We start from the raw sequence: 113,097 nt of genomic DNA on the forward strand, positions 1-113,097 counted from the left end.
ACCGGCCTGGTTGGCACGGCGGGGTCCCTGGTCGCATTGAAACTCTATCGTCTGGGCCTGGGCCTGGCAGAAGGGCCGTTGCCGATCAGCATGACGACCACTATCAACAACTGGTTCCCTCCCCGTGAAAAGGGCATTGCTTCCGGGATTTTTCTGTCGGCGGTGAAGTTCGGCCCTGTCATCGTGCCGCCTCTGTGTGCTGTGATCATCTCGGTGTGGGGCTGGCGCGAGGTGTTCTATTTTTTCGCAGTGCCCGGCATTTTGCTCTCGATTGCCTGGTATTTCATGGTGGCAGACCATCCTTCCAAAAGCCGGTTCGTCAACCAGGGCGAGTTGGACTATATCCGTGATCCGGCACCCTGCGACCCATCGCAGGCAGGCAGTGCCAAGCGACCTGCTGCACGTAGCTTCAGGCGCCTGGATGCCTTCATTCGCCGCCGCGAAGTCCCGCTGCTGGAAACCCGGCGGCAGGTGTTCGGCTCGTGGCAGATCTGGGGCAGCGCGCTGAGTTATTGCTTCCAGCTGGGGGTGTCCAGCGTGCTGCTGGCGTGGATCCCTACTTATCTGATGACCGTCAAGGGCTTCACGGTGATGAACATGGGGCTGGTCTCGGCCGCGCCCTGGGTTGGCGCCGTGCTCGGCAACCTGCTCGGAGGCTACTGTTCGGACCGTTGGCTGGCAGGTCGGCGCAAGCCAGGGATGCTGCTGTCAGCGCTGGGTACCTCGGTGATGATGTACCTGCTGATCAATTCACCCGCAGACCCTCTGGCCTATGGCCTGCTGCTGATGGCCACGGGTGTGGTGCTGAGCTTCGGCTTCTCGTCCTACATGGTTTACCCCATGGCCCTGGCCAGTAAACAGACATTCCCGATTGCCAATGCCATCGTCAACATGATCGGCCAGCTGGGCGCTGCGGCCACGCCGTTTCTGACCGGTTTGCTGCTCGACAGCTACGGCTGGAGTTACGTGTTCTCCTACCTGGCGATCGGTTCGTTCCTCAGTTTCGTGTTGTTGTTGACCATTATCGAGCCGGTACCCAAAACCACCGCATCCTGAACCATACCGACGCTCATACCTGCCATTTATTAGCTTACCAAGGAGCCGCAGATGAACACCGAAGACAGAGAACTGATCGCCTTGTTCGAAGGCCTGGACACCCCGGGCGTGTCCGATGCGATGGACAAACTGGGCCTGCCGGGCCACTGCTTTGGCGTGATGCCGCTGGGCGACTACAAGCAGGTCGTAGTCGGCCCTGCGTTCACCGTCCGGTATGTTTGCGCCAGCGTGCCGCCTGGCACCGTAGGTGACTTTATCGAGGACGTAGGCGAAGGCGATGTGGTGGTGATCGACAATGACGGGCGCACAGACTGCACTGTCTGGGGCGACATCATGACCCAATATGCAGGCTCGCGAAAAATCGCCGCGACAGTGATCGACGGCGTCTGCCGCGATGTCAACAAGGCATTGGGTGACGGCTACCCGCTGTTTACCAAGGGCCGTTTCATGCGTACCGGCAAGGACCGGGTTGAGGTTGGTGCGGTCAACGAACCGGTCTCCGTCGGCCAGGCGCGGGTATGCCCACGCGACATCGTGGTCGCCGACGCCAACGGCGTGCTCGTGGTGCCACGCGGGCGCGCCCGTGACGTAGCCCAGCTTGCCCGCCAGATCGAGAGGGTCGAGGCCGATATCCGCACAGCCATCAGCCAGGGCAAAACCCTGAAGCAAGCTCGCGAGGACCTTGGATACCACACCTTGCAACGCAAAGCGTAAGCGCCGCAGCGCCAACCGCTTGCAGACCTGTCGCTGGGTTACCCGCCGATTGCCAGCTCTGGCTATTTGGGCAGAGCCGGCCAGCGCGTTTCAAACAAACGGCCATGCCCGCAAGGCATAGCTGTTAGATCTTTGGCAGGTCTTCCGTCACACCATCGCTGTGCAAAGCTGTACCCGAGTTGGCAAAACAATAACAACAAGGGTAGCGATCATGAATGCAGATATGAGCACGGCTCGTCCGTTGACTCGCAAAGAGCGTACAACTGCAATTGTAGGTGTCTGTTCCGGCAACCTGGTGGAGTGGTACGACTTCTTCATCTATGCCTACACATCAATCTATTTCGCCTCACTGTTCTTTCCGGCGGGCGATCAGACCAGCCAGCTATTAGCCACCGCCGGTATATTTGCGGTCGGTTTCTTCATGCGCCCGCTGGGTGGCTGGATATTCGGTTACATCGCCGATACGCGTGGTCGCAAGATATCGATGATCATCTCCGTGTTCATGATGTGCGGTGGGTCACTGATGATCGCTGTCATGCCAACTTACGCCACTGTCGGTGTCGCGGCGCCGGTCCTGTTGGTAGTCGCCCGCTTGATGCAAGGGCTGTCGGTCGGTGCAGAGTATGGCACCGGCGCGACCTACATCAGTGAGGTCTCACGCGCTGGGCGCCGCTCGTTCTATGGCTCGTTCCAGTACATGACCATTATCGCAGGGCAACTGCTGGCGCTGTTGACGGTGGCAGTGCTGCAACTGGTGCTGTCTGAACAGGACCTGAAAGCCTGGGGTTGGCGAGTGCCGTTCCTGATTGGCGCGCTGGCCTCGATCGTGGTGGTGTACCTGCGCCGGACCATGCGCGAAACAGCCACTGCGCAAGGTATGAAGAGCAAGGAGGCGGGTTCGCTCAGGGGCCTCATGCAACACAAGCGCGCTGTACTGCTGACTTTCACCATTACCATCGGCTGTTCTCTGTACTTCTATACTTTCACGGCCTACATGCAGAAATTCCTGGTGGTCAGCGTCGGTATTCCGGCACCGACAGTGAGCATCATCATGGCTTCGGCGCTGGTGATCTTCATGTTTGCCCAGCCGGTTTTCGGCATGCTTGCGGACAAGATCGGCGTACGCCGCAACATGATAATTTTCGGTCTGCTGTCCACGTTCCTGGTCATACCCCTGTTGTCAGCGATCAAGTCTGTTCAGGACCCGCTGAGTGCATTCGCGCTGGTGGTCGCCGGGTTGCTCATTGCAGCCTTCTATACGCCGGTTACTGGCGTGCTGAAAGCAGACTTCTACCCGCCAACCGTTCGGGCCCTTGGTGTAGGGCTCCCTTATGCGGTAGGTGCGGCAATGTTCGGGGGTTCCGCTGAATACGTAGCACTGAGCTTCCGCTCGCTGGGCATGGAGGAGTACTTCTATCTGTATGTCGCGGCTATCGCTGCCATCACCCTTGTTTCCTCCCTGTTGATGCCAGACCTCTCCAGACATGGCTACCTGGATGGTGATGGCAAGGTCGAGGAGAACATTGGGGTGCGCAAGTTCATGGGAGGCAAATCCACGCCATCCCACATCAGCCATTGAGGTGAGGCGAGCATGAATAGCGAAGCGAAGAAGATCGTACGCTTCGACGTCTGGTACCACCCGGTGATGGCCCAGACGCTCGAAGCTTCAGCCAATGTGGTGTTGCAAACCGTACCGCGTGACCAGGCGCCCGCGCTGATCATGCAAGCGCTGCGCAGTTGCCAGGTGTACCAAGTGCCATCCGCACGCGATGAGCTTCCGCCTGAATGGCGTGTGACGGAACGTCTACTCAACCAACTGCCAAACCTGCTTTGTGTCTCAACCAATGGGGCCGGTTATGACACCGTCGACGTCGATGCCTGCACCCGTGCCGGCGTTCTGGTAGTGAACCAGTCCGGTGCCAATGCCCAATCGGTAGCAGAGGCAACCATCGGGCTGATGCTCGACAGTGCGCGGCGCATCAGCGAATCGGATCGGCGGTTGCGCAGGGATCGAGGTTTCTCTCGCGAAGATTTGATGGGCTTCGAGCTTTCAGGAAAAACGCTGGGTCTGGTCGGTATCGGTGAGATAGGTACACGGGTAGCACGTATCGCCCACGCCCTGGGCATGTGGGTCATCGCCCATGATCCGTTACTGACAAGCGAGCTGATCGATCAGCGAGGCGCAACAGGCTGCGAACTCAAGACGCTTTTGCAGCAGAGTGATGTCGTGTCGTTACATTGCCCCCGCCTGGCTTCGACGCTGAACATGATGAACGCAACAACGTTTGCGTCGATGCGCAAGGGCGCCATTTTCATCAATACGGCGCGTGGCGGCCTGCATGACGAGGCCGCACTTTATGCGGCGCTGGCCTGTGACCACCTTGGGGGGGCGGGTATCGACGTCTGGGACGAAGAGCCGCCAGCCCTCGATCATCCATTGCTTGGGCTTGATAACGTGGTAGGCCTGTATCACACCGCAGGTGTAACACGCGAGGCCCGTCTGCGCATGGGGCTATGGGCAGCGGAGCAAATTCTGCAGGTGCTGCGCGGGGAGGAGGGGCCACGTATGGTCAACCCGCAAGTGTTTGCAGCCTATCGACAACGGCTCCAGGCCAGCAATCATTCGTCAGCCTAGGGTTCATCGGGAGGCGCCCTGGCGGATCAACTGATTCGCCAGGCGTATTACGCCGATCAGGACGAAACCTGCCAGCACCCCCTCCAGGCGGATGAACCCGGGCGCAGGGCTGACGTTGACGTAAGTATCAGGCACCATCACTACCAGATACACGAGGGAAAATTGGGTGCCGGCGTAAGCGTATGAGCGGTTACTGTTCTCGATGTGCCGCCCGACCATCACGCCGATGCACATTGCCAGGGTCATGGCGATCCAGTTCGAGCCTACCAGCCATAAAGCCAGCCCCGCACAGGCAGCGCCCGCGCAGCAGCCTGCCAGGCGATGAACATTGCGCAGCGTGACTGCGCGGCTACCTGGCAAAAGCGCCCCCGGTGGCACCATCATCACGGCCATGACGGTGATAGCTGCCTGGCTCAATCCCCCCACTTCCAGCCAGATACCCGAGGAAGGGATCAACGCCAACGCCAGGCCTGCCTGCAGCACATGACGTAGCAGGCAACGGTCAAGGTCCGGTTCGTTCACGCGGGCGCCAGATCGGGAAGATAACGCACCATCGGGAAACATCTTGCGTACAGTCCGGCCGGAGAGCATGGCTACGAACCAGCAGGCAAGGGTGCCGCATGCCACTTCCTCCAGGCGGGTTCTGGCTATCTCGATCACGGATGGGCCGCCCGTCGCGTCAAATCCAGAGATAGCCACCATGGCGAATGTCAGTCCGGCAAACAGCCAGGCGTAACCATGCTCATGGCGGATGGCGCACCACAGCGTGCCTGCGCCGACCAGCCCTATGACGGGACCAAGCCAATGCACGCTGATTTGCAGTTGAGTCAGTAGCGCTGCTGCGGCCAAGCCGCCTGCGGCAGTGCCGATGATCCGGAGCCCGCCACGGTAAACGCAGTCGTGCAGACTTGAACGCATCACCATGTAGCCACTGAAAGCAGCCCAGCCGACATTATCGACAGCCAGATAATGCGCCATGCCGATAGCCAACAACACGGACAGCAGCGTCTCGGCTTCGTCCAGCAAGCGTTGGGGGAGGCGGTCCGGGTTGGAGAACTCTTTACGGATCCCCTGGGTGAACTGCGCGAAGCTCGACCACAGCGTGAATCTGAATGGCATGATCTAGGTCCTGATCCTTTCCGTCCGGGCGTGCTTGCAGACAGGATAGGTCAAGGATGATTGCGGTGGCCTGAGCACCAGAGCGCGCGTTGATGAGGTCGCAGCACTGCATTGCACGCCTGCAGGATGTGCTCCTGGATCCAGGTTTCATCGAAAGGCGCCTTGCTGAGCCGCAGGCTGTTGGCGCTTTCGATAATCGCAACGATCGCCACCGAGGCTTTGGAGGGGTCATCCACGCGGTACTGACCTGTCGCACAACCTTTCTGAATGATGCATTCCACAGGCTGGGCCAGCCGTGCACTCGCCCGGTCCAGCCAGCGCCGGTGGCTGGCTTCAAGGTGCCTGACCTCGTGTCGCAGGATCAAATCTTCCTGTGGGACGGTGACTTGCCGATCGAGCGAGAAACACACATATCCCTTCAGGTCGCGTGGGCATACGCTCGCATGCCACGCCTGAAGACGTTTTTCGACGATGTCCAGGACCACATTGAGCAGGAGATCCTGTTTGCAGTCGACGTGATGGTAAAGGCTGCCTGGGAGTATTCCGACACGTTGCGCCAGTTTTCGCATGGTCATGGCGGTATAGCCTATTTCAACCATCAGCTCTGACGCGGCCTGCGTGACAGGTGGAGGGCATGTACGGGCGGCGTCAACCATACGCCGGCAACCTGGATAGGGCACGCAGCAGCCGGCAGATCAAGCGCTTGCAGCACTTGCGCGGTGGCAGGGCTGCGCCATTCATCAACCACATACGGCACCTCTTCGACGGGTGCCCCCGATACAGATTACCCCTGCGCGTCAGAACAGTGGTCGCGTGCTGTAACGGGAGCATGAACTGAACCCTTCAACCCGCCTGCAGCAAGATTGCCCGGGCACGCAGGATCACCGGAGCGTCGACCATCTGGCCATCAAGGGTGAATACGCCGGCGCCAGCTTCGGCCTGCTCGACCACCCGTCGAGCCCAATCCAGCTCGTGATGCGAGGGCTTCAGGGCATCGTGGATCACCTTGACCTGGCTTGGGTGGATGCACAAGGCACCGCCAAAGCCCATGCCCCGTGCAAACCGGACTTGACGCTGCAAACCGTCGGTATCCTGGATGGCGGGGAACACTCCGTCCAAGGGCGCGGCCAATTCCGCGACACGGCTATGTAGCAGCACTGCGTAACGGGCGTGCCCCAGCACGTGCTCGGCTGCTGCGCTACCCGTGCTGAGGCCAAGGTCAAGGCCCAGGTCCAGGCTGCCGAATGACAACCTGTCTACGCCAGCTGCTGCCGCCAGGGATGGTAGGGCAGCCAGGCCCTTGGCGCTTTCGATGATTGGCCACACCGCTTTGCCAGTGGCATGGGCGCGATCAATCTGGTCGACGCTTTCAGCCTTCGGCAGCAGAATGCCGATGACCCCGGCATGACGCCGGCAAAGCGACAGGTCAGCCTCGTGGGCCCAATGACCAGGCGCATTCACCCGTACCAGCACCTTGGCCTGCGGATGATCGTCGAGGAACTGGTCGAGATTGTTGCGCGCCTGCTCCTTCAGCGTCTCTTCCACAGCATCCTCAAGGTCGACAATGACCCGGTCCGCACCACTGGCCAATGCTTTCGGAATGCGTTCTGGCCGAGTCGCGGGAACGAAAAGCGCGCTACGGACTACGGGTTGTTGTGTCATTGGCGTGCCTCCTGGACGAATTCGATCTCGCCGACCTGGGCCTGACCTGCCTGATTGCCAGCCCAGACCTGGGCTTTACCCTCACCGATCAATCGGCCACCGACCTCGAACGCGTCAGGGCAGATCAAGGGACGAACACCACGGAAGCTGAATCGACGCACTGTCAATTGCGGGTTCGCCCGTACGAATGCTTGCACGTTCAGCGTTGCGATCAGGGGGCCGTGCACCACCAGGCCAGGGTAACCTTCGGTTTCGGTCACATAAGGCCAATCATAGTGAATGCGGTGGCCGTTGAACGTCACCGCCGAATAGCGGAACAGCAGCGTCGGGCTTGGCTGAACGTGAAGATGCCAGTCTCCCTGCGGCATCGGCTCGGTTCCGCCCAGTTTGGGTGGCGATGGCTCACGATAAACGATGTCCTGTTCCTCGATGAGCGCCCGCTGGCCGTCTTGCACGTACTCATGTTGTACGGTGACAAACAGCAAGGACCCCGTACGCCCATGCTTTTCCTGAACGTTGAGGATGGTCGAGCGGCGAGATACCTGGGCATCCACGCGCAGCGGGTGGATGAACTCCAGGCGACCACCTGCCCACATGCGGTTGCGGTTATCCGCCGGGGGCAAGAAGCCGCCTCGCGCGGGATGGCCGTCCCCGCCGAGCCCGGAGTGCTCGACGGCGTCCTGGAAGAATGCCCAGTGCCAGAGTTCGGGCAGGGGGGCACCCGGAGCTGGCGCTGGTTCACCCAGGGTTGCGGCAATGCGTTTTACCAGGTTATGGCTGATGCAATCGTGCACGGTCTGACTGCGACCGATCCAGGTTTCAGGTGCTGATGGGGTCATTGTTTTTGTCCTGTTACAGCGTGGAGGTGAGTGCTGGCACGATTTCGAACAAGTCGCCGACCAGTCCGTAATCGGCCACCTGGAAGATCGGCGCTTCTTCATCCTTGTTGATCGCGACAATCACCTTGGATTCCTTCATGCCCGCCAAATGCTGGATCGCGCCGGAGATACCGACCGCGATGTACAGCTGCGGGGCCACGATCTTGCCGGTCTGGCCGACCTGCATGTCGTTGGGAACAAAGCCTGCGTCTACCGCTGCGCGCGATGCACCAACTGCCGCGCCGAGCTTGTCGGCCAGGCGGTACAGGTGGCTGAAGTTGTCACCGTTGCCCATGCCGCGGCCACCGGAAACAACAATGTCTGCCGCAGTCAGCTCGGGGCGATCGGACGTGGCCAGTTCTTCGCCGACGAACGCCGATATGCCTGTATCACGGGCGCCAGCCAATGCCACGATCGGCGCACTACCGCCTTCTGCCGGCAGGGCCTCAAAGCCGGTGGATCGAACGGTGATGACTTTGACTGCGGCGTTCGACTGCACGGTGGCGATGGCGTTGCCCGCATAGATCGGGCGCTTGAAGGTATCGGCAGACTCGACCGAAATGATTTCGGAGATCTGATCGACATCCAGCAACGCTGCCACCCGTGGCAGGATGTTTTTGCCGTTGCTGGTGGCAGGGGCGAGTACATGGCTGAAGTCGCGACCCAGGTTGGCCACCAACGGCGCAACATTTTCCGGGAGCTGGCGCGCGTAGGCAGCGTCGTCTGCCATTAGCACCTTACTCACTCCAGCGATCTGCGCAGCCGCGAAAGCGACACCGGAAACGTCCAGTCCCGCGACCAGGACCACGACTTCCCCTCCGATCTGGTGGGCTGCAGCCAGAGTATTCAAGGTCGGCGCGGCGAGTGTGTGATTGTCGTGTTCAGCTACTACCAGGATAGACATCAGATTACCTTCGCTTCGTTCTTCAGCTTCTCGACCAGTTCGGCCACCGACTTGACCTTGATACCCGCGCTGCGCGCAGCTGGCGCTTCGACTTTCAGGGTCGTGTTGGTGGAGGCGAGGGAAACGCCGAGGTCGTCAGGCTTGACGGTCTCCAGCGGCTTCTTCTTGGCCTTCATGATGTTCGGCAGCGATGCATAGCGCGGCTCGTTCAGGCGCAGGTCGGTGGTGACGATGGCTGGCAAGTTCAGCGACACGGTCTGCAAGCCGCCATCGATTTCACGGGTGACGTTCAGCTTGTCGCCCGCAACGATGACCTTGGAGGCGAAGGTGCCCTGGGCGTAGCCGGTCAGCGCGGCCAGCATCTGGCCGGTCTGGTTGTTGTCGCTGTCGATGGCCTGCTTGCCAAGGATGACCAGCTGCGGCTGCTCTTTGTCGACAACGGCTTTCAGCGCTTTGGCTACGGCCAGGGAGCTCAGCTCATCGACGGCTTCGACCAGGATGGCACGGTCGGCGCCTAGCGCCAGGGCGGTACGCAGTTGCTCCTGGGCGGCGGGCGGGCCCACGGAGACGACCACGATCTCGCTCGCCACGCCTTTTTCCTTCAGGCGTACGGCTTCTTCCACGGCGATTTCGCAGAAGGGGTTCATGGACATCTTGACGTTTGCAAGGTCGACGCCGGCGTTGTCCGCCTTGACGCGGACTTTGACGTTGTAATCGACCACACGTTTGATAGCGACCAGCACTTTCATAAGCAGTAATACTCTGTTCTTGAGCGTTCACAACAGGCGGTAAAAAGAGGGGTCAGATGACCCCTGAAGCGCGCAGCTGTTGAATTCGTTCATGCGTCAGGCCAAGTTCGGCAAGGATGTTTTCGCTGTGCTCGCCAAGCGCCGGCACCGGGCCCATGCGGGGTGCAAAGGCATTGCTGGTGGCGGGCGGGAGCAGGCTGGGCACGCTGCCTGCGGCCGTGTCGATGCGCCGCCAGCGGTCTCGGGCTTTTAGTTGTGGGTGCTCCCAGACACCCTGCATATCGTTAACCTTGGCGTTGGCAATGCTGGCCTGGTCCAGCCGCTGAATAACGGTATCGAAGCTCAATGGGGCGAAAGCCTCGATGATCAACGCTCGCAGGGCGTCGCGGTTGGCCACGCGTTTGAAGTTGGCAGAAAACCGATCATCATCCGCAAGCTCCGGCCGGATCAGCACATGCTCGCAGAACAGCTGCCACTCCCGTTCGTTCTGCAGGCCGAGCATCACGGTGCTGCCATCGCCAATAGGGAATGGGCCGTATGGATAGATCGTGGCGTGCGCTGCACCAGCGCGAGGCGGTGGCGGGGCACCCTCGTAGGCGTAATAGAGCGGGTAATTCATCCACTCCACCAGGCTCTCCAGCATCGAAACTTCAACGTGGCTGCCGATGCCGGTTTTTTCCCGCAACAGTACGGCCGAGAGGACGCCCGTGTAGGCATACATGCCGGCAGCGATATCCGCTATCGAGTTGCCCGCCTTGGCCATCCCGTCTTCGCCCGGCCCACCGGTGACCGAAAGAAAACCGCCTTCGCTCTGGATCAGCAGGTCATAGGCTTTTTTCTGCTCGTAGGGGCCCCCAGCGCCATAGCCGGAGATGTCGCAGACGATGAGCCGCGGGAAGCGCTCGTGCAATTGCTCGAAGCTCAACCCAAGGCGGGCGGCCGCGCCTGGCGCCAGGTTCTGCACCAGCACATCGGCTTGCGCCAGTAGCTGGTCAAGGATGTCCCCGGCGATATCCTGCTTGAGGTCAAGGGCCAGGCTTTCTTTCGAGCGGTTGGTCCAGACGAAATGCGAGGCCAGGCCGTTGACCCGCTGATCGTAACCACGGGCGAAGTCGCCACTGCCCGGGCGTTCGACCTTGATCACCCGGGCGCCCAGGTCAGCCAGCTGGCGGGTACAGAAGGGCGCTGCGATCGCATGTTCGAGGCTGATGACGGTAATGCCGTCAAGTGGGCGAATGGGCTGACTCATGATTGATGTCTCTCTTGTTATGGCAGGCCCCTCACGGTTGGCGAGGGGGACCCAGGTCAGAACGAACGTGGCAGTTCCAGCAGATGTTCGGCCACGTAGGACAAGATCAGGTTGGTTGAAATGGGCGCGACCTGATAAAGGCGGGTTTCGCGGAACTTGCGCTCGACGTCATATTCATTGGCAAAGCCGAAGCCGCCGTGGGTCTGCAAGCATGCGTTGGCAGCCTCCCAACTGGCTTTGGCCGCCAGGTACTTGGCCATGTTCGCAGCGGCGCCAGCGTTGCGACCGCTGTCGTACTCGGCGCAAGCACGCCAGCGCATCAGGTCCGCGGCTTCGATTTCGATGTAGGCTTCAGCGATGGGGAACTGCACGCCCTGGTTCTGGCCGATCGGGCGGCCGAATACCACACGATCACGGGCGTACTGGCTGGATTTCTCGATAAACCAGCGGCCATCGCCGATGCATTCGGCGGCGATCAAGGTACGCTCGGCATTGAGCCCGTCGAGGATGTAGCGAAAACCCTTGCCTTCTTCGCCAATCAGGCTGCTGGCAGGGATTTCCAGGTTGTCGAAGAACAGCTCGTTGGTTTCGTGGTTCACCAGGTTGGCAATCGGCTGTACGGTCAGGCCGTTACCGATGGCTTCACGCAGGTCGACCAGGAAAATCGACATGCCATCGACCTTCTTGGTGACCTCGGCGAGCGGGGTGGTACGCGCCAGGAGGATCATCAAGTCAGAATGCTGGACGCGAGAGATCCACACTTTCTGGCCATTAATCACGTACTTGTCGCCTTTGCGAACCGCCGTGGTCTTGATCTTGGTGGTATCGGTGCCGGTGGTCGGCTCTGTCACGCCCATCGACTGCAGGCGCAGCTCGCCACTGGCCAGTTTGGGCAGGTAGTAGCGCTTTTGTTCTTCGCTGCCGTTACGCAGCAAGGTGAACATGTTGTACATCTGGCCATGGATGGTGCCGGAGTTGCCGCCACAGGCGTTGACTTCTTCAAGAATCACCGAGGCCTCGGCCAGACCCAGGCCGGAGCCGCCAAACTCCTCGGGTATCATCGCCGACAGCCAGCCGGCCTCAGTCATGGCTTTGACGAAGGCTTCAGGGAAGCCTTTTTCTTCGTCGACCTTGCGCCAGTATTCGGCCGGGAAATCGCCACACAGGGCACGTACACCCTCACGAATGGCGTTGAGTTCTTCTTGACTGTTGTCGATCATCATCATTCTCCAGGGTGGGGCAGGCCGGCAGCGTCATCGTGGTTCGGCCGCCGGCCCGACCCTGTAACACGGTCAAATAGGCTGGAAGCCAAGGGCGGCGCGGAAACGGTTCTTGATGTATTGGCCATCACGCGGCGGCAGTACACGTGGCGGGTTTTCGGCTTTGATCTTCACCGTGGCCAGCTTGACCCCGTCCCGATTGGCGAAACGCTCACGCAGGGCATGGACCCCGTCCATTTCACGAATTTCCTGGGTCCAGGCAAAGCCACAGGTTTCAGCGACCCGGTCCAACTCGATGCCGAAGCCGGCGTGGCTGACTTGCATGCCGGTTTCACCGAAGTGGCCGTTGTCCAGCACCACGATGGTCAGGTTTTTCGGCTGCTGCAGTGCAACAGTGGCCAGTGCGCCGAACCCCATCAGCAGCTCACCATCCCCGGTGACAACCACCACGCTTTTGTCCGGCTGCGCATTGGCGAGGCCCAAGCCCACGGTAATGGCACTGCCCATGGCCGCCCAAAGGTAGTAGTTGTTGTCGTGGTCACCCGCGGCCATCACATCATAGGAGGCAGAGCCCAGGCCGGTGACGACGAGCACATCATTGCGATCGGCGAGCAAGGTACGGACGACCTCTCGGCGGCAAAGTACGTGGTTGGCGCTTACTTGACCCATTTCTTTTCTCCGATCAGGCGCTGACCAAGCAGCAGGGCGGTGGCGGCATCGCCGTTGAAGGCCATGGTGGCGGCGCCATGGAGCAGGGGGGCCACATCCTCAGGTTTGTCAGCGCGCCAGGTCATCACTTTCATCAGGTTCAGGGAGGCTTCAGTGGCCTGACCCATCGGGTTTTGCCAGGCGTTGAATTCAGCCCAGTCCCCCCGCATGGTCACAACCATCAGCAGGGGGAAACCAGCGCAGTTCTGCAAGGCGAGGGTGTTGATGCAGTTGCCGACACCGCTCGACTGCATCAGCAGGGCGCCGCGTTCACCACCCAGCCAGGCGCCGGCCAGGTAGCCAATGCCTTCTTCTTCCGTGGTGAGCACAACGGCCTTGATGTCGGGGTCTGCATAGGACATGCGAATGGACGCCGAGTGGCCAGCGTCCGGTACGAATACGACGTGCTTGACGTCGTGGGCCTTGAGAACACGGAACACGTCCTCTTGCCAGTTCTGTTCAGCTTCTTGCGATGACATGGGTATCTCCCGGCAGTGCTGCTTTTGTTTTTCCTCATCATGCGGCGAGATGCAGCGCAGGACGACTACCGTTTTTTTCTTTGAGATATGCCGTAGCGGCATAGGTGCGCCCATGCCACAGGTCATCGACGTTGAGTGCGACTGACTGCCGCGTCGTGTGAAGCATGGCCCGGGCACGCCCGCCAGTGGCTATATAAAGCGGGCATAGCTGATAGACGCGCTCAGCGCTTCTGGGCAGCAGGTGAAAACGTTAGGTTGCCTGCTCGGTCGCGGCTGCGCCGCTGTCGAATCAAAACAACAATAAGATCGAGGGTTGTCCATGTTGCTTCGTTACCTGCGCACGCTCGCCGGGTGGCTCACCACTGCAGAGTCGCCATTGGCCGATACACCATCCTCACCATGCTGTTTTCGGCATCTTGCACTGTCCTACTTCGTTCCGTAGTGCACCGCTCTGGCGGTGACGGTCCCTATTGGTTGAATAAAGGTGCTCAATGAAATTCAGACTACCGCTGGCGGGCTGGATACTGCTCGCAATGTTCCTAGGCGTGGTGATCGGCTATGTCATTTTCCTCACCAGCCCTGACAAGGCAGCTGCTACCGAGACTGCCGGGTACATTTCGGTGATATCGGACGTATTCCTGAGGCTGATCAAGATGCTGATCGGGCCGCTGGTGTTTTCCACCTTGGTGGTAGGGATTGCTAACATGGGCGACGCCGGTGCGGTGGGCAGAGTCTTTGGCAAGGCGATGATGTGGTTCCTGACGGCTTCGCTGCTCTCATTGGCGGTGGGCCTGATGATGGCCAACATCCTGCAGCCAGGGCATCATCTGGCACTGCCTTTGCCGGACGTGAGCGCAACCACGTCCCTCCAGACATCTGCCTTCACCCTCAAGGCGTTTGTCACGCATCTGGTGCCCAGGTCGTTCGTCGAGGCCCTGGCGAACAACGAGATCCTGCAGATTGTGGTGTTCTCACTGTTCTTTGGTGTAGCCCTGGCGGCCCTGGGCGAAAAAGCCAAGGGCCTCGTGCGCCTTGCCGACGAATTGGCCCAGGCCATGCTTCTCATCACGGGCTACGTCATGAAGCTGGCACCGCTGGCTGTCATGGCTGCGATGGCCGCCACAGTCGCGGTTAACGGCCTGTCGATCCTCGCAACGTTCGCGGTGTTCATGCGCGACTTCTACCTGGGGCTGATCCTGCTTTGGCTATTGCTGATAATGGCTGGGGCGCTGTTCCTGGGGCGGCGGGTTTTCGCACTTCTGGCGCTGATCAAGGAGGCCTTCCTGCTGGCGTTCGCTACGGCGAGTTCCGAGTCGGCCTATCCAAAACTGCTCTCGGCGCTGGACCGATTCGGAGTAAGCCGCAAAATTTCCAGTTTTGTCATGCCCATGGGCTACTCCTTCAACCTCGATGGCTCGATGATGTACTGCACCTTCGCTGTGCTGTTCATCGCCCAAGCGTACGGTATCGAGATGACCCTTGGTACGCAGATCCTGATGCTGTTGACGTTGATGCTTACATCCAAGGGGCTTGCCGGGGTGCCGCGTGCATCACTGGTGGTCATTGCGGCGACGCTGGTGCAGTTCGATATTCCCGAAGCGGGGCTGCTGCTGATTCTGGGCATCGATACATTCCTCGATATGGGGCGCTCGGCCACCAACGCCGTAGGCAACTCGATCGCCACGGCGGTGGTCGCCAAGTGGGAAGGGGAGCTGCAGGACCCGGATACACAGCCGGCAACCGCTCGTGGCACAACCCAGGGGGCTGCAGGTTCTTCAACAGTGTGAGGCATCGATAGCCAATTCGCGTCGTGGCGTATGCCTTTGGTGCTAGCTGCTATGCCCAAATGCTATAGCTGATGACCAAGGCTGTCTTTAGACTGTGAAAAACGCCGTTCAGAGGCGCCCCTTTCTTTGCCAGTGGTTGACCGATGGACGTAGTGCAACTGAAAACCCTGATCCATGTGGCCGAGCTTGGCAGCCTGAGCAAGGCTTCGGACCGGCTCCATGTGGCGCAACCTGCATTGAGCCGGCAGATTCGGCAGTTGGAAAAGGAACTGGGCGTCTACCTGTTCGAGCGGCATGGCCGCGGTATGGAAATCACCGCTGCCGGCCTCGAGGTTCTTGAACGGGCCACCCGAATCATGAACGAGCTCGAGTCCATCCGTACCTCGGTAGCCGGCGGTCGTGCCGCGTTTCGCGGCATGGTCGCCATCGGTACCACGCCGACCATCGCCGAGATTGTCACTGTGCCGTTGGTGCAGCGCATCCGCGACACTCACCCGGACCTCTCGATCCGCTTTTCATCGGCGTTTAGCGGCTATTTGCTGGACTGGTTGCAGCGGGGCGAGCTGGAGCTGGCCATCTCATACGATCCGCAGCCACTGCACACGTTGCGAATCGAACCGGTAATGATGGAGAACCTGGTCCTGGTTGGCCCTCCCGAGGCCAGGTTGAACCTGGACACGGCCGTGCCGTTCGCAGAATTGGCCAATGAACAGATGGTGCTGCCCAGCCCCCGCCATGGGCTGCGCAAGATCATGGACCAGTGCGCCCTTGAGCGAGGCTTCAAGATCACCACCAGTGTCGAGGCGGACTCCTTTGGCGCGATGATCGACCTGGTGCGCAATGGTTTTGGCTATACGGCATTGCCACTGGCCTCCATTTACTCCCGCCTGAATGACGGCACGCTATGCGCCGCGCCGCTGGTTGACCCGACGCCAATGCGCAAGCTGGTGCTCGTGCTGCCCGCCGATCGGCAGGTAAGCCCTGCAACGCGCTACGTCGGCCAGACCTTTGTGGACATTGCCAGCGAGCTGGTGGCCCAAGGCATCTGGGCGGGGCACATGCTCTGAAACGGCTGCGCCAAGCTATTCAATCGCGGCATAACTGCTAGAGGGCAGCGGGTCTGGCCGCTACTCAGGTGAGGGCGTAGCTTTGCCCGGGATAAAAGTCAGTGCGCTTTCGCTGGCTTGTAAAATAATAGATCCCAGAAGGTGCCCCCCATGATGTGCGTTCCATCGCCCCGCGTACTGCCGCCTGCTTTTCCTGTGATGACTCCAAGCCAGTAGCTCGACGCAGACCAACGCTGTTGTTCTTGCCTCGCGTTTGCCTCAGATCTGGAGTTCCCCATGCACGCCAACAATCACAATCCTGCTGCGCCTGATATCCGTAACCTGACCAATCGCCAACGGATCCGCGCCATTCTCGGCGCCTGTTCCGGAAACCTGGTGGAGTGGTACGACTTCTTCATCTACGCCTACACCTCAATCTACTTCGCCGCGCTTTTTTTCCCTCAGGGCGACCAGACCACACAACTTTTGGCAACGGCCGGCATTTTTGCTGTCGGCTTCTTCATGCGCCCCCTGGGCGGGTGGATTTTCGGTTACCTCGCTGACACGCGTGGCCGCAAGTTTTCCATGATCATCTCCGTCTTTCTGATGTGTGGGGGCTCGCTGATGATCGCGGTGGTGCCCACCTACGAAACCATTGGCATGGCCGCGCCGGTTCTGTTGCTGATTGCCCGCTTGATGCAGGGCCTTTCGGTAGGGGCTGAATACGGTACCGGTGCTACCTACATCAGCGAGATTTCCAGTACAGGCAAGCGCTGCTTCTTTGGCTCGTTCCAGTACTTCACGATCATTGCCGGGCAACTGCTGGCATTGCTGACTGTGGTTGTGCTGCAGAACCTGCTGCCCATCGAAGAACTCAAGGCCTGGGGCTGGAGGATTCCATTCTTCATTGGTGCAGTGAGTGCGCTGGTGGTGGTCTACCTTCGCCGCTCGATGCTTGAAACGGCAAGTCACCAAGGCGCCAAACACAAGGAAGCGGGCTCGATAAAAGCGCTGATGAAGCACAAGAAAGCCGTGCTGCTGACAATTGCCATCACTGCGGGTTGCTCGCTGCACTTTTATACATTCTCCACCTACATGCAGAAATACCTGGTGGTTTCGGCGGGCTTCGATGCGTCGACCGTGAGCTTCATCATGACAGCCGCGCTGGTGGTGTTCATGTGCCTTCAGCCGGTGTTCGGGATGATGGCTGACAGGATTGGTTCGCGAAACAGCATGATTGCCTTTGGCCTGCTGTCGAGCCTGTTGATCGTACCGTTGCTCACGGGGCTCAAGAGCGTCAACAACCCGTACGAAGCCTTCGCGCTGGTCATGCTGGGCCTCCTGATTGCAGCGTTCTATACGCCGGTCACCGGCGTGCTGAAGGCAGACCTGTACCCCGCCACGGTCCGCGCGCTGGGGGTAGGGCTGCCCTATGCCTTGGGCAACGCGTTGTGTGGGGGTACTGCCGAGTACGTAGCGCTGTCCCTGCGCGGCGCGGGCGTGGAGTCGTATTTCTACTACTACGTGGCGGCGATGAGCGTCATTACCCTGATTGCCGCCGTGCTCATGCCCGATCTACGCAAGCACGGTTACCTCGACGGCACGGGGGCTGTGGAGGAAAACACTGGCTTGCGTCTTGGGGCTGATTATTCGAATGCACGAAGCTGAAACCAAGCCCAGGCAACCACTACGGTTGCCTGGCAATCCTGCTCATCAAGATATTTTTGGTGGCTCAGGTTCGAGTACACCCAGCCCCTGATCTTTATCGACCTGCTCTGGAGCATTGCTCCAGATGGTCCTGTCTATGTTGAGGTCGTGGAAGGCACTGGCGGTGAGAACCGGCTCGGCAACGCCGGCTTTGCGCTGTGCGTCATAATCTGCGAGCAGTCGCAGGCCAACTCGGCATAGCAGGACCAGGGCGATGAGGTTCACCAGCGCAGAAAGGGTCATGGTGATGTCGGCGAAGGCAAACACTGTACTCAGATCTTGAACCGAGCCCCAGAGAATCAAGGCCAGTACCAGGGCGCGATAGCTCAGCAGCGCCTTGCGGTTCTTGCCCAGAATAAACCTCAGGTTGTTTTCGCCCAGGTAGTAGTTGTAGAGAATCGAGGTGAACACGAACAACGCAAGTGCAACGCTGATGAAGCTGCGGCCCCAGTCACCGACCACTGCGGCAAGCGAGTTCTGCGTCAGCACGATGCCGTCACCCGCGAAACCAGCGGTATAGAAGCCCGACAGCAAGATCAGCAAAGCGGTGCAGGTGCAGATGATGAACGTATCGAAAAACACGCTGAACGCCTGCACGACACCTTGTGAGACAGGGTGCCGAACTTCGGCCACCGCTGCGACGTTTGGTGCACTGCCCAGGCCAGCTTCGTTGGCGAATACGCCACGCTTCACACCCATCACGATTGCGCTGCCGATCAGGCCACCGAAGGCTTGATCGAGCCCGAACGCGCTTTTCACGATGGTCAACAGCATCAAGGGCACGTGATCAAATTGCAGCACAATCACGTACAGGGTAACCGCTATGTAGGCCAGCGTTTTCACCGGTACCAGCAGGTCTGCCACCCTGGCGATGCGTTTGATGCCACCCATGAACACCAGCGCTAGCACGGCGGCCAGGGCGATGCCGGAATAGGCGGGGTCAAAGCCAAAGGCATTTTGCAGTGAATGGGTTACCGCGTGTGACTGCAGGCCATTGAAGGAAAAACCGAACGTGACGATCAACAGTACCGCCATCACCACGCCCAGCCATCGCTTGTTCAGCCCGTATTCCATATAGAACGACGGGCCGCCATGAAATTGGCCGCTGCCGTTGTGGCGCTTGTACAACTGCGCCAGGCTGCATTCGAACAATGTGGTGGCCATCCCGACCAGTGCGGTAACCCACATCCAGAACACCGCGCCAGGACCGCCCAAGGTTACAGCCACGCCGACGCCGGCGATGTTACCCGCCCCGACACGGCCGGCCAGGCTGAGCATGAGGGCCTGGAAGGAACTGATTTGAGTCGAACTGCTGGTAAGGCTGTCCTTGAACACCTTGAACATGTGCAGGAAATAGCGAAGCTGCACAAACCGTGTCTTTACGGTGAAATAAGCGCCCAGTCCGACGACCAGGACGATAAGCAGCTTTCCCGAGAGAAAGCCATTGATGGCTTCGAGCATGACGCAACCTCATTGTTATTATGACTGGGTGTGCGGGTACCCACGGCCGCAAGCAGCCGTGTAGGGGTTGGAGCCGGTGAACGGGGTCAGGCGCGGTCTTGCAGTGCCTTGATGTGCTGCCACATCAGCGCCGGGTTGGAGTACATCGGGAAGTGGCCACAATCAGGGATGCACGCCAGTTGCACCCCTTGGGCAGCGATGTCGTCCAGATAGGAAAGGTGGGCGTTGGTTGCGCCGTACATGTACTGGCGCGGGAAGGGTAGCGCCAGGAACTTCTCCATCAGACAGCCGTTATCTGACAGCTCAACCATGGACTCGAAGATGCCGCGCACCGCCCCGGTACGTACTTTGTGCGCCAGGCTGGCCGCATAGAGTGCGCTGGCAGGATCGGCGGCAAGCCGGGTGCGCTCGATGAAGTCGCGGAAAAAGCCCAAATCGTCTTCGCGCGGGTGATCGTGGATCTGCCGGCTGAGGAAGCAATCTTCGGGCGCAATATTGCCCTCGATGTCGACAAAACTCAGCACTCGATCCGGGGCGGCATCAGCGAGCATCAGCCCGGTCAGGCCACCCATGGAGTGGCCGACCAGGTGAAATTGGTCGACGCCAAAATGTGCAAGTACGGCCTGGGCAGTCTTCACCAGCAAGGGGATGTTGATGCGGGCGAGGTCGGCGCATTCGGTTTCTCCGCAACCAGGCGCATCGTAGGCAATGAAGGGATGACCTTCGAATGCGGGCTGCAGCGTGATGTCGGCATAGTCTTCTTTGGTAGAACCGAACCCATGCAGGAAGAGGATAGGTGCCTTGGGGCCGGAACGATGGATCACCGCCAGATCCAGCAGCACGCCGTCGATGTTCAACGGCAGTTTCTCGTGAGTGAAGCGAGCAAGGTTTGCCACGGTGGGAGCTCCTTTTACAGAGGCCCCAATGTCGGGCCCACCCTGAATTTTGTAAAATACGAAGCCGCGAACCCTGTCATATGCCCAGCCTATGACGCAAAAATCTGCTTGGCCTGGTCAATCATCGCATCCACCAAGGGATTGCCGTTAACGCCGTGCCATGCCATGGCGGTGGTAACAACCTTCACTTCGGGCTGCAACGGCCGCACCAATACATTTCCAGGGGCAAGCTTGTCCATTGAGGTGGGCACCAAAGCGATGCCCTGGCCACAACTGACGAACGCCACCTGCGCCGTGACAGAGCGGACCTGATGCACGATACGCGGCGCGAAGCCGCTGGCCTTGCATAGCCCCACCAGATAGTCGAAATACACCGGGCTGACGTCTCGTGAGGCCATCACCAGGGTTTCATCGGCAAGTGCCTTGAGCTCAATGGCTGCACTGGCGGCCAGTGGGTGATCCTTGGGCATCGCGACTGCCAGGCGATCCTCTGACAGCGGCATGGACTGCAGATGCCGGCCGAGGTTGCCTTCAAGGCGCGCAAACGCGATGTCGATATCGCCGGCCTCAAGCGCGGGTATCGCCTCTGCGCTATCGATCTCTCGAACCGAAACCGTGACCAACGGGTGGTCTTGCTTGAACCGCTCGATCAACTGGGGCAGCACATCGATCATGGCCGAGGTGATCGCCCCGATGGTCACCACGCCGGCGTGGCCGGCGACGGCCTCGTGAACCGCCAACTCCAGCCGCTCCAGCTGATCAGCAAACTTGCGCACAGCGGGGAGAATTGCAGCCCCGGCGGCAGTGAGCTGAGCGCCACGGCGAGAGCGGGTGAACAGTTGAATGCGAAGGGACTGTTCAAGCGCCTGGATCTGCTCAGTCAACGGCGGCTGTGACATGCCCAGCCGCTTGGCCGCGCGGCTGAAGTTCTGGTCCTCGGCAACGGCCAGGAACAGCCACAGGTGACGTATCAAACGAAAGTTGATCACGGCATTCTTCCATAGGTTTGGGATATGACAAGCTTAGCTTCTTCGTAATATACGTATCAAATGCCCGCGCAGATACTCAAGCCTCACTTACAAGAGGCCTGCAACCGATGAGCTTGAAAGCCCCGCTTGAGCGCCTGGCTGTGCTCGATACCAATACGGTGTCGGACGCGCTGGACTTCCTCCAACTGCCTGGAGCCACCAACGGCCTGATGCCGCTCTGGAACTGCCCGAAGATTGTTGGCCGAGCCAGCACGGTGCAGCTGGGGCCAAAGCAGGACGTGGCACCCACCGTTCACCTGATTACCCCAGTCATCGAGCAGATCACCACCGATGACCGCGTGCTGGTCATTGCGGGTGGCGTTGACGGTATTTCCAGCTGGGGCGACATCTTGGCCAACGCCGCCCGGCGCAAAGGCATCCGTGGCTCGATCATCGATGGCTTCAGCCGCGACATCTGCGGCAGTGCCGACATCGGCTACCCGGTCTACGGCCGTGGCGTGACCATGATCAGCGCGCGCAACAGGCTCATCCAGATCGACGCGGCTGTCACCGTTCGCATGGCTGGCGTTGACGTGGATGAAGGCGACTACGTGATTGCCGACGCATGCGGCACCGTTTTCGTCCCGGCCGGTGCCATCGAGAAGGTGCTTGACCTGGCCGAGCGTATCGACCGTCGCCAGGCCGGCATGGTGGACGCCGTCCGCGCAGGCCGTTCGGTCGAGGAAGTGATGCACGACACCCAATTCGAAGCCATCAAGGTGGAGCACTGATATGAGCCTTTCTGATAAAGACCTGGTCGCCTTGTTCCAAGGCCTGGATACCCCGGGGGTGTCCGACGCGATGGACAAGCTGGGCCTTCCCGGTCAGGCCTTTGGTATCGCGCCGCTGGCCAACTACAGCCAGGTCGTGGTCGGCCCGGCCTTCACTGTCCAGTACGTCAGTGCAAGTACACCGCCAGGCACCGTGGGTGACTTCATTGATGAAGTAGCACCCGGCGACGTTGTGGTCATCGCCAACGAAGGCCGTACCGATTGCACGGTGTGGGGCGATATCATGACCCAGTACGCCCTGGCCCGCGGTATTGCCGGCACGGTCATTGATGGTGTCTGCCGCGATGTGAACAAGGCGCTGGGCGAAGGCTACCCGCTGTTCAGCAAAGGCCGCTTCATGCGTACCGGCAAGGACCGCGTCGAGGTCGTGGCCGTCAACCAGCCGGTGTCGGTTGGCCATGCCCGGGTTTGTGCTCGGGACATCGTCGTCGCTGACGCCAATGGTGTCGTCATTGTCCCGCGTGACCGTGCCCAGGAAGTTGCTGAAACGGCACGTCGCATCGAACACGTCGAAGCGCAAATCCGCGAACAGATTGCCACTGGCAAAAGCCTCAAAGAGGCTCGTGCCGCCCTCGGTTACCACTCCCTGCAGAGCAAGCAATCATGAGCCTTCCACACGATTACCAGAACATTGCAAAGGTCCTGGGCACCTCCACCCTGTACGAGGCGTCCGGGCTGCCGTGCGCGGTCGACCGCGAGATCCGCGCTGTCTGGAAAGGCGCATTCATCGCCGCGCCGGCTTACCCGCTGCAGTGTTCACCAGGTGACAACCTGGGCCTGCACCTGGCCGTGGCCAAAGCGCCGCGCGGCAGCGTGCTGGTGTGTGATACCGCCGACTTCGTCGCCGGCTATTGGGGTGAGGTGCTCACGGTGGCGGCGGAAACGGCAGGCATCGTTGGCCTGGTGATCAACGGTGGTGTGCGCGACATCGCCGCGCTCGAAGCACATGGTTTCCCTGTATTTGCGCGTGGCATCTCTGTCAAAGGCACCGTCAAGGCCACCACGCCTTCGGTCGGCAAGCCGTTCGATTTCAGCGGTGCGCAGGTCAGCGCCGGCGATCTGGTCGTCGCGGACGAGGATGGTGTGATCATCATCCCGGCCAATGCCGTTGAACATACCCTGCGGGAGGGGCAGAAGCGCGCGGACAAAGAGGCCGTTTTCATGGGCAAGCTACGCGAAGGCAAAACCACCATGGACCTGATGGGCCTCTCCCACCCGGAGGAGCACGCGTGAGCCTGGCAACGCTGAACCGTCGCCTGGAGGCTGCCAAGCCTTCGGCGACCTACAAGATCATCGACCGCGTCGCTGCGCGCCGCGCAGACGGGGCGAAGATCATATCGCTTTGCGCGGGTGAGCCCGACTTCGATACGCCGGAGCACATCCGTACTGCGGCCATCAGTGCGATCAACAGTGGCCAAACCCGTTACACCCAGGTAGCCGGCCTTCGCACGCTGCGTGAAGCCATCGCACGCAAATACCAGCGTGAGAATGGTCTTGATGTCAGCTGGCAGGACACGCTGGTGTGCAGTGGCGGCAAGCAGGTCATCTTCAATGCCCTGGCCGCAACCCTGAACGAAGGCGACGAGGTTGTGATCCCAGCGCCATACTGGGTCAGCTATCCAGAAATGGTTGAACTGTGCGGTGGCGAGTCGCGGATCGTCGCTTGTGGCGCCGAGTCGGGCTTCAAGCTGACCCCGCAAGCGCTGGCCGAAGCCATCGGGCCGAAAACCCGCTGGCTGATCCTGAACTCACCGTCCAACCCCACAGGCGCCGTGTACGACCGCGACGAATTGCAGGCTCTGGCTGAGGTGTTGCTGGCCCATCCGCAGGTACTTATTCTGGCGGACGATATCTATGAGCACCTGATATTCGACGGCCGTGACTTCCTCACGCTTGCCCAGGTTGAACCACGCCTGGCTGCGCGGACACTGACCATGAACGGCGTGTCGAAGGCCTACGCCATGACGGGTTGGCGGATCGGGTTCGCCACCGGTCCTCGCTGGCTGCTTGAGGCGATGGAAAAGCTTCAGGGTCAGCAGACCTCGGGTGCGTGTTCCATCTCGCAGCACGCTGCAATCGCAGCCCTGGACGGTCCGAAAGACTTCATCGCCCACAGCCGCGAAGTATTCCAGCGGCGCCGCGATTTCATGGTCGACCTGCTCAACCAGGCGCCGGGCATCAGTTGTGAGGTGCCAGGCGGGGCTTTCTACGCTTTTACCGACTGCTCTGGGCTGATCGGCAAGCGCTCACCTGCTGGGCGCGAATTGGTCAATGACGAGGCTGTGGCCCTGGCGTTGCTGGAGGAGGCCAATGTTGCAGTCGTTCAGGGCAGTGCTTTTGGTCTTTCAGGGTATCTGCGCATTGCTTATGCGCTGGATGACGAGTCGCTGCGTGCGGCTTGCCAGGCCATTCACCGCTTCTGTGAGGACGCACGGTAGGTATATCGCCTCGCTGAAGTAGGGCACCGAAAGGCTGCACTTCCTCAATTGCATACGTGCGATGAAGGGAGTGCAGCCTTTTTGTTTGGACGCAGCCAATGTCCGCTCTGGATAGGTGCTGACAAGTTATCCAATGACTCAAAAAGAAGCAGAAACACGAGCTATTTGAAAAGTTTTTTCTATCAAAGATGGGTAAAAAAACTCGTTTGCCTAAGTTTTTTCTATCGATGAACATAGCCACAAGGTCAAGCCACCCTGAGGAAAATAACAATGAACGGCTCACCATTTGGTATGTTATTTGTTGCATCTGACATTGATGCAGTGCATGAACTTGAATTCAACCGCTGGTACGACGAGGAGCATCTTCCGGACCGTGCATCGATGGCCGGAGTGATCAAGGCAACACGCTTTAAATCCCCATCCGATTCTCCGAAATACCTCGCGCTCTATTGGGCAGAGGGCATCTCTGCCTTCGACTGCCCGGAATATGCGCATGCGTTCAAGTACCAGTCTGTCTGGTCCAAGAAGATTCTTCCGCTCATGCAGAAGCCCACCCGTCGCATCGGTGAAGCTTTTGGGCAATTTGACCAGCCTGGAGGGGAGTGGGTGGCAGTCGTCGCAGCAGCCGAAGCTACTGAGCCTCGCTCGCTGACAATCCTTTATCCAGCCCTTGCCGAGATCTCTGGGTATATCCAGAGCTACCTGGTAAGCCCTGTGCCATCGCTGAGCTTGCCGTTACCTCAAGAAGCCGGCAATCCGCGGCCGATGACTCCCATGCTGATCATGGAGTGCGCCAGCGAAAGTGCAGCGCGACAGGCTGTCGAATCCAGCCTGATCCATTTGCCAGCCGGTAGCGCTCACTTTGGCGTGTATCAGAGCTTGAGCAATGGCTCAGTTGGGGAGGTGCGTTGATGAACACTTCGATCGCATCCGTGGATCAATCAGAACCCATCAGCACCGAACATCCTGGAAAACGCGCCGATATCAGGCGGCTCGCCGCTGCCAGCTCGATCGGAACTACGCTCGAATGGTATGACTTCACCGTCTACAACCTGATGGCTGCGCTGGTCTTCAACGTCATCTTCTTCCCTTCGTTCGACCCGTTGGCCGGTACCGTCATTGCTTTCTCCACCTATGCGGTGGGTTATGTCTCGCGCCCTTTGGGCGGGATCATCTTCGGCAGCCTGGGCGACAAGCTCGGCCGGCGCTGGGTTTTGGTAGCGACGCTGATCTTGATGGGCACAGTTACCGGGCTGATGGGGTTGTTACCTACCTATGAAACCTGGGGTATTTGGAGCCCGATCCTGCTGGTCTTGCTGCGCTTCCTGCAAGGGGCGGCTATTGGTGGGGAGTGGGCCGGATCAGTACTGTTGTCCATGGAGCATGGCGAAGATCGCCATCGTGGCCGGAATGCTTCCTTCACACAGGTAGGACCGGCCTGCGGGACCCTGCTGGGTGCCGGGTTCATTGCCTTGATCACTTTTGTCATGACGCCAGAGACGTTCCAGGAGTGGGGCTGGCGTATTCCATTCCTGTCCAGTGTCCTGCTGGTGATGCTCGGTTTCTGGCTGCGTCGTGGTGTAGATGAGACCCCGGTGTTCAAGTCGATCGAGGCGAAGGAAGCCAAAGTCGACGCACCGGTGCGGGAAGTGTTCGTTGGCCACTGGCGCCGTTTGCTGGTCGCAGGCGGCGCACGTATCGGCTCGGACATCGTCTACGCGCTGCTGGTGGTGTTCACGCTTGCTTATGTGACCAACGTACTCCATTTACCGCGTTCTACTGCGCTGACTGCCACGATTATCGGTTCCGTGTTCCATGCCATCAGTGTTCCGCTGTTCGGCATGCTCTCCGACCGATTGGGGCGTCGCCCGGTCTACGCATTGGGAGCCGTGCTATCGCTTGGCTGGGGGTTCGTATTCTTCGTGCTGCTGGATACTGCATCCCCTGTGCTCATCGGCCTGGCAGTCATTGTCGGCATGATCTTCCAGGCAATGATGTTCGGCCCCCAAGCTGCTTTCGTTACCGAGCAATTCCCCACCCGCGTCAGGTATGCCGGATCGTCGTTGGCCTATACCTTGGCCGGCATCGTCGGAAGCGGACTGGCCCCACTGGTTATTACGGGGATATTCAAGGTCTACGAGTCTTCGTTCGCTGTAAGCCTGTATATCGCTGGCGGGCTGATCATCACTTTGATAGCACTCGCATTCGCGCGTGAAACCGCCAAAAAGCCGTTAGAAGACTAATCCGAAAAAGACAGGCAACTTCCTGATGTGCAATTGGGGTTGCCTGTCAAAACTTCGCTGTGGGATCAAGCCATGCGAGATATAGATATTCTTGAAGCGCCTGCCGCCGAATTATTGTTTAGCCCGTCAGGTTGTGGTGCAGTGCTTGTTGATAGTTGCCAGTCAGTTTTTTCGCCAAGCGTGCAAAGAAAGTTTTTTTCACTCGCGCGCGCGCTGGAAACTGATCAACAGATCAGTGAATTGGTGCTCGGGGTGAACAATCTGTTGGTCATGTTTGACCCGCTCGTTAGTTCGCCTTCGGCGATTGAACAACTGATTCAGGGCCTTTGGCTGTATCCCGATGCGCTTCCTTCCACCCCCAGGGTTATGGAAATCCCGGTGAGCTACTGCGGTGAAGCCGGTGAGGACCTGGCCATGCTCGCCGAGTACGCGGGGCTCAGCATTGATCAGTGGATCGAACGTCACAGTAACGCGACCTACGAGGTGGCGTGCATCGGCTCCATGCCGGGCTTCGCCTACCTGACCGGGCTACCCGCCGAACTGGCCAGACCCAGAAGAGCTTCGCCGCGGGCACAGCTCGCCAAAGGCTCTGTGATTATTGGCGGCACGCAAGCTGGCGTGATGCCGTGCACTGCACCGTCAGGCTGGCACGTGGTTGGGCGTACCGACGTCGATTTGTTCGACATTCAAAAACAGCAGCCATGCCTGCTGTTGCCCGGCGATCAAGTCCGGTTCCTGGTCCGGGAGGAAGTGTCATGATCGAAGTGCTGAGCAGTGGTGCCCTCAACCTGGTCCAGGATCTCGGGCGCTCTGGGTGTATGGCGATGGGGGTGAGCCGCAGTGGCGCCATGGATGCCCCCGCGCTGATGATTGCCAACTGGCTGGTTGGCAACCAGCAAAACGCAGCAGGGCTTGAAGTCAACATCTTTCCGTTCCGTTTCAAGCCAGAGCGTACGTTGCTCGTCAGTTGTACCGGTGCACACTGCGCAATGAACGTGGATGGGTATCCCGTACCCAGTTGGACTTGCCTGGAGATCAGGGCCGGCCAACAAGTGGTGGTTGAGCGCCCACGCTTGGGGGGCAGGGCTTATCTCGCGTTTTCAGGTGGTGTTGACGCACCGGTGCAGTTGGGCTCCCGTGCGACAGATCTGAAGGCGGGGTTTGGCGGTCATGAAGGACGCGGCGTCAATCGTGGCGACCGTCTCCAACTGTTGCCCCAAAGCCTTTCATCAACAGATCGTGCCATTCTGCCGCTTGAGCGTGTGCTGCATGCAGAGGCCATGCGTCGCCAGCAGGTGACGGTGCGGGCGATCGCTGCAGCTCAGGCTGACGACTTTTCCTCCACCTCGTTGGACGCGTTCTATTCCTCGCCCTACGAAGTTACCCCGCAGGCCAATCGTGTCGGTTACCGCCTCCAGGGCCAACCCCTGCAGATCCTTCGCCCCATCGAGTTGCTCTCCCACGGCATTGCGCCGGGCACTGTCCAGGTGCCGCCGGCGGGGCAACCCATCGTGCAACTGGCAGAAGCCAATACCTGTGGTGGCTATCCAAAGATCGCCACGGTGCTCGATTGCGATCTGTGGCGCCTTGCCCAAGCAGGCGTCGGCTGCAGCATCTATTTCAAGTCCATCACTGTGGCCGAAGGCATCGAAGCCCTTGCCCATCACCGTGCGGCGCTCGCGAACATTCAGCGACAACTGGGCGTCAGCCCATCAGCCTGATTCGAGGAACAGACAATGAACCACAATACCTTACGCATCGATATCAACTCGGATATGGGCGAAGGCTTCGGCCCCTGGAAAATGGGTGACGATGACGCGATTCTCGATATCGTGACCTCTGCCAACGTCGCCTGCGGACAGCATGCCGGCGACCCTGAGATTATGGCTAGCACCTTCGCCCAGGCCAAAGCCAAGGGTGTGGCAGTGGGGGCTCACCCCGGTTTTCCGGATCTGTGGGGTTTCGGTCGCAGAGTGATTCCCCACACGACTGGCGAAATTGAGCGCTTCGTCGCATACCAAGTCGGTGCGGCTGTGGCGCTGTCGAGTTACGCAGGGCACCCCATCACTTTCGTCAAAGCCCATGGTGCGCTCGGGAATCTCACCCAAACGGACCCCGAGGTTGCCAAGGCGATCGCCAGGGCCGTCAAAGCCGTAGACCCCAAGCTTGTCTGCGTTACGTTCGCGGGGGCCTGATGATTCCGATTGCCAATGATATGGGCCTCGAAACCCGTGCAGAGGTCTTCGCGGACCGCGCTTACACCGAGGCCGGCCATCTGGTTCATCGTAAAGAGCCTGGTGCAGTACTCCATGACGTGGATTTCGCCGCCCAGCGCATGCTGCGCATGGTTCGGGCAGGCGGTATCGAAACGGTGAGCGGGCGCATGCTTCCAGTCCATATCGACACCATCTGTGTGCACAGCGATACGCCAGGTGCGATCAGCATGGCAGGGGTGCTACGCAAGACATTGGAGTCGGCCGGCGTCCAGGTCTGTGCTTTTGCCGGGGGATCCCGCTGATGGACAAACCCCTTGTCGAACGGCTCGTCAGTCTGTTCGAAAACAGCGCGTTGAGTGAAATCGAATACTCGGCGGACGGCACGCGTATTCGGTTGGTGAAAGCGTCGGGTCAAACTGTGCCTGAGCAGCCGCGGCTGATTGAAGCGCAGCCACCCATGACAACCCCGACACGCCAATCGAGTTGGACCATTGATGCTGGATTGACTGGCATTTTCTACCGCGCACCTTCGCCGGATGAGCCCACTTTCGTCGACGTTGGCACTGTCATCGAGGAAGGCCAGCAGGTCGGAATCATTGAGGCGATGAAGATGCTTAACGTGCTCGAAAGCGAGCGCAGCGGGCGTGTGGTACGCATCCTGGTGGAGGACGGTGCTTCGGTCGAAGCTGGGACGCCGTTGTTCGAGCTGCAGTTGAGGGAGGACGCCCATGTTTGATTCAGTTTTGATCGCCAACCGAGGCGAGATTGCCTTGAGAATCCTGCGTGCCTGCCGGGCATTGCAGATCCGGACTATCGCCGTGCACTCCACAGCAGACGCCGATCTGCGCCATGTGCAACTGGCCGACCAGGCCCTGTGTATTGGTCCCGCAGCTTCGGCGCAAAGTTATCTGGACATCGATCGCCTGATGGAGGCCGCTGAGTTGACCGGCGCGGGCGCCATCCACCCCGGCTACGGCTTTTTGTCTGAGCGAGCCGATTTTGCCGAGGCTGTCGAACGCTCCGGGCGGGTCTACATCGGCCCCACTGCTGCGGCCATTCGCCTGATGGGCGACAAGGTCAGTGCCAAGAAGGCCATGCTTGAATCCGGTGTGCCCTGCGTGCCCGGCTCGGACGGCGCTCTGCCTGGCGACCCCCAGGCGGTGGCTGATATAGCCCGGGATGTTGGGTATCCGCTGATCGTGAAGGCCGCAGGCGGTGGAGGCGGGCGGGGAATGCGCATCGTCCGCGAGCCAAGCCAGTTGGCTCAGGCGGTGGCCACCACGCGTGAGGAAGCCAATCGCGCGTTTGGGAACCCGGCCCTTTACATCGAACGTTTCCTCGAAAATCCGCGGCATATCGAAATCCAGATACTGGCGGACGGATTCGGCAATGCCGTATGGCTCGGCGAGCGTGACTGTTCCATGCAACGGCGGCATCAGAAGGTGATCGAAGAATCTCCTGCCCCCGGTGTTTCGCGGGAGGCTATCGCAGAGATCGGGCAACGCTGTGTCGACGCCTGTATGCACATCGGCTATCGCGGCGCGGGCACTTTCGAGTTTCTCTACGAAGACGGGGCTTTCTACTTCATCGAGATGAACACCCGAATCCAGGTCGAGCATCCGGTGACTGAGTTGGTGACCGGTATCGATCTGGTGGTGGAGCAGTTGCGAATCGCCCGGGGGGAGCCTCTGTCGTTCAGCCAGAAGGATGTTGCCGTGACCGGGCACGCCATTGAGTGTCGCATCAACGCCGAGGACCCATGGCGGTTCACGCCGGCACCGGGCACAGTCGACCATTGGCTTGCGCCTGGCGGCCCGGGAGTTCGTGTCGAGTCCCACTTGTATTCCGGGTACCGAGTACCGGCCCATTACGACTCGCTGGTGGCCAAGATGCTTACGTATGGCAGCAACCGCGAGGAGGCCGTCAGCAGGATGCGCCAGGCACTGGCAGAAACCGTGCTGGAGGGGATTTCATGCACTATTCCACTGCATAGACGGTTGATGGATGAACCTGGTTTCACAGCTGGCGGCTACAACATCCATCACCTGGAACATCTTTTCGAACAAGGCTTTGGTCAGTCTGCGGAGAGCCCTCATGAGCGTTGAAGAACTCGCGGTACTGATTGAGCAGTTGCAGGGGCGAGGTATTGCGAGATGTGAGTACGAAACTGAGCAGGGGTCAGTGGTTCTGGTCTTCGCGTCACAATCCCGTACATCTGTCGTGGAAAAGGTTCAACTGCCTGTCCCGGGTCGCCAGGATACTTTAGTCGAGGCTCCGAAGGCCGGCCGGTTCTTGTCTTCCCATCCTTTGCAGGGCGTCGCTCTGGCGGCCGTTGGCGAACCTGTCGAGGCGGGTGCAATCATCGGCTTCATTCAGGTTGGTGAGTCACTTCAGCCCGTCAAAGCGAAAGCCGCTGGCGTCATGGTCGGCTACTGCCCGGTCGACGGCGAGCTTGTCGGCTACGGGGCGCCAATCGCAAGGCTGATCCCTTCCTAAGGGAATGCCAGCAAGCGCACGACCTTATTGTGCGCACTCCCTCCCGCGGTATTCATCTACTCAAGAAGAAGAGGTCTCTGCATGCGTGCACATTGGCCCGTGGTACCTGCTGTCCTGTGTTTGACCTTTGCAACGGACCTGAGAGCCGCTGGCTTTCTCGAAGACAGCCGGGCAAACGTCGACTTCAGAAACCTGTATTTCGATCGAGACTTTCGCCAGCCTGGAGGTAACACTGCAAACGGGCAAAGCCAGGCACGGGAATGGGGTCAAGCCGCCGTTCTTACACTCCAATCCGGATTTACTCAAGGCACGTTTGGGCTGGGGATCGATGGCGTCGCCATGACCGGCCTCAACCTCGATTCCAGCCCAGATCGTGCAGGCACCGGCATGTTCCCAACTGAGCGTGACGGCAGTTCGGATGATGAATTCAGCCGACTGGGCGCGAGCTTCAAATTGAAGTACTCCAAGACACTTGTTCGCTCAGGTGTCATGGCCTTCCGTAAGCCCGTGCTTCAAAGCGCCGACTCTCGTCTGTTGCCTGGTCTGTTCAAAGCCACCACGCTGGAATCCAGTGAGCTGGCGGGCCTGACGCTTCAGGCTGCACGCGTGACGAAGACGATGGGTTTGGATTCATCCACCTGGGAGCGGCTGACCAGCCGCTATGGCGGGCGCAGCGGCGATTTCATCCTTTACGGAGCGGATTACGCGCTGAATGACAAAAGCCAACTCCGGGCGTATTACGGAAAGCTGGACGGCATTTACCAACACACGCTGGCCAATTACCTAGGGCGCGTCGATTTCACGGTGGATCGACACCTCTCTTTCGATTTGCGCTGGGCGAAGGCGGGGGAGGTAGAGGACTTTCGCGACATCGACAACAGGGCAGTGGGCGCCTTGGTAGGGTTCCGCCAGAAGCACCACACATTGAGTCTGGGCTTCCAGAAAATGAGCGGGCACGATGCTTATCCGTACGTAAACGGAACCGATCCCTACCTTGTTAACTTCGTTCAGATCCTGCAGTTCTCCAATGCTGGAGAGCGTTCATGGCAGTTGCGCTACGATCTGGATCTGGCCGCATGGGGTGTTCCTGGGTTGAGCTTCATGAGCCGATACGTCCGGGGCGACCAAGTACAACTTTCGAGCGGCGGCGAAGGACGAGAATGGGAGCGCAATAGTGAGGTCACCTATGTCATTCAGGGCGGCTCATGGAAAAACGCCTCAATCAAATGGCGCAACGCCACTGTCCGCTCAACCTTTGGCAATGATATCGACGAAAACCGCCTCGTGATCAGCTACCCACTGAGCCTGTTCTGATGGATCATCGACCTTAGATGAACGCCCCGCTTGGTAGCGGGGCTATCCGCCGGATCAAGCTCGTGGGGAATCAATGAATACGCGTTTCATCGAGGCGTTCTTGCAGATTGCAAGGCTGAAAAGCTTCAGAGCTGCGGCCGAGCATTTGCACCTGACTCAGGCTGCCATATCCAATCGGATCGCTTCGCTTGAAGAAGAGATCGGTGCTCGGTTATTTGAGCGGGAGACACGAGAGCTCAAGCTGACTGCGGTCGGCTCGCGGCTGGTCGATTATGGCGAGCGCATGCTGGATCTGGAACAAGAGATCCGCCACCTGGGTCGGCCCAGTCACGAAGTTTTGGGGTTGGTACGCATTGGCGCTGTAGACAGCGTGGTGCATACCTGGTTGATAGCCTTCCTGAAGCGCTTGCAGTCGACATATCCTGGTATCGAAGTTCAGCTGACCTCGGAAACTAGCGCCGGTGTCTACAAGGCGCTGCGTGATGGGGTGATCGATATCGCCCTGCAGACGCATCCCATCGAAGGTGACGGTATCACCAGCATTCCCTGCCTCTCGATCGCCACAGGGTGGATAGTAAGCAACCAGGCGATGATCAGTACCCAGCAGCCCATTCTGGATTTGCTGGGTCAGCCAACCATTACCATGAGCCAGAACTCACAGCCGCATCTGGTGCTCAAGGAGCTCTATCGCAGATTCTGCCTCCCGGTCGGCAAGACGCATCACGTCAGCTCCATATCCGCACTGGTGCAGCTCGTTGAGGCTGGGTTTGGTAACGCGTTCGTTCCCCTTGCGCCCGTGCGTTATGCAATTGAGTCGGGTCGAGTGAGGATGGTGGATTGCGGCCTGCCGATCCCTAACCAGCCATTGGTTGTAAGCTACACCCAAGCGCATTCGTCCGAGGCTATTCGATTGGTAGCCGAGCTTGCCTGTCTTGAATGCGACCAGTACGTGCGCACACTCGTGCCGCCATACGCTGCCACCTGATTGATCCATTTCAGTCAGCCTCTGGCGGAGCCTTCCGCTCGGCGAGCGGCTCGGGCTTTCCATTCATCCAATAAGAAAAACAGATACCTGCTTAAGGATTTCATGGAGGCGGGGAAGGGATGCCCGCCTTAGAGTCACCTTCGTCCATAAGTCAGATGGCGCTTACCGTTGCGGCAAGCATTCGCCTCGGCTTGGTCCCTACAAAAACAAGAAGGTGAAAGCATGAGCAACGAAGCGGTCGATATCAAGGCATGGATCGACGACCGACCAGTATCCCGGTATCAGTGGCTCATCATGGCCCTGTGCTTTCTGGTTGTTCTGTTCGATGGTTTCGATGTGGCGGTGATGGGTTTTGTCGCACCTTCATTGATCCAGGAGTGGGGCCTTACCCGTGCGGCTTTTGGCCCGGTCATGAGCGCCGGCATGGTAGGCCTTGCGATTGGCGCTTTGACCGCAGGCCCTTACGCTGACCGCTTGGGTCGCAAGCGGGTGCTGCTGATCGCCGTGACTGGGTTCAGTGTGCTGAGCCTGGCCTGCGCTTTTGCCCGCAACCCCTACGAGCTGGGCATGCTGCGTTTGCTCACCGGGGTAGCCTTGGGTGCAGCGCTGCCGAACACCACCACTTTGCTGTCTGAATACCTGCCAGAGCGGAATCGCGCGCTTTTCATCACCATCATGTTTACAGGCTTCAACATGGGTTCCGGGCTTGGGGGTTTTCTGGCTGCCTGGCTGATCCCGGCGTATGGGTGGCATGCAGTATTGCTCGCGGGGGGCATCATGCCGTTGGTACTGCTTCCGCTTCTTTGGTTGTGGTTGCCTGAATCGGCACGGTTCCTTGCTGCTCGCAGTGCACCTGCTGCCGAGATCGCCAAGGTGTTGAACCGGCTCGGTGGTGCGTTCACTGCCGCTACGCGGTTCATCGTCAGCGAGGGCCAATCGAATCACAAGGCACCGGTACGCATGCTGTTCACCGGTCAGTTCCGTTTCGGCACGCTCGCGCTGTGGAGCACCTATTTCATGGGCCTGCTGGTGATTTACCTGACCATGGGCTGGATGCCCACACTGTTGCGTGACAGTGGCTTGTCCATCGAGCGGGCAGCCAGCATCACAGGCTTGTTCCAGCTCGGCGGTACCGTTGGCGCCATTGCAGTGGGCTGGGCAATGGATCGGCGCAACCCCAATCGCGTGATTGCCGGGGCTTATGTGCTAGGTGGCTTGTGCATCCTCTTGCTGGGCGCCACCAGCCTGGAGTCGACGCTGCTTGCCGTTGGGGTCACCGCAGCCGGGTTTTTCATGAGCGGGGCACAAACCGGGCTCAACGCATTTGCGCCTGGCTACTACCCAACAGATTTTCGCGCTACCGGGGTCAGCTGGATGTTAGGGATCGGGCGTTTTGGGGCGATCTTCGGCTCGCTCATTGGCGGCGCAGTGTTGAGTATGGGCTTCGCTGTTCCAGTGCTCTTCGCGTTGTTGAGCGTACCGGCCTTTATCGCTGCGATGGCGATCCTGGCCAACGGCCATGCCCGGCGCCGGCCAAGCCAGGCTGCAGTGGCCCAGTAGCTTCATTCAAGTAAAGGAACATTCCATGGCACGTATTATCGGCGGCCTCGCCGTCTCTCATACACCCACTATCGGGTTCGCGGTCGACCACGACAAGCAGCAAGATGCGGCGTGGGCCCCAATTTTCGAAGGGTTCGAGCCAATCAAGGCCTGGCTCGATGAGAAAAAGCCCGACGTCCTCTTCTATATCTTCAACGATCACGTGACATCGTTCTTCTTCGACCACTACGGTGCTTTTACCCTTGGCGTCGATGAACGCTATGAGGTTGCAGACGAGGGCGGAAACCCTCGTGATCTGCCTGCGGTGAATGGCCATGCGGCACTGTCCCGGCACATCGGCGAAAGCCTGGTGGCTGACGAATTCGACATGGGGTTTTTCCGTGACAAGCCGCTTGATCACGGGTTCTTTTCCCCCATGTCTGCGTTGCTTGCCTGCGACGACGGCTGGCCGGTAGAAATTGTTCCGCTACAGGTAGGCGTGCTGCAATTCCCCATTCCGAGTGCCCGTCGCTGCTACAAGCTGGGGCAGGCGCTGCGCCGGGCGATTGAAAGTTATCCAGAGGATCTCAAGGTGGCCATTGTGGCCACAGGTGGGGTTTCTCACCAGGTCCATGGCGAGCGCTGTGGGTTCAACAACCCCGAATGGGATGCGCAGTTCCTGGATCTGCTGATACATGACCCGCTGCGCCTCACGGAAATGACCCTAGCCGAATTCGCTACGTTAGGTGGGCTGGAAGGGGCAGAGGTGATCACCTGGTTGATCATGCGAGGTGCGCTGTCATCCAACGTGAAGAAGCTGCACCAGGACTACTACCTGCCGTCGATGACAGGTATTGCAACGCTGCTGCTGGAGAATGAGGATCGACCGGTGCCCGTCGAAACCACCGCCCGGCACCTCAAGCACATGCGGCACCAGCTCGACGGCATCGAAAAGCTGGAAGGTACTTACCCGTTCACGCTGGAGCGAAGCGCCAAGGGCTACCGCCTGAACAAGTTTCTGCACCGCATGATCGAACCTGACTGGCGCCGTCGCTTTCTGGAAACGCCAGAGGCGCTTTTTGATGAGGCGGGTTTGAGCGAAGAAGAATGCGACCTGTTACGCCGCCGTGACTGGCGAGGGCTGATCCAGTACGGCGCAATCTTCTTCGTACTGGAAAAGCTTGCTGCGGTAGTGGGGGTGCCAAACCTGCAGGTGTACGCCGCGATGCGTGGGCAGAGCCTGGAAGACTTCATGAAGACGCGCAACCAGCAGGTGCTGTATTCGGTGGCCGGCAAGCCATAACCGAAATTGCCGGCGCGCCTTCCGTAATTTCTCTAGGCGGTTGCCTGCTCGCCCGTCACTGCGCGGATCATGTCCATCAGGGCCTGCGCTACTGGCGAGTGCAGGCAGCCGTTTCGGTATGTCAGCCCAATGGCGCGGGAAGTCTGTTTCAACTCGACAGGCAAGACACATAACTCGCCAGAGGCGATTTCCTGCTCCAACTGGTGTGCGGAAACGGCTGCGATCATGTCGGAACGCAGCAACAAACCTCTGATGATGGCCATATCGGCGCTTTCAACCACCGGGTGTGGGCTGGCCATGCCCAGTGCAGTGAAACATCCATCCAGCATCTGGCGCGCGGGTGAACCGGCCCTTGGCAATACCCATTTTGCGGTTGAAAGCGCGCTGTAGTTCAGGCTTTTCGCGAGTGGGTGGTGTTGCCGGGCCACAAGCACCATTTCTTCGGACAGCAGCTTCTCTCCTGTAAGGTCACTTGCGTAAGCCGCACTGCGCAACGCACCGAAGATGAAGTCCACATCGCCCGCGCGCAACTCGGTGGCCAGCAGGTCGAAAGGGCTTTCGTTGGTAATCACCTGAATATGGGGGTGGGCGGCCATCAGGCGCACGATGGCTGCAGGCAAGATTCGCGTTCGGCCCAGGGGCAGGGCGCCCACATGCACTGCGCCTTGCAATTGGCCGTGAAGGGCTGAGATGTCTGTTTCCATGTGGCGCAGTTCATTGAGTGCACGCCGGATGGGGAACAGTATTTCGTGGCTCGTGCGGGTAGGTTGCAGGCCTCGAGGGGTTCGCTCGAACAGCGTTTGGCCACAGCCGCTCTCCATGACCTTGAGCGTTGAGCTGATGGCCGGCTGAGTCAAGCCCATGAGGTTCGCAACGGTCTGCATGTGATGCGTCTCGCAGAGGCTCACGAAAATCTGCAGCCGCTTGACCTGGAACAGGTACAGCGGCTCCACGGGCTGCTTGTCTGCCGGGGCAAGCAGCCGAGGTACAGAGCCGAGCTCCTCCAGCACCCTGCGCGCCCGCGGCAGCACGCGCTCACCATAGCCGGTAAGACGCATGCCATTGGTGTGACGCTCGAACAGAGGCGCATTCAAGCGGGCCTCCAGCTCGGAGATCGAGCGTGTAACCACAGACTGCGCGCGGTACAAGGCTGATGAAGCTTTGGAAACACTCCCGAGCTCCGCGACGCGCACGAATGCCCGCACGTGCATCAAGCCTGGCAGCTCCCTGATTTCCATGGCGACAGTCAACTTTCTGCTTGAGGTGGCGTTGACTATGCCGATCCCAGACGAGGAGGGCAATAAGGAAAACGCATACCCCATACACCCGAACGCATTACTGCTTCAGTCAGACCGAATGCGAAGCTGTGCCTATCGAAACAGGAGCACTCGCAATGACAGGATCACAAAAAAACGCATTGGTTGTCAGCGCCCATTCTGCCGATTTTGTATGGCGTGCAGGTGGCGCTATCGCGCTGCACGCCCAGCAGGGTTACAACGTGCACATCGTTTGCCTGTCCTACGGCGAACGGGGCGAGTCTGCAAAACTTTGGCGAAAGGGCGACATGAGTGAGGGCAAGGTGAAAGCTGCCCGCCAGGAGGAGGCGATGGCTGCAGCCGAAATACTTGGCGCAAGTGTGGAGTTTTTCGACATTGGGGATTACCCCATGCGGGCTGACAAGGACACGCTGTTCCGCCTGGCCGATGTCATGCGCCGCGTCCAGCCGGCTTTCGTACTCAGCCACTCGCTGAAGGACCCGTACAACTACGACCATCCGCTGGCAATGAACCTCACTCAGGAAGCGAGGATCATCGCCCAGGCAGAAGGTTACCGACCAGGCGAGAAGATTGTCGGGGCACCCCCGGTCTATGCCTTTGAGCCGCATCAGCCCGAACAGTGTGAGTGGCGCCCGGATGTGTTCCTGGACATCACCGATGTATGGGACAAGAAATACGCTGCGATTCAATGCATGGCCGGGCAGGAACACCTGTGGGAGTACTACACACGTGTCGCCCTGCAGCGTGGTGTACAGGCCAAGCGCAACGTTGGCATCACCTGCGCCCGCAACATTGTCTACGCCGAGGGCTACCAGAGCATCTTCCCGCGCGTGACGGAGAGCCTGGCATGAGTACGCTCGTGGGAAAAACCGGCGTGGTCCTTCGCAACATCGAGCGAGCGGGCGCGGGCCTGGTGGACGAACTGGCGGCATACGGTGTTGCCACCATCCACGAAGCACAAGGGCGCAAAGGGTTACTGGCGCCCTCGATATCGGCGATTCAGCAGGGCACTTCTGTCAGTGGCTCGGCCGTCACTGTGCTGGTGGCGCCCGGGGACAACTGGATGTTCCACGTTGCTGTTGAACAATGCCGTCCTGGCGACGTGCTTGTCGTTGCACCCAGCTCTCCCTGTACCGACGGCTACTTTGGTGACCTGCTCGCAACCTCGCTCAAGGCGCATGGTGTTCGTGCGCTGGTGATCGATGCCGGGGTGCGCGATACCCGTACCCTTCGGCAAATGGGCTTCCCTGTCTGGTCACGGGCGGTCAGCGCGCAAGGCACCATCAAGGAAACGCTAGGCTCGGTCAATCTACCGATCATTTGCGGCGGGCAGTTGGTCAACCCCGGTGACGTGGTCGTGGCGGATGATGACGGTGTGGTGGTTGTGCGTCGCGATGAGGTGATGCAGGTGCTGGAGGCGACCCGTCGGCGTGCTGATCTGGAAGAGCAGAAGGCATTGCGCCTGGCCAGCGGCGAACTCGGTCTGGACATCTACAACATGCGTCCCCGCCTGGCGGAGAAGGGGTTACGGTACATCGACAGCCTGGATGAACTGGGAGAGTAGACATGGCCCAGACACGCATTCCCTGCCTGTTGATGCGCGGCGGCACCTCCAAGGCTGCGTGCTTTCTGGATAGCGACTTGCCGGACCAGGGCGAGCTGCGCGATCGGGTACTGTTGGCCGCCTTGGGCTCACCTGACAGCCGCCAGATCGACGGGATAGGTGGCGCAGACCCGCTCACCAGCAAGGTCGCGATCATCAAGGCGTCACGCCGACCCGACGCTGATGTGGATTATCTGTTCGCACAGGTGATCGTAGATGAGCCGCGTGTCGACTATGGCCAGAACTGTGGCAATGTCCTTGCTGCTGTCGGCCCTTTTGCACTCGAGCGCGGGCTGGTCACCGCGACGGGGGAGGTCACGCCAGTTCGCATTTACATGGAGAACACCGGGCAAATGGCGGTTGCGTATGTGCGCACGCGCGGCGGCTGCGTCGACTATACCGGTGATGTGAAGATTGATGGCGTGCCGGGAGCCGGCGCACCGTTGGTCATTGAATTCCAGGACATTGCCGGCTCCAGCTGTGGGGCGTTGCTGCCGACAGGCAACACGCAGGATGTGTTCGATGGCATCGCGGTCACCTGCATCGACAACGGTATGCCTGTGGTACTGATGCGCGCTGAGGCATTGGGCTGTAGCGGTTACGAGAGCCCGCAACAGCTGGAGGCCGATTCGGCGTTGAGAAGGCGGCTTGAGAGCATCCGCCGGCAGGCCGGCCTGGCCATGAATCTTGGCGATGTGAGCCAGCGTAATGTGCCCAAGATGTGCGTGGTGTCGGCTGCTGCCTCGGGAGGTACGCTGAACACGCGTACCTTCATTCCTCATCGCTGCCATGCCAGCATTGGCGTGTTCGGCGCTGTCAGCGTTGCGACGGCTTGCACGCTACCGGGGACGGTTGCTTCGCAAATTGCTGGCGTAGCGCTTCAGGACCGCATGCGTTTGTCGATCGAGCATCCCACTGGAGAGTTCACGGTTGAAGCAACGCTTCAGAAGGGAGAGCTTCTGGGGTGCGGGTTGGTACGTACTTCCAGGGTTCTGTTTGACGGGGTAGTGTGTATTGCGCGCTCCCTTTGGAAAGGACGATAGCCGTTCCCACAGGTGGAGGTATCTCTGACGTTAATGCCCGCTGCCAAAATACGTAGGCAGCGGGCACCAGCCTGAAGCGATCTTTACTGAATCACGGCCTTATCAGGCGAGGCCTGGTTGTACTTGATCGACGCGATACTGTTGCAGAGGCCAACCAGCGTCTGCCAGTCCTGATTCGCCAGATTCAGATTCTGCTGAAGCTCTGGCAGGTCAAGGCTGTTAACGTTGCCTTTGCAGTTGTTGAGGTCGGTCAGAACAGTGTTCAGCTCACCCTCCAGCTCTTCCCAGACCTGCAGTAACAGGCCAATCAAGGTACCTGCTGCCTGCGACAGTTCGATCAACTTGTTGAGCTGGTCGTTCAATGCAGCCAAGCTGGCGGATTGCTGGGTAACGGCATTCATCCGCGATGTGGTGGCTTCAATCTGACTGCGCAACGTCTTGATCTTGATTTCGGCGGCCACCATGGTCGCGATCCCGGCAGCGGCTCCGACGATGCCGAAGGCGATCCCGAAGCCGAAGGTGAAGATTGCGATCACGGCGCCTGCGAAGAACGCAACGCCGGCACCAATGGCTGCAGCGGTTTCCACCACTTGCCAGGTCTTGACCTGCTTGCGCATTGCCTCAATCAGCGCCTGATATTCGGCAACCTGTTCACGGTTTACATCCTGCTGCTTGGTAGAGTCACTCACCGCATTGGAAAGGATCTTGCTGTCCTGGATGAGGTTGTTGGTAAAGCCAGTGATGTCATTGTGCACCGTTACAGCACTCTGGCTAAATAGCTGAATATGCGAAATCAGATCCGTGAATTGATTTTTCAGGGCGTTGATGGCCGCCTGGTTGGTCGGGTCCGTCTGAAGCACGGCGACCAGTGAATTGATTGTCGCCATGCTGACGTTGAAGGAAATGCCGTAGCCCGCAATAGCGTTGGGAATACTGACCAGGTTCGCGGAAATGCGATACCAGTCATTGGCGTGGATCTGAGCGTTGCTGAAAGCGGTCTGGAAGGTACTGTACCAAGACGGGGCTGGCGCAATGGTCGGCAGTTGCGTGTTGGTAATGCCCAACACGTAGGCCATCACATCGTTATTGGCATTGAACGCGTCGGCTAGCTGCTGATCAATTGGCAAGTCATTGGACGCCTTCAGCGCAGCAGGGACGCTACCCAGCGCAGTGATGCTCACGACGTTTGAGAGTGGGTTCAGGCTGAACGGGAAAAACTGCTTCTTCAGTGCATCCATGACACTTCTCCTTGAAACTCAGTTGAGTGGGCTATCCCGTGGCTCAGTTGCACGGATAGCGACTTCATTTAAGCAGCGGTTATTGACGCGGCAAGGCCGTCAGCTGTTGTTTTTTGCTCTAGATGTGCGAGCGAAAATATACAAGTAGACAAAACAGCACTTTAACCGGACCGACGCAGAGGCCTTGGAAAAGCGTATTTTTCCGACAGTGTTCGAGCGAGTGATTGAACCGTGGATAGCATCGTGTTGGGGGGGCACCGAGTAGCGGGTTGGCCGAGCGTGTTCAACAGCTTGAGGTCGGTTGCGGGGGAAAGGAGTACCCCGTAAAGGCGATGAACGTCTCGCGGGGGTACTGTCACTGGGGGCGCCAGGCTTGAGCGCTGCATCTCACCGTCAAGCAAACGGCTGATACCCAGCGGATTGGCGTTTCATGCTGGCGCCATTGATGAAGGCAGGGGGATCAGGTGATGGCGCCGATCTGCCACGGCACGAACTCGTTCTGGCCGTAGCCATGCTGTTCGCTCTTGCTGCGCTCGCCCGAGGCGATGCTCAGCATCATCCGGTAGATGTGTTCGCCACGCTCTTCGATGGTCATGCTGCCGTCGGCAATGCCGCCGCAGTTGACGTCCATGTCCTCTTCCTGGGTTTCCCAAAGGCGTGTGTTGGTCGCCAGCTTGATCGACGGCGAGGGTGCGCAGCCGTAGGCCGAGCCGCGGCCGGTGGTAAAGGCGATGAGGTTAGCGCCGCCGGCGACCTGGCCCGTGGCGGAGATCGGGTCGTAGCCGGGCGTGTCCATGAACACCAGGCCGTGGGCGCGCACCGGTTCGGCGTACTCGTAAACATCCATCAGGTCACTGGAACCGGCCTTGGCCACGGCACCCAGGGACTTTTCAAGAATGGTGGTGAGGCCGCCGGCCTTGTTGCCCGCCGAGGGGTTGTTGTTCAGCTCGGCGCCCATCCGCTGGCAGTAGGCTTCCCACCACTGGATGCGGGCGATCAGCTTCTCGCCCACCTGCTGGCTGACCGCGCGGCGCGTCAACAGGTGTTCGGCGCCGTAGATCTCCGGGGTTTCCGAGAGGATTGCGGTGCCGCCAGCGGCCACCAGGCGGTCGACCGCATTGCCCAGCGCCGGGTTGGCGGTGATCCCCGAATAGCCGTCCGAGCCCCCGCACTGCAGGCCCACCGTGAGGTGGCGGACGCTGACCGGCTGGCGTTCGACCTGGTTGGCTTCGGCCAGCAGCGACTTCACCTGGGCGATGCCGCTGGCAATGGTCTTCGACGTGCCGCCGCTGCCCTGGATGGTGAACGTGCGCAGTGCGTGGCTGCTCTGCAGGCCCTGGGCCGCCAGCAGGTCGGGGATCTGGTTGGTCTCGCAGCCCAGGCCAATCAACAGTACTGAAGCGAAGTTGGCATGCACCGCATAGCCGCCGAGGGTGCGGCGCAGCATCGCCAGCGCCTCGCCACCGGGGTCGACCGCGCAACCGACGCCGTGGGTCAGGGCGACCACGCCATCGACGTTGGGGTAGGGCGCCAACGCCTCGGGGTGGATGTCGCGGCGAAAGTGGTCAGCGATCGCCCGTGCCACCGTGGCCGAGCAGTTCACCGAGGTGAGGATGCCGATGTAGTTGCGCGTGGCTACCCGGCCATCGGCGCGCACGATACCCATGAAGGTATCGTCGTTGGGCGCCTGCTGGCCTTTGGCATCGACGCCGAAGGCGTAGTCGCGGGCAAATTCGCCCATCGCCAGGTTGTGCACGTGCACATGTTCGCCTGCGGCGATCGCCTGGCTCGCGAAACCGATGATCTGCCCATAGCGGCGCAGCGGCTGGCCCGCGCTCAGCGCGTGGGCAGCCACCTTGTGGCCCGCCGGGATCGGCTCGCGCACCACGATGCCCTCGTCCAGCAGCAGGCCTTCGGTCAGCGGCTGGCGTGCCACCAGCACATCGTCCAGTGGGTTGAGTCGGATCACGGCGTTGGCAGCGCTTGCACTGCCTGTTGTTGTAATGAGTTGCATGGTGTTCACCTCAATAGGGCGCGTGGCTCAGGCCAGCCCGCGCTCGCGGTAGTCGATCAGGCCAGAGAAGAGCATCAGGCCGAAGGCCATGACCACGAAGAAGATCAGGGCCAGGAAATAGGAACCGGTGAACTGCACGATCAGGCCAATGAGGATCGGCACCAGCACGCCCACCATGTTGCCGCAGAAGTTCATGCTGCCGCCTAGCACGCCAGCTTTGGACTTGCCACCCAGGATCGCCGGCAGGCACCAGTACATGCCGCACCACCGGATGAAGAACAGCGCCACGCAGAGCAGGGCGATGACCAGGCCGGCATCCGGGGTGTAGGCCACCAGCAGGATGCACAGGGCGGCGACTGCGGCGGAGCCGGCGAACATGCTGCGCATGACGGTATTCGGCTGGCCACCTTTTGCTTTCCACTTGTCGGAGATCCAGCCGCCAATCAGTTCACCAATGAAGCCACACATGAAGATCAGGAAAGTCGCACCACCCATTGCCTTGATATCCAGGTTGTGTGCCTGGTGAAGGTAGCTGGGCATCCAGGTCAGCAGCCCGTAGAACACGCTGTTGTAGCAGGCATAGCCAGCAAACATGCACAGTACCGAGCGGCTCTTGAGCAATTCCTTGAGCACTGCCTTGCGGTTGCCGTTGGCCTTGCTCGCGGCGTCGTTGGCCTGGGTGATGTAAGCCAGTTCAGCGGCGTTGACTTGCGGGTGCTCGCTGGGGTGGTTGCGGATGTACCACCAGGCCCAGATACCGGCGGCCACCGTGCCGACCCCGGCGACGATAAAGGCGATGCGCCAAGAATCGAACCAGGTGATCAGGCCCGCGATGATAATTGCGCCGAATGCGGTGCCCAGCGGCGCGCCGCCGTCGACCAGCGTGGCACCGCGGCCACGCTCGTTAGGCGTCAGCCAGGCACCATTGAGCTTTGCGCCGGCGGGCATGATCGGCGATTCTGCCACGCCCAGGCCAATGCGCGTGACCAGCAAGGTGATCCAGTTGTGAGCAAAACCGCCCAAGGCCTGGAAGGCACCCCAGCCGATGGTCGCAACGCCAATGATATTGCGCACCTGGAAGCGGTCGAGTAGCACCCCGGCAGGAATCTGCATCAAGGCGTATGACCAGAAGAACGCACTCAGGATCAAGCCTTCGAGCGCCGGGGTGAGTTCAAACTCGGCGGAAATCAACGGCAGCGCCACGGACAGCGAAGCGCGGTCGATGTAGTTGATCGCGGCCAGTAGCAGCAGGATCAGGAAGATGCGCCAGCGCACGGTGGTTGGCTTGGCGCTGTCGGTGTTGGCAGTCGCCAGGGCGGGCGCGGGGGCCGGAGGGAAAGGGCTGTTGTTCATGCTCATCTCACTTTTGTGATTGTTATGAAATGCAGCGGCGGCGCGGCCCTGCGCCGCCGTCGGGTCAGAGCGTCTTCACCGCGCCGGGTGAGATGGCCGCAGGCGTCTCGCTGATGCCGTTTCGCAGTGGGGCGCCGAACTCCGCCAGGCTGATTTCGAACACATCGCCCTCAACGGCCTTGACCTGGTCGGCAAACGACAGCGTTGCAGTACCGAAGAAATGGATGTGCACATCACCGGGGCGCAAAAACTGGCTGTACTTGAAATGGTGGTACTCGAGATTCTCCAACGAGTGGCACATGTTGTCCTCACCGCTGAGAAAATCCTTTTCCCAGATCACCTGGTCACCGCGCAGTATCCGGCTGGTGCCCTGCAGATGGCGTGGCAACTCACCGACACGCAGTTCGGGGCCGAATGAGCAATTACGCAGCTTGGAATGCGCCAGGTACAGGTAGCTACGGCGCTCCATCACGTGGTCGGAAAACTCGTTGCCGATGGCGAAGCCCAGCCGGTAAGGCAGGCCATCATCACCGATCACATACAGGCCAGCCAGTTCCGGTTCTTCACCAGCATCCTCGGCGAAGGCGGGGGGCTGCAAGGCTTGGCCTGGGCGGACGACGATCGAGCCATCGCCCTTGTAGAACCACTCTGGCTGCGCGCCGGCGCTACCTGCGGGGGGACGGCCACCTTCAATGCCCCACTGGAACATGCGCGCGGTGTCGGTGAGCGCCGCCCCGTCATCGATTTTTTGTTGGTGCATCTTGTCGCGGGTGGAGGCACTGCCCAGGTGCGTGAGCCCGGTTCCGCTGATCAGGCAGTGTGCCGGGTCTTCGTGGTCGAGCGGTGGAAGGACCCGGCATTCGTTCAAAGCATCGCTGTAGCGCTGGCCGGTGCTGTCCAGACCGCGTTCGAGCACTTCAGCGGCGAGACTGCGCTGGTTGCGGATGGCAGCGAGGGCCAGTTCTCGCAGATGCGTGGTGTGGCGCACAACCTGAATCAGGTCGCCTTCCACTACGCCGACATGGCGCTGGGCGGGTACGGTTTCAAATTGGATCAGGCGCATGCTGGCTCCGGTTTGTTGTTGTGGGGTAGCACTTGCCAGCCACTTTAAATTTCCATGGCATTGCTGCCTAATGAGAGCTGCGGACTGCCCGATAACTTTTAGTGATCCCCTATGCTGCCATCATTAAGCTCCATGGCTTCGCGCCTTCGTTTACGCCAACTGCGCCTGTTGATCAGCCTTGACGAACTGGGCTCGATACACAAAGCCGCAGAGGCGATGTCGATCACCCAGCCTGGTGCCACCAAGGCGCTTAATGAAATTGAGTCTACCCTTGGCGCAGTACTGTTCGAGCGGACCAGCAAAGGGCTCGAAGCCAATGACCTGGGCCGCTGCGTGGTGCGTTATGCGCGGTTGATTGGCAATGACCTTGCGCATCTGCGTGAAGAGATGCTGGGCATTCTCCAAGGACATGGGGGACGTTTGTCGGTGGGCACCATCATGGGCGCCGTGCCGATCATGGTGGAAGGCCTGGCGCGTTTGCGCGAGAACCAACCGGACTTATCGGTATCAGTGGTAGAGGACACCAGTGATCGCTTGCTCAACCTGCTCGACCAAGGGCGTGTGGATGTGGTCATTTGCCGAACCAGCGTCAGCCCAAGGCCTACAGCCTATGAAAGCCGGGTTAAACATCAGGAGCAGTTGGTGCTGGTGGCAAACCCGGCGCATCCGCTGGCAGCCTGCGCAGCGTTGACCCTTGAGCAACTGGCGCAATCGCGCTGGGTGGTGTTCCCGGTAAACATGCCCATGCGTCTTACCCTTGAGCGTGAGTTTCGCGAGGCCGGCTTGAGCTTCCCGCAATACCCCATTGAAACCTCGTCGACTTTCACGACGCTGTCCATGCTCATGCAAGATCGCGATCTGCTTGCGGTGATGCCGTGGGATGTCGCCAGGATGGCCCTGGACCACGGCATGCTGGTGCGTCTGCCGCTGCAACTCAAGTCGCGCAGCGAGCCCTACGAGGTGGTGACTCGGGTTGGTGTCGAGCTGAGTAAGCCTGCGCAGGTGCTGGTAGACATTCTGATGGACTAAACCCGTTCGAGTACCCGCGAGGCCCGATCAGAGCCAGAGCTTCACTACACAGATCGGACAGCTTGGTACAAATCGATGAGAAATCGCGCACAAAAGAAAGCCCGCTGCTAGGCGTAATGCTGTTCACTTAGGGCTGCTGCGCAGCCCATCGCGACACAAGGCCGCTCCTACCACGACCGCGTAAGCCAATATTCACGGGGCTCACGCGGATACTGTAGGAGCGGCCTTGTGCCGCGAAAGGGCCGCAGAGCGGCCCCGGCGATCTTAAGTGAACAGCATTACGCTGCTAGGCGGGCAAGGTCTATCACACGTAGGGATAGCGATTCGGCTCACTGGCTGCAGCCGCTGTCATTTCAGCCAATTTCCCGCCTCTTCTAAAAAGTGCATGACAGCTCGCGAGCGCTCGTCCACGCGTGTAATGAGCGACAATTCGCTCTGCATGTCTGGCTGCTTCAGCTGAAGTGTACGGATGCCTGGCATGCTCAGCTGCGTAAGGGTTTCCGGGAGGATGCTGATCCCGATGCCGGCGGCTATCAGGCCGGGAATACTCATCAGCGACGGTACGTACATGATGTTGGCGGGATGCAGCTGGTACTGCCGGCATAATTGCAAGGTGTGCGAGGTGAGGCCGATCCCCGCCGGGTCTTCCAGGAAGATGAATTTCTCTTGCCGAAGGGATGCCAGATCGCCGTTGAAATCCCGCGCCAGCGCATGGTTGTCCGGGGTTAGAAGGACCAACCTGGAGAGGCTGAAACAGTGGGTGCGTAGTCGGTCGGGCAAATGGTCTTTGAAGATACGGGCAAAGCCGATATCGATTTTCCCTTCAAGCAATAAATCGAATTGGGCCTGAATCCGCGCATCCAGCAACGTTACCTTAACCTCGGGATAGGCGCTGAAGTAATGCCGCATCAGTTGAGGGAGGTTAGCTTCGAGCAACGCCGAGTGGTAACCGATCGTGATCTCTCCAATTTCCCCCCGCCTAGCCCGCCGAGCAGCGGCTACCGCCAGGTCACTGGAATAGAGCGCATCCTTGGCGTGGGGTAGGAACGCTGCGCCAGCAGCAGTCAGTTCTACCCCGCGGTTGGCACGTCGAAACAGCGCTACCCCCAATTCGCTCTCCAGGGTTTTGATCAGCTGACTCAGGGCCGGCTGGGCGATCTCAAGCTGCTCCGCGGCCTTGCTGAAATGCTGGAACGTTGCGGCGCAGACAAACGCACGTAGGTGACGTAGCTCCATCAAAGCCCCTCTATAAGCTTACCTTATGGAAATCTCCAGAATTCGATAATTATTTTGCAGGCAAAAGCTTCTAAAGTCGACTCAGTACCAGCCCACACCCAGATCGGGCGTATCCCATAACAATAACGACTGAGACCCTCATGAAAACTACAGAGCCCTCTGTTGCAGACAGTCAGATGTCAAAAAAGGCGGTGACCGCCGCCACCATTGGTACAGCGTTGGAGTGGTTCGATTTCACCCTGTACGGTGCTGTTTCCGCGACCGTGCTACCGAAACTGTTCTTTCCCGCAATGGAGCCGACTTCAGGGCTGCTCGCTTCCTTGGCGACCTTCGGCGTAGGTCTGGCAGCGCGGCCATTAGGGGCGATCACATGTGGTTACCTCGGTGACAAACTCGGGCGGCGCAACCTCATGCTCGCGACTGTGACGCTGATGGGCGTGGCTTCGGTGTTGATGGGCCTGCTGCCGACCTACGCACAGGTGGGCATCTGGGCGCCCATCATGTTGGTGATTCTGCGAATCCTTCAGGGTTTTGCTTTGGGTGGGGAGTCCACGGGCGCCCAGCTGATGGCGTTGGAGCATGCACGGCCAGACCGACGTGGACGTTATTCTGGGTTTCTGGGCCTTTGTTCACCACTGAGCCAAATCTTGGCAAACGGCGCGTTGTTAGGGCTGGCGGGATTCCTGAGCGCAGAACAATTTGAGTCTTTCGGTTGGCGGATTCCCTTCCTCTTTAGCTTCGTGCTCGTGGTGGTGGCGATCTTCATTCGGCTCAAGGTCAGCGAGACACCAGCCTTTGTCGCTTTGAAGCAGGACGAAACACCCCACGTTGGAAGCCCTTTGAAAGATGTGCTGAGGATCCATTCTCGGACCATCTTGCGCCTGATGTTCTTTTTCTGCTCACCCGCTGCTCTGTTTTACCTGATCGTGATTTTCACACTCAGCTACCTGGTCAAGCAACTCGGTATGCCGCAGTCCATGGGGTTCATGTCCCTGATGGTGGCTAACGTCTGCGCGATTTTTGGCGCGCTGGCTGGCGGGTACCTCAGTGATCGATGGGGACGCAAGAAAGCGCTCGCCTTCGGCTCATGCATGACCCTCGGGATTCTGCTGGTGTACTTCCCAATGCTGAACACGCAGCAACCCGCCATGATCATGGCCGCCATGGGACTGTTCCTTGGATTCACCCAGTTCCAGAGCGGGATCCAACCCGTTGCATTCGCCGAAGCATTCCCCACCAACGTGCGCTACACCGGCTCGGCCCTGGCCTATACCGGCGCCAACCTGCTGATTGGCGGCCCGATGCCTATCCTCGCCGTGTGGCTGATGAGTCAGACCGGCAATTCGCCATGGTTGCTCGTCGCGATATGCGCTGCGATCAACCTGGTGTCGCTTGCGATGATCCTGATAGGGCCAGAAACCCTCGGAGTCGATCTCAGCAAGTCCGAAACAGCAGAGAACGTAACCTTCAGCAACTCCCCTCAATACCTCAAGTGAAAGCGGAGCCATACCATGAGTCGCGCAGTTTATGTCCTGAATGGCCCCAACCTGAACATGTTGGGTCGCCGCGAGCCGGAAATTTACGGCACAACGACCCTGCAGCAGGTTCAGCAAAGCTGTGAGCAGCTTGCGAACGAGCTGGATCTGGTTTGCGAGTTTCGTCAAACGAACAGCGAAGCGGTGATGGTTGACTGGATCCAGGAGGCATTCGACAAGAACGCCGCAGTGATCATCAATCCGGCTGGCCTTTCGTTTAATTCAATCCCGGTGCTCGATGCGCTGAAATTGATCAAGGCGCCACTGGTGGAAGTCCACATTTCGAACATTCATGCCCGCGATGAGCTCCATCGACACTCGATCATGTCCACCGTGGCTAATGGCGTGATTGCAGGATTGGGGGTGGAGGGATATCTGCTGGCGCTTAGAGCAGTGTGTACACGGCTATCCGAACGATGGCCAACAAGCCTTGCTGCTTCGGCCTCGCGCTGAAATCAAGCGTGTGACTGAAGCGCAAGACATCCGAAGGAGCTCTTGAAATAACCGTTGTTAAATCAGAGCTCCTTTCGGTCATCAGCGGGACATCCAGCCTATCGTAGCCGCGAGGTCTTCGTCGCTACAGTCACTGCAGAGTCCACGTGGTGGCATGACACTCAATCCATTCACTACGTTTTTGAGCAGTACGTCTTGCCCTTGAGCAAGGCGTGGTTGCCATGCAGCGACATCACCTTTCTTAGGCGCGTTGGGGAGTTGACCGTTGTGGCACATGGCACAGGTTTTCGCGAATACGGCCTCAGGCTCTTGGCCTGCCTGGGCAGAAGCAATCATGAAGGCTGTAGCGGCAATCAGCAGTGTTTTTCTCATGGATGATCTTCTTCTTGTTGTTCAAAAAATGTCTTTCCACTGGCGCATGGCTGCAAAGCATTCTTCGGCGGTTGTGATGGACAGGCCCGCTTGGCGTTGGACAACCTCAACGATCTTCGCTTCTCGCACACGCAGGAACGGGTTAATTGCGCGTTCAACGCTAATGCGGGTAGGTAAGGTGCACTGCCCGCGGTTGCGGATTTCGCTGACCTCAGCCAAGCGCTCGGCGATTTGCTGATTGCCTGGGTCGACAGCCAAAGCAAAACGCAGGTTGGAGAGGGTGTACTCGTGTGCGCAGTACACCCGCGTCTGCTCTGGGAGCACGGCGAGGCGTTCGAGCGACGTCAGCATCTGCAGCGGCGTACCCTCGAACAGGCGCCCACAGCCGGCGCTGAACAGCGTGTCCCCGCTAAACAGCACATCCTCATCAACCAAGTGGTAGGCCAGGTGCCCGCAAGTATGGCCAGGCACCCCGATCACCTTGATGGTTCGCCCCAGTATCTGGATTGAATCACCGTCCTTCAGTGGCCGATCCCTGACAGGGATCGGCTCGTTTGCAGGGCCATGCACGCGGAGATCGAATGCAGACTTCAGTTTCTCGACACCGCCCACATGGTCGCTGTGATGGTGAGTGATCAGCACATCGGTGAGCGCCCAGCCGGGATGCTTAGCCAACCAGGCTTGAACCGGCCCGGCATCACCTGGATCTACAACCGCACAGGCCTGGTTTGAGTGATCGAGCAGAAGCCAGATGTAGTTGTCGGTAAACGCCGTGAGTGCGCAAATCTCCAGGCGGTTGTCGGCGATGGTAGTCATGCCGCATGCGTCCTCAGCGCATCGGCAATGTACTCCGCCTGACGAATCGCCAGGCTGACGATCGTCAGGGTAGGGTTCTCGGCTGCGCTGGTGGTGAACTGACTGCCATCTGAAATGAACAGATTTGGCACTTCATGGCTTTGCCCGTATTTGTTGCAAACACCATCGGCTTCCTTGTGGCTCATACGACAAGTGCCCATGTTATGAGTCGAGGGGTAGGGTGGTACGCGGTGGGTCTTCAGTGCACCGACGGCCTCATAGACCGCGCTACCTTGCTGATAGGCGTGCTCGCGCATTGCAATATCGTTGGGGTGGTCGTCGTAGTGCACGTTGGCCACAGGAATGCCAAAGCGGTCTTTGACGTTATCGCTCAGGGTAATGCGATTGGTTTCCCGGGGCATGTCCTCACCGACCAGCCACATGCCAGCCAGATGCGTGTAGTTGTCCATGACGCGGGTGAAGTCGCGTCCCCAGGCGCCGGGGTTGAAGAACGCAGCCATGAAGGAAGGGCCAAGCGAGATGGTTTCCATTTCGTAGCCTCCGACAAAGCCCCTGTCGGGATTGAAGTGCACCTCGTCACCGATCAGGCCGGCCATGATGGTGCCGCGGTAGAAATGCACCGGGTCCTTGAACTCTGCGAACACAGATCCGGTGGTATGGCGCATGTAGTGTTTACCGACCATCCCGGAGCCGTTGCCAATGCCATGAGGGAACAATGTGCTGGTCGAATTAAGCAGTAGGCGAGGGGTTTCAATGGCATTGCCTGCGACCGCAACAAGTCGCGCTTTTTGGCGTTGCAGACGCCCTTGCGCATCTGCGTAGACCACACCGGTGGCTCGCCCTTTTGCATCGTGCTCGATCTTTACTGCGTGCGCCTGCGTACGGAGCTCGAGCTTGCCTGTGGCCTCCGCTGCCGGAATCTCGGTGTACAGCGTTGACCACTTTGCCCCCATCTTGCAGCCCTGGAAGCAGAAGCCAAGTTGCATGCACTGAGCGCGTCCTGCGCGGGCACGGCTGTTGATCGCCATGTGGCCGGTACTGCATTTTTTGTAGCCAAGCTTGCGAGCACCGTTGTACATCACCTGAAAATTGTTGTTTCCCGGTAGCCCAGGAATGTCGTTGGTGCGCGTCACGCCCATCTTGTCTTCGGCCCTTGCATAGAAGGGCTCCAGTTCCGCGAGCGTCAATGGCCAGTCGAGCAGGTTCGCATCCTTGATGTCGCCATAGGTCTGCCGCGCTCGGAATTCATGCTCCTGGAATCGAAGGCTGGCACCTGCCCAGTGAGTGGTAGTTCCACCCACCGTTTTGCAGATCCAGGCGGGGAGGTTCGGGAAGTCCCTGGCGATCTGCCAAGAGCCCGAGGTGGTACGGGTATCGCCCCAGGACAATTGCTCGAACGAGGGCCATTCGTCATTGATGAAAGTGGCAGAGGACTGGCGCTGGCCAGCCTCCAGCAGAACGACTGGAATACCCTTCTGGCACAGTTCATTAGCCAGTGTTCCACCACCCGCACCAGAGCCGATGATCACCACTACCGAGTCATCGTCGAAATTGAATGTGGTCATGTACGCATCCTCAGGAAAAGGCGGGAGGGCTGGCTTCGGTAGGGGCAGCAGGTAGCCACTTCAAGTCGTTGAAGCCGCGCATCAGGTAACCGCCTTTGGGGAAAGAGGCACCTTCGTAGCCGAAGTGCTGGTAGGCGAGTTCGTTGCTGTACAGGGCATTGACCGAGACTGACCTGACCAAAGTGAAAAACGGGGTGGTCTGGATGGACTCGAGCACGGCCAATTGGCGCGGCTCATCCAGATTCAGCCAGGCGCCATCAGCTGACTTGTCCAGCTCGTTCAAACCTTGTTCAAGCAGGGGAAGAATGGAAGGGTCAGTCACGGCGCGGTCGTCCAAGGCTTTGATCGCAAAGGCGTACACAGCGTCTTCCATCTGATCGTGAGGGTAGATCCGGCGCACTATAACCATCAGTCGTGCGGCTTGATCGTTGTTCAGCATTTTCATCTCAAGCGCCCAGGTGGTACTGGGGGCGAGCAGGGCGATGGGGCCGGAGGTGAAAAGCAACGTGCCCAAGAGAATTCCGCCGCTGCCTTTCAGAAAGCTACGGCGGCTGGCTTGTATATCCTGCATGCTGTTCTCCTTGTTGTTTTTATTAGGAGCCTGACATCACGGGTGCTGCTTTGTTGGGGATTGGCGTTTGCCGCGCAATATTGATAGACGACGCCCAGGCGTCTGATGCTTGTGGCTGCGTTACTGATAGTGGCCGGCGCGCTGCAACACCTCGATCTTGTAGCCATCCGGGTCCTGGATGAAGAAGAAGCGAGCGAGCAGCGCTTCACCACGCTTGAATTCTTTGATGGGGGCAGGAGAGAGCCCCAGTTCGCTCAAGCGAGCGTGATGGTGATCGAGGTCTTCTACTGCGAAGGCGACATGGCCATACCCACTGCCGTGGGTGTAGCCGTCTTGGCCCTTGTTCCAGGTCAGTTCGATTTCGGCACCGCTTTCCCGGTCGCGTAGGTAGACGAGCGAGAAGTCGTCGAACTCAAGGCGGTGGGATTCCTGCAGGTCGAATGCTTGTCCGTAGAAACGCATGGAGGCATCCAGGTCACCTACACGGATCATGGTGTGAAGGAATTTCGGCATGATCAGGCTTTCCTGTGGTGTTGTTATGCACTCAGGATGGCAGTATGAAAAATTGATGGGTAATAAGTGGCTATTACGTGCGCCCCAAAAGCACAATGGACATGTGTAATAGCGGTGTATTACCCCTGTGCTGCTTTGGGGCGGTACCTTCAGGCGTGGGCGTATGCCCTCGACGTGACTTAGCCAGGTAAAGCCAGCGGAGGCACCATGTGTGAGCTGTATGTGAAGGCAGACCCGATCCTTTATGAATCGCGCTCGCGCTCCTTGCGCATCCGGGGCGTGGTCACCACCCTGCGTCTGGAAAACCAGTTCTGGGACATCCTGACCGAGATTGCTGCAGCGGACAGTGTCAGCACCAATCAGCTCATCGCCAAGCTGTACGAGGAAGTCATGGACTACCGCGGAGAAGTGGTGAATTTTGCCTCGTTCCTGAGGGTAAGCTGCACCCGCTACCTCAGCCAAAAACAGGTGGCTAATAGGGTGGTGCCACTTTCAATCGCAGCGGGGTAACCTGTGCCTTGTGGGGCTGGGCTGCCATGCTTTCCATCGCCGAGCCGCACGAGTGTGTGTGCTGCAACAGACTGGCCGTTTAGGTGCGGCTTTTAGCGGGACGAAGGCCGGTAGTGATGCCGCTGCGGGCTGAAACGCATCGAACGTTCAGCCCGACTTGTACCGCTTGACGTGGCCACGATTGAAATGGCGGGTGGTTCTGTTCGCTGCATGATCGCCGGAATCCACCTGTCTCCCCGCTAAATGCGGTTGCGCATCAGCATCCATGCACTTTCCGCCTTCCCAGGCTGGAAAGTGCATGTTGATCAATCATCTGCAGCCTGCTTGTCGCATGTGAAAGACCCGAGAAAGACCCGCGAGAGCAGGCCGGGTCGCGCTTCTCCATCGACACTTGAACCCAGAGCAACACGCGGTTCAACTGACATGCCCACCCCCAAGCGTTGCAAACCTGGTTGATCTGCATCCAACAGGATGCGGACCGGGAAGCGACGCACAATCTTGGTGAAGTTTCCTGAAGCATTGTCTGGGGGTATGACTGCGAACTCAGATCCACTCGCCCCTGAAATGCTTTCCACATACCCGCAGTACGTCTGATCTGGCACGGCGTCCACTTGGACCTGTACGCGGTCACCCTGGCGCATGCGCGCCAGCTGGGTTTCGCGCAGATTAGCCTCGATCCACAAGTCACGCGTCGGTGCAATCGCCATGAGTCTGGTGCCTGCTGTCACATATTCGCCCAAGCGAACATTACGCGCAGCAACCAGTCCTTCACGGGGCGCTCTGATCTGTGTCCACGCCAGATCATTGTTTGCGCGCTGCAGCGTAGCTTGCGCAGACTTCAATTGGGCGTCGATGACAGTGCGCTCAGCGCGCAGCACTTCCATTTGTTGTTGGGCATAGTCGACTTGCGACTGATTTTGCGCGAGGGCTGCACGGGCTCGTGTCCAGGCAGCTTTTGACTGGTCGAACTCTTGCTGGCTGATCGCCCCTTGCTCCACCAATGCTTGTGCACGCTTGAAGTCGGCTGACGTTTCGCTCAAGGATGCTTGCGCCGATGTTACGCCTGCTTCCGAAACTTTGATCTGAGCTTGCTGTAACTGTTGCTGTTGGTCCAGTTGCACGAGTGATGCATTTTGTTGTGCAACGGAGGCCACCGCAGTCTGGACCGCTACTTGGTAGTCTGACGGATCGATGCGGACCAGCACATCTCCCGGCGCGACCTTGCGGTTGTTTTCCGTTTCGACGGCAGTTACATAACCACTGACCTTCGGTGACACGTACGTCAGATTCCCTTTGATGTAGGCGTTATCGGTACTCTCGAAGTCGACCCTCTGGTGCCATTGCGCATACGCGAACGCTACGGCGACCAAGCAGGCATTAGCGAGCACCGCTGCAATCAGTATTCTGCGGCCACTCGCCCAGCGCGTCGCCGGCTTCTGTTCATTTTCGGGAGTTGCATTCATGTGGCGGTCTCGGGTTTAGCTGGTTGGACGGGAGGCGCAGGCGGTGCCGCAGAGGGCAGGGTAGGCAAGGCCCACACCAGGATGGCTCCTACGAACATCACCAGCGTGGTTACTAAAAAGGCGTCGCCATAAGCCAACGTATAAGCCTGGTTCATCGCACTGTCGGACAGCTTGCCCAGCGCAGTGCTGTGGGTAGCCGCAGAATCGGTGACAAATCGTGTATAGAGCGACTGGCTCTCGGCAATGCGCTGAGTCGTCAGAGGATCAGTGTTGCCGAGCGCTTCAACAATGCGTGTGTAGTGGTACTTCTCGCGCTCCGTGACCAGATGCCAGAGACCTCCAAGTCCGCCTAAAAGTGCATAGAGTCTGGCCAGGTTAAAGATGATGCCGCACGTCGGTCCTTCTTCCTTGCCAACCCCAAAAACAGCATATCGAAGCAAGGCCACCTGAACGAATGCCTGGCCAAAGCCGACCAGCACAATGGGCGTGCGAAACTCATCCAGAGCCCAATCGGGCGCCAGATCGCTGCATAGCGCAGCGGCGAGTGCGAAGATCAGCAAGCCTAGTGACAGCGCTATGCGGGCATCCACGCGCCTGACTAGCCAATAGGCAAGCACGAAACCCAGTAATGTACTCGGCACCATCGCCAGCAACAGTTCACCTGTCTGCAGTGCTTTGAAACTTTGCATGCGAGCCAGGTACTGTGGGGCTATCCACACGGTAAGCAGCGTACCGAAGCGGAAGATGAACGACAGAATGATCGCCCAGGCGAAGGTTGGTTTTCTGAAAATCTTCAGAACCAGCAGCGGGCGTGGTGCGATCCACAATGAATGAGCACCATAAACAAGGCCAACCAGGCTGCTGAGTAGGAGCGCGGGAATCCACCAGGTTTCTAGCCAGAATCGGCGCTCGCCCTCTGCCATCACGACCATCAGCCCGCTCAATCCTGCAGCCAGAAAGGCATAGCTTGGCCAGTCTTTACTGCTCAGGTATTCGAGTTCGCCGCGCTCATCAGGTAGAACCTTCAACGCCAGCAAGGTATACACGCCACCAACTAATGCTTGTATCCAGAACAGTCCTCGCCAGCCGAATTCGGTTAGCAGATAGCCCCCGATGGATGCTGCTATGCCCGTACCGATGGACGTGGCCACTGCGAACAGGGTCATGCCTTCTAGCTGGCCACGCCCGGGAAACAGGCTGGTCATGACCAGTTGCATCATGAGTACGGGGAGCATTCCTCCGAAGAAGCCGTGGATAAAGCGTGCAACTAACGCCCATTCGTAGAAGGGGGAAACGGCAACTGCGATCGAACTGAGGGTGTAGAACAACCCTGCTAGCAGCATCGCTCGACCTCTGCCCAAAGACGCTGCCATCGTCATGATGATAGGCAATCCGCAGATCGCGCCTACGTTGTATAGCGTGTTCAACCATGCAGCGTCATCGCTGCTCACCGACAGACCACCACCAATGTCACCGATGGTGAGAATCGCCATCACTGAGAAGGTAGTGCCTGCAACGGCCCCGAGGCTGGAAACAAACAGGGCATAGCGGATTGGCAAAATATGAGATAACGCCATGGATACTCTCCGCCATGCAATCAATATGCGGCTGGCAATTGGCAGTTAAGCACGTGACGCTATGTGCCGGTATTCGGCACTGAGCCGCATCGAATGGGTGACTAAGCCTCGGATGAAGGGCATACGAGTTACTTCATATCTCGCGAACACAGCACTGATCGATTCATCGGGCGCCTTATCGGCGAGCAACTGGGCCAATAGCTCAGCATCCTCCACCGCCGTAAGAAAGCCCCGGCCGGTCATTGGCGATAACACATGGGCGGCATCGCCCACTATGGCCAATGGGCCGTTAGCCAATCGGTGTGGCAGGTATTCGGCAATCGGCGCGCCGCTCAACGAATCTGCTGAGGCGATCCCGAGCATTACAGCCTCTTGCCAGAGCTCTGGCCAAACACGCGGCACGCGATCGAGCAAGTTGTTCTTGAGCGCTTGGCTGATCGTCCCTCTGCCGAGAGTGCCCTCAATGAAACCGTCAACGGTCAGGCAACCGGTCTCCTGCAGCAAAGTTTGCTGATGGGCATCAAACCAGGCGAAAGTGATTTGCCGGTGGCCAGGCTCGATTGAGCCGTCGCGCCCGGGGAGCGTGGCTGCAACCAGTCGATAACCACCCACGAAGTCGATCCACAGCCCTCCATTAGAAGGCCAGGCAACAGGTTGTTTAAGGCGATTTTCGTCGACCAAACCACGCCAAACCAGATACCCGGCGTATCGGGCGAGTGGGGCTTGTGGGGCGATGCGTTGGCGTACCACGCTGCGGTACCCATCCGCGCCAATTACTGCCGAAGCCCTTCGCTCGATACCATCAGCAAGCGTGATGACAGCCATTTCACCATCAGTATGAACACCCGCCACGCTGACACCTTCTTCCAGGGTAATTGAGGGCGAGGCAAGCACTCTGTCTCGCAGCCACCCGTACAGGGCCGGCCACGTCGTCAAGTCGCGGTAGGCAGGGACCACCGGTAGGCTGGGATCCTGTCTGGGGTCATGGCCAACTACCTTGGCGAGCAATGAGAGATCAACGGTTAGGCTGTCACCACCGACCCTGTGGCCCCCTAAACGCTCGAGCACACAGACTGGCAGGTTCCTTGCCGCGCAAGCCAAAGCGACAGTAAGGCCCGCCAGAGAACCGCCAACGATGATGAGATCTTCCTGGTAGGTTGTCATGAACTTGAGGTCCGCTTCATGGGATAGGAAAGCCCCGTCAAGGCGATGAACGCCTTGCGGGGTCTCGTCAGTGGGCGCTAACTCAGCTGCCGAACGACTCCATGAGCACCTGCACCAACTCACCGCCTTCAGGTGTTGCCCAGCTACCGGCGAGTTCTGCAATCAACTGGTTGGTAGAGGTCAGCGTTACCCCAGCCTTGTCCATCCGGCGCAGCGCAATGTCATCCGCCATCGCGGTTGGCGACGCGCCTGCGTCGGCGACAACCTGCACTTCAAAGCCGTCACGGACCAGCGAAAGTGCCGGGTAAACGGTGCAGACATCATTGGTTACGCCGGCAATGATGAGCTTCTTGCGACCTGTGGCTTTGACTGCTGCGGCAAAATGTTCATCGTCCATCGCGTTGACGATCCCCAGGCGCTTAATGCGCCCTGCGAACTCGGTCGGAAGGATTTCTTCCAGTTCACTCAGCAGCGGGCCTTGCGCATGTTCTTCCATACTGGAGGTGAGCACGACCGGCAGTTTAAGAATACGCGCCGCCTTGGCGAGCATCAGCGCATTGCGTTTGAGCTCATCGAAGGGCATGGATTTGGCCCACCCCATGGTGCCAACCTGATGATCGATCAGCAGCAGGGCAGCGTTGTCAGCATTGAAATTTTCGTAAGTCATGATGATCTTCTCGCTTAGTTGGGAATGGTTGTTGGCTTATCGGGTTTGCAGGCTGCCGAAAAGCCCGCGTTGGTAGCGCTGCACGGCTTCGCCCAGTGCCGCTGGTGACGCCAGCGCCATTGGGCCTTGCCAGTGAACGGGCTGATTCAGCGGTGTCCCTGAAAAAACCACTGCCTTTGCGGCGCCGTTTTTTGCCTGCACCATGACAACCCGCTTTGGCCCTTGGGGCAGATTCGCGGGGGCCTTTGGATCAAGCAGACTGAACGGCTGGCCATCCACGCTCACCTCCCCATCAATCGGCACGACGAACGCTACATGCCCGACCGGGATTGGAATTTCTACCTCACCGCCCGCTTCCAGCAGGATGTCCAGCAATCGGACATCGGTGGGCAACGAGAGGGGGGAGGCGATCTCGCCGAAGGCCCCTAGGGGCACACGAATCTTCACTCCCGGCAGGCGTACAACGGGTACATCGCGTGCTTCCAGGCTGAAGGCATGAGGAGCCTGCGCCTGTTTGTCCTCGGGTAGATTGATGAAGATTTGCAGCATGTGCACGGTCTTGCCGGGCTCCGCTGGTACTTCTTCATGTACCACGCCGCTACCCGCCGCCGTCCAGTGCAGGCCACCGGGATGAATCAAATTGCGATTGCCCAGTGAGTCCCGGTTATCGATTCCCGTTTCTGAATCCAGAAACAGGTATGACACTGCGGAGAAACCCGCATGCGGATGCGGTGGGAAGGTCGGTCCGCTGATCCAGGCATGATCCACGCCCAGAAACGGATCAATTGGTTTCGCAAACTGATCGCCACGAAGGCTGAACGCTCGGAACTGGCTTCCATGATTCATACGCTGCAGGCGTGCGGTGGATAGCATGGTGGCGCTCCTCAGGCCCCTTGGGCCAGGGATGGGTAATCGATGTAGCCCTCTGCGCCAGGCGCATAGAAGGTGTTTTTATCCGGGGCGTTGAGCTCGGCACCGACGCGCAGACGCTCTGGCAAGTCCGGGTTGGCGAGGAACGCACCACCAAATACGGCTGCATCCGCTTTGCCGCCGGAAATAAGCGCCTCGGCGCTTTCTTTGTTCAGGCCACTGCCGATCAGGTAGCTGCCATTGAAGAGCGGACGCAGTGCACTGTGGTAGTCGAACTCGGCACCAAACAGGGCGACGTGCAGGTAGGCGAGGTTGAACGGCCGCAGGTGCTTTACCAGGTAGGTGTAGGTCTCTTGCGGATTGGCGTCGACGATATCGTTGAAGTTCATTTCTGGAGAAATCTTGATACCCACGCGATCGCCGCCCACTTCCTCGACTATCGCGGCAAGCACTTCGAGAACGAAGCGGACGCGGTTTTCAACTGAGCCACCGTATTCGTCGTCGCGCTGGTTGCTGCCGCTGGACAGGAACTGTTCCGGCAAATAACCCGATGCTGCATGCAACTCCACGCCGTCGAAGCCAGCCTCGATAGCCCGACGAGCAGCCTGGCGGTAACCTTCAACGACGCCAGCGATTTCAACGATGCTCAGTGCATGCGGGATGACGAAGTCCTGCAGGCCGGTAGCGGTATAGGTTTGGCCCGCGGCTTTGATGGCTGATGGTGCCTGTGGCTGGGCACCGTCGATCAATGACGGGTGAGAAACACGGCCGCAGTGCATCAGTTGCATGAAGATACGGCCGCCACGGGCGTGAACGGATTCAGCGACCTTTTTCCACGCTGCTACCTGCTCATCGGTTTCAATACCCGGGGTCCGTACATAACCCTTGCCAAGCGCCACCGGGAAAACACCTTCGGAGATGATCAGACCAGCACTGGCGCGTTGCTCATAGTAGGTGGTGACGATATCGGAAGGAACGCCAGCATCGTTTGCACGTGAACGCGTCATGGGGGCCATGACCATGCGGTTGGACAGCGTGTAACGGCCTACTTGGACTTCGGAAAAAAGAGAGTTCATTACAGTGCTCCTTTGCGGTGATGGGGTTATCATCATTCAATCCGTTGTCGGGATAAATCCGGCAAAACTGAAATGACTAATCCATTTTTGGAGCAATGCTTGGAATACCTGAACGACATGGCCCTGTTCGTCGAGGTCGTGAAGATGCGCAGCTTTCGGGGTGCAGCGGAGTCCATGAACATGCCAAGCTCGACGCTTTCAAGGCGTATCACCAGCCTGGAGAAGCAGATAGGGTTGCGCCTGCTTCATCGCACCACGCGCAAGATTGAGCTGACAGAGGCCGGCCAGCTTTACTTTGATCGGTGCAAGCGCATTGTCGACGAAGCGAGGCTGGCGCATGAGCAGCTGGGTGAGTTGCTCGCCAGGCCCAGCGGCCTGTTGCGCGCCTCGTTGCCAGTGGACTTCGCCAACATCTACTTGGCGCCGTTGATTGCGGATTTCGCAAGACTGTATCCAGGCATCACCTTTGACTTCGATCTCACACCACGGCAGGTCGATTTGGTCAGTGACCCCGTGGATGTCGTCATTCGGATGGGCGAGCCGGCCAATTCCAACTTGATTGCGCGGAAACTGGCCACCCTGCAACGCGGCCTGTACGCCTCACCTCACTATCTACGGGTTTCCGGCGAGCCCCGTGATCCAGCGGAGCTTGTGCATCACGAATGCCTGCGGATGTCAGGAGCAAGCGCGGACAAGTGGACCCTGACCAGCGAGGGTGCTGTCGAACAGGTTCAGGTGGGTGGCCGCTTTGAGCTGAACAGTGTGGGGATGTTGCGTCGACTTGCCTCGCTAGACCTTGGCATCGCACTCCTGCCTGCCGGTATCGCTGCGCCAGATGTCGATGCAGGTGCTTTGCAACGGGTGCTGCCGCAATGGCAGGCGACGCCGGTACCCGTGTACGCATTGACAGAAACCCGACTGCTTCCTGCCAAAACCCAGCGCTTTATCGAGTATCTGCGAGATCAGCTGGAGCGGCCTTAATGACGAAGAACGGGGCGCCCGCTAAGCGCGAGTGCCCCGATCCTCGACACCGGTTGGGTAACCATTGAGCAGCACCCGACCGACCTTTTCCTGTAGCAATTCGCTCAGCCAACCATAGCCGGCCAGCGCCTCGGCTTGGGCAAACAACGTGGCGGTGAGTTGCCCGCGTAAGGCCTGCACCGCCGCACCCAGTTGCGCTTGGTCCTCGACCTCGATGATGACCGTGGCCGCCCCGAACACTTCTTCCTGCAGCAATGGATCGCCGCCCAACAATAGGCTGACATCCGCTTTGAACAACTGCGGCTGCGCTTGACGCTCACCTTGCACGGCCCCCGCCAAGTGGGTCACGCCCAGGTGGTTGTATAGTTGCTCAAGGCCATGGCTATAGCTGTCCAGTGTGCCTTGGTTGAGCATGGTCTGCGCCGGTTGTTCGGCCATCTGATCCTTAAATACTTCGATGAAGTCAGTGAATGCAGCAGAGCGCATACCGATGATCAAACCGGGATTGGTGCAGAACTGCCCGCACCCCATCGTCACCGAGGCCGCCAACTCACTCGCCACATGCTCGCTCCGCGCCTGCAATGCTTCAGGCAGCAGGATAACCGGTTTGATGCTGGACATTTCGGCAAACACCGGGATTGGTTGAGCGCGCTCTGCAGCCATGCAGCTAAGCGCATTTTCCGCCCTTGAGCGAGCCAGTAAACCCCACCGCCTGGATTGACGGATGCTTGACCAACCACTCGCCGACACCACCGCCATAGATACTCCTATTAGTCTCAATTCTATTTATTCATAAGCAGGGCTGTTTGCTCCGAGACACGGCTGCGCCTAGGTTAGCGCTTAGCCGAGCGACACGCTCCGGACAAAACAAAAACAATAGAAGAGAGGCTTCAAATGCCTGAAGTAACCATCGGTATGGTGGGAATCGGCCAGCTTGGCCTTCCTATCGCAACCAACCTGCTTGCTGCAGGGTTTCGTGTCGTCGGATACCGGCGCCGAGACCGGGAGGCTTTCATCTGCCAAGGGGGCGTTGCCCTCGACAGTCCGGCGGCCGTGGCCCAGCAGGCAGATATCATCCTTACCTGCTTGCCAAGTGAGGTCGCCCATGTCGGCATAATGGAAGGCCCTGAAGGTCTGCTTGATTGCATCGGGCCGCAGCACACCCTGATTGAAATTGGCACTTACTGCAAAACGTTCAAGCAACGTATCGCCCAGCGTATCGAGCAACGCGGCGCGCGTGTGCTCGAGGCCGAAGTCAGTGGTACCCCTTCCATGGTGTTGCATCGCAAGGCCTCATTGTTCTTGGGGGGTGATCCGGACTTGGTTGCGCACTGTAAGCCTGTGCTGAATGCCATCGCCGACATTCAGTTCCACATTGGTGAATTCGGTAGTGCAGTGGCGATGAAACTGATCGCCAATTATCTGGTAGCTATCCATACCCTGGCTGCTGCAGAGGCGCTGAACCTTGGCGTGAAGGCAGGTTTCGATCCCCAGCAAGTTGTTGATGTGATACGCCAAAGCGCGGGCGGCTCGACGATGTTCAACGCGCGCGCTCCCATGATGGCCGAGCGTCATTTCTTGCCTGCACCCGGGCCGTTCGTAACCCTCGAAAAGTATATCGATATGGCCAGCGAGCTTTCTGAAGGGCTCGATTGTGCTGCGCCCTTGTTCAACGCCGCGAAGCCTTATTTTGTGCGTGCGATCGAGGAGGGCATCGGTGAAGAAGATATTTCGGCAGTGATCAAGCTGATCGAGGCCGATTCCATGGCCAATTCCAAAAAAGAGAAAACATCATGTTGATTGAACAACGTACCTACCAACTCAAGCCTGGCGCGATGCACGAGTTCCTGCGCGCGTATCAAGAGGAAGGTCTGCCGATTCAAGGCGAAGCTTTGGGCAACCTGATCGGGTACTTCAAGCCCGAGACCGGAGACATTAATCGGGTCATCCAGCTGTGGGGCTACGCCAGCTTTGAGGACCGCGCCCAGCGGCGCGCGGCATTGTCCAACGACCCTAAATGGCGCGCTTTCCTTGGCAAGAACGCACACATGGTAGAAGCGCAAAAGGTCGAGCTGCTCAGCGCCGCACCGTTCTCTCCCATTCGCTAAGAGGAGCCTCACCGATGATTCGCTCTCTTCAACACGTAGGTATGACCATTCCGGACCTGGAAGTGGGTCGTTCGTTCTACGAGGCAGTCGGCCTCGAAGCGCGTATCTCTGGGCAACACGTCGTGATGCGCTGCAAAGGGCGCGCCCAGGACCAGGTTCGGCTGATGCCCGGCATCCAGAAGCATTTAAGCTACATCTCATTTGGCACCGACGCTGAGGGCCTGCAGGCAATTCGCGAGAACTTGAGTTTTCATGGGGTAGTAATTCACCCGGCGCCTTTTGACATTGGTCAGGACGGGATCTGGTTCCGTGATCCATCCGGTGACTGGGTACATGTCAACGAAGCCGATTCGATGCCTGCAAAACCGCTGGAAACCCCGGAGCTGAATACCCCGGGCCGCTATCGACGTATCGGTGAGCGCGGCTGTACTCCGACCTCAAAACTGCGTCGGGTAACTCCGCTGCGCCTCGGTCATCTGATCAAGTTCACCGCCGACGTTAACCGTTCCATTGAGTTTTACACCCGCGTCCTGGGGATGAAAGTCTCTGACCGTGCAGGGGACAAAATCGCATTCCTGCGCTGTGGCTGTGGTGGCGACCATCACGTCCTGGGTCTGGCCAAGAGCAGCCATAGTGGCCTGCACCACCTAAGTTTCGAAGTGACCGATCTCGACGAAATCCAGCTCGGGGCCAAGCACCTGATGAGTCTTGGCTACGAGAGTGCTTTCGGCTTGGGACGTCATGTGGCCGGCTCCAATTACTTCCACTACATTCGCGACCCTTGGAGCAGCATGGTCGAGTACTTCTGGGACATCGACGTCATCCCGGAAGACGACAGTGAATGGGAAGCTTTCGACGGCGATCCTCAGGATGTGATTGCGGTATGGGCGACCAATCCTCCGCCTGAAGCGTTCATCAAGAACTTCGAGGCGGCACGCGATGAGTAACTCATCGGCTCAGGAACTTCTGGCTGGCATGCTGAAAAAGCCATTGTTCGTGGTGCTTCGTAAGCCCCGCGATCTGAGTAGGCTGGCGGAGTTGCTGGAAGCGCACTTGATGTGGGCGATTGTCGCCGAGAAACGTGGCGAGCTGTTCGCATCTGGCCCTTTCGTTTCGGCGCACGCGTCGCCAGGTGAACTGGGCGGCATGAGCATCCTGCGCGCGGCTGATGAAGCCGAAGCCCTGCGCATCGTCCAAGCAGACCCGTTCATTGCCAATGGACTGTATGACGTGGAAATCCGCAAATGGCTGCTGATGGAAGGTGGTTTGACCGTCCACGTCAGTTTCTCCGATCAACGCTATTCGCTTTTGTGATGGTGGTCCCATGAAGTACCAGCTTTTTGCTTATTACAACGATCTCCAAGCCCAAGCAACTGGCCTGTTGGTGGGCGAGTACGCTTATGATCTGGCGCGCCTGGCTACCAGTGCCGGTGTAAAGGTGCCGTCGGTTTCGCTGGACGCGCTGCTCGACGACTGGGCTGCAACCAATACTCAGCTGCAAGCACTGGCAGACAGCGTCTTCGGCGCTCCAGCGCTCCATGAGGGCTACCGCCTGGACCTTGAGGCGGTGGAGTTCGCGCCGTTTCTGGCTCGGCCGGGCACCATTTATGCTGCAGGCGCTAACTACCGCGACCATGTGGAAGCCATGGCGCGTGCGTTCAACATGAAGTTATCGCTGGACCCACGTAGCGAAGGCATCGCGCCTTGGCACTTCATCAAGCCCGGCCGTGGTTGTCTGGTGGCACACAAGCACTCGGTCGAGTTCCCGGCAGGCGTGCGGATGCTGGATTGGGAGGCTGAACTGGCAGTTGTCATCGGCAAACGTGCGTCGCGAGTTTCCGTTGAAGAGGCCCTTGAGTATGTAGCCGGGTACACCTGCGCCAATGACCTTTCGGCGCGCGATCGCCTTCGCCGCGAGCAGGTCGATGCCAGCTCGCCGTTTCGTTTCGACTGGATCGGGCACAAATGCTTCACCGGGTCATGCCCATTGGGGCCATACCTGACACCGGCACAGTTCGTGAAAGACCCTGAGAACCTGGATATCAAACTGGCACGCAACGGCGCCTGGGTGCAGGACTCCAACACCCGCAATCATATGTATGGCGTCGCTGAGCAGATCTCTTACCTCAGCCAGACCATCGACCTGTTCCCAGGTGACGTACTGCTCACCGGGACGCCCGCCGGGGTGGGCATGGAAAGCCATACCTTCCTCGAGCGCGGCGATGTGTTGAAAGTGTGTATCGAAGGGCTGGGCGAGTTGGTAACTACTATCCGCTGAAGCCTCCACAACGAGCTGCCTGAGTCCTTGTTTTACTGAAAATTGCAACTTGCTGAATGATCGGCGTGCGACAGAGCACCCGATCGTTTGGCCACGGCTGAGGAAAATTCGGCCTGTAACTTGAAGATCTCCTCCGCAATACAACAATAAAAGTGGACTATGAGATGAGCAGACCAAACGTCACGGCCAGCCGTGCAGCGTGCCTATGCGTCACGCTAATTTTCACCTCAATGACTTACGCCACTGAAGGTGGTGGTACTTCATACCCTCTCGGTGTTAACACGGTGGGTGCCGGTAAAATGCCGCCTCCCGGATTTACCGAGTTCTTCTATCTATCGGACTATCGTGCAGGTCGAACACTCGACGGCGATGGCGATAGAAAAGCAGGTATTCATGACTTCGATCTAAACATCCAGGCGCTTTCGATTCGCGTCGATTATGTTTATCAGGACGTTTCATTCCTCGGCGCCAAACTTGCCAGTCGCGTCGCCTTGCCACTGGTCAAAGGCGATATCAGTTTCAATGTCGATACCCCGGCAGGTCGCATGAGGCGCAGTGACCATCAGGAAGGCATAGGCGACCTGACCGTCGTGCCATTCGTGCTGGGCTGGAGCTCCCCGCGTTACCATCAATTGTTCGGGCTGGACGTATTTGTGCCGGTGGGGTCCTATGACAAAGACCGCTTGTTCAACCCTGGCAGGAACACCTGGGCTTATGGGCCCTGGTATTCCTTTACGGCGTATCCGCTGGAAAATCTCGAAGTCAGCGCAAAGCTGATTTACATGATCAACGGCGAGAACAAAGATACTGATTATCGCTCTGGTCATGAGTTCAATGCCGATTACAATATTGGCTACAACGTAACCCGCGAATGGCAGTTTGGGCTAAACGGCTACCTCTACAAACAGGTCAGCGATGACGAAAAAGACGGACATACCTACCTGGATGGCAATCGGGGCCAAGTGGCCGCAATCGGTCCCGCTCTGAAGTACCAGACGCCGGAGTTCGGTTTCGTCATGAAATGGCAACATGAAACGCATGTGGAGAATCGGGCCTCGGGTGACCGTATCTGGTTGCAAGCCGTTTACCGATTCTGAGTGTCGTTTGTTGCAAGGATCGCGCAAAGCAAAGCGACAGTCATCCAATGAATATCACTGCACTAAATTACAATCAGGTGAAGTCATGACTGGTATATCCAAGTGGCATGTATTGATCGGCGGGTTCATTGCCTATCTGTTCGATGCAATGGAAATCATTCTGCTGACCGTAGCGCTCCCGGTCATTCGTCAGGATTTAGGTTTCAGCCTCAATGAGGCAGGCGCTATGGCCAGCGCGACGCTGTTGGGCATTGGCGTCAGCGGGGTTGCTACCGGCTGGTACTCCGACAATTTTGGGCGCCGGAATGCGTTGCTCGCATCGTTGGCAATTTTTGGCGTGCTGACGTGCTTCTTTGCACAGGCTCACGAACTCTACCTACTCATGGCACTGAGATTCGTATCCGGGTTAGGACTCGGTGGAGTCTGGACCATTCTCTCAGCTTATATCGTCGAGACCTGGCCGCCTAAGCAACGGGCACGCGCGATTTCATTCGTGATCAGCGCATTTCCGATAGGGGCAATCGTCGCTGCATTGGCTGCGAAGTACATGTTACCCGAATGGCGTTCTATGTTTTTGTTGTCAGGAGTCTCGGTGCTCTTGCCTATTCTGTATGTGTACTTCCTTATACCCGAATCGCCCGCCTGGCAAGCACAACGGCATTCGGTTGCCGAAGCCACTTCCCGTATTTCAGTGCGCGAAATTTTTGCACCGGCACTGCTTCGTTATACGCTGCTTGGCTCATGTGCAGCGAGCTTCGCTTTATTGGGGTCGTGGGGCGTAAGTACATGGCTGCCCACTTACCTCATGCAAGACAGGGGGCTGGGCTTGGCAGCAATGACCAGCTTCATGGCGGTCCTTCATTTGGGTAATTTTGTCGGGCTGAACATCTTCGGGTTCATTGCGGATCGCATCGGCAAGCGGCTGACCATTGTCATATCGCTGTTGCTCACATCGCTGATGGCTGTTGTGTACGTCTACACGCCGGAGGCGCAATGGCTCATCTGGATTGGTGCGGCCTATGCCTTTTTCATGGTGTTCGCTGGGTTGTTTGGCTCTTACTTCAGCGAAATGTATCCGATACGCGTGCGAACACTGGGTGCGGGATTCTGTTTCAATGCGGGCAGGGGACTGGCGGCATTCGCGCCGGTACTCCTCAGTGGCATTGCTAGTTTCTACAGCCTTGCCGCTGGATTGATGGTGTGTGCAGGGTTCTACGTTATCTCTGCGATCTTCGTCATCGCTATGCCGCAAAACCCTGTAATGGCAGATGATGGCCATAAAGCCGAAGGCGTTCTGCCAGGGCAAGAAGCGATCAATTAAAGTTAATCTCGCGCATTGCGCCCCGGGTCCCAGGATTCGGGGCTTTTTTTTGCCTTAGTGAAAGCCAATTATGGGAAGGTCATAATAAAAACGGATAGTGGGAATAATGAACATTTGCTTCATTTATTGATCCTCGCGCCTGAAGATCTTGGTCAGACAACATCAATAAGAGGACAACCCTCATGATCAACTTGCACGATATTCGTTACGTCAGGCTGGGCACGGCCAACCTGGATGATGCAAGGCGCTACGCCACTCAGATTCTTGGCCTGCAGGTCGTGCGTGAAGCACATGGCGCCATCTACTTCCGTTCCGACAATCGCGATCACACGCTCTGCTATTACGAGGGCGATCCCCACGAGACCACCACAGCTTTCGAGGTGAGGACCGCGCAGGATCTGGAAGACGCAGCCATCCTGCTTGAGCGTAACGAATTCAAAGTCCAGCACGGCTCGCGTGAGGACGCAGAAGTGCGTTATGTCGACGACTTCATTCGTTTCAAAGACCCTAGCGGCAACAACATCGAGCTGGTGCTGCGGCCTCATGCCAGTGGTCGCAACTATTTCCCGAGCCGAGATGCCGGCATCACTGGCTTCAGTCATATTGGTTTGCGCACCATGAATCCTCGGCGCGACGAGTTGTTCTGGACACAGCTCGCAAACGCCCGGGTAAGCGATCGCATCGGCGAGGCACCGCTGCTACGCATCGATGAAGTTCACCACAAGATTGCGCTTTTTCCGTCGTCCCACGCTGGGGTACAGCACATCAACCATCAGGTCGAGTCGGTGGACGACTTGATGCGTGCCTATTACTTCTTGGTCGAGCGGGGGATTCGCATCCTCTTCGGCCCAGGGCGCCATCCGACCTCAGGTGCGATGTTCCTGTATTTCGAAGGGCCGGACGGCATGACCTACGAATACTCGACCGGCGTCAGCCTCATCCCTGCGGAGAAAGATGCTAGCCACCAGCCACGGCAGTTCTCGGCGACGAACGAATCCTTCTGCGCATGGGGCGCAAAACCTGACATTCCAGAGTTCAAATCGTGAATCAATTTCCAATACCCAGCGGCGATGCGCAGCGACAGGTGCGCATGGCAGCGCGAGCGCTGGCGCGTGCTGGCCTGGTCCATGCTTATGGGCACTGCAGCCTTCGCCTGGACGATGAGCATTTCCTGGTATGCGCGGCACGCCCCATGGGGCTTATCAGAGCAGGCGAATCCGGGGTCGTGGTGCCAATTAACGGGGAGTTACCCGAAGGTGTGTTGGGTGAAGTTCGTATCCACCAGCAGATTTACAGCCGCCGCCCCGATGTCCGCGCAGTGATACGGAGCATGCCCGCCCAAGTCATGGCGCTATCCTGCGCCCGGCTGACGCCGCAAGCCCGGCACGGGATGGGCAGCTATTTCAGCGCACCGATTCCCTTGTGGGATGACCCTCAGTTGCTGCGCAACGAAGCACAAGCCAGCGCGCTGGCTGACCAGTTCGGGAACGGGAACGCATTGGTAATGCGTGGTAACGGCGCCATCGTTGCTGGCGTATCGCTAGTCGAAGCGTTGACGTTGACCTGGTACTTGGAAGACGCCGCGCGCATCGAGTTGCAGTTGCACAGTGCCGGCCTTGCCGCTGAGGGACCGGTGCTCGATGCACAGGCATGTGCCCAGCGGGCTGTCACTAGCGGCCGGATCTACGAGCGCATGTGGGACTACCTCACCGCCGCTGACCCCGAATACCGAATCCCCTCTCTCTAAAACAAGAAGGAATACCGTATGCCTGCGAAAGAATTCCGCCATTTCATCAATGGTGAGTGGGTGTCCAGCACCCGCACATTTGAAAATCGTAACCCTGCAGACAATAGCCTTGTCGGATTGGTGCACGAGGCAAACCAGGAGCAAGTCGATGCTGCCGTACGCGCTGCGCGCAATGCCTTGAAAGGCCCTTGGGGCAGCATGACGGTGGCGCAGAGGACTGCGCTGCTACACAAAGTTGCAGAAGGTATTGAGCGTCGTCATGACGAGTTCGTCGCGGCTGAAGTTGCCGATACCGGCAAACCACGTGCGCTTGCTGGCCACCTGGACATCCCACGCGGGGCGGCCAACTTCAAAGTGTTCGCTGACCTGATCAAAAATGTGCCCACTGAAAGCTTCGTGATGGACACACCGGATGGCGGCAAGGCAGTCAACTACGCCGTGCGCGCTCCACGAGGCGTGATCGCCGTGGTCTGCCCATGGAACCTGCCGCTGTTGCTCATGACCTGGAAGGTCGGCCCGGCCCTGGCCTGCGGCAATACCGTGGTGGTGAAACCTTCCGAAGAAACACCCGCAACAGCCACGTTGCTTGCCGAAGTGATGAACGAGGCAGGTGTGCCACCGGGCGTGTACAACGTTGTGCATGGTTTTGGTGGCGATTCTGCCGGTGCCTTCCTGACAGCCCATCCCGAGGTTAACGGCGTGACGTTTACCGGCGAGACCGGCACCGGTGAGATCATCATGAAAGCGGCCGCCAATGGTATCCGCCCGGTATCGCTGGAACTGGGCGGCAAGAACGCCGGCATCGTATTCGCCGACGCAGATCTTGAAAAAGCCGTCAAAGGTTTAGGCCGTGCCGTGTTCGAGAACAGTGGCCAGGTCTGTCTGGGTACCGAGCGTATCTACGTGCAGCGCCCGTTGTTCGAGCGCTTTGTCGCTGCATTCAAGGCGCATGCAGAGAGCATCAAAGTTGGCGACCCCAACCAGGCCGACACCAACATGGGGCCAGTCATTTCGCTGGGCCACCGCGAGAAGATTCTCTCCTACTGCCGCCAGGCCGTTGCCGATGGTGCAACAGTGGTCCACGGCGGCGGTATTGCGCAGGTGCCGCCGCATCTGGCCGAAGGCGCTTGGTTTGAGCCGACCATTTGGACTGGTCTTGCAGAAACCTCTGCCGTGGTCCGCGAGGAAATCTTCGGCCCAGTGTGTCATATCGCCCCATTCGATACCGAAGAAGAAGTGGTCCGCATGGCAAACGACACCCCCTATGGCCTGGCTGCCAGTGTGTGGACGCGCGACTTGCAGGTAGCTCACCGCTTGGGCAGTGCGCTCGATGTGGGCATTTGCTGGATCAACTCGTGGTTCCTGCGCGACTTGCGTACCGCCTTCGGCGGCGCCAAGCAGTCCGGTATCGGGCGTGAGGGGGGCGTTCACTCGCTTGAGTTCTACACCGAACTGCGCAATGTCTGCGTGCGGCTGTAAGGAGCCATCATGAACAAGCAAGAAATCGAAAAGCTCGGCCTGCAGCTGCATCAGGCCTTGGCTGACCGCCAGGCAGTCGCGCCGTTGACCGAGCGCAATCCCGACATGACGCTTGAGCAGGCTTACCAGGTCCAACTGGCAATGATCCAGCATCGTCTCGAAGGCGGCCAGAAGGTCATTGGCAAGAAGATCGGCGTCACCAGCCAAGTGGTCATGGACATGCTCGGTGTCGATCAACCGGACTTCGGCCACCTGCTCTCGGACATGCTCTATGTCGATGGCGCTGCGATCTCTCTGGACGGTTTGATCGCGCCCAAGGCTGAAGGTGAAATTGCCTTCGTACTTAAAGAGGACCTGCGCGGTCCAGGCGTCACCGTAGCCGATGTACTGCGGGCCACCGCCTATGTGATGCCCTGTTTTGAAATCGTCGATTCGCGCATTCGCGACTGGAAGATTCGTATCCAGGACACCGTTGCGGATAACGCTTCCGCAGGTGCGTTCGTGCTGGGAGGGCAGGGTGCCGCACCGCGCGAAGTCGATCTGGCCTGTGTCGGCATGACCTTGGAAAAGAATGGTGAAGTCGTCGCAACCGGCGCTGGCGCTGCAGCGCTGGGGCACCCGGCAAACGCTGTTGCTTGGCTAGCCAACAAATTGGGGCAGTTGGGTATCGGCCTCAACAAGGGCGAGGTGATTCTCTCCGGCTCACTCGCCGCCATGGTCCCGGTTCAACCTGGCGATCAATTGCGTGTATCGCTCGGCGGCATCGGCTCCGCCTCTGTCCGTTTCGTTTGAAGGAACTCTTATGAATCTCTCTCCAAGCACCATTGCCCAACTCGCCGAACACTTGGAAAACGCTGAGCTCAAGCGCGAGGCGGTAGCGAAGATCACCGACGCTCACCCAGAAATGGACTGGGAAGATGCCTACGCGATCCAGGATGCGATCCGGCAGCGCAAGGAGGCGCGCGGTGTGCGCATTCCGGGCCTGAAGATGGGCCTGACTTCCTTTGCGAAAATGAAACAAATGGGCGTAACTGACCCTATTCACGGCTTCCTCACCGACTACGGTTCATGCCTTGATGGCGCGGCCATCGATGTCGATAGTCTGATCCACCCCAAAGTGGAAGCCGAGATCGCCTTTGTGCTCAAGCATCCGCTGAAAGGCCCGGGCGTGCACGTTGGCGATGTACTGGCTGCCACCGATTTCATTCTGCCTGCAGTCGAGGTCATCGACTCGCGCTACGAGAACTTCCGCTTCGATCTCAAGAGCGTCATTGCTGATAACACTTCCTCGGCGCGATTCGTCACAGGCGGCCAGATGAGCGGTGTACAAGGCATCGACCTGAAATGCCTGGGTGTCGTCCTGGAGAAGAACGGCGAAGTCGTCGCGACTGGCGCTGGCGCCGCCGTACTGGGCCACCCTGCGCAGAGTGTAGCGATGCTGGCCAACATGCTGGGCGCCAAGGGGCGTGAGCTGCCGGCCGGCAGCTTCATCATGACCGGAGGCATTACCGAGGCCATCGCTGTTGCAGCTGGGGACAACATCACCGTCCGCTTCCAGCACTTGGGCAGCGTCTCCATGCGTTTCACCTCTTCCAGCCAACGTTGATTCGGAGTCGGCCATGCCTATCGCCATGATCCACCTCGCCGAAGGGCGTAGTGAAGAGAAAAAGCACGCATTGTTGGTCAGCGTCACTCAGGCCATCGCGCACAGCCTCGAAGTGCCAGTCGACAGCGTACGCGTGTTGTTGCAGGAAATCCCAGATACGCAGTGGGCCGCAGGTGGCAAGACCCTGGCCGAGCGCCGGCGCGGTAATGCCTGACCCAAGACTGTGTCACTAGAGGAAAAAACAACAATGAGTAATCCAATCAGCGTCGCAATCATTGGTTCCGGCAATATCGGCACCGACCTGATGATCAAGATTCTGCGCAATGGCAAACACTTGAAAATGGCCGCCATGGTCGGCATCGACCCGGCCTCCGACGGCCTGGCCCGTGCTGATCGGCTGGGGGTAGCCACCACGGCTGGCGGTATCGACGGCTTGCTGGCACTGCCTAACTTCAAAGATATTCGTATCGTCTTTGATGCCACCAGCGCAGGTGCGCATGCACACCATAACGAAGTCTTGCAGCAACATGGTGTGAAGGTGATCGACCTGACGCCTGCGGCAATCGGCCCCTATACCATCCCCGCGATCAACCTGGACGCCGAGCTGGATGCGCCGAACATCAATATGGTGACTTGCGGTGGGCAAGCCACTATCCCGATGGTGGCAGCGGTGTCGCGTGTGGCCAAGGTGCACTACGCAGAGATCATTGCCTCGATCAGCAGCAAATCTGCCGGTCCAGGCACCCGAGCCAACATTGACGAGTTCACCGAAACCACGTCGCAGGCGATTGAAAAACTCGGTGGTGCACAGCGCGGTAAAGCCATCATTGTGCTCAACCCCGCCGAACCACCCCTGATCATGCGCGACACCGTGTTCGTGTTGTCCGAGCCTGGAAGTCAGGATGAGATTGAACGTTCGATCGACGATATGGTTGCCAGCGTACAGAGCTATGTGCCGGGCTATCGGCTCAAGCAAAAAGTTCAGTTCGAGGTCATTCCCGAAGATGCCCCGGTCAATGTTCCGGGCCTGGGCAAGCTCAGCGGCCTGAAAACCTCGGTATTCCTTGAGGTAGAGGGCGCCGCCCACTACCTGCCAGCTTACGCAGGCAACCTCGACATCATGACCTCGGCTGCCATGGCATGCGCCGAGCGCATTGCAAGTACTCGCGTGAACGCAGAGGGCTGAACCATGACAACGCAGAAAAAGATCTACATCTCGGACGTGACTCTGCGCGACGGTAGCCACGCCATTCGCCATCAGTACAGCCTTGAGCACGCACGGAAAATCGCCCAAGCCCTGGATGATGCTCGGGTAGATTCCATCGAAGTAGCCCATGGCGACGGTTTGCAGGGTTCTAGTTTTAACTACGGGTTTGCTGCCCACAGCGACCTGGAGCTAATCGAAACAGTGGCGAGTGTGACCCGCCACGCGATGATCACCACGCTGCTGTTGCCCGGGATTGGGACCATTCACGATCTCAAGGACGCCTATTCAGCGGGTGCCCGCGGGGCGCGTATCGCGACCCATTGCACAGAAGCCGATGTTTCTCGTCAACACATCGAATACGCTAGAAAGCTGGGCATGGATGTTGTCGGTTTCTTGATGATGAGCCACATGCAGACACCGCAAGGGTTGGCGCAGCAAGGCAAGATGATGGAGAGCTACGGAGCAAACTGCATTTATGTGGTCGACTCGGGCGGCGCACTGAACATGACTGATGTGCGCGATCGCTTCAAAGCGCTGAAAGATGTGCTTGATCCGCACACGCAAACCGGGATCCATGCCCACCACAATCTGAGCCTCGGCGTGGCCAACTCCATTGTCGCGGTGGAGGAGGGATGTGATCGCGTTGATGCAAGTTTGTCGGGAATGGGCGCTGGGGCCGGCAACGCGCCTTTGGAGGTTTTCATCGCCGCCGCCGAGCGATTGGGATGGAATCACGGCACCGATCTCTACACACTGATGGACGCTGCCGATGACATCGTCCGACCCCTTCAAGATCGACCGGTGCGAGTTGACCGCGAGACCTTGGCGCTTGGCTATGCGGGGGTTTACTCAAGCTTCCTTCGCCATGCAGAAGCAGCGGCCAAACGGTATGGCCTGAGTACTGTGGACATCTTGGTCGAGTTGGGCCGCCGGAAAATGGTTGGAGGCCAAGAAGACATGATTGTCGATGTTGCCTTGGATCTGACGCGACGTTGATTGGTGGATAATTGCAACAGTCTTTGGTGTTTTTACGGGATTGTCCGTCTTGGTCACTCAAAATAGAGTGAAAAAAAACAACGAGGATGTGTTCCATCATGGCTGATCTAAAAGACCGAAACATCATGCTAACTGGGGCGTCAGGCGGTATTGGCCGTGCCTCTGCACTGGCTTTTGCCGAAGCCGGCGCAAGGGTTGTATTGGTAGATCGCGATGTTTCGGGTCTTGAAGAGGTCTACAGCGCTATTACTTCGACGGGCGGCAAAGCTTACTCAATCGTATGTGATATCACGAATGAAGAGGCTGTTGCCGCTGCGGTTGAGGAGGTCGTTGTTCGGTTCGGCAAGCTCCATGGTGCGTTTAACAATGCCGGCGTCGAGCAAAGTAACTTGCCGCTACATGAGATCTCGTCTGCCGCGTGGGAACGCATTGTTCGCATTGACCTGACGGGTGTTTTCTACTGCATGAAGTATCAGGTTCGCGCCATGCTGAACAGTGGGGGTGGCTCAATCGTGAACACCGCGTCTGCATTAGGCGCGGTAGCAATTGCGGCCGCTGCTGATTATATAGCAGCCAAGCACGGCGTGATTGGTTTAACCAAGGCGGCTGCGGTTGACTATGGCACGCAAGGCATCCGCGTTAACGCGATCATGCCGGGTGTCATCGAAACGCCGATGATCGTACGGGCCTCACAAGACCCAAACTTCGCCAAGCAGTTTTCGGCATTGCGGGAGCGCCACCCGATTGGCCGTCTAGGCCAACCAGAGGAAATTGCCAAGGCGGCACTATGGTTGCTGTCGGACGACGCGAGTTTCGTAACCGGCACATCGCTGGCCGTCGACGGCGGTTACCTCACCACTTGATGGAGCTGCTCGCGGTCTTTGTATTTTGAATGTCATCGACCTGAAACGGTCGCCCACGGTTGCCTTGCTAATTTACCAATGGCAGCAGCTCTAATTCAGAAGTAAATGGAGTCTTTCATGATCAATGTAGGTCGTCGTATCCAAGTAAACGCTGAACCGGATGCGGACGGCGTGCGCCTAAACCGTAGCCAGGTGTGGGAAGGCCTGGTCAGTAAAGCGCGTAACGCCGTTCCTTTTGTATCAGCAATCACCGAATGCAACATCGTCGAAGACAAGGGCGATCGCTTCATCCGTGAGGTGCTGTTGCACGGCGAACGCCTGCAAGAGCTGGTCATCCTCACTGAGGAGCAGCAAGTCGAGTTCGTGCGCCTGTCTGGCAACGCGCGCGGCATCATCAAGAACGTCATCGAAGAAGAAAATGGCGAACTGTACCTGCGGTTCACCTTCGATTTTTCCTTGTTGGGCGCGAAGCCTGGCAGCGAGCAGGAAACTGCATTTGCAGAAGGGATGCAGAAGTCTTATCTGGGCGCTGTGAAGAGTACCTTGGATACCATTCGTAACAAGGTCAAAAAGGCCGCTTGAGTAGCGGCAACCTGATGCACGCTCAAAAACAACAACAAAAAATGAGGATTGCCTTGCGATGAAGCATGAACTGACTGGTATGTTTGAAGATGTAGACCGGATGTCTGTCGATGGTTTTTTGAGCTATCTGACGGATGATGTTGTATTTCGTTTCGGGAATGCCCCCGAGCTCCGCGGGAAGCAGGCTGTCAGGGAGGCAATCGAGCTGTTTTTCAGTGGTATTGCCGGCCTCAAACACGATCCCCAAGGTGTTTGGAGTGAAGGAGATACCACTGTTTTACGTTTTGATACGCACTATACCAAGCTCGACGGTGTCATCCTGTCCGTGCCGTGTTGCGTCGTTGTACAGTTTGATGCATCACGTTTGATCCACGACTATCGAATCCACATCGATATTTCATCACTGTTCAGTAAAGCCTCTGTCGACGCGGTGTTATTGCAGGCGACTGCGTAATTAACCGAGTGGTTGCACCGCGCTTGTCGGCTAAAGTCCACGAATGCTTTGCCGGCTCGCGCGGTGTTTTGGTTTTGGCGCACCAGAAGGCGTTGTGATGAAAGACTTGAACCTCCTCTATACCTTCGAAGCGTTATGGCGGGACCATTCGGCTTCCATAGCGGCCCAGAATCTAGGAGTCACCCAGGCGGCGGTGAGCGGTTCGCTCAAACGCCTGCGCAGCGAGTATGGCGATAGGCTCTTTACGCTGGTAGGTCGGCGTATGGAGCCGACGCCGTTCTGCATTCACATAGCACCCAGATTACTGACCTCACTGGCCATGGTAAGAGAAGCTGCCTGCCAGATGCCCATGTTTGATCCGCAAAGCTGCGAAAAAGCGTTCACGGTACGCATGCGTGATGTAGGTGAGGTGGTCTGCTTGCCTGCCATTGTCAGCGAACTCGCGCGTGTAGCGCCTAAGGCGCGCATCCACACTGTGGCGGCGGGGATGGACGAAACCCTGAACGGCCTATCCACCGGAAGGATTGATCTGGCGCTGGGGTTCATGCCAACGCTTCAAACCGATATTCATCGAACGGCCGTCTTCTCGCAGCATTATGTTTGCGCCATGCGCAAGGATCATCCACTGGCGCAGGGGGGCTTAACGCCGGAGGCTTTTGCTAGAAGTGAGCATTTGCTGGTCGAGTCTGGAGGCAGTGGTCATCTGGCGCTTGAGCGCGCCATGATCGATGCCGGAGGGAGGGACTGCATCAAAATGAGAATTCCCCAGTATCTGTCAGGTCCTCACCTGCTGCTGGACTCTGACATGATATGGACACTACCTAACGCACTGGGTAAAACCTTGGCGCAATTCTATCCGCTCGTAATATGGCCTCTGCCCCTGCAGGTGCCATCATTCGAGATCGATCTGTATTGGCATGATCGGTTTCACCGCGACCCACAGAGCCGATGGTTCAGAGAAATGGTGGGCGGCGTCCTGCGCAGCCAGCAATCGGTCTGGCAATGACAGGTTTTTCCAGGGCAGATTGACACTGCCCTCCAACTTACGAGGACTTGACCTCGTCGCTGTGCAGGCTCGAAGGAGAGTCCTCGGCCGTGAAGATGTGGGGCAGATGCAGGCTCAGGAAGTCGATCAGGCTACGGACAGAGGGCAGCATGCCTTTGGGCTTGGGATAGAGCAAATGGATGATGTGTGTTGCACCGGTCCAGGACGGGATGACCTCCAGATCCTTTGAGTTGACAGATGCCACAGCAATGGGTTCAGGTAGCAAAGCTACTCCGATGCCATTGACCGCAGCTTCCAGTTGCATGCGTAGGTCGTCAGTGATCAACCGCGGTTGATGACTGATCAGCACGTCTTCACCCTCGTCATCTTGCAATAGCCATCGTCCCACGCCATCGTGTATGTCACCCGGGCGAGAGAGCGTCTCCAAGCCAGACAGGGCGTGTGCAGTTGCAGGCCGTCCCACACGATCAAGGTAGCGAGGGCTTGCGACCAAAATCTTCCGCGAGGTTCCCAGACTTTTGGCAACAAGGCCTGCGGTTTCCTCAATTTTTGCACGCGATCGTAGCGCCAGATCGAAGCGCTCTTCGAACAAGTCGACCTCCCGATCCACCGCGCTCATCTCCAAGCGGACCTTTGGATACCTTTCCATATAACTTGGGAGCAGAGGGGCCAGGTAGGTCTGCGCCATTACTTGCGGGCAGCTCAGCCTCACAAGCCCGACGGGTTCACGCCGCAGGTGCTCGACACTTTCATAGGCAGTGTGTGCCCCCTCAACGACAGGTTGGCTGAGGGCATAAAAATGGTGACCTGCCTCGGTCAGCGAGACCTGACGGGTCGTCCGGTGCAGCAGCCGTGCGCCCATTCGTAACTCCAGGTGGGCCACATGCCGGCTGAGAAGCGTTTTTTCGATCCCGGTTGCGCGAGACGCTGCAGAAAAACCGCCGTGCTTGACCACCAACACGAAGTAATACAGGTCGTTCAGATCTTTCATGCGTCACCTTTTCCTGCAATCGGACGCCCCGTTAGAGGGTGAGGCCGATCGCTGGAGTGAGAGGAGTCGTGGAGCCTGTGACGGCTACGCGGACTGATGCAGTAATGATCAGTCACGCAAGGAAAGGGATAAAGGCGTCTGGGTTGAAATGACTGTTCCATCAGTGGAGCAGTCATGGCCCTGATGGCTTACTGAGCTTCGGAATGTGCCGTCACCGTTGAAGGCGCTGGATCGCGTTTTCGCGTATCTAACCAGTAGAGGGTGCAGAGCGTGATTGCAGCCGCCGCCACTGGAGCAGCCAAGCAATGGAAGAAGGCCTGGGCATTATCGACAGCGGCGATGACCCACGCGCCCATCATGGAACCCACAATCGAACCGGAACGGCCTACCGCCATTGCCCAACTGACGCCAGTGACGCGAGCGGTGGTGGGATACAACGTTGCTGCCACGAGATTCAGGCCATTCTGTGCACCAGCGATACCAAAGCCAATGACAAACACCATCGCGGCCAACTGATAGGCATCCCCCATCATGTAGCCAGTAATCGCAACGACGACTGCTGTCACCGAATACGCAACTGCTAGCACTGGGTAAGGCCCTGTACGGTCCATCAGCATGGCCATGAGGAGGGCGCCAGCTGTTCCGCCCAGGGGCACCATGGCACCGATGCGTGATGCATGAGCAATATCGTAACCTGCATCTTTGAGCAGCGTTGGCAGCCAACTGCTGAGCAGGTAAAAGACAAACAGTGAGCAGAAAAACGAGAGCCACAGCAGCAGCGTGCGAATGGCACGGCCCTCGATAAAGAGATATTTGACCGGCGATCTTGCCTGGTCATGATCCTGGTCACTGCTGATCGTGATGTCGCGCCAGCTAGTGCGAGTGATCCGCTCGACCACTTTACGCAGGCGTTCTGCATGCTTGGCTGATGAGGCCATGAACTGCACAGATTCTGGCATCAGCCACGCCAGCAGCGGTAATAGCAGCAAGGGTAAAATACCGCCCAGGATTAACACTGAACGCCAGCTGTATGCAGGTATCAGGTAGGCGGCCAGCACGCCGCCCAAAGCGAGTCCAGCGGTGAAACCACTCCAACTCAATGTCACGAGGATCATTCGGCGTCGCTTTGGCGAATATTCGGCACTCAAGGCTATGCAGGCGGGCATCGCTCCGCCCAAGCCGACGCCGGTGACGAAGCGCAAAATTGTCAACGATTCGATGGTTTGGGTGTATGCGCTGGCGAACGTGGCCAGCCCGAACACCAATATGGAAATCAGCAAAACACGCTTACGCCCGACGGCATCGGCTATTGGGCCCAACATCAGGCTGCCGACCATGAGCCCGAACAGTCCGGCGCCGAAGACGGGTGACAACTGGCGGGGCTCTAACCCCCATTCTTCCCGCAGAGAAGGCGCGATATAACCAATGGCCGCGGTATCAAAACCGTCGATCAGAACAATGACGAAGCACATGGACAGGATTGCGATCTGGTAGGGCGAAATCTTGGCACGATCAATGATTTCGCCAATTCGGATGGGCGTAGCATTCATGGGTACGATCCATATTTTTATTTTTTGAGTAGACGGGATCGTCGCTAACCGTTTTAAATAAAGGAAGCTAATTCTATTTATGTAAACTATCCGTTTTGGTTATACCCATGCGAACCGATCTGAATCTGCTGCGCGTTTTGCTTGCCGTATACGAAACCGGCAACGTAACAACAGCCGCCAAGCGGCTTGGCATGAGTCAGCCCGCGGCAAGCGCTGCGCTGGCGCGTTTGCGTCATTCCTTGGGTGACCCATTGTTCATTCGCTCCGGCAATGCGATGGAGGCCACCCCCCGTGCACAAGGCATCATTGAGCACACACGTGAAGTCATCGAGATAATTGATCGTGACATCCTCAGCGGACCCAGCTTCGACCCCGCGACCAGCGAACAGGAATTCGTTTTCTGCCTGAGTGAGGTAGGGGAGGTAGTGTTCCTGCCGGCGTTGTTCCAGAGCCTGCGACGGCTTGCACCCAATGCCCGGATACGCACCATCAGCCTCGCACCTGATGAACTTGTGGAAAGTCTTCATGAAGGGCGGGTCGACGCGTTGTTGGGTTACTTCCCCGATTTGATTACGCCAAACATTTACCAGCAACGGCTGTTTTCACACGATTTGGTCTGCCTGGTACGACTCGACCACCCCTTCGTGGGCGAACAGCTGACGCTTGACACCTTCAGCAAGTTGGAGCATTTGCAGGTTCGAGATGGCAGTCGTCGCCAGGAAATGTACGAAGCCCACTTGGGCAAGAGCGGCGTTTATCGCAACATCGTGCTGCAGACATCTCATTACATGAGCGTTCCCTCGATCATCGAGCAATCGGACCTGATCGTCGTTCTACCACGCACAGTTGCCAACATGTACATTCATCACCCGAATGTACGAACGGTAGAGCCCCCACTGGCGATTCCGCGCTACGACCTCAAGCAGTACTGGCACGCCCGCTATCATGAGGCACCACGTAGTGTGTGGTTGCGGCGATTGATCTCGACAGTGTTCAGCGAGTCATGAGTGACTTTTGACCGTCTGCAGTGACTGGTGCATTGTCGCAACAGCCTTTGGTGTTTTCGCCCCTAGTCATCCCCGCTCATCACTTCTAACGTCATTCGATTAAATGAATTGGATGAATTCGGATGTTGCAAACGGAGCACTTAAAAAAACTGTCGGGACTTGGATCAGTACACGATGCCCCCGGTTTGTCTGAGGGTTTTACCGAGGTGTTTGAAAGTTATCAGGTGCCTGCCAACGGAGTGGACTTGCACGCCGTCATAGGCGGCGAAGGCAAGCCATTGCTGCTACTGGGTGGTTGGCCGCAGAGCTGGTTTGCCTGGCGCTATCTCATGCTGCCCTTGGCTCGCCACTACACGGTGATCGCTGTCGATCCCCGCGGTGTAGGGCTTTCAGAAAAACCTTCAGTGGGCTATGACTCCATAACCCTTGCCCAAGACATGTTTGCACTCATGGATGCGTTGGGTTACGCCTCTTTCGCCATGGCAGGCCACGATATCGGCATGTGGACAGGCTATGCCATGGCCCACGACCAACCCGGGCGAATCGAGCGCATTGCGTTGGGTGAGGCGCTGATCCCAGGGGTTTCACCTTCACCACCTTTACTGCCAGATCAACGATGGCTAAGCGACTTCCTTTGGCATTTCAATTTCAATCGGGCTCTCAGCGTCAACGAGCTGCTGGTCAGAGGGCGTGAAGAAATCTATTTCGGCCATCAGTTCGCTACCAAGGCCGGTTCGCCTGACGCCGTGCCCCGTTACGCCGTTGACCATTACATAGCGTTGCTCAAGCGTGATCCAGAAGCGCTGCGAGCAAGCTTTGACTATTACCGCGCCATTGATCAGTCGATCCCGCAAAACCGGGAGCGCATGGCAACGCGTTTGACTCTGCCGGTGCTTGCGTTTTCCGGCGCACTTGCATGCGGCGACAGTGTTGAGGCAGAGCTGCGCACAGTGGCGGCCAATGTCGAGTCCGTCGTCATCCCAGCGTGTGGTCATTACCCTGCAGAGGAGCAACCGGATGCGCTGCTTGGCGCTTTGCAGCGCTTTTTCGCACCTTATGCAGATGCTCATGCCTGAGACCCGATCCAGAGGTTGCACACATGTCTAAAGTCATTGTCCCAGTTCATCGCGCCAAGGTGGGTGATCACTTCCATGGTTACGGGCTGCGAACAGATCAGCATCTGATCTCACCCTTCATCGGGGTTGATCATTACTGGATGACCGCCCCCACTTTTGCTCCGCACCACCACGCCGGTATTTCGGCCCTCTCGTACCTGCTTGGCGATTCCGAAACGGGAATGGCAAACCGGGATTCAATCGGTACTCAAAACATTATCAGCCCCGGCGGGCTGCATTGGACTACTGCCGGGCGCGGTGTGACCCATGAGGAAGTACCGGCGCAATCCGGGAAAACCGTTCATGGTTTACAAATTTTCGTAGCTCTTGCGCCGTCGAAGCAAGGTATTGCTCCTTTTCCGCTGATACTCGAATCACAGGCTGTACCAGTGGTGAACAAGCCAGGGGTGATTATCAGGGTACCGCTAGGGGAATACGATGGCGTGCGCTCTCCCATGGATCCTCCTACCGAAGTAACGATGCTCGACATCAACCTCGACGCAGGTGCGGAGTTACGTGTGCCCGTGACTGAGGGGCATTGCATGTTCGTTTTGCCGATAGCCGGTAGGGCGGAAATCGATGGACAGCTTTTCGACCGTGAAGACCTCCAGGTCCCGGTTTTCACGGCACAAGACAAACCCCAGACAATAATCTTCAAGGCGCCGCATGGTAGTGCCCAGGCCGTGCTTTTCAGCGGCCCTCCGCTACCCTTTGTGTGACTCCACCCAACGAGGATCTGAGCTATGGCTGTCGTACGATTTACCGCAGACAACGCCGCATTGCTGCTCATCGACCACCAGGTCGGTACGATGCAATTGATCAAGAACATCGACAGTGATCTTGCCGCCAAACAGTCCGTTGCATTGGCAAAAATGGCAAGAATTCTCAATATGCCAGTAGTCATTACTTCGAGTCAGGAAGATCAAGCTCAGGGCCCGATACTGCCGGAAATCGCTCAGGTGCTTCCAGATGCGTACGCAGCGAGGGTCAAACGGCCAGGCGTGGTCAATGCCTGGGAATATCCAGACTTCCACAAAGCGGTACTGGCTACTGGCCGCAAAAACCTGATCATGGCGGGGGTAACTACTGATGTCTGCCTTATCTTCCCTGCGATTGATGCTGCTCAGGAAGGCTTCGCAGTGCAAGCGGTGATGGATGCGTCAGGATCGCCCAGCTTGCTATCTGAGGAATTCGCCCGGCAGAGAATGCATGATGCTGGCGTGGTACTCACCGCCACCAATACGTTGATGGCAGAAATCGGCAAAGACTGGTCAACACCAAACGGAGAGCAGTTGATTGGCCTGTTGTTCAGTGATGTGTTCCCTGCATTAGGGGCTGGCATCAGATAACGTTTGGCATCCATCCATCGGAACTTGGGGGAGGGTAACTGCTCCCCCCCTAGGCACGCATCGAGCTGCAGTCAAACCCCATCACGAAATCGCCACCCTCTGCTGGTCTGAAAACAGGTCAAACATCGTTTGGCGCAACCATCGATTCGCCGGATCCTTGTTGAAACGTTCATGCCAGAACAGGTTGATCTCGATATTTGGCAATTCAACCGGGGGTGGCAACATACAGAGGCCGAACGGTTCCTGACAACTGATCGCAAAGCGTTCCGGAACTGTTGCGAGGAGGTCCGTTCGCTGAAGTATGTGTCCCACCGCCACAAAATGCGGGACTTCAAGGCGGACATTGCGCGCAACGCCAGCACGCGCGTAGAAGGTGTCCACCTCACCATGCCCTGTGTTGGCAGCTACGACCTTTACGTGACCGTAACTGGAGAACGCTTCAAGTGTCAGTGGCTGTAGCGTGGCAGGGTGACCAGCACGGCAGAGGCATACGTAGCGGTGATGGAACAGCCTGCGCTGAAAAAAACCTGCTTGCAGATGAGGAAGCAAACCAACCGCCAGGTCGACAGTACCATTTTGCAGCCCCTCGGCGACGGAGTCAGAAGTGTTTCTCAGTGTGCTGATGGTGCACCCTGGGGCTAGCTCAGCCAAGGCATCCATCAAAGCAGGCATGAAATAGATTTCGCCGATGTCCGTCATGGCCATGGTGAAGCGCCGGTTGGAGGCCAAAGGATCGAATGTATTTTGTCGGACAAGCGCATCGCGCAGCGTTTGTATGGCATTAGTTACCGGCCCGGCCAGATGCAACGCATAGGGCGTCGGCGCCATGCCTTTGGAGGTCCGTACGAACAGTTCATCATTTAGCGCTGTGCGCAGGCGCTTGAGTGCGTTGCTCATTGCGGGCTGGGTCAGTGCTAGATTTTCTGCGGCGGTCGAAACCTTGCGATCTATGAGCAATTGGTTAAAAACCAGCAGCAGGTTCAGGTCTAGGTCGCGTAGTTCCATGATGCCGTTCCTTTCCTAACCGTCGATGGTTGAAGGCAATTCCGGGTAATCGGGCTGCCAGGTACATTCACAAGCGTGATGGGCATTATATAGGTCACTGCATTTATAAATAACATCACAGCAGCAATCATCTGGGAGCTCCAATAACAATCATTCCCAGGGGTATTTAGCTATGCGTGATTCATCTTCTGCCTTGCGTGTCTCGATTATCGGTGGCGGTATTGCCGGCATCGCCCTCGCTCTCAATCTTTGCCGACATACTCACCTAAACGTTCAATTATTTGAAGCCGCCCCCGCATTTGGCGAAGTGGGCGCTGGCGTTTCGTTTGGCGCTAACGCGGTTAGAGCAATCGCGGGTTTAGGTATTGCAGGGCATTACCGAAAGATCGCTGATTGCACACCCGCTCCATGGCAAGACATCTGGTTTGAGTGGCGCCTTGGCAGCAATGCCCACTATTTGGGTAACAGCGTTGCGGAGGGGGTCGGCCAGTCTTCGGTCCATCGCGCTGATTTTCTGGATGCGCTGGCCAGGCAGTTGCCATCGGGTATTGCTCAGTTTGGGAAGCGTGCGCAACAGGTGATTCAGAATGAGGAGGGGGTTCGCGTAACGTTTTCTGATGGTAGTGAGCATCACTGTGATTTGTTGATCGGCGCCGACGGCATCAAGTCATCGATTCGTGACCATGTGCTGCAGGGCTTGCAGCAACCCTTGGTTTCACCCCGGTTCAGTGGTACTTGCGCCTATCGCGGCCTTATTGACAGCCAGCAGTTACGCCGCACCTACCGGGCGCGCGGGGTCGATGAACACCTACTGAATGTGCCGCAGATGTATCTCGGCCTGGATGGTCATATCCTTACCTTCCCTGTCAAACAGGGGAGGCTGATCAATGTGGTCGCATTCACCTCCAATCGTACCCATTCCGAACCAACCTGGCCGAGTGATGAGCCTTGGGTTAGGACTGCAAGTCAAACAGAAATGCTGCAGGCGTTTGCGGGCTGGGGCGACGCAGCACGCATCCTGTTGGAGGCTATTGCGAGCCCATCGTTATGGGCACTGCACGACCTCCCAGAGCTGCCAGGTTACACGCATGGGCGCGTGGCCGTGATCGGCGACGCGGCCCATGCAATGCTGCCGCATCAAGGTGCGGGCGCTGGTCAAGGCCTAGAAGACGCCTGGCTACTCGCGCGCCTACTTGCCTACCCACAAGTGGTCAACAAGAATCCTGAAGCTGTGCTGGAAGCGTATGACGCCGTACGCCGTCCACGCGCCTGCCGCGCCCAAAGAACGTCGTGGGAGGCGGGCGAGCTTTATGAGTTTCGTAACCGTGATGTACTAGATAACCAGCAAATGTTGGGCAAAGCGCTGAGCGAGCGATTCGACTGGCTATGGCAGCACGATATGCACGTCGATCTACTTGAGGCTATGAAAATCCTGGGGTTGCATGTCCAGGCAGCGTGATATCACAAGGGAGCGGACCAATGTATAAGTCCACTCAATACCTGCTCAGCCCTGATGATTATTGGTGCTCACACGCAACAGTGTTTAGTGATTTGCTCGACTAGTCATCCAAGTGGGCAATTCCCTAAAGTTTACTCAAATATCGACTCCATAGTCTTTTTTTAGATGTTGCGCCTGAAAATATTCAAATAACAACAAGGAACACGTCATGAGCGATCGTTTGAAAGCCAAGGTCTGCATTATTACGGGTACCGGTGGCTCAATGGGCCGAGCCGCTGCGCTTATGTTTGCTCGGCAGGGCGCCAAGGTTGTTGGCTGCGATGTGTATCCGGAATCTTCCGAAGAGACAGTGGAGATGGTCAGAGGAGAGGGCGGCGATATGGTCTCCCTCAGTCGTTGCGACCTGACCGACCCAGCCAGTTGTGCCAAGCTGGTTGATCTTGCTGTATCAACCTATGGCCGTGTGGACGTGCTGTTCAACAATGCTGCAATGGCCTATTTTGGATGGATTGATCAGATCTCCGATGACGACTGGCACCGCACCATCGATCAGGAAGTGAACCTGGTCTTTCACATGGTGCGGGCCGCATGGCCTGAACTGATCAAGTCGCCGGGTGCGTCGATCATCAATACGGCGTCTGTGTCAGCGTGGTCCACATACAAACTGCTGCCCGGGATTGCCCACTCGGCGGCGAAAGGCGCCGTGCTGTCCATGACTCGCCAGTTGGCGCTGGAGGGGCGAGTCCATGGACTGCGGGCCAACAGCATTTCCCCCGGCCTGATCGAGTCCAAGCAAACCATTCCGCTGCTCCAAGATCCCGTATGGGCCGAGACCATGGTAGGCAAGGTCATGCTGGGGCGCATGGGAAAACCGGAAGAAGTCGCTGCCACGGCGCTATTCCTGGCCTCGGATGAAAGCTCATTCATCACCGGTACGGATATCCGCGTGGACGGCGGTACTACTGCCTGGTAGCGATCAAGCATGATGGCTGCGGCATTCTCATTAAGCCGAGAGTGCCGCGGCCAACTGAAGTATTTCCCCCGAATCTGAGCAAGTTACCTGGCACCAGGAGGAACACTGCTGCCTGAAATCAAGCATCCACTACATGAATCTTCGTAATTAAAACAACAATCCATACGAGATCATCTTTATGCTGCGTGCCCCTGCGTTGCTGACCGGCAACCGTTTCCCTGTTTTTTGTGCAGCCGCCACCCTGCTGTTGAATGCCCCCGCACACGCGACTGAATATAACGGTACTGCTTACCCTTTAGGCCTAGACACGGTACTGGCTGGCCGAATGCCACCGCCAGGGCTGACGACATTTCTCTACAGTTCTGCGTATAAGGCAACAGAGCTGAAAGACGCAAATGGTCATGAACAGTCGGGTATTGAGGACTTCAGCATAAGCTACGAGGCTCTTGCCGTCTGCCTTGATTACGTTTACAGCGACTACACCCTATTCGGTGCAACACTCGCCAGCCGAGCGGCGCAGCCTTACATCAGCGGCCAAGTGAGTTGGTACACGAACACGCCTCAGGGCCGCGTGCGCTATAGCGGCAAAAGCGCGGGACTTGCCAATCTGGCATTTACCCCATTATTCATGGGATGGAGCTCGCCACGCGTTCACCAGATGCTGGGTGTGGATGTCTACGCCCCAACAGGTTCGTATGACAAAGACCGACTGTTCAACGCCGGGACGAATGTGTGGTCGTATTCGCCTTGGTATTCGATCACAGCCAACCCAATCGATGAACTCGAGATCAGTGCAAAGATGCTGTACATGATCAATGAGAACAACCGTGAGACCGATTATCGATCGGGACGGGAGGTCAACGTCGACTACCACTTGGGCTACAGCGTAAATGAGCACTGGCAAGTGGGCTTGAGCGGCTATCTGTACAAACAGGTCAGCGATGACGAGCACCAGGGTGAGTCGGTTGGAGAGAACGGCAACCGTGGGCAGGTCGCTGCATTTGGCCCGGTGGTGAAATACCAAACGCCAGAATTTGGAGTCGTCCTGAAGTGGCAACATGAAGCGCTGGTGGAAAACAGGGCACAGGGGGAGCGCATCTGGTTGCAGGCCGTTTTATTGTTCTAAGGCGCCACACGCCTGGGTCAATCAAGGGGGGCACCCAGTCCCCATTCGTTTATTTCCACAACAATCTCAGAGAGTGAACTGATATGACCAAGGCCGCCGAATGTGCAAATACCGCTGAAGCCCCAGAGTTTCTTGAGCTGCAGTGATGCAGCCATCAGCATTGGAAAACGCACGAGTGTCCAAATACGGGAGGAAATGATTAAGGTGCCTCAAACACTCATTTCGTCCCCAACCCACGTAAAATCAGGGGATTGGCAGAGGCGCTTTACTGCAGAAGTGTCCGCATTTCATCGGATTCGAACCATGCTTGAGCAAAGCCGAACCTCTGGAGGCCCTGCAGCGCAAGGGCTTTAGGGGCTAGTGGGGTGGAAGTGTCTTTGTATCTCGACGGTCACAGGGGTTGGTGGAATCGGCTGCGTAGGTTAGTGGAAGCAGACAGACGATGAACCGCATCAATGAGCTATACACGATTTAACATAATATGCATTATCCGAACATTCGTATTTCGTCACTGCGCCGTGAGTGCCCAGATGTTGAGCTGCACAAATCCCTGATTCATCGAAACCGGTCCTTCCGTTGATCCAGGTTAAGGTTGGTTCAAGTCGCCTTGGTTAAAATGCGGGCTCCGCACCCTCACGGGGAATCTGGTATGACCATCATCGTAACCGGTGCTGCAGGATTCATCGGCAGCAATCTCGTTCAAGCGCTCAACCAGCGCAACGAAACCGACATCATCGCCGTCGACGACCTGACCGATGGCGACAAATTCCGTAACCTGGCCGACAGTGAAATTGCCGATTACCTGGACAAAGACGATTTTCTCGATCGCTTTGCTCGCGGTGAGTTTGGCAAGGTGCGTGCTGTGCTGCACCAAGGCGCGTGTTCAAGCACCGTCGAGGCTGATGGTCGTTTCATGATGGACAACAACTACCGGTTCAGCCGTGAGTTGCTGGCGTCTGCTCAGCAGCAACAGGTCGCGCTTTTATATGCATCATCGGCAGCTGTCTATGGCGCCGGGCAGGATTTTCGCGAACAACGTGAGTGTGAGCGCCCGCTAAACGTCTATGGCTATTCCAAGTTCCTGTTCGATCAACAGGTACGCCGGCAGTTGATGACAGCGCGCAGCCAGGTCGTCGGGTTGCGTTATTTCAACGTGTATGGCCCACATGAACAGCACAAAGGTGCGATGGCGTCAGTCGCCCTGCATTGCTTCAACCAGTATCAGTCCCATGGAAAAGTCAGCCTGTTCGGCAGTTATGGGGACTATCCCAGCGGTGGCCATCTGCGTGATTTCGTTGCGGTGGATGATGTGGTCAAGGTCAACATGTTCTTCCTTGATCACCCACAGTTGAGCGGTATCTTCAATGTCGGTAGCGGGCGCGCCCAGTCGTTTAATGACGTCGCCCTGGCGGTGATCAATCGGCTGCGCGGGTATCAGCATCAACCCCCATTGTCCTTGGAGATCGCCTTGCTGGAAGGCATTCTGGAATACAGCGAATTCCCTGAGCATTTGCGTGGCAAGTACCAGTGTTACACCTGTGCCGATCTGGAACGCTTGCGCGCTGCAGGCTACGAGGCGGCGACATTGACCGTCGAACAAGGTGTGGGCCTTTACTGTGACAGGTTGCAAGGCACTCAGGCCCCGGCACTTGACCTAGCCAGGCAGGCGACGGCTGCTTGATGCGCCCTTTTATTCACCTCGCCACCTGCCTGTTTGGTTGCTTCTGAATATAACTACGCTAAATGACTATTTAGTTTAGTTATATTCAGACCGTGCTGAACATGGCCTGCAAGATCACCATCGGTGGGTATAACTCGCTGTGATTACGGCACCGGGCGCTGGCAAGTGGCTGGTGTTGTTGCTGTTCCGCATCAGCTGGCTATAGAGCGGATAATAGTACCGATTGAACAGGTTCTGTACGCCTACGCTGATCTGATCCCCTTCACTCAGTTGGTACTGGCTGATGACGTCCACCGTGGTGTAACCCTCCACCCTGCGTCTGCCAAAACTCTCTACGCCATTGAGGCGGTAGTCCTCTGCGCCAAAGTAAGTCGCCTGCACGCGGTGGGTCCAGTCTTCGTCAGGTTTGTATTGAAGATAAGCCGTCAGCTTCAGCGGTGGAATACGGTAGCCCGTCATGTCTTGCCAATCGCCTCCGTCCGGTTGCTCGCGCCCTTTCATCCAGGTGAAGCTCCCCCCTGCCCCCCAATGCTCGTCGCGGGTCAGCCAGTCGGCACTGCCCTCAACACCGTAGATCCGTTCCTGGGTGCGCGTGAGGATCAGGCCATTGTTGAAGCTTTGCACATCCCCCAATTTGGAAGTGGTATAGAAAATGGCCAGCGATGCCAGGGTCTGCTCGCCCAGGTCGCCGCGCCAGCCGAGTTCGTAGTTGTTGGTCTTGACCGGTTCCAGATTGGAAGATCCGACCTCGAAGCCCCGCCGCGCATTACGCAGTTGCACGCCAATGTCGGGCAGTTGGAAGCCTTGGCTGAAGGCGGCATATATCGCCTGTCCGCTGACCGGCGAGTAAGTCAGGCTGATATTGGAAAGCAGCGCATCATAATGCACCTTGCCGCCTTCCACCGTGGCTGGGCTCGCTGCAGTCGATTCGGACAGCGGCACGAAGTCCCCGTATTCGGCAGTGGCATATTCATAACGCACGCCGCCCTCCATTGACCACTGCTCGGTGAAGCGGTGCTGCAACTGTGCAAATGCGCCTACGCTGCGGGACGTCAGGTCTGGCATGTACGTCAACTTGCCGATCTTGTTGAACACCGCCCCACCGCTCGCATCGAATTCCTGCGGGTCAAAGATATCGATGGGCATGTCGCTGCGCTCCTGGTTGAAGTCGCCACCCCATAACACCTCGGTATCCGAGCCGCCTAGCGGGGTTCGCAGCGTGATGCGGCTACCAAAGACTTCACTGTTTTGCATGACTTGATCGACATTGCGCCCGCGGGTGGCCACGCCTCGCGCATCGAATGGTGTGAAGCGGGTGAAATAGTCGCGATAGTAAAGCTGGGTGTCGAGTGTGCCTCCGAGCACCTCTGTGTGGGCATACTGAAGATTCACCAATGTGTTCTTGATCTGGTTTTGCTCGTCGAGTGACAACCCGGACAACGGTTGCGCAGGGACTGAACCCGGCGGCAACCGGCTGACCGAGGGGTCGGCGGTATAGTCGCTGTCCTGCTCGGCGTTGTAGTGGCTGAGCGAAAGCTGAACGCGCTGTTGCTCATCAATGCGCCAGCCGAACTTGCCGCCAATGTTGTAAGTGTTGGAATCGAACAGGTCGCCTTGGCTCGGCTCGGGCGCAATACGATGCCCTTTGGCGTCGTAAGAGGCGCCGATATGGCGTGCACCGAAATCAAGCGCGTAATCCAAGGCCCCTTGTGAGCCGGCAACATGGTGCTGTAACTGCCCTCCCAGGCCATCGCTGTCCATCTGGCTCAAGGGCGACACGCCGGTCAACGTAGTTTCGGCCATTGCTTCACCGCCGGCTGGCCGCGTGGTGATAGAGATGATCCCGCCCGTTGCACCGGCGCCGTAGATAGCACTGCTGCCGCGAATCACCTCGATGCGCTCGATCAATGCCGGGTCGATGTTGGCCAGGTTACGCGAGGAGTCACGGTTGGTGTTGAGGGGCACGCCATCGACCAGGACCAGCATCGTACGGCCACGCAGGGTTTGCCCATAATCGGTGATGGTTCGGCTTGAATCGGCCATCCCCGGGATGCTCTTGGCCAGTAACGTCGCCAAACCATCAGAGCCTTGGCGCAGTTGCTTCAGTTGCTCTCGCTCGATGACATTTACCTGGCGAGCCTGCGCTACCACGTTGCTGGAAAGCCGAGAGGACGTGATCTCCACGTTGGCCAGCTCCACCGTACTGCTGGTTGAAGCCAGCCCGCTGCCCATCATGGCATCGTTTGGCGGCACAACAATGAAGGTATGCTCGTCACGCGCCTTGCCGACCAGCCCGCTGTGATCAAGCACATGCTCCAGCGCCTGCTCCAGTGTGTAACGCCCTTGCAGCGCCGGCGCCTGCTTCCCCGCAGTCAGTTCACTGGAAAACAGCACCTGGGCGCCCGCCTGGCGAGCCACGGCATTCAACGAGCGCTCCAGTGTTGATGCGGGAACATTGAATTCAACCACCAGCGACGCTTGTGCGTGCGACCATTGGCTGACCATCAGGGTGCTGGTCAAGACCGATACGTGCCAAGGTGCACGCAGGAAGAGCTGACTCACTTTTATTCTCCAAGAGATGGGGTACAGAGTGATAGCCGCCTCCCAGCGGTCGCAACCCTACCTCGTTGGCGAATTATTTTTTGCCCCTTTGGGGTGAATGCGCAGGTTTGCGCCTTCTCTGGTGACCTTTACCGGAAGAATTTCAGGCAGCAGCGCCAGCAAGGTTTCGGCTTGGTCGCTGTTGAAAACACCTGAAACCGGCAGGCGCCCTACTTCAGGCCCCACCAGCTCGACCGGCTGGGCGTAGTAACGTTGCAGTGCGGCAACGACCTCAACCAGTGGTGTGCCTTCGAACACCCATCGGCTTTGCTGCCATGCAATCGCGTCTTCGACACTGCTCTTGACGACGTCAGCGGGGATGCCGTTGTGGACGAGCAACTGCTGCCCGGCCAGCAGCTGCGAGGTACGGTCCAAGGCGCGCCCTTTGACTTCCACCTGGCCTTGCGCAACAGTCACCCGGACATCATCCGAGTATCTATTGACGTTGAATCGGGTGCCGACCACACGTATAGCGGCAGTGCCTGCATCGACCAGAAACGGCCGATACAGCATGGGCGAAACGGCGAACAGTGCCTGGCCGCGCACCAACTCAATGTTCCGACTACGCAAATGCCAGCTCACGCGCACCTCGCTGCCACCGTCCAGCTTGATCTGGCTGCCATCGGCCAACTGCACCGACTGGCGTTGCCCGACCTGGGTGACATAGTGCTCGTTGCGGTACACAGGGTTCTGCCACACAGCACCTGCCACCAGGGCCAACACCAGCAACGAGACTGCCTTGGTGCTTTTGCGTGGCTTTCTGGCAGGTGGCGGGCTGGGTAGAGGGAAACGCAGCTTCAAGTCCTCGCGACACGTGGCCAGCGCATCATCGACTGCGGCATCGTCTTTATCGCGTAGACGGCTCACGGTGCCCCCTCGCTTTGCAGATATTCACGGCAAGCGATCATACCAAGGCGCAAATGCTTTTCTACCGTTTTCAGGGAAATGCCCAGGCGCTCCGCGACCTCGGCCTGCGGTATCTGGTGCAACTTGTGCATGATGAATACTGCCTGGCAGCGAGGAGGCAATCGGGAAATGGCGGCAACCAACTTGTCCAGTGTCTTCGCGGCATCGACCTGGCGCTCCTGTGGTGCTGCACTGCAGGCTACTTCAGGGAGCTCGGCCAGTGTGATGATCACGTTGCCCCGCCGGCGCTCGCGACGACAATGCGAAACCGCATTGTCATGGGCGATCTTTCGTAACAGCGCCAAGGGCTGCCGCACCCCTTCTCGCTCGTCATCCTCCAGCAACTGCACGCAAAGGTCATGAACGACTTCACGCGCGAGGACCCGTTCACCGAAGCGCCGGCGCACATGGTCGACCAAGTCGTCGTAATGACGGATCAGGGTGGCGAGCAATGATGGCTTTGGAGGATCTGCCTGCACGATAGCGTTGAACAGAGAGGAAATGAGATGCAAGTATAAATGGGAATGCATGTCATTTAAAAGCGAAAGACGCTCGCTCAGCTGAGCATCCGCACCGCACTCGCCGCCTCACACGCCGTGCGCAAATCTTCCCCCGCAAGCAACCGCTGGTAATGCGCCTTCAACGCCTGCTCCCACCCCGCCACTTCTTCCAGTAGCTGCTCGGCCTGCTCCCGCGTCAGGGCAAAGTGAGCGTGGTGACTGAGCAGGTTTGCGCGGCTGATCTGGCGGCCTTCACGGCCAACAGCCATGGCCAAGGTTTGGGCCGGCCCTTCTTCGAGCATCGGCAGTACGTCGTACATCGGTGACAGACGCCACCCGCCGGCCACCCAGATCACCGCATGGTTGCGTGGATGGTCGTCAGAGTTCCCCACCAGGGCGTTGTAGCACATGCGCTTGAACAGCTCCTGCAGATCAGCGTCGGGCACACCCCGCCGGCGCATTTCATCGGCTACCGCGGCGTAGCGCCAATCCCGATGGTGTGCGCCGTTCCATTCCGAGTCCAGCAGGGTCAATGCGCTGAGCATGGGAATGCGCCGGGCGCCCTGCGCAATCGGCGTGCGGTCGAAGCGCTCGATCAGCAAGGTTGAAGGGTTTTCGGCATGCAGCGCGGTTTTTGCCACGTTCAAGCCCTGCCCTGCTGCAAAGGTCATGCAGGCATATTCGATCGAGGGCAGGTCGTAGTGGTCGTAGCGATCACGGGGCTTGGCCAGAATCAGCATGCCGTTGTCCTGCAGCGTACGTTTTGGGCGCGCGCCGCCCAGGGCGGAACGCTGCTGGCGTACGTTGAGGGTTGCCACCGACTCGGCGTCGAGCTGGCCGTCGTACACCGCTTCGCACGCGGCGACGAATTTCGCCAGGCCTTTCAAGGTGGGTACCGCACCATCGCCCAGGCCAGGTGCGGGCGTGGTTGCGCCGCCGGCCATCAGGTTGCCGACGCGGTCGTTGTTCGGTGACTTGAGCAAGAAATCGAGGGTGCCCAGTTCCTGGCCGTACGCCCGATGCAGCAGCCGCTCACCCCAGCCATCAGGCATGGCGTCATTGATGAAGCCGGGTATGCCGCGATTCTTGGCGATCCCCGTATAGGGCTCGGCACGCAGGGGGTAATTGATCGGGTCGGGTACCCAGCCACCTCGCGCCACATGGTCAGGCGCATAGAGGAACTCACCGACCTTGCCTTTTAGGGTCAGCCGGCCAAGGGTGATGACCTCAGCCGTCTCGGGGTGCTCCATATAGATGTAGGCACGGGACATCAGAATTCCTCGGGCTTGGGTTTTGCCAGCCGCACGCGGCGGGATGCGAGGCGCTGGTGGGCATCGTCGTCCTCACTGAAACGGGTGATCTGGGAGGTTTTTTCAATGCCTTCCAGCGAGGCGAAGACCGTGTCGCTGATACCCAGGCGCCATAACACCAGCATGAAGGAACGCAGGTCCACGCGCGCGGAGCCGCCTTCGATCTTGCGAAGGTTATGCGCGGAGACGCCGATTGCTACCGTGAGGTCTGTTTGGCGTAAACCGAGCGACAAACGCTTTGCCTTGACCAGAAGCCCTATTTTACTGAGGGTATCGGCGCAGGCGACGGGAAAAAAGTCATCCATAAAGGCCACCAGCATTAATATTAGGTGCTATAAGGCAAACCATAGCACGCTTTAAGATTTATTACGATAAACATAAAACTCACAAATATAAACCTTAAGCCACATAAACATCGTTAGGGTTAACCTTATGTGTGGGTTGTTACTTGGTGGTTACCCGTGGGCGCGATGCGGGCAGGCCAGAAACCCGACTACGCTGGCAGCAGAGAACCTGCGCCTGGTGGTCAAGGAAACACGCCATGCGTACAGCGTGCGCTTTCTGCGCAGTGCCGCCGGCTATCAGGCGGCGGCCACCTGGGTGTTCATGCTTCTGGCCAAGGGCGCGCGAGGTGTGCGGCCCTGCCAAGCCAGAACATCCGCAGCAAGCCAGCAAGCCTTGAAAGGGAGTTTGCGATGACGGATTCAAGCAAGAAGATGAGCCTGATGGGGCTTACCACGCTGGTGACGGTCAACATGATGGGGTCGGGCATCATCATGCTGCCGACCAACATGGCGCAACTGGGCGCGGTGTCACTGTTGTCATGGGCCTTTACCGCGATCGGTTCGATGGCCATTGCCTACTGTTTTGCCCAGTGCGGGATCTTCTGCACGCGCTCTGGCGGCTTGTCGGCCTATACCGAAGAAGCTCACGCCAAATCAGGCTTCTTTCTCTGCTCCTACCTGTATTTTCTTTCACTGGCGATCGCCAACGTGGCGGTGGCGATCTCCGCAGTGGGTTACATGACTGCATTCGTGCCCTGGCTGGGTACCGGTGCCCTGCCGCTCTTCGCCGGCACCGTGGGGCTGATCTGGCTGACCATCGTCGCCAACTTTGGCGGCCCGAACATCACGGGCAAGATCGGCGCGATCACGGTCTGGGGTGTGATCATTCCCGTTGCGGGGTTGAGCATCATCGGCTGGTTCTGGTTTAACCCCGACCTGCTCCAGGCCGCCTGGAACCCCAACGCGTTGCCGCTTTCCGAAGCCATCGGCAAGGCCATACCGCTGACCCTGTGGGCCTTTCTCGGCATGGAGTCGGCAGCCCAGGCGTCTGATGCGGTCGAGAACCCCAAGCGCGACGTGCCGCTGGCGTGCCTGTTCGGCACCCTGGGGGCGGCGGTGGTCTACGTGCTTTCGACCACGGTTATCCAGGGCATCATCCCCAACCCGGAGCTGGCCAGCGCGTCAGCGCCGTTCGCCTTGGTCTACGCGAAGATGTTCAGCCCGCTGGTGGGTAATATTGTCATGGCCTTGGCAGTCATGGCCTGTATTGGCTCACTGTTAGGCTGGCAGTTCACCCTGGCTCAGACCGCCAAGATGACCGCCGACCAGAACCTTTTTCTCAAGCTGTTTGGCAAGCTCAACAGGTTTGGGGCGCCGGTCATCGGCATGATCGTCTGCGGCCTGTTGCAGACTGCAATGGCCGTGTCGACCATTTCACCCAATGCCAGTGCACAGTTCAGCAAGCTGGTGAACCTGGCCGCTGTGACCAACCTGATCCCCTATGTGACAGCGCTGACCGGGCTATTGGTGATCATGTACAAGGCGCAAGTGTCACCGGCAGTGTACTCGCGCAATTTGATCGTGCTGCTGATTGCGGTGGGCTATTCGTTGTATGCCTTGTATGCGTGCGGCATGGAAGCATTGTTTGGTGGGTTGCTGGTGCTTGCCTTTGGTTATCTGCTGTACGGGTTTCTCGCCAAGCGGTTTGTCTACTCGCCGGGGTAATGGCGGCTTTGCCGACGTGTTTTGATATCGCCGGCTTCAGCCCAAACCACCAAACCGCTTGTAGAAGCTCTCGTTGACATCCGGCAGCGGCCCATCCGCCGTCTCCAGCGCGGTCCCCAGCCACGCTTCCGCCTTGTCCCACACCAGCCGATAGAGGTTACGGCACAACTGGCGAGCAGCCCTGCCTTCCCAGTCCCCAGGCAGCAGCTCATCCGGCAACTGCGGGTCACGCAGCAGCAGCCGGCGGTACTCGTGGATCAACAAGGTCCGCGCCAGGAAGCAGTCCTGGGCATCGAGCTCCTTCTGCTCCTTGAGCGCCTGCCACAGCGGCCGGAACAAGCGGATGAATTCGCTGTAGTGCTCGCCCAGTTCCTCGATCCGCCAGCTCTCCCGCACCTGGGCGCGCATGGCCTTGGAGGCCAGTACTTCCTGGGTGTGGGTTTCGAAGACGATGCTGTCGTCAGTGGCGTCCAGCTCGCGCAAGGTGGTCGCCAGGTCGGCACGATCAGCGCGCGGGCAGCCGAGTACGTTCGGGGCGATGGCGCCGTAGCCCTGCCACTCCAGTTCTTCGCGCACGGCCTTGCGCTTGCTGGCCTCCAGCTGCGACAGCAACACCAGCGTCCAGGCGCCGTCCCAGGCTGGCAGGCTCGCACTGTAAACGCGCTTGAAGGCTTTTTCGAAACGGCGCCGGCCCGTGCCGGTGAGGCTGTAATAGCTGCGCCGGCCGACTTTTTCGGCGGTCAGCCAGCCTTCCTTGGTCAGGCGAAAGATCGACGTGCGGATCAACCGCTCGTTGATACCTATCGGCTCCAGCAGGTTGATCAGGCTACCCAGCCAGACGGTCCCGCCGTGGGGCTCGATGGCATCGCCGTACAAGGTGATGATCAGGGAGCTGGCGCGGATTGGCGTCTGCTCCTGAAAGCGAGTGATCAGGTTGTTCAGTGGGGCAAGATTGCTCATGGGCGAACTGTGCGCGGATAAAGCACCGACTATACCTGTGCGGCGGGCCGCCTGACCATTGCGTGACGCTACCAGGCTCATGCCGTTGCCTGGCCTTTGGGTCTGACACCGGTGTCTTGCATGCGCGGCCGCTCCGGTTCGGCTTCGGCCAATGGCGGGCATTCGACCATGCTGTTCATGCAGCGCTGCGCCAGGTGCTGATACTCCGCAGTACCGCGCTGCTTCCAGGCCAACTCCTGTTCGCTGAGGGGCCGTTTGACCTGGGCCGGCGACCCCATCACCAGGCTTTGCGCTTCACATGCGAAGCCGGCTTTGACGAACGCGGTCGCCGCGACGATGCAGCGTGGCGCGATATGGGCGCCATCCATCACCACTGCGTTCATGCCGATCAATGCGTCCTCCCCCACTTTGCAGCCGTGCAACACCGCGCCATGCCCGACATGCCCGTTGCGTTCTACTAGCGTGTCGCCACCCGGAAATCCGTGCATCACGCAGGTGTCCTGCAGGTTGGCGCCCTCCTCCAGCACAATGCGGCCGAAATCGCCCCTGAGCGATGCCAAGGGGCCTATGTAGCAACGCGGGCCGACGATGACGTCACCGATCAGTACTGCACTTGGGTGCACGTAGGCAGTCGGGTGAACCACAGGCGTCAGGCCGTCCAGTCGATAGCAAGGCATGAAAGCTCCGGAAATGATTTGAAATGGCAATCGATCTTGTATCACAAGAATGAGCGCCGTCAATCTATCTTGCCGTGTATCACATTCCCCTCGGTATAGATTCGAAGCAGAACCTCAATGGGATCCAGCAAAATCAGGCTAAAAGCAGCTTTAATCGTCACAAATCGTTCTCGGGATGTAGCGCCAGGCCCCTGATAAGAGATACGGCAAAACATTTTCACTATTGCTTTTGTGTATCGCGTAATGCATATACTGACCTCACCTGGTCGTGATCCAGCGTCACGCCCCTGCAAACAATTCCAAGAAATGCCGGCCCCACGATGTGCCGTGCGTGCAGCCAGAGGAACCCGACATGCCGCGATATCTCGATGTGCAGGCGCCGGAACACGGCGTTCAGCTCATTACCCTGCAACGGCCCGAGGCACTGAACGCCCTGTGCACCGAGTTACTGGCAGAACTGGCCACTGCGCTGGATGCAGCCGCCCAGGATGACCAGACCGGCGCTGTGGTGGTCACCGGCAGCCGCAAGGCATTCGCCGCAGGCGCTGACATCCGCGAAATGGCCGAGCGCGACCTGGTCGGCATCCTCAACGACCCTCGAGTAGCCCACTGGCAACGCATCGCCGCCTTTGCCAAGCCGCTGATTGCTGCAGTCAACGGCTACGCCCTGGGTGGCGGTTGCGAATTGGTGATGTGTGCCGACATCGTCATCGCCGGTACCGACGCCCGCTTCGGCCAGCCGGAGATCAACCTCGGCATCATCCCCGGTGCCGGCGGTACCCAGCGCCTGTTGCGTGCCGTCGGCAAACCGCTGGCCATGCAGATGGTGCTGACGGGCGAAGCCATCACTGCCCGTCACGCCCAGCAGGCCGGCCTGGTCAGCGAAGTAACCCAGCCCGAATTCACCGTAGAACGCGCCATGCGGATCGCCCGCAGCATCGCCGCCAAGGCGCCGCTGGCAGTGCGCCTGGCAAAAGAGGCGCTGCTCAAGGCCGGTGATACCGACCTGGCCAGTGGCCTGCGCTTCGAGCGCCATGCATTCACCCTGCTGGCCGGCACGTCAGACCGTGACGAAGGCATTCGCGCCTTCCAGGAAAAGCGCCAGGCCCGCTTCCAAGGCCGCTGATCACCTACCCCTCGACCGACGGAGCGAGTCTGTCATGACTTTCCAGCACATCCTGTTTTCCATCGAGGACGGCGTCGCCCTCCTTTCTTTGAATCGCCCCGAGCAGCTGAACAGCTTCAACACCGCCATGCATCTGGAAGTGCGCGAAGCACTCAAGCAGGTTCGCCAGAGCAGTGAGGCGCGGGTGTTGCTGCTGACGGCCGAGGGCCGCGGCTTTTGCGCCGGCCAGGATCTGTCCGACCGTAACGTCGCCCCAGGCGCCGAGGTGCCAGACCTGGGCGAATCGATCGACAAGTTCTACAACCCGTTGGTGCGCACCCTGCGCGACCTGCCGCTGGCGGTGATCTGTGCGGTAAACGGTGTGGCCGCCGGCGCCGGTGCCAACATCCCGCTGGCCTGCGACCTGGTGCTGGCCGCCCGATCGGCCAGCTTCATCCAGGCATTTTGCAAGATCGGCCTGGTGCCGGACTCTGGTGGTACCTGGTTGCTGCCGCGCCTGGTCGGCATGGCGCGGGCTAAAGCACTGGCCATGCTGGGCGAGCGCCTTGGCGCCGAACAAGCCCAGCAATGGGGGCTGATCCATCGCGTGGTAGACGATGCTGCACTGCGTGACGAAGCCCTCACCATCGCCCGCCAGCTCGCCACCCAGCCCACCTACGGACTGGCCCTGATCAAGCGCAGCCTCAATGCCAGTTTCGACAACGGCTTCGATGAACAGCTGGAACTTGAGCGCGACCTGCAACGCCTGGCCGGGCGCAGCGAAGACTACCGTGAAGGCGTGAGCGCCTTCATGAACAAGCGCACACCCGCTTTCAAGGGGCGCTGAACATGGCCGCACTCGCAAGCAACGTGCAAGTAGCGGTGATCGGTGCCGGCGCCATGGGGGCCGGCATCGCCCAGGTCGCGGCGCAGGCCGGTCACCCGGTGAAGCTCTACGACAACCGCCCGGGGGCTGCCGCCCAGGCAGTGGCCGGTATTGAACGGCAACTCGCCCGGCTCGTGGAAAAAGGCAAGCTGCTGACCGCAGAGCGCGAAATGATCAGCCTTCGGCTATGCCCGGTCGACACGCTCGAAGCATTGGCTGATGCCGGCCTGGTGATCGAGGCTATCGTCGAGAACCTGCAGGTCAAGCAGGCGCTGTTCAGTCAGCTCGAAGCCCTGTGCACGGCTGATTGCATCATCGCCAGCAACACTTCGTCGCTGTCCATCACCAGCCTTGCTGCCGGCCTTGTACGCCCGCAGCAAGTGGTGGGCATGCACTTCTTCAACCCGGCACCGCTGATGGCGCTGGTCGAGGTGGTGTCGGGCCTGGCAACCGAACCGGCCGTGGCCGCGTGTATCTACGATACCGCCCAGGCCTGGGGCAAACAGCCGGTGCACACGCGTTCGACACCGGGCTTTATTGTCAACCGTGTGGCGCGGCCTTTTTACGCCGAAAGCTTGCGCCTGCTGCAGGAGGGAGCCGCCGATTGCGCCAGCCTCGATGCGCTGCTCCGTGATGCGGGTGGCTTCCGCATGGGGGCGTTCGAGCTTTCCGACCTGATCGGCCACGACGTCAACTACGCCGTTACCTGCTCGGTGTTCGACGCATTCTATGGGGATTTCCGCTTCCAGCCTTCACTGGTGCAAAAAGAGCTGGTGGATGCCGGCCGCCTCGGCCGCAAGAGTGGCCAAGGCTTCTATAGCTACGCCGAAGGCGCGCAGCGCCCTGGGCCGGCCGAACTGCACAGCCCCGCCAGCGCCGAAGCCTGTGTTATCGAGGGGCATCTGGGTGTGCTGCAGCCACTGGCCGAACGCCTGCGCCGTAATGGGATTGCCGTCACTCAGCGCGCCGGCAGCGGCGTGATCCAGGTCGGTGATGCCACCCTGGCACTGTCCGATGGCCGCCTCGCCAGCCAGCGCGCCCGTGAAGATGGCCTGCGCAACCTGGTGCTGCTCGATCTTGCGCTGGACTACAGCACCGCCTCGCGTATTGCCATCAGCTGGTCGGCCGATACCACCGAAACCGCTCGCGACCAGGCGGTGGCCCTGCTGCAGCGGGCTGGCCTCAAGGTGACTGCGGTCGCCGACCTGCCCGGCCTGGTAGTGCTGCGCACCGTGGCAATGCTCGCCAACGAGGCCGCCGATGCCGTGTTGCAGGGCGTCGGCAGCGCCGCTGACATCGACCTGGCCATGCGCGCCGGTGTCAATTACCCCTGTGGCCCGCTGGCCTGGGCTACGAACATCGGCATTACCCACACATTGCGCGTGCTCGACAACCTGCAGCGCAGCTACGGCGAGAGCCGCTACCGCCCTTCTCTGCTGTTACGTCGTTGTGAGGCCAAAGGAGGCACCCTGCATGACTGAACTCGAACTGGCACAAGCCTGTGCCGATGCCATGTATGCCCGCGACCCGGCCACTCAGGGCCTGGGCATCAGCCTGTTGGATGCCGGCCCGGGCCGGGCAAGCCTGCGCATGCCGGTGCGCGCCGACATGATCCAGGGCCATGGCACCTGCCATGGCGGCTTCCTGTTCGCCCTGGCCGATTCGGCTTTTGCCTTCGCTTGTAATAGCTACGACCAGGCCACCGTGGCACTGGGCTGCAGCATCGACTACCTGGCCCCGGCGCTGCGCGATGACGTGCTCACCGCCGACGCCAGCGAGGTCAGCCGCAAAGGCCGCACCGGCCTGTACGACGTGCGCATCCACAACCAGCGCGGTGAGCTGGTGGCGATGTTCCATGGCAAATCCTACAAAGTGCGCGGCACCGTGCTGGCGCAGGAGACGCAAGATGACTGAACCTACCCTCGCCGACGCCCTGATCATCGACGCCGTGCGCACCCCCATTGGCCGCTATGCCGGGGCGTTGAGCGGCGTACGTGCCGACGACCTCGCCGCCATCCCGCTGAAGGCCTTGATCCAGCGCCACCCCGAGCTTGACTGGAAAGCGGTCGACGACGTGATCCTCGGCTGTGCCAACCAGGCCGGGGAAGACAACCGCAACGTGGCCCACATGGCCAGCCTGCTGGCCGGGCTGCCACTCGAAGTCCCGGGGACCACGATCAACCGCCTGTGCGGTTCCGGCCTGGACGCCATCGGCAACGCGGCCCGCGCCCTGCGCTGCGGTGAAGCCGGGCTAATGCTGGCTGGCGGCGTGGAGTCGATGTCGCGAGCACCCTTCGTGATGGGTAAGTCGGAGCAGGCGTTTGGCCGCGCAGCCGACTTGTTCGATACCACCATCGGTTGGCGCTTTGTCAATCCGCTGATGAAGGCTGCCTACGGCACCGATTCGATGCCGGAAACGGCTGAAAACGTCGCGGAACAGTTTGCCATCTCTCGCGCCGACCAGGATGCCTTCGCGCTGCGCAGCCAGCACAAGGCGGCCACTGCCCAGGCCCGGGGCCGCCTGGCGCAAGAAATCGTGCCGGTCGAGATCCCGCAACGCAAAGGCCCGCCCAAAGTGGTCGAGCACGATGAACATCCGCGCGGTGACACGACGCTGGAACAGCTGGCCCGCCTCGGCACGCCATTCCGTGAGGGCGGTAGCGTCACCGCCGGCAATGCCTCCGGTGTCAACGACGGCGCCTGCGCCTTGCTGCTGGCCAGCAGCGCTGCTGCCCGCCGCCATGGTTTGAAAGCCCGCGGCCGTATCGTCGGCATGGCGGTGGCCGGGGTCGAGCCGCGGCTGATGGGCATCGGCCCGGTGCCGGCAACCCGCAAGGTGCTTGAACTGACGGGTTTGTCGCTGGCCGACCTGGACGTCATCGAGCTCAACGAAGCCTTCGCCGCCCAGGGCTTGGCAGTGTTGCGCGAACTGGGCCTGGCCGACGACGACCCCCGCGTCAACCGCAACGGCGGAGCCATCGCCCTCGGCCATCCGCTGGGCATGAGCGGTGCACGCCTGGTGACCACCGCGCTGCACGAACTGGAAGAAACCGCCGGCCGCTATGCCCTGTGCACCATGTGCATTGGCGTTGGCCAGGGTATCGCCATGGTCATCGAGCGCCTCTGAGCGGATCAGACCGTCAGCCTGTTACCGAACCGAACGCAGCCGTATATGCTGCGCTCATGACACTCACCGCGCGGCCCGCAACCGGCGCTGCGCGGCGTACAAGAACAATTCGAGTGAAGCCATGAACATGCACCATGATGCCGACCGTGCCCTGTTGGACCCGATGGAAACCGCCAGTGTCGACGCCCTGCGCCAGCACCAGCTGGAGCGCCTGCGCTGGAGCCTGAAGCACGCCTACGACAATGTGCCGCTGTACCGCCAGCGCTTTGCCGAATGCGGCGCCCACCCCGACGACCTCACGTGCCTGGAAGACCTGGCGAAGTTCCCCTTCACCGGCAAGAACGACCTGCGCGACAACTACCCCTACGGCATGTTTGCCGTCCCTCAGGAGGAAGTGGTACGCCTGCATGCTTCCAGTGGTACCACCGGCAAGCCCACGGTGGTCGGCTACACGCAGAACGACATTCATACCTGGGCCAATGTGGTCGCCCGCTCGATCCGCGCTGCTGGCGGGCGCAAAGGTGACAAGGTGCATGTTTCCTACGGCTACGGCCTGTTCACCGGGGGGCTTGGCGCGCATTACGGCGCCGAGCGCCTGGGCTGCACGGTAATCCCGATGTCCGGTGGCCAGACCGAGAAGCAGGTGCAGCTGATCCGCGACTTCCAGCCCGACATCATCATGGTCACACCGTCCTACATGCTCAACCTGGCCGACGAGATTGAGCGCCAGGGCATCGACCCGCATGACCTCAAGCTGCGCCTGGGCATTTTCGGTGCCGAGCCCTGGACCGATGAGCTGCGCCGCTCGATCGAGCAGCGCCTGGGTATCGATGCCCTCGACATCTATGGCCTGTCGGAAATCATGGGCCCCGGGGTGGCGATGGAGTGCATCGAGACCAAGGACGGCCCGACCATCTGGGAAGACCATTTCTACCCCGAGATCATCGACCCGGTCACCGGCCAGGTTTTGCCAGACGGCCAGCTGGGCGAACTGGTGTTCACCTCGCTAAGCAAGGAGGCGCTGCCGATGGTGCGCTACCGCACCCGCGACCTCACCCGCCTGCTGCCCGGTACCGCCAGGCCGATGCGGCGGATCGGCAAGATCACCGGGCGCAGCGACGACATGCTGATCATTCGCGGCGTCAACGTGTTCCCGACCCAGATCGAGGAGCAGGTGCTGAAAATAAAACAGCTTTCAGAAATGTATGAGATTCATCTGTATCGCAATGGCAACCTGGACAGTGTCGAGGTGCATGTTGAATTGCGTGCAGAGTGCCAGCACCTCGATGAAGGCCAGCGCAAGCTGGTCATAGGGGAGCTGAGCAAGCAGATCAAGACCTACATCGGCATCAGTACCCAGGTGCACCTGCAGCCTTGCGGCACGCTCAAGCGTTCAGAGGGCAAGGCGTGCCACGTGTACGACAAACGGTTGGCCAGCTGATTCATTCGGTTGCCTTGTCGGCCCCGGCATTGTCCGGGGCTTTTTTTTTTCGTTTTATGCGCGCTTACAGGTGCCGCGCAACCCCTGTGGGAGCGGGTTTGCCCGCGAAGAGGCCGAAAAGCGATACACAAATCTTATCTGATACACATAAAACTGTTTGACGTTATGTTTTGTATCGCTTACAAATGACTCATGCCTTAGCAGGAGTCGCCGCACATGTACGCACAGCTAGTGGAAACCGGAGTCAAGCGCGTCAAGTCGCTGGAAGAAATGTCCCCCGAGGAACGCAACTTCCAGGAAAAGATCGACGCCGAAATCAAGATCGAAGCCAAGAACTGGATGCCCGAGGCCTACCGCCAGACCTTGATCCGGCAGATCTCCCAGCACGCCCACTCGGAAATCATCGGCATGCTGCCCGAAGGCAACTGGGTCACCCGCGCGCCGAGCCTCAAGCGCAAGCTGCAACTGATGGCCAAGATCCAGGATGAAGCCGGCCACGGCCTGTACCTGTACAGCGCCATGGAAACCCTGGGCGCCGACCGCGACGAAGAAATCGCCAAGCTGCACAGCGGCAAGGCCAAGTACTCGAGCATCTTCAACTACCCCACCCTCAGCTGGGCGGACATGGGCGCAGTGGGCTGGCTGGTGGATGGCGCCGCAATCGTCAACCAGGTGGTGCTGCAGCGCACCTCCTATGGCCCCTACTCCCGCGCAATGATCCGTATCTGCAAGGAAGAGAGCTTCCACCAGCGCCAGGGCTACGAAATTCTCCTGACCATGATGCGTCACGGCACCCAGGCCCAGCGCGACATGGTCCAGGACGCGATCAATCGCCTGTGGTGGCCATCGCTGATGATGTTCGGCCCCAGCGACGAACACTCCCCCAACAGCGCCCAGTCCATGGCCTGGAAGATCAAGCGCCAGACCAACGATGAACTGCGCCAGCGTTTCATCGACCAGACCGTGCCGCAGCTCGAACTGCTCGGCTGCACCGCCCCCGACCCTGAACTGAAGTGGAACGCCGAGCGCGGTCACTACGACTTCGGCGAAATCCAGTGGGACGAGTTTTACGAGGTGATCAAGGGCAACGGCCCGTGCAACCAGGAACGTGTCGCCACCCGCCGCAAGGCCATCGAGGACGGCGCCTGGGTACGCGAGGCCGCCGTGGCCTACGCGCGCAAGCAACAGAACAAGAACGCCGCCTGAGCGGCGATTGATGCGGAGATCGAAAATGTCTGTCTGGACCCTCTACGAAGTGTTCGTGCGCAGCAAGCACGGCCTTAACCACAAGCATGTCGGCAGCGTGCACGCCGCCGATGCCGCCATGGCCATCGAAAATGCCCGCGAGCTGTACACCCGCCGCAGCGAGGGCGTCAGCCTGTGGGTGGTGCCTTCGGCGCTGATCACCGCCTCCTCCCCCGACGAGAAAGACCCGCTGTTCGCTCCTTCGGACGACAAGGTCTACCGCCATGCCAGCTTCTACGAGCTGCCCGATGAAGTCGGACACATGTGAGGTTGGCCATGCACAACGAAGCCCTGATCCCTTACCTGCTGCTGCTCGGCGACAGTGCCCTGGTCCAAGGCCAGCGCCTCTGCGAATGGTGCGGCCACGCCCCTGCCATCGAAGAAGAGCTTGCCCTGATGAACGTTGGCCTCGACCTGGTCGGCCAGGCGCGCAACTGGCTGGAATACGCAGCCGAACTGCTTGACGACGGTCGCGACGCCGACGCCCTGGCCTTCCGCCGAGACGAGCGCGCCTACCGCAACTTGCTGCTGGTCGAGCAACCCAACGGTGATTTCGCCGTGACCATGACCAAGCAGTTCCTCTACGACGCCTGGCACTTCGCCGTGCTACAGGGCTTGGTCGGGGCCCGCGACGAGCGTATCGCCGGTATCGCCGCCAAGGCACTCAAGGAAGTCACCTACCACCTGCGCCGTTCCAGCGAGTGGGTGCAGCGCATGGGGGGCGGTACAGAAGAAAGCCGCCAACGCATGCTCGCCGCCATTGCGGCACTGTGGCGCTTCACCGTCGAACTGACGGCCGCTAGCGACAACGAGGTGCAGTTGGCCGAAGCGGATATTGCCGCCGACCCTGCCACCGTGGGTGCTGCGTGGCTCAAACAGGTGAGCGAGACTTTCGCGTCTGTCGAGCTGCCGCTGCCCAAGGCTGCCAGCCACTTCTACCTGGACAGTCGCAAAGGCCTGCACACCGAGCACCTGGGGCTGCTGCTGGCCGAGATGCAGTTCCTGCCAAGGGCCTACCCCGATGCAACCTGGTGAGCTGATCGCCGGCGACCGTGGCGCGCGGCCGGCACGCGGCGACGACCTGGCCCGGGCCTGGGAGGTCCTGGCCCAGGTCATGGACCCGGAAGTGCCTGTGGTCAGCGTGGTCGACCTGGGAATAGTCCGCGACCTCGACTGGCGCGCCGGCCACCTGCACCTGGTGGTCACGCCGACCTACTCCGGCTGCCCGGCCACCGAGGTGATCGAGGGTGATATCCGGCAGGCGCTGGAGCAGGCGGGCTTCCCCGCACCGGATCTTGAACGCCGGTTGACCCCGGCGTGGAGCACCGACTGGATCAGCGAGCTGGGCCGCGAGCGCCTGCGCCTCTACGGCATCGCCCCGCCGCAAGGCAGCGCCAGCAAGCGCAGCCTGCTAGGTGAAGCGCCCCAGGTGTGCTGCCCGCAGTGCGGCAGCGCCCATACCGAATTGCTCAGCCAGTTCGGTTCCACCGCTTGCAAGGCGCTGTACCGCTGCCGCGAGTGCCTGGAGCCGTTCGACTATTTCAAATGCATTTGAGCCGTGGAGAACGCCATGAGCCAGTTTCACAGCCTGACCATCAAGCAAGTGCGCAACGAAACCCGTGATGCGGTTTCGATTGCCTTCGACGTGCCCGAGCACCTGCAGGCGCAGTTCCGTTTCACCCAGGGCCAGTATCTGGTCATGCGTACGCAACTGGACAACGAAGAGGTCCGCCGCTCTTACTCTATCTGCAGCGCCGTGCAGGACGGCGAGCTGCGCGTGGCCGTCAAGCGCGTGCCAGGCGGGCGTTTCTCGGCGTTTGCCAATGAAGTGCTCAAGGCCGGCCAGCAACTGGAGGTGATGCCGCCATCGGGCAGCTTCTTCGTGCCGCTGGACCCTGCCCGCCAGGGCAATTACCTGGGCGTGGCCGCCGGCAGCGGCATTACCCCAATCCTGTCGATTATCGGTACCACCCTGGACAGCGAGCCGCACAGCCGCTTCACCTTGCTGTACGGCAACCGTTCCAGCTCTGGGGCGCTGTTTCGCGACAAGCTCGAAGACCTGAAAAACCGCTACCTCGACCGCCTGAACCTGATTTTCGTGTTCAGCCGCGAGCAGCAGGACGTCGACCTGTACAACGGTCGCATCGACGCCGACAAGTGCGGCCAGCTGTTTTCGCGCTGGCTGGACGTTCCAGGCCTGGACGCGGCCTTCATCTGCGGCCCACAGGCGATGACCGAAACCGTGCGTGACAGCCTGCAGGCCAATGGCCTGGGCAAGGAGCGCATTCATTTCGAGCTGTTCGCCGCCGACGGCAGCGAAACCCGCCGCGAAGCCCGTGAGGCCGCACGCCAGGTGGATTCGGCGCTCAGCCACATCACCGTGATCAGCGACGGCCGTGCCCTCACCTTCGACTTGCCACGCAACACCCAGAACGTGCTGGACGCCGGCAATGCCAGCGGCGCCGAACTGCCCTACTCGTGCAAGGCCGGTGTGTGCTCGACCTGCAAGTGCCGGGTGATCGAGGGGGAAGTGGAAATGGACAGCAACCATGCCCTTGAAGACTACGAAGTGGCAGCCGGGTATGTGCTGTCGTGCCAGACCTACCCGGTAAGCGACAAGGTGGTGCTCGACTTCGACCAGCTCTAAAGAAAACCGCTCGGACTGTTAAAACGGTCCCTGTAGGAGCGGCCTTGTGTCGCGAAAGGGCTGCGTAGCAGCCCCGGCAATTTTTTGATCGGAGCCAATGGGGTCGCGTTGCGACCCTTTCGCGACACAAGGCCGCTCCTACAGAGATCGGGTAGTCAGCGCCGAACGCAACCCCCGCGTGACCTCAACAAAACAATTACAAAACCAAGAGATCGCTTGCCATGACACCCGAACGCATAGAAAGCATCGCCAACCACCCCGATTTCCAGCACCTGGTGCGGCGTAAACGCCGCCTCAACGGCAGCCTGACCCTGGCCATGCTGGTGATCTACTACGGCTTCGTCCTGCTGGTGGCGTTCTCTCCCAGCACCCTTGGCCAGTCCCTCAGCGGCGGTGTGACTACCGTCGGCATGCTGGTGGGTGTGCTGATGGTGCTGCTGTCCTTTGCCCTGACCGGCATCTACGTGCACCGCGCCAACAATGTGCTCGACCCGCTCAACGAAAAGGTCAAGCAGGAGTGTGCACAATGAACTGGACTGCCATCTCGATGTTCATGGTGTTCGTCTGCTTCACCCTGCTGGTCACCCGCTGGGCTGCCTTGCGCACCCGCTCGGCCAGCGACTTCTATACCGCCGGCGGGGGCCTGACCGGCATGCAGAACGGCCTGGCGATTGCCGGCGACATGATCAGCGCCGCCTCCTTCCTGGGCATTTCCGCGATGATGTTCATGAACGGCTATGACGGCCTGTTGTATGCCCTGGGCGTGCTGGCCGGCTGGCCGATCATTCTGTTTTTGATCGCCGAACGGCTGCGCAACCTGGGCAAGTACACCTTTGCCGATGTAGTCAGTTACCGCCTGGCACAAACCCCGGTGCGCCTGACTTCGGCGTTTGGCACCCTGGTCGTGGCACTGATGTACCTGGTGGCGCAGATGGTCGGTGCCGGCAAGCTGATCGAGCTGCTGTTCGGCATCAGCTACCTGTACGCCGTGATGCTGGTCGGCGTACTGATGGTTGCCTACGTGACCTTCGGCGGCATGCTCGCCACTACTTGGGTGCAGATCATCAAGGCGGTGATGCTGCTGTCGGGCACCAGCTTCATGGCGTTCATGGTGCTCAAGCACTTTGGCTTCAGCACCGAGGCCATGTTCGCCAGCGCCGTGGCCGTGCATGCCAAGGGCCAGGCCATCATGGCCCCGGGCGGCCTGCTATCCAACCCGGTGGATGCCATTTCCCTCGGCTTGGGCATGATGTTCGGCACTGCCGGCCTGCCGCATATCCTGATGCGCTTCTTTACCGTCAGTGATGCCAAGGAAGCACGCAAGAGCGTGTTCTACGCCACTGGTTTCATCGGTTACTTCTACCTGCTGCTGATCGTCATCGGCTTTGGTGCCATCGTGATGGTCGGCACCGAGCCGTCCTACCGCGACGCCACCGGTGCAATCATTGGCGGCGGCAACATGATCGCCGTGCACCTGGCCCAGGCTGTCGGTGGCAACTTGTTCCTTGGCTTCATCTCTGCCGTGGCCTTCGCCACCATCCTTGCCGTGGTCGCCGGCCTGGCGCTGTCCGGCGCATCGGCGGTCTCCCACGATCTGTATGCCTGCGTGATCCGCCAAGGCAAGGCCACCGAACAGGAGGAAATGCGCGTATCGCGTATCGCCACCCTGCTGATCGGCCTGCTGGCGGTAATGCTCGGCCTGATGTTCGAGTCGCAGAACATCGCCTTCCTCTCCGGCCTGGTGCTGGCGGTGGCTGCCTCGGTCAACTTCCCGGTACTGCTCCTTTCGATGTTCTGGAAAGGCCTGACCACCCGCGGCGCGGTGTGCGGCAGCATGGCCGGCCTGGCGTCGGCGGTGCTGCTAGTGGTACTGGGCCCGGCAGTGTGGGTCAACGTGCTGCATCATGAGAAAGCGCTGTTCCCGTACAGCAACCCGGCGTTGTTCTCCATGAGCCTGGCATTCCTCAGTGCGTGGGTGTTCTCGGTTACCGACAGCTCCGAACGTGCCAGTGAAGAGCGTGGCCGCTACCTGGCCCAGTTCATCCGCTCCATGACCGGTATCGGCGCTGCC

General features: G+C 59.0%; 111 protein-coding genes and 3 pseudogenes (2 of these 114 cut by a window edge). 73 read left to right on the top strand and 41 right to left on the bottom strand.

Annotation, left to right across the window (positions count from 1 at the left end):
* From N805_RS07450 to N805_RS07465, 4 genes are all read left to right on the top strand, one after another.
* On the top strand, nt 1–1,056 hold the 3' portion of the coding sequence (locus N805_RS07450; RefSeq protein WP_026034396.1) for an MFS transporter. The gene continues 288 nt to the left of window position 1, outside the view; the window shows 1,056 of its 1,344 coding nt (coding positions 289–1,344); its start codon lies beyond the left edge, outside the window; its stop codon occupies nt 1,054–1,056.
* 51 nt (nt 1,057–1,107) lie between these two features.
* Nucleotides 1,108–1,770 carry an RraA family protein gene (locus N805_RS07455; RefSeq protein WP_019470882.1) on the top strand — a complete coding sequence of 221 codons (663 nt, stop codon included), beginning with the start codon at nt 1,108–1,110 and terminating at the stop codon, nt 1,768–1,770.
* A gap of 223 nt (nt 1,771–1,993) precedes the next feature.
* Nucleotides 1,994–3,349 carry an MFS family transporter gene (locus N805_RS07460; protein ID WP_019470881.1) on the top strand — a complete coding sequence of 452 codons (1,356 nt, stop codon included), beginning with the start codon at nt 1,994–1,996 and terminating at the stop codon, nt 3,347–3,349.
* A gap of 12 nt (nt 3,350–3,361) precedes the next feature.
* Nucleotides 3,362–4,405, top strand: coding sequence for a hydroxyacid dehydrogenase (locus N805_RS07465; RefSeq protein ID WP_019470880.1), 1,044 nt, complete (start codon nt 3,362–3,364; stop codon nt 4,403–4,405).
* 3 nt (nt 4,406–4,408) lie between these two features.
* Here N805_RS07465 and N805_RS07470 read toward each other — a convergent pair whose 3' ends face one another.
* The 10 genes from N805_RS07470 to N805_RS07515 form a co-directional block, all read right to left on the bottom strand.
* Complete coding sequence (locus N805_RS07470) at nt 4,409–5,524, bottom strand: FUSC family protein (protein WP_019470879.1); 1,116 nt, start codon at nt 5,522–5,524, stop codon at nt 4,409–4,411.
* A gap of 50 nt (nt 5,525–5,574) precedes the next feature.
* Nucleotides 5,575–6,180 carry a TetR/AcrR family transcriptional regulator gene (locus tag N805_RS29715; RefSeq protein WP_080956786.1) on the bottom strand — a complete coding sequence of 202 codons (606 nt, stop codon included), beginning with the start codon at nt 6,178–6,180 and terminating at the stop codon, nt 5,575–5,577.
* 187 nt (nt 6,181–6,367) lie between these two features.
* Nucleotides 6,368–7,186 (bottom strand): HpcH/HpaI aldolase/citrate lyase family protein, encoded by an 819-nt coding sequence (locus tag N805_RS07480; protein WP_026034395.1) that lies wholly within the window; start codon nt 7,184–7,186, stop codon nt 6,368–6,370.
* Complete coding sequence (locus N805_RS07485) at nt 7,183–8,025, bottom strand: FAS1-like dehydratase domain-containing protein (protein WP_019470876.1); 843 nt, start codon at nt 8,023–8,025, stop codon at nt 7,183–7,185. The genes N805_RS07480 and N805_RS07485 overlap by 4 nt, the downstream gene beginning before the upstream one ends.
* 13 nt (nt 8,026–8,038) lie before the next feature.
* The gene (locus N805_RS07490) at nt 8,039–8,968 is read right to left on the bottom strand and encodes an electron transfer flavoprotein subunit alpha/FixB family protein (RefSeq protein WP_028612877.1); all 930 of its coding nucleotides are present in this window, start codon (nt 8,966–8,968) and stop codon (nt 8,039–8,041) included.
* The gene (locus N805_RS07495) at nt 8,968–9,717 is read right to left on the bottom strand and encodes an electron transfer flavoprotein subunit beta/FixA family protein (protein WP_028612876.1); all 750 of its coding nucleotides are present in this window, start codon (nt 9,715–9,717) and stop codon (nt 8,968–8,970) included. Before N805_RS07495 ends, N805_RS07490 begins: the two co-directional genes overlap by 1 nt.
* Nucleotides 9,718–9,769: 52 nt before the next feature.
* The gene (locus N805_RS07500; protein WP_019470873.1) at nt 9,770–10,966 is read right to left on the bottom strand and encodes a CaiB/BaiF CoA transferase family protein; all 1,197 of its coding nucleotides are present in this window, start codon (nt 10,964–10,966) and stop codon (nt 9,770–9,772) included.
* 56 nt (nt 10,967–11,022) lie between these two features.
* A complete protein-coding gene (locus tag N805_RS07505) occupies nt 11,023–12,186 on the bottom strand; it encodes an acyl-CoA dehydrogenase family protein (RefSeq protein ID WP_019470872.1) in 1,164 nt (387 codons plus the stop codon).
* Nucleotides 12,187–12,258: 72 nt separating this feature from the next.
* Nucleotides 12,259–12,855, bottom strand: a complete 597-nt coding sequence (locus tag N805_RS07510) for a thiamine pyrophosphate-dependent enzyme (protein WP_019470871.1) — start codon at nt 12,853–12,855, stop codon at nt 12,259–12,261.
* On the bottom strand, nt 12,843–13,373 hold the full coding sequence (locus tag N805_RS07515) for a thiamine pyrophosphate-binding protein (protein WP_019470870.1): 531 nt from the start codon (nt 13,371–13,373) through the stop codon (nt 12,843–12,845). Before N805_RS07515 ends, N805_RS07510 begins: the two co-directional genes overlap by 13 nt.
* A 491-nt stretch (nt 13,374–13,864) precedes the next feature.
* On the opposite strand from N805_RS07515, the gene N805_RS07520 reads away from it, so the two are divergent.
* From N805_RS07520 to N805_RS07530, 3 genes are all read left to right on the top strand, one after another.
* Nucleotides 13,865–15,160 carry a dicarboxylate/amino acid:cation symporter gene (locus tag N805_RS07520; protein ID WP_046811308.1) on the top strand — a complete coding sequence of 432 codons (1,296 nt, stop codon included), beginning with the start codon at nt 13,865–13,867 and terminating at the stop codon, nt 15,158–15,160.
* Between the two features lie 143 nt (nt 15,161–15,303).
* Nucleotides 15,304–16,227 (top strand): LysR substrate-binding domain-containing protein, encoded by a 924-nt coding sequence (locus N805_RS07525; protein WP_019470868.1) that lies wholly within the window; start codon nt 15,304–15,306, stop codon nt 16,225–16,227.
* Between the two features lie 276 nt (nt 16,228–16,503).
* Nucleotides 16,504–17,874 carry an MFS family transporter gene (locus N805_RS07530; protein WP_019470867.1) on the top strand — a complete coding sequence of 457 codons (1,371 nt, stop codon included), beginning with the start codon at nt 16,504–16,506 and terminating at the stop codon, nt 17,872–17,874.
* Between the two features lie 45 nt (nt 17,875–17,919).
* Here N805_RS07530 and N805_RS07535 read toward each other — a convergent pair whose 3' ends face one another.
* The 3 genes from N805_RS07535 to N805_RS07545 form a co-directional block, all read right to left on the bottom strand.
* Nucleotides 17,920–19,374: an alanine/glycine:cation symporter family protein gene (locus N805_RS07535; protein ID WP_019470866.1), complete on the bottom strand. Its 1,455-nt coding sequence runs from the start codon at nt 19,372–19,374 to the stop codon at nt 17,920–17,922.
* 86 nt (nt 19,375–19,460) lie between these two features.
* Nucleotides 19,461–20,270, bottom strand: coding sequence for an alpha/beta fold hydrolase (locus N805_RS07540; RefSeq protein WP_019470865.1), 810 nt, complete (start codon nt 20,268–20,270; stop codon nt 19,461–19,463).
* Between the two features lie 89 nt (nt 20,271–20,359).
* Nucleotides 20,360–21,259, bottom strand: coding sequence for a LysR family transcriptional regulator (locus tag N805_RS07545; RefSeq protein ID WP_019470864.1), 900 nt, complete (start codon nt 21,257–21,259; stop codon nt 20,360–20,362).
* A 107-nt stretch (nt 21,260–21,366) separates the two neighbouring features.
* Between N805_RS07545 and N805_RS07550 the strand changes: the two genes are divergently transcribed.
* The 16 genes and pseudogenes from N805_RS07550 to N805_RS07625 all read left to right on the top strand — a co-directional run bounded on the left by N805_RS07550 (nt 21,367) and on the right by N805_RS07625 (nt 36,623).
* Nucleotides 21,367–22,029, top strand: a complete 663-nt coding sequence (locus N805_RS07550; RefSeq protein WP_019470863.1) for an RraA family protein — start codon at nt 21,367–21,369, stop codon at nt 22,027–22,029.
* Between the two features lies 1 nt (nt 22,030).
* Entirely contained in the window at nt 22,031–22,696 is a 666-nt protein-coding gene (locus N805_RS07555) for an RraA family protein (protein WP_019470862.1), read from the top strand.
* Nucleotides 22,693–23,322 (top strand): RraA family protein, encoded by a 630-nt coding sequence (locus tag N805_RS07560; RefSeq protein ID WP_019470861.1) that lies wholly within the window; start codon nt 22,693–22,695, stop codon nt 23,320–23,322. Before N805_RS07555 ends, N805_RS07560 begins: the two co-directional genes overlap by 4 nt.
* Nucleotides 23,319–24,527: a pyridoxal phosphate-dependent aminotransferase gene (locus N805_RS07565; protein ID WP_019470860.1), complete on the top strand. Its 1,209-nt coding sequence runs from the start codon at nt 23,319–23,321 to the stop codon at nt 24,525–24,527. The genes N805_RS07560 and N805_RS07565 overlap by 4 nt, the downstream gene beginning before the upstream one ends.
* A 270-nt stretch (nt 24,528–24,797) precedes the next feature.
* Nucleotides 24,798–25,439, top strand: a complete 642-nt coding sequence (locus N805_RS07570; RefSeq protein ID WP_019470859.1) for a DUF4286 family protein — start codon at nt 24,798–24,800, stop codon at nt 25,437–25,439.
* Nucleotides 25,439–26,770 (top strand): MFS transporter, encoded by a 1,332-nt coding sequence (locus N805_RS07575; protein ID WP_019470858.1) that lies wholly within the window; start codon nt 25,439–25,441, stop codon nt 26,768–26,770. The genes N805_RS07570 and N805_RS07575 overlap by 1 nt, the downstream gene beginning before the upstream one ends.
* Nucleotides 26,771–26,842: 72 nt before the next feature.
* A complete protein-coding gene (gene pxpB, locus N805_RS07580) occupies nt 26,843–27,529 on the top strand; it encodes a 5-oxoprolinase subunit PxpB (RefSeq protein WP_046811360.1) in 687 nt (228 codons plus the stop codon).
* Nucleotides 27,526–28,491, top strand: coding sequence for a biotin-dependent carboxyltransferase family protein (locus N805_RS07585; protein ID WP_019470856.1), 966 nt, complete (start codon nt 27,526–27,528; stop codon nt 28,489–28,491). The genes pxpB and N805_RS07585 overlap by 4 nt, the downstream gene beginning before the upstream one ends.
* Before the next feature lie 81 nt (nt 28,492–28,572).
* Nucleotides 28,573–29,288: pseudogene (locus N805_RS07590) on the top strand (LamB/YcsF family protein).
* A complete protein-coding gene (locus N805_RS07595; protein WP_019470854.1) occupies nt 29,288–29,722 on the top strand; it encodes an acetyl-CoA carboxylase biotin carboxyl carrier protein in 435 nt (144 codons plus the stop codon). The pseudogene N805_RS07590 and the gene N805_RS07595 overlap by 1 nt, the downstream one beginning before the upstream one ends.
* Nucleotides 29,715–31,091, top strand: a complete 1,377-nt coding sequence (gene accC / locus N805_RS07600; RefSeq protein ID WP_019470853.1) for an acetyl-CoA carboxylase biotin carboxylase subunit — start codon at nt 29,715–29,717, stop codon at nt 31,089–31,091. Before N805_RS07595 ends, accC begins: the two co-directional genes overlap by 8 nt.
* Nucleotides 31,081–31,482 carry a hypothetical protein gene (locus tag N805_RS29385; RefSeq protein WP_019470852.1) on the top strand — a complete coding sequence of 134 codons (402 nt, stop codon included), beginning with the start codon at nt 31,081–31,083 and terminating at the stop codon, nt 31,480–31,482. Before accC ends, N805_RS29385 begins: the two co-directional genes overlap by 11 nt.
* 81 nt (nt 31,483–31,563) lie before the next feature.
* Nucleotides 31,564–32,796, top strand: a complete 1,233-nt coding sequence (locus N805_RS07610; protein ID WP_019470851.1) for an OprD family porin — start codon at nt 31,564–31,566, stop codon at nt 32,794–32,796.
* 73 nt (nt 32,797–32,869) lie between these two features.
* Nucleotides 32,870–33,781 (top strand): LysR family transcriptional regulator, encoded by a 912-nt coding sequence (locus N805_RS07615; protein ID WP_019470850.1) that lies wholly within the window; start codon nt 32,870–32,872, stop codon nt 33,779–33,781.
* Between the two features lie 222 nt (nt 33,782–34,003).
* Nucleotides 34,004–35,341, top strand: coding sequence for an MFS transporter (locus N805_RS07620; RefSeq protein WP_019470849.1), 1,338 nt, complete (start codon nt 34,004–34,006; stop codon nt 35,339–35,341).
* A 25-nt stretch (nt 35,342–35,366) separates the two neighbouring features.
* Nucleotides 35,367–36,623 (top strand): gallate dioxygenase, encoded by a 1,257-nt coding sequence (locus tag N805_RS07625; protein ID WP_019470848.1) that lies wholly within the window; start codon nt 35,367–35,369, stop codon nt 36,621–36,623.
* A gap of 32 nt (nt 36,624–36,655) precedes the next feature.
* Here N805_RS07625 and N805_RS07630 read toward each other — a convergent pair whose 3' ends face one another.
* On the bottom strand, nt 36,656–37,861 hold the full coding sequence (locus N805_RS07630; protein WP_026034394.1) for a LysR family transcriptional regulator: 1,206 nt from the start codon (nt 37,859–37,861) through the stop codon (nt 36,656–36,658).
* A 155-nt stretch (nt 37,862–38,016) separates the two neighbouring features.
* Here N805_RS07630 and galB point away from each other — a divergent pair, with 155 nt between their 5' ends.
* From galB to N805_RS07645, 3 genes are read left to right on the top strand one after another with little or no spacing between them, the layout of a single operon-like run.
* A complete protein-coding gene (gene galB, locus N805_RS07635; protein ID WP_026034393.1) occupies nt 38,017–38,751 on the top strand; it encodes a 4-oxalmesaconate hydratase in 735 nt (244 codons plus the stop codon).
* Nucleotides 38,748–39,464, top strand: a complete 717-nt coding sequence (locus N805_RS07640) for a 4-carboxy-4-hydroxy-2-oxoadipate aldolase/oxaloacetate decarboxylase (RefSeq protein WP_019470845.1) — start codon at nt 38,748–38,750, stop codon at nt 39,462–39,464. Before galB ends, N805_RS07640 begins: the two co-directional genes overlap by 4 nt.
* A gap of 2 nt (nt 39,465–39,466) precedes the next feature.
* Nucleotides 39,467–40,546, top strand: a complete 1,080-nt coding sequence (locus tag N805_RS07645; RefSeq protein ID WP_019470844.1) for a 4-oxalomesaconate tautomerase — start codon at nt 39,467–39,469, stop codon at nt 40,544–40,546.
* A gap of 83 nt (nt 40,547–40,629) precedes the next feature.
* Here the strand turns inward: N805_RS07645 and N805_RS07650 are convergent, their stop codons facing one another.
* From N805_RS07650 to araD1, 4 genes are all read right to left on the bottom strand, one after another.
* Nucleotides 40,630–41,784, bottom strand: coding sequence for an HBL/NHE enterotoxin family protein (locus tag N805_RS07650; protein WP_019470843.1), 1,155 nt, complete (start codon nt 41,782–41,784; stop codon nt 40,630–40,632).
* Nucleotides 41,785–42,244: 460 nt separating this feature from the next.
* Complete coding sequence (locus N805_RS07655; RefSeq protein ID WP_019470842.1) at nt 42,245–43,798, bottom strand: UxaA family hydrolase; 1,554 nt, start codon at nt 43,796–43,798, stop codon at nt 42,245–42,247.
* 27 nt (nt 43,799–43,825) lie between these two features.
* Nucleotides 43,826–45,151 (bottom strand): MFS transporter, encoded by a 1,326-nt coding sequence (locus N805_RS07660; RefSeq protein ID WP_019470841.1) that lies wholly within the window; start codon nt 45,149–45,151, stop codon nt 43,826–43,828.
* 64 nt (nt 45,152–45,215) lie between these two features.
* Nucleotides 45,216–46,214, bottom strand: a complete 999-nt coding sequence (araD1, locus tag N805_RS07665) for an AraD1 family protein (RefSeq protein ID WP_019470840.1) — start codon at nt 46,212–46,214, stop codon at nt 45,216–45,218.
* 111 nt (nt 46,215–46,325) lie between these two features.
* Between araD1 and N805_RS07670 the strand changes: the two genes are divergently transcribed.
* On the top strand, nt 46,326–47,243 hold the full coding sequence (locus tag N805_RS07670) for a LysR family transcriptional regulator (RefSeq protein WP_026034392.1): 918 nt from the start codon (nt 46,326–46,328) through the stop codon (nt 47,241–47,243).
* A 348-nt stretch (nt 47,244–47,591) separates the two neighbouring features.
* Here the strand turns inward: N805_RS07670 and N805_RS07675 are convergent, their stop codons facing one another.
* The gene (locus N805_RS07675) at nt 47,592–48,479 is read right to left on the bottom strand and encodes a LysR family transcriptional regulator (RefSeq protein WP_019470838.1); all 888 of its coding nucleotides are present in this window, start codon (nt 48,477–48,479) and stop codon (nt 47,592–47,594) included.
* Nucleotides 48,480–48,619: 140 nt separating this feature from the next.
* Here N805_RS07675 and N805_RS07680 point away from each other — a divergent pair, with 140 nt between their 5' ends.
* Together N805_RS07680 and aroQ are read left to right on the top strand one after the other, a co-directional pair.
* Nucleotides 48,620–49,975 (top strand): MFS transporter, encoded by a 1,356-nt coding sequence (locus N805_RS07680; protein WP_019470837.1) that lies wholly within the window; start codon nt 48,620–48,622, stop codon nt 49,973–49,975.
* A 15-nt stretch (nt 49,976–49,990) separates the two neighbouring features.
* Nucleotides 49,991–50,467, top strand: coding sequence for a type II 3-dehydroquinate dehydratase (aroQ, locus tag N805_RS07685; RefSeq protein ID WP_019470836.1), 477 nt, complete (start codon nt 49,991–49,993; stop codon nt 50,465–50,467).
* A gap of 81 nt (nt 50,468–50,548) precedes the next feature.
* Here aroQ and N805_RS29720 read toward each other — a convergent pair whose 3' ends face one another.
* From N805_RS29720 to N805_RS07705, 5 genes are all read right to left on the bottom strand, one after another.
* Nucleotides 50,549–50,839 (bottom strand): c-type cytochrome, encoded by a 291-nt coding sequence (locus tag N805_RS29720; RefSeq protein WP_080641040.1) that lies wholly within the window; start codon nt 50,837–50,839, stop codon nt 50,549–50,551.
* Nucleotides 50,840–50,860: 21 nt separating this feature from the next.
* Complete coding sequence (gene gloB, locus N805_RS07690) at nt 50,861–51,655, bottom strand: hydroxyacylglutathione hydrolase (protein WP_019470835.1); 795 nt, start codon at nt 51,653–51,655, stop codon at nt 50,861–50,863.
* Nucleotides 51,652–53,220: a GMC family oxidoreductase gene (locus N805_RS07695; RefSeq protein ID WP_019470834.1), complete on the bottom strand. Its 1,569-nt coding sequence runs from the start codon at nt 53,218–53,220 to the stop codon at nt 51,652–51,654. The genes gloB and N805_RS07695 overlap by 4 nt, the downstream gene beginning before the upstream one ends.
* A 10-nt stretch (nt 53,221–53,230) precedes the next feature.
* The gene (locus N805_RS07700) at nt 53,231–53,791 is read right to left on the bottom strand and encodes a tat pathway signal sequence (protein WP_019470833.1); all 561 of its coding nucleotides are present in this window, start codon (nt 53,789–53,791) and stop codon (nt 53,231–53,233) included.
* Between the two features lie 120 nt (nt 53,792–53,911).
* On the bottom strand, nt 53,912–54,304 hold the full coding sequence (locus tag N805_RS07705; protein ID WP_019470832.1) for a VOC family protein: 393 nt from the start codon (nt 54,302–54,304) through the stop codon (nt 53,912–53,914).
* Nucleotides 54,305–54,511: 207 nt separating this feature from the next.
* Between N805_RS07705 and N805_RS07710 the strand changes: the two genes are divergently transcribed.
* Together N805_RS07710 and N805_RS31245 are read left to right on the top strand one after the other, a co-directional pair.
* The gene (locus tag N805_RS07710) at nt 54,512–54,814 is read left to right on the top strand and encodes a ribbon-helix-helix domain-containing protein (RefSeq protein ID WP_019470831.1); all 303 of its coding nucleotides are present in this window, start codon (nt 54,512–54,514) and stop codon (nt 54,812–54,814) included.
* Between the two features lie 171 nt (nt 54,815–54,985).
* On the top strand, nt 54,986–55,057 hold the full coding sequence (locus N805_RS31245; protein ID WP_419198331.1) for a hypothetical protein: 72 nt from the start codon (nt 54,986–54,988) through the stop codon (nt 55,055–55,057).
* Between the two features lie 62 nt (nt 55,058–55,119).
* Here the strand turns inward: N805_RS31245 and N805_RS07715 are convergent, their stop codons facing one another.
* The 6 genes from N805_RS07715 to N805_RS07740 form a co-directional block, all read right to left on the bottom strand.
* A complete protein-coding gene (locus N805_RS07715; RefSeq protein ID WP_019470830.1) occupies nt 55,120–56,277 on the bottom strand; it encodes an HlyD family secretion protein in 1,158 nt (385 codons plus the stop codon).
* Nucleotides 56,274–57,854 carry an MFS transporter gene (locus N805_RS07720; protein ID WP_019470829.1) on the bottom strand — a complete coding sequence of 527 codons (1,581 nt, stop codon included), beginning with the start codon at nt 57,852–57,854 and terminating at the stop codon, nt 56,274–56,276. Before N805_RS07720 ends, N805_RS07715 begins: the two co-directional genes overlap by 4 nt.
* 45 nt (nt 57,855–57,899) lie before the next feature.
* Nucleotides 57,900–59,018 (bottom strand): FAD-dependent monooxygenase, encoded by a 1,119-nt coding sequence (locus N805_RS07725; RefSeq protein WP_019470828.1) that lies wholly within the window; start codon nt 59,016–59,018, stop codon nt 57,900–57,902.
* An 82-nt stretch (nt 59,019–59,100) separates the two neighbouring features.
* The gene (locus N805_RS07730; protein ID WP_019470827.1) at nt 59,101–59,685 is read right to left on the bottom strand and encodes an isochorismatase family protein; all 585 of its coding nucleotides are present in this window, start codon (nt 59,683–59,685) and stop codon (nt 59,101–59,103) included.
* Between the two features lie 36 nt (nt 59,686–59,721).
* The gene (locus N805_RS07735) at nt 59,722–60,558 is read right to left on the bottom strand and encodes a pirin family protein (RefSeq protein ID WP_019470826.1); all 837 of its coding nucleotides are present in this window, start codon (nt 60,556–60,558) and stop codon (nt 59,722–59,724) included.
* Between the two features lie 11 nt (nt 60,559–60,569).
* A complete protein-coding gene (locus N805_RS07740) occupies nt 60,570–61,631 on the bottom strand; it encodes an alkene reductase (protein WP_019470825.1) in 1,062 nt (353 codons plus the stop codon).
* Between the two features lie 99 nt (nt 61,632–61,730).
* Between N805_RS07740 and N805_RS07745 the strand changes: the two genes are divergently transcribed.
* Nucleotides 61,731–62,612, top strand: a complete 882-nt coding sequence (locus tag N805_RS07745) for a LysR family transcriptional regulator (RefSeq protein WP_019470824.1) — start codon at nt 61,731–61,733, stop codon at nt 62,610–62,612.
* Nucleotides 62,613–62,654: 42 nt separating this feature from the next.
* Here the strand turns inward: N805_RS07745 and N805_RS07750 are convergent.
* Nucleotides 62,655–63,375: pseudogene (locus N805_RS07750) on the bottom strand (aldehyde dehydrogenase family protein); the annotation flags it as partial.
* Between the two features lie 131 nt (nt 63,376–63,506).
* Here N805_RS07750 and N805_RS07755 point away from each other — a divergent pair.
* The 19 genes from N805_RS07755 to N805_RS07845 all read left to right on the top strand — a co-directional run bounded on the left by N805_RS07755 (nt 63,507) and on the right by N805_RS07845 (nt 79,356).
* Entirely contained in the window at nt 63,507–64,412 is a 906-nt protein-coding gene (locus N805_RS07755) for an NAD(P)-dependent oxidoreductase (protein WP_019470823.1), read from the top strand.
* The gene (locus N805_RS07760) at nt 64,406–64,720 is read left to right on the top strand and encodes an NIPSNAP family protein (protein ID WP_019470822.1); all 315 of its coding nucleotides are present in this window, start codon (nt 64,406–64,408) and stop codon (nt 64,718–64,720) included. Before N805_RS07755 ends, N805_RS07760 begins: the two co-directional genes overlap by 7 nt.
* Nucleotides 64,721–64,734: 14 nt before the next feature.
* On the top strand, nt 64,735–65,667 hold the full coding sequence (locus tag N805_RS07765) for a VOC family protein (protein WP_026034391.1): 933 nt from the start codon (nt 64,735–64,737) through the stop codon (nt 65,665–65,667).
* The gene (locus tag N805_RS07770; protein WP_026034390.1) at nt 65,660–66,034 is read left to right on the top strand and encodes a YciI family protein; all 375 of its coding nucleotides are present in this window, start codon (nt 65,660–65,662) and stop codon (nt 66,032–66,034) included. The genes N805_RS07765 and N805_RS07770 overlap by 8 nt, the downstream gene beginning before the upstream one ends.
* Nucleotides 66,035–66,044: 10 nt before the next feature.
* Nucleotides 66,045–66,998 carry a fumarylacetoacetate hydrolase family protein gene (locus N805_RS07775; protein ID WP_019470819.1) on the top strand — a complete coding sequence of 318 codons (954 nt, stop codon included), beginning with the start codon at nt 66,045–66,047 and terminating at the stop codon, nt 66,996–66,998.
* Between the two features lie 164 nt (nt 66,999–67,162).
* Nucleotides 67,163–68,095, top strand: a complete 933-nt coding sequence (locus N805_RS07780; RefSeq protein ID WP_026034389.1) for a SphA family protein — start codon at nt 67,163–67,165, stop codon at nt 68,093–68,095.
* An 85-nt stretch (nt 68,096–68,180) separates the two neighbouring features.
* The gene (locus tag N805_RS07785; RefSeq protein ID WP_019470817.1) at nt 68,181–69,416 is read left to right on the top strand and encodes an MFS transporter; all 1,236 of its coding nucleotides are present in this window, start codon (nt 68,181–68,183) and stop codon (nt 69,414–69,416) included.
* A 182-nt stretch (nt 69,417–69,598) separates the two neighbouring features.
* Nucleotides 69,599–70,462: a VOC family protein gene (locus tag N805_RS07790; RefSeq protein ID WP_019470816.1), complete on the top strand. Its 864-nt coding sequence runs from the start codon at nt 69,599–69,601 to the stop codon at nt 70,460–70,462.
* A 44-nt stretch (nt 70,463–70,506) separates the two neighbouring features.
* Nucleotides 70,507–71,163: a class II aldolase/adducin family protein gene (locus N805_RS07795; protein WP_019470815.1), complete on the top strand. Its 657-nt coding sequence runs from the start codon at nt 70,507–70,509 to the stop codon at nt 71,161–71,163.
* A gap of 18 nt (nt 71,164–71,181) precedes the next feature.
* Nucleotides 71,182–72,642 (top strand): 2-hydroxymuconic semialdehyde dehydrogenase, encoded by a 1,461-nt coding sequence (locus tag N805_RS07800; protein WP_019470814.1) that lies wholly within the window; start codon nt 71,182–71,184, stop codon nt 72,640–72,642.
* Between the two features lie 9 nt (nt 72,643–72,651).
* Complete coding sequence (gene dmpE / locus N805_RS07805; RefSeq protein ID WP_019470813.1) at nt 72,652–73,434, top strand: 2-oxopent-4-enoate hydratase; 783 nt, start codon at nt 72,652–72,654, stop codon at nt 73,432–73,434.
* A gap of 10 nt (nt 73,435–73,444) precedes the next feature.
* Nucleotides 73,445–74,248, top strand: a complete 804-nt coding sequence (gene dmpH, locus N805_RS07810; RefSeq protein ID WP_019470812.1) for a 2-oxo-3-hexenedioate decarboxylase — start codon at nt 73,445–73,447, stop codon at nt 74,246–74,248.
* Nucleotides 74,249–74,261: 13 nt separating this feature from the next.
* Nucleotides 74,262–74,462, top strand: a complete 201-nt coding sequence (locus tag N805_RS07815) for a 2-hydroxymuconate tautomerase family protein (protein ID WP_019470811.1) — start codon at nt 74,262–74,264, stop codon at nt 74,460–74,462.
* Between the two features lie 33 nt (nt 74,463–74,495).
* The gene (locus N805_RS07820; RefSeq protein WP_019470810.1) at nt 74,496–75,434 is read left to right on the top strand and encodes an acetaldehyde dehydrogenase (acetylating); all 939 of its coding nucleotides are present in this window, start codon (nt 74,496–74,498) and stop codon (nt 75,432–75,434) included.
* Nucleotides 75,435–75,437: 3 nt separating this feature from the next.
* Nucleotides 75,438–76,451 (top strand): 4-hydroxy-2-oxovalerate aldolase, encoded by a 1,014-nt coding sequence (gene dmpG / locus N805_RS07825; protein WP_019470809.1) that lies wholly within the window; start codon nt 75,438–75,440, stop codon nt 76,449–76,451.
* Between the two features lie 98 nt (nt 76,452–76,549).
* The gene (locus N805_RS07830; RefSeq protein WP_019470808.1) at nt 76,550–77,314 is read left to right on the top strand and encodes an SDR family NAD(P)-dependent oxidoreductase; all 765 of its coding nucleotides are present in this window, start codon (nt 76,550–76,552) and stop codon (nt 77,312–77,314) included.
* 117 nt (nt 77,315–77,431) lie between these two features.
* Nucleotides 77,432–77,896 carry an SRPBCC family protein gene (locus N805_RS07835; RefSeq protein WP_019470807.1) on the top strand — a complete coding sequence of 155 codons (465 nt, stop codon included), beginning with the start codon at nt 77,432–77,434 and terminating at the stop codon, nt 77,894–77,896.
* A gap of 58 nt (nt 77,897–77,954) precedes the next feature.
* Nucleotides 77,955–78,350, top strand: a complete 396-nt coding sequence (locus N805_RS07840; protein ID WP_019470806.1) for a nuclear transport factor 2 family protein — start codon at nt 77,955–77,957, stop codon at nt 78,348–78,350.
* Nucleotides 78,351–78,447: 97 nt separating this feature from the next.
* Entirely contained in the window at nt 78,448–79,356 is a 909-nt protein-coding gene (locus N805_RS07845; RefSeq protein WP_019470805.1) for a LysR family transcriptional regulator, read from the top strand.
* Nucleotides 79,357–79,393: 37 nt separating this feature from the next.
* Here N805_RS07845 and N805_RS07850 read toward each other — a convergent pair whose 3' ends face one another.
* Nucleotides 79,394–80,347, bottom strand: a complete 954-nt coding sequence (locus tag N805_RS07850) for a LysR family transcriptional regulator (RefSeq protein WP_019470804.1) — start codon at nt 80,345–80,347, stop codon at nt 79,394–79,396.
* A gap of 188 nt (nt 80,348–80,535) precedes the next feature.
* A complete protein-coding gene (locus N805_RS07855; RefSeq protein ID WP_019470803.1) occupies nt 80,536–81,897 on the bottom strand; it encodes an MFS transporter in 1,362 nt (453 codons plus the stop codon).
* 107 nt (nt 81,898–82,004) lie between these two features.
* On the opposite strand from N805_RS07855, the gene N805_RS07860 reads away from it, so the two are divergent.
* The 4 genes from N805_RS07860 to N805_RS07875 all read left to right on the top strand — a co-directional run bounded on the left by N805_RS07860 (nt 82,005) and on the right by N805_RS07875 (nt 85,368).
* Nucleotides 82,005–82,904, top strand: coding sequence for a LysR family transcriptional regulator (locus tag N805_RS07860; RefSeq protein ID WP_026034387.1), 900 nt, complete (start codon nt 82,005–82,007; stop codon nt 82,902–82,904).
* A gap of 122 nt (nt 82,905–83,026) precedes the next feature.
* On the top strand, nt 83,027–83,980 hold the full coding sequence (locus N805_RS07865; protein ID WP_019470801.1) for an alpha/beta fold hydrolase: 954 nt from the start codon (nt 83,027–83,029) through the stop codon (nt 83,978–83,980).
* 23 nt (nt 83,981–84,003) lie between these two features.
* Complete coding sequence (locus N805_RS07870; protein WP_019470800.1) at nt 84,004–84,738, top strand: pirin family protein; 735 nt, start codon at nt 84,004–84,006, stop codon at nt 84,736–84,738.
* Nucleotides 84,739–84,762: 24 nt separating this feature from the next.
* Nucleotides 84,763–85,368 (top strand): isochorismatase family protein, encoded by a 606-nt coding sequence (locus N805_RS07875; protein ID WP_019470799.1) that lies wholly within the window; start codon nt 84,763–84,765, stop codon nt 85,366–85,368.
* A gap of 81 nt (nt 85,369–85,449) precedes the next feature.
* Here N805_RS07875 and N805_RS07880 read toward each other — a convergent pair whose 3' ends face one another.
* Complete coding sequence (locus tag N805_RS07880; RefSeq protein ID WP_019470798.1) at nt 85,450–86,373, bottom strand: LysR family transcriptional regulator; 924 nt, start codon at nt 86,371–86,373, stop codon at nt 85,450–85,452.
* Between the two features lie 172 nt (nt 86,374–86,545).
* Here N805_RS07880 and salA point away from each other — a divergent pair, with 172 nt between their 5' ends.
* The 4 genes from salA (at nt 86,546) to rfaD (ending at nt 91,612) form a co-directional block, all read left to right on the top strand.
* Complete coding sequence (gene salA, locus N805_RS07885) at nt 86,546–87,832, top strand: salicylate 1-monooxygenase (RefSeq protein WP_019470797.1); 1,287 nt, start codon at nt 86,546–86,548, stop codon at nt 87,830–87,832.
* A gap of 208 nt (nt 87,833–88,040) precedes the next feature.
* Nucleotides 88,041–88,805, top strand: a complete 765-nt coding sequence (locus N805_RS07890; RefSeq protein WP_026034386.1) for an SDR family NAD(P)-dependent oxidoreductase — start codon at nt 88,041–88,043, stop codon at nt 88,803–88,805.
* Nucleotides 88,806–88,983: 178 nt separating this feature from the next.
* Complete coding sequence (locus N805_RS07895; RefSeq protein WP_026034385.1) at nt 88,984–89,931, top strand: SphA family protein; 948 nt, start codon at nt 88,984–88,986, stop codon at nt 89,929–89,931.
* Nucleotides 89,932–90,580: 649 nt separating this feature from the next.
* Entirely contained in the window at nt 90,581–91,612 is a 1,032-nt protein-coding gene (gene rfaD / locus N805_RS07900) for an ADP-glyceromanno-heptose 6-epimerase (protein ID WP_019470794.1), read from the top strand.
* A gap of 114 nt (nt 91,613–91,726) precedes the next feature.
* Here rfaD and N805_RS07905 read toward each other — a convergent pair whose 3' ends face one another.
* The 5 genes from N805_RS07905 to N805_RS07925 all read right to left on the bottom strand — a co-directional run bounded on the left by N805_RS07905 (nt 91,727) and on the right by N805_RS07925 (nt 97,234).
* A complete protein-coding gene (locus N805_RS07905; protein ID WP_046811362.1) occupies nt 91,727–94,117 on the bottom strand; it encodes a TonB-dependent siderophore receptor in 2,391 nt (796 codons plus the stop codon).
* A gap of 114 nt (nt 94,118–94,231) precedes the next feature.
* On the bottom strand, nt 94,232–95,080 hold the full coding sequence (locus tag N805_RS07910) for a FecR family protein (RefSeq protein WP_033692046.1): 849 nt from the start codon (nt 95,078–95,080) through the stop codon (nt 94,232–94,234).
* Nucleotides 95,077–95,598 (bottom strand): RNA polymerase sigma factor, encoded by a 522-nt coding sequence (locus tag N805_RS07915; RefSeq protein WP_033692052.1) that lies wholly within the window; start codon nt 95,596–95,598, stop codon nt 95,077–95,079. Before N805_RS07915 ends, N805_RS07910 begins: the two co-directional genes overlap by 4 nt.
* Nucleotides 95,599–95,675: 77 nt before the next feature.
* The gene (locus tag N805_RS07920) at nt 95,676–96,890 is read right to left on the bottom strand and encodes a type II toxin-antitoxin system HipA family toxin (RefSeq protein ID WP_019470790.1); all 1,215 of its coding nucleotides are present in this window, start codon (nt 96,888–96,890) and stop codon (nt 95,676–95,678) included.
* On the bottom strand, nt 96,890–97,234 hold the full coding sequence (locus N805_RS07925; RefSeq protein ID WP_026034383.1) for a helix-turn-helix domain-containing protein: 345 nt from the start codon (nt 97,232–97,234) through the stop codon (nt 96,890–96,892). The genes N805_RS07920 and N805_RS07925 overlap by 1 nt, the downstream gene beginning before the upstream one ends.
* A gap of 390 nt (nt 97,235–97,624) precedes the next feature.
* Between N805_RS07925 and potE the strand changes: the two genes are divergently transcribed.
* A complete protein-coding gene (gene potE, locus N805_RS07930; protein WP_019470788.1) occupies nt 97,625–98,938 on the top strand; it encodes a putrescine-ornithine antiporter in 1,314 nt (437 codons plus the stop codon).
* Between the two features lie 36 nt (nt 98,939–98,974).
* Here the strand turns inward: potE and paaX are convergent, their stop codons facing one another.
* Together paaX and paaY are read right to left on the bottom strand one after the other, a co-directional pair.
* A complete protein-coding gene (gene paaX, locus N805_RS07935) occupies nt 98,975–99,898 on the bottom strand; it encodes a phenylacetic acid degradation operon negative regulatory protein PaaX (protein WP_177313744.1) in 924 nt (307 codons plus the stop codon).
* A 77-nt stretch (nt 99,899–99,975) separates the two neighbouring features.
* Nucleotides 99,976–100,575: a phenylacetic acid degradation protein PaaY gene (gene paaY, locus N805_RS07940; protein ID WP_019470786.1), complete on the bottom strand. Its 600-nt coding sequence runs from the start codon at nt 100,573–100,575 to the stop codon at nt 99,976–99,978.
* Between the two features lie 352 nt (nt 100,576–100,927).
* Here paaY and paaF point away from each other — a divergent pair, with 352 nt between their 5' ends.
* The 13 genes and pseudogenes from paaF to N805_RS08005 all read left to right on the top strand — a co-directional run.
* Nucleotides 100,928–101,701, top strand: a complete 774-nt coding sequence (gene paaF, locus N805_RS07945; RefSeq protein ID WP_019470785.1) for a 2,3-dehydroadipyl-CoA hydratase PaaF — start codon at nt 100,928–100,930, stop codon at nt 101,699–101,701.
* 34 nt (nt 101,702–101,735) lie between these two features.
* Nucleotides 101,736–102,527 carry a 2-(1,2-epoxy-1,2-dihydrophenyl)acetyl-CoA isomerase PaaG gene (gene paaG / locus N805_RS07950; protein WP_019470784.1) on the top strand — a complete coding sequence of 264 codons (792 nt, stop codon included), beginning with the start codon at nt 101,736–101,738 and terminating at the stop codon, nt 102,525–102,527.
* 2 nt (nt 102,528–102,529) lie between these two features.
* Nucleotides 102,530–104,047: a 3-hydroxyacyl-CoA dehydrogenase PaaH gene (paaH, locus tag N805_RS07955; RefSeq protein WP_019470783.1), complete on the top strand. Its 1,518-nt coding sequence runs from the start codon at nt 102,530–102,532 to the stop codon at nt 104,045–104,047.
* Nucleotides 104,040–104,480 (top strand): hydroxyphenylacetyl-CoA thioesterase PaaI, encoded by a 441-nt coding sequence (gene paaI / locus N805_RS07960; RefSeq protein WP_019470782.1) that lies wholly within the window; start codon nt 104,040–104,042, stop codon nt 104,478–104,480. The genes paaH and paaI overlap by 8 nt, the downstream gene beginning before the upstream one ends.
* Entirely contained in the window at nt 104,473–105,693 is a 1,221-nt protein-coding gene (gene pcaF, locus N805_RS07965) for a 3-oxoadipyl-CoA thiolase (protein WP_019470781.1), read from the top strand. The genes paaI and pcaF overlap by 8 nt, the downstream gene beginning before the upstream one ends.
* 121 nt (nt 105,694–105,814) lie before the next feature.
* On the top strand, nt 105,815–107,134 hold the full coding sequence (paaK, locus tag N805_RS07970; protein ID WP_019470780.1) for a phenylacetate--CoA ligase PaaK: 1,320 nt from the start codon (nt 105,815–105,817) through the stop codon (nt 107,132–107,134).
* Between the two features lie 216 nt (nt 107,135–107,350).
* Entirely contained in the window at nt 107,351–108,340 is a 990-nt protein-coding gene (paaA, locus tag N805_RS07975; RefSeq protein WP_019470779.1) for a 1,2-phenylacetyl-CoA epoxidase subunit PaaA, read from the top strand.
* 25 nt (nt 108,341–108,365) lie between these two features.
* The gene (paaB, locus tag N805_RS07980) at nt 108,366–108,647 is read left to right on the top strand and encodes a 1,2-phenylacetyl-CoA epoxidase subunit PaaB (protein WP_004374528.1); all 282 of its coding nucleotides are present in this window, start codon (nt 108,366–108,368) and stop codon (nt 108,645–108,647) included.
* An 8-nt stretch (nt 108,648–108,655) separates the two neighbouring features.
* Nucleotides 108,656–109,414, top strand: coding sequence for a 1,2-phenylacetyl-CoA epoxidase subunit PaaC (paaC, locus tag N805_RS07985; protein ID WP_019470778.1), 759 nt, complete (start codon nt 108,656–108,658; stop codon nt 109,412–109,414).
* Nucleotides 109,401–109,934 carry a 1,2-phenylacetyl-CoA epoxidase subunit PaaD gene (paaD, locus tag N805_RS07990; RefSeq protein WP_019470777.1) on the top strand — a complete coding sequence of 178 codons (534 nt, stop codon included), beginning with the start codon at nt 109,401–109,403 and terminating at the stop codon, nt 109,932–109,934. Before paaC ends, paaD begins: the two co-directional genes overlap by 14 nt.
* A gap of 15 nt (nt 109,935–109,949) precedes the next feature.
* Complete coding sequence (gene paaE, locus N805_RS07995; protein WP_019470776.1) at nt 109,950–111,026, top strand: 1,2-phenylacetyl-CoA epoxidase subunit PaaE; 1,077 nt, start codon at nt 109,950–109,952, stop codon at nt 111,024–111,026.
* Between the two features lie 221 nt (nt 111,027–111,247).
* Entirely contained in the window at nt 111,248–111,556 is a 309-nt protein-coding gene (locus tag N805_RS08000) for a DUF485 domain-containing protein (RefSeq protein WP_016499671.1), read from the top strand.
* Nucleotides 111,553–113,097, top strand: a pseudogene (locus N805_RS08005) (cation acetate symporter) (its annotated part continues 18 nt past the right edge of the window); the annotation flags it as partial. The gene N805_RS08000 and the pseudogene N805_RS08005, both read left to right, overlap by 4 nt.

It is taken from the genome of Pseudomonas putida S13.1.2, assembly GCF_000498395.2.
In the GTDB taxonomy this organism is placed as follows: Bacteria; Pseudomonadota; Gammaproteobacteria; order Pseudomonadales; family Pseudomonadaceae; genus Aquipseudomonas; species Aquipseudomonas putida_Q.

Excerpts from the sequence above, each read along its gene's own strand:
- N805_RS07890 (WP_026034386.1), top strand. The coding sequence starts at position 88,041 with ATGAGCGATCGTTTGAAAGCCAAGGTCTGCATTATTACGGGTACCGGT.
- N805_RS07575 (WP_019470858.1), top strand. The coding sequence starts at position 25,439 with ATGAACACTTCGATCGCATCCGTGGATCAATCAGAACCCATCAGCACC.
- N805_RS07775 (WP_019470819.1), top strand. The coding sequence starts at position 66,045 with ATGAAGTACCAGCTTTTTGCTTATTACAACGATCTCCAAGCCCAAGCA.
- paaA (WP_019470779.1), top strand. The coding sequence starts at position 107,351 with ATGTACGCACAGCTAGTGGAAACCGGAGTCAAGCGCGTCAAGTCGCTG.
- paaK (WP_019470780.1), top strand. The coding sequence starts at position 105,815 with ATGAACATGCACCATGATGCCGACCGTGCCCTGTTGGACCCGATGGAA.
- paaD (WP_019470777.1), top strand. The coding sequence starts at position 109,401 with ATGCAACCTGGTGAGCTGATCGCCGGCGACCGTGGCGCGCGGCCGGCA.
- N805_RS07730 (WP_019470827.1), bottom strand. The coding sequence starts at position 59,685 with ATGACTTACGAAAATTTCAATGCTGACAACGCTGCCCTGCTGCTGATC.
- N805_RS07530 (WP_019470867.1), top strand. The coding sequence starts at position 16,504 with ATGCACGCCAACAATCACAATCCTGCTGCGCCTGATATCCGTAACCTG.
- N805_RS07670 (WP_026034392.1), top strand. The coding sequence starts at position 46,326 with ATGCTGCCATCATTAAGCTCCATGGCTTCGCGCCTTCGTTTACGCCAA.
- N805_RS07795 (WP_019470815.1), top strand. The coding sequence starts at position 70,507 with ATGGCAGCGCGAGCGCTGGCGCGTGCTGGCCTGGTCCATGCTTATGGG.
- N805_RS07895 (WP_026034385.1), top strand. The coding sequence starts at position 88,984 with ATGCTGCGTGCCCCTGCGTTGCTGACCGGCAACCGTTTCCCTGTTTTT.
- N805_RS07735 (WP_019470826.1), bottom strand. The coding sequence starts at position 60,558 with ATGCTATCCACCGCACGCCTGCAGCGTATGAATCATGGAAGCCAGTTC.
- N805_RS07755 (WP_019470823.1), top strand. The coding sequence starts at position 63,507 with ATGCCTGAAGTAACCATCGGTATGGTGGGAATCGGCCAGCTTGGCCTT.
- paaC (WP_019470778.1), top strand. The coding sequence starts at position 108,656 with ATGCACAACGAAGCCCTGATCCCTTACCTGCTGCTGCTCGGCGACAGT.
- N805_RS07615 (WP_019470850.1), top strand. The coding sequence starts at position 32,870 with ATGAATACGCGTTTCATCGAGGCGTTCTTGCAGATTGCAAGGCTGAAA.
- N805_RS07645 (WP_019470844.1), top strand. The coding sequence starts at position 39,467 with ATGGCCCAGACACGCATTCCCTGCCTGTTGATGCGCGGCGGCACCTCC.
- N805_RS07860 (WP_026034387.1), top strand. The coding sequence starts at position 82,005 with ATGCGAACCGATCTGAATCTGCTGCGCGTTTTGCTTGCCGTATACGAA.
- N805_RS07875 (WP_019470799.1), top strand. The coding sequence starts at position 84,763 with ATGGCTGTCGTACGATTTACCGCAGACAACGCCGCATTGCTGCTCATC.
- N805_RS07920 (WP_019470790.1), bottom strand. The coding sequence starts at position 96,890 with ATGTCCCGTGCCTACATCTATATGGAGCACCCCGAGACGGCTGAGGTC.
- N805_RS07765 (WP_026034391.1), top strand. The coding sequence starts at position 64,735 with ATGATTCGCTCTCTTCAACACGTAGGTATGACCATTCCGGACCTGGAA.
- N805_RS07905 (WP_046811362.1), bottom strand. The coding sequence starts at position 94,117 with ATGGTCAGCCAATGGTCGCACGCACAAGCGTCGCTGGTGGTTGAATTC.
- N805_RS07520 (WP_046811308.1), top strand. The coding sequence starts at position 13,865 with ATGAAATTCAGACTACCGCTGGCGGGCTGGATACTGCTCGCAATGTTC.
- N805_RS07780 (WP_026034389.1), top strand. The coding sequence starts at position 67,163 with ATGAGCAGACCAAACGTCACGGCCAGCCGTGCAGCGTGCCTATGCGTC.
- N805_RS07705 (WP_019470832.1), bottom strand. The coding sequence starts at position 54,304 with ATGCCGAAATTCCTTCACACCATGATCCGTGTAGGTGACCTGGATGCC.
- N805_RS07505 (WP_019470872.1), bottom strand. The coding sequence starts at position 12,186 with ATGATCGACAACAGTCAAGAAGAACTCAACGCCATTCGTGAGGGTGTA.
- N805_RS07850 (WP_019470804.1), bottom strand. The coding sequence starts at position 80,347 with ATGAAAGATCTGAACGACCTGTATTACTTCGTGTTGGTGGTCAAGCAC.
- gloB (WP_019470835.1), bottom strand. The coding sequence starts at position 51,655 with ATGACTACCATCGCCGACAACCGCCTGGAGATTTGCGCACTCACGGCG.
- rfaD (WP_019470794.1), top strand. The coding sequence starts at position 90,581 with ATGACCATCATCGTAACCGGTGCTGCAGGATTCATCGGCAGCAATCTC.
- N805_RS29385 (WP_019470852.1), top strand. The coding sequence starts at position 31,081 with ATGAGCGTTGAAGAACTCGCGGTACTGATTGAGCAGTTGCAGGGGCGA.
- dmpE (WP_019470813.1), top strand. The coding sequence starts at position 72,652 with ATGAACAAGCAAGAAATCGAAAAGCTCGGCCTGCAGCTGCATCAGGCC.
- N805_RS07700 (WP_019470833.1), bottom strand. The coding sequence starts at position 53,791 with ATGCAGGATATACAAGCCAGCCGCCGTAGCTTTCTGAAAGGCAGCGGC.
- N805_RS07525 (WP_019470868.1), top strand. The coding sequence starts at position 15,304 with ATGGACGTAGTGCAACTGAAAACCCTGATCCATGTGGCCGAGCTTGGC.
- paaI (WP_019470782.1), top strand. The coding sequence starts at position 104,040 with ATGACTGAACTCGAACTGGCACAAGCCTGTGCCGATGCCATGTATGCC.
- N805_RS07925 (WP_026034383.1), bottom strand. The coding sequence starts at position 97,234 with ATGGATGACTTTTTTCCCGTCGCCTGCGCCGATACCCTCAGTAAAATA.
- N805_RS07820 (WP_019470810.1), top strand. The coding sequence starts at position 74,496 with ATGAGTAATCCAATCAGCGTCGCAATCATTGGTTCCGGCAATATCGGC.
- N805_RS07865 (WP_019470801.1), top strand. The coding sequence starts at position 83,027 with ATGTTGCAAACGGAGCACTTAAAAAAACTGTCGGGACTTGGATCAGTA.
- N805_RS07650 (WP_019470843.1), bottom strand. The coding sequence starts at position 41,784 with ATGGATGCACTGAAGAAGCAGTTTTTCCCGTTCAGCCTGAACCCACTC.
- paaH (WP_019470783.1), top strand. The coding sequence starts at position 102,530 with ATGGCCGCACTCGCAAGCAACGTGCAAGTAGCGGTGATCGGTGCCGGC.
- N805_RS07620 (WP_019470849.1), top strand. The coding sequence starts at position 34,004 with ATGAGCAACGAAGCGGTCGATATCAAGGCATGGATCGACGACCGACCA.
- accC (WP_019470853.1), top strand. The coding sequence starts at position 29,715 with ATGTTTGATTCAGTTTTGATCGCCAACCGAGGCGAGATTGCCTTGAGA.
- N805_RS07595 (WP_019470854.1), top strand. The coding sequence starts at position 29,288 with ATGGACAAACCCCTTGTCGAACGGCTCGTCAGTCTGTTCGAAAACAGC.
- pxpB (WP_046811360.1), top strand. The coding sequence starts at position 26,843 with ATGCGAGATATAGATATTCTTGAAGCGCCTGCCGCCGAATTATTGTTT.
- N805_RS07465 (WP_019470880.1), top strand. The coding sequence starts at position 3,362 with ATGAATAGCGAAGCGAAGAAGATCGTACGCTTCGACGTCTGGTACCAC.
- N805_RS07625 (WP_019470848.1), top strand. The coding sequence starts at position 35,367 with ATGGCACGTATTATCGGCGGCCTCGCCGTCTCTCATACACCCACTATC.
- N805_RS07835 (WP_019470807.1), top strand. The coding sequence starts at position 77,432 with ATGATCAATGTAGGTCGTCGTATCCAAGTAAACGCTGAACCGGATGCG.
- paaG (WP_019470784.1), top strand. The coding sequence starts at position 101,736 with ATGACTTTCCAGCACATCCTGTTTTCCATCGAGGACGGCGTCGCCCTC.
- N805_RS07715 (WP_019470830.1), bottom strand. The coding sequence starts at position 56,277 with ATGAATGCAACTCCCGAAAATGAACAGAAGCCGGCGACGCGCTGGGCG.
- N805_RS08000 (WP_016499671.1), top strand. The coding sequence starts at position 111,248 with ATGACACCCGAACGCATAGAAAGCATCGCCAACCACCCCGATTTCCAG.
- araD1 (WP_019470840.1), bottom strand. The coding sequence starts at position 46,214 with ATGCGCCTGATCCAATTTGAAACCGTACCCGCCCAGCGCCATGTCGGC.
- N805_RS07840 (WP_019470806.1), top strand. The coding sequence starts at position 77,955 with ATGAAGCATGAACTGACTGGTATGTTTGAAGATGTAGACCGGATGTCT.
- N805_RS07680 (WP_019470837.1), top strand. The coding sequence starts at position 48,620 with ATGAAAACTACAGAGCCCTCTGTTGCAGACAGTCAGATGTCAAAAAAG.
- N805_RS07610 (WP_019470851.1), top strand. The coding sequence starts at position 31,564 with ATGCGTGCACATTGGCCCGTGGTACCTGCTGTCCTGTGTTTGACCTTT.
- N805_RS07675 (WP_019470838.1), bottom strand. The coding sequence starts at position 48,479 with ATGGAGCTACGTCACCTACGTGCGTTTGTCTGCGCCGCAACGTTCCAG.
- N805_RS07585 (WP_019470856.1), top strand. The coding sequence starts at position 27,526 with ATGATCGAAGTGCTGAGCAGTGGTGCCCTCAACCTGGTCCAGGATCTC.
- N805_RS07510 (WP_019470871.1), bottom strand. The coding sequence starts at position 12,855 with ATGGGTCAAGTAAGCGCCAACCACGTACTTTGCCGCCGAGAGGTCGTC.
- paaF (WP_019470785.1), top strand. The coding sequence starts at position 100,928 with ATGCCGCGATATCTCGATGTGCAGGCGCCGGAACACGGCGTTCAGCTC.
- pcaF (WP_019470781.1), top strand. The coding sequence starts at position 104,473 with ATGACTGAACCTACCCTCGCCGACGCCCTGATCATCGACGCCGTGCGC.
- N805_RS07855 (WP_019470803.1), bottom strand. The coding sequence starts at position 81,897 with ATGAATGCTACGCCCATCCGAATTGGCGAAATCATTGATCGTGCCAAG.
- N805_RS07630 (WP_026034394.1), bottom strand. The coding sequence starts at position 37,861 with ATGGAAATCAGGGAGCTGCCAGGCTTGATGCACGTGCGGGCATTCGTG.
- N805_RS07845 (WP_019470805.1), top strand. The coding sequence starts at position 78,448 with ATGAAAGACTTGAACCTCCTCTATACCTTCGAAGCGTTATGGCGGGAC.
- N805_RS29720 (WP_080641040.1), bottom strand. The coding sequence starts at position 50,839 with ATGAGAAAAACACTGCTGATTGCCGCTACAGCCTTCATGATTGCTTCT.
- dmpH (WP_019470812.1), top strand. The coding sequence starts at position 73,445 with ATGAATCTCTCTCCAAGCACCATTGCCCAACTCGCCGAACACTTGGAA.
- salA (WP_019470797.1), top strand. The coding sequence starts at position 86,546 with ATGCGTGATTCATCTTCTGCCTTGCGTGTCTCGATTATCGGTGGCGGT.
- aroQ (WP_019470836.1), top strand. The coding sequence starts at position 49,991 with ATGAGTCGCGCAGTTTATGTCCTGAATGGCCCCAACCTGAACATGTTG.
- N805_RS07695 (WP_019470834.1), bottom strand. The coding sequence starts at position 53,220 with ATGACCACATTCAATTTCGACGATGACTCGGTAGTGGTGATCATCGGC.
- N805_RS07760 (WP_019470822.1), top strand. The coding sequence starts at position 64,406 with ATGTTGATTGAACAACGTACCTACCAACTCAAGCCTGGCGCGATGCAC.
- N805_RS07770 (WP_026034390.1), top strand. The coding sequence starts at position 65,660 with ATGAGTAACTCATCGGCTCAGGAACTTCTGGCTGGCATGCTGAAAAAG.
- N805_RS07570 (WP_019470859.1), top strand. The coding sequence starts at position 24,798 with ATGAACGGCTCACCATTTGGTATGTTATTTGTTGCATCTGACATTGAT.
- N805_RS07725 (WP_019470828.1), bottom strand. The coding sequence starts at position 59,018 with ATGACAACCTACCAGGAAGATCTCATCATCGTTGGCGGTTCTCTGGCG.
- N805_RS07460 (WP_019470881.1), top strand. The coding sequence starts at position 1,994 with ATGAGCACGGCTCGTCCGTTGACTCGCAAAGAGCGTACAACTGCAATT.
- potE (WP_019470788.1), top strand. The coding sequence starts at position 97,625 with ATGACGGATTCAAGCAAGAAGATGAGCCTGATGGGGCTTACCACGCTG.
- N805_RS07660 (WP_019470841.1), bottom strand. The coding sequence starts at position 45,151 with ATGAACAACAGCCCTTTCCCTCCGGCCCCCGCGCCCGCCCTGGCGACT.
- N805_RS07880 (WP_019470798.1), bottom strand. The coding sequence starts at position 86,373 with ATGGAACTACGCGACCTAGACCTGAACCTGCTGCTGGTTTTTAACCAA.
- paaB (WP_004374528.1), top strand. The coding sequence starts at position 108,366 with ATGTCTGTCTGGACCCTCTACGAAGTGTTCGTGCGCAGCAAGCACGGC.
- paaX (WP_177313744.1), bottom strand. The coding sequence starts at position 99,898 with ATGAGCAATCTTGCCCCACTGAACAACCTGATCACTCGCTTTCAGGAG.
- N805_RS07790 (WP_019470816.1), top strand. The coding sequence starts at position 69,599 with ATGATCAACTTGCACGATATTCGTTACGTCAGGCTGGGCACGGCCAAC.
- N805_RS07495 (WP_028612876.1), bottom strand. The coding sequence starts at position 9,717 with ATGAAAGTGCTGGTCGCTATCAAACGTGTGGTCGATTACAACGTCAAA.
- N805_RS07800 (WP_019470814.1), top strand. The coding sequence starts at position 71,182 with ATGCCTGCGAAAGAATTCCGCCATTTCATCAATGGTGAGTGGGTGTCC.
- N805_RS07490 (WP_028612877.1), bottom strand. The coding sequence starts at position 8,968 with ATGTCTATCCTGGTAGTAGCTGAACACGACAATCACACACTCGCCGCG.
- N805_RS07720 (WP_019470829.1), bottom strand. The coding sequence starts at position 57,854 with ATGGCGTTATCTCATATTTTGCCAATCCGCTATGCCCTGTTTGTTTCC.
- N805_RS07740 (WP_019470825.1), bottom strand. The coding sequence starts at position 61,631 with ATGAACTCTCTTTTTTCCGAAGTCCAAGTAGGCCGTTACACGCTGTCC.
- N805_RS07560 (WP_019470861.1), top strand. The coding sequence starts at position 22,693 with ATGAGCCTTCCACACGATTACCAGAACATTGCAAAGGTCCTGGGCACC.
- N805_RS07555 (WP_019470862.1), top strand. The coding sequence starts at position 22,031 with ATGAGCCTTTCTGATAAAGACCTGGTCGCCTTGTTCCAAGGCCTGGAT.
- N805_RS07870 (WP_019470800.1), top strand. The coding sequence starts at position 84,004 with ATGTCTAAAGTCATTGTCCCAGTTCATCGCGCCAAGGTGGGTGATCAC.
- N805_RS07785 (WP_019470817.1), top strand. The coding sequence starts at position 68,181 with ATGACTGGTATATCCAAGTGGCATGTATTGATCGGCGGGTTCATTGCC.
- N805_RS07535 (WP_019470866.1), bottom strand. The coding sequence starts at position 19,374 with ATGCTCGAAGCCATCAATGGCTTTCTCTCGGGAAAGCTGCTTATCGTC.
- N805_RS07640 (WP_019470845.1), top strand. The coding sequence starts at position 38,748 with ATGAGTACGCTCGTGGGAAAAACCGGCGTGGTCCTTCGCAACATCGAG.
- N805_RS07815 (WP_019470811.1), top strand. The coding sequence starts at position 74,262 with ATGCCTATCGCCATGATCCACCTCGCCGAAGGGCGTAGTGAAGAGAAA.
- N805_RS07485 (WP_019470876.1), bottom strand. The coding sequence starts at position 8,025 with ATGACCCCATCAGCACCTGAAACCTGGATCGGTCGCAGTCAGACCGTG.
- N805_RS07515 (WP_019470870.1), bottom strand. The coding sequence starts at position 13,373 with ATGTCATCGCAAGAAGCTGAACAGAACTGGCAAGAGGACGTGTTCCGT.
- galB (WP_026034393.1), top strand. The coding sequence starts at position 38,017 with ATGACAGGATCACAAAAAAACGCATTGGTTGTCAGCGCCCATTCTGCC.
- N805_RS07830 (WP_019470808.1), top strand. The coding sequence starts at position 76,550 with ATGGCTGATCTAAAAGACCGAAACATCATGCTAACTGGGGCGTCAGGC.
- paaE (WP_019470776.1), top strand. The coding sequence starts at position 109,950 with ATGAGCCAGTTTCACAGCCTGACCATCAAGCAAGTGCGCAACGAAACC.
- N805_RS29715 (WP_080956786.1), bottom strand. The coding sequence starts at position 6,180 with ATGGTTGACGCCGCCCGTACATGCCCTCCACCTGTCACGCAGGCCGCG.
- N805_RS07455 (WP_019470882.1), top strand. The coding sequence starts at position 1,108 with ATGAACACCGAAGACAGAGAACTGATCGCCTTGTTCGAAGGCCTGGAC.
- N805_RS07550 (WP_019470863.1), top strand. The coding sequence starts at position 21,367 with ATGAGCTTGAAAGCCCCGCTTGAGCGCCTGGCTGTGCTCGATACCAAT.
- N805_RS07470 (WP_019470879.1), bottom strand. The coding sequence starts at position 5,524 with ATGCCATTCAGATTCACGCTGTGGTCGAGCTTCGCGCAGTTCACCCAG.
- N805_RS07655 (WP_019470842.1), bottom strand. The coding sequence starts at position 43,798 with ATGCAACTCATTACAACAACAGGCAGTGCAAGCGCTGCCAACGCCGTG.
- dmpG (WP_019470809.1), top strand. The coding sequence starts at position 75,438 with ATGACAACGCAGAAAAAGATCTACATCTCGGACGTGACTCTGCGCGAC.
- N805_RS07710 (WP_019470831.1), top strand. The coding sequence starts at position 54,512 with ATGTGTGAGCTGTATGTGAAGGCAGACCCGATCCTTTATGAATCGCGC.
- N805_RS07480 (WP_026034395.1), bottom strand. The coding sequence starts at position 7,186 with ATGACACAACAACCCGTAGTCCGTAGCGCGCTTTTCGTTCCCGCGACT.
- paaY (WP_019470786.1), bottom strand. The coding sequence starts at position 100,575 with ATGCCTTGCTATCGACTGGACGGCCTGACGCCTGTGGTTCACCCGACT.
- N805_RS07500 (WP_019470873.1), bottom strand. The coding sequence starts at position 10,966 with ATGAGTCAGCCCATTCGCCCACTTGACGGCATTACCGTCATCAGCCTC.